This window comes from Nocardia macrotermitis (assembly GCF_009604405.1).
Lineage (GTDB): Bacteria > Actinomycetota > Actinomycetes > Mycobacteriales > Mycobacteriaceae > Nocardia > Nocardia macrotermitis.
The window spans coordinates 1-113,341 of record NZ_WEGK01000010.1 but is presented as its reverse complement, the minus strand read 5'-3'; the positions used below and the strand labels follow the sequence as shown (position 1 = coordinate 113,341).

Here is a 113,341-nt window from a genome sequence, read left to right as displayed (position 1 = left end):
CTACGGCCTGACCGAAACCTCCTCGACCATCGCGGTACTCGGCCCCGATGAGCACCGGACCGCGCTCACCAGCGAGGATCCGGCGGTGCGCGCCCGCCTCGGCTCGGCCGGACGGCCGGTGCCCGGCATCGAACTCGAGATCCGGGACGAGCTGGACGCGGCCACCGAGCCGGGTGTTTCCGGCCGCATATGGGTTCGGGGAGAACAGGTTTCGGGCGAATACGCCGGACAGGGCAGCGCCACCGACGACGACGGCTGGTTCGACACCCGCGACCACGGCCACCTGGACGCCGACGGCTACCTGTTCGTGGAGGGCCGCGCCGACGACACGATCATCCGCGGCGCGGAGAACATCGCCCCGGCCGAGATCGAGGATGTGCTGCTGCGTCATCCGGACGTGCTGGACGCGGTGGTGATCGGGGTCCCCGACGAGGAATGGGGTCAGCGCATCGAAGCGGTCGTGGTGCCCCGCGACGGTTCCGCGCCGGACCCGGACGGACTGCGCGCCGAGGTGCGAAAAGCCTTGCGCGGCTCCAGAACCCCCGATCGCATCAACTTCTGGCCGGAACTCCCGCGCACGGTCACAGGCAAACTGGTCCGCCGCGACATCGTCGCCACCCTCACCGCCGAGCGCCCGTAACCCAGGAGACGACCATGAGCACCACCAGCGACAACAATCCGGCTGAACCACACTCGGTCGGCTCTCGTGCATCGCATCCGGACGGGTCCAGGGGGCTGCGTCCGGACGCTGCTGCGGCCTCGCGCCCCGACGATGCTGCTTCACGTTCGGGGACGTCGGGTTCGGATGGCGGTGTCGGGCTGCCTGTGGTCGGCTCTCCGGTGGTGCGCCCGATTCCGCAACCCACGCTGGCGACGGCGGAGTTCTGGGCGTCCGGGGCGGACGGTGTGCTGCGCATCGGGCGTTGCGGCGAATGCGAGGCGTATACGCATCCGCCGCTGCCGCGGTGCCGGGTGTGTAGTAGCGCCGATATTTCCGCGGCGGCTGTGTCCGGACATGGTGTGGTGCTTGGGTTTACGGTGAACCACCAGCAGTGGCTGCCCGAGTTTCCGCCGACGTACGTGGTCGCGATCGTGGCACTGGCCGAGGACGACGGGGCGCGGCTCACGACGAATATCGTGCACTGCGCGGTCGAGGACGTGTATGTCGGTATGCCGGTGCGCGTGCTGTTCGAGCGGTGTGGGCCCGAGACCGAGGAGATCTATCTGCCGCTGTTCGAGCCCGATCCGGATCGGTTGGGGGAGAAGGCTTCTCTGCCCGAGCCGCGCGAAATCGACTCTGCGTTGCGGCCGATGGCCTCGATGTCGAAATTCGAGGATCGGGTCGCGTTGACCGGCGTCGGTCAGTCGCGGGTGGGACGTCGGCTGCTGGTCGATCCGCTGTCGTTGACCGTCGAGGCGTGCCAGCGGGCTGTCGAGGACGCCGGGCTCACCTTCGACGAGATCGACGGTCTCTCAACGTATCCGGGACGCAGCGGTCCGCCGGGAATGTCCGAGGGCGGGATCGTGCCGCTGGCCGAGGCCTTGCAGTTGCGGCCCACCTGGATCAACGCCGTGGGTGACACTCCGGGGCAGACCGGCGCGGTCATCGCGGCCATGCTGGCGGTGGCGTCCGGACTGTGCAAGCACGTGCTGTGCTTCCATACCTCTTGGGAGTCTTCGCATTCCGCGTTGGTGCGGTCGGGCAGGTATGCCGCCGAATCGGGGCGGGCGATCGGGATGATGGCCGAGCGCGCACCGTTCGGCGCGACGTCCGCGGCGAACTGGATCGCCATGCAGGCCTCGCACTACTTCCACCGGTACGGTGCGGATCGTTCGATGCTGGCGGCGATCGCGGTCAACAGCCGGGCCAATGCCGCGCTCAATCCCGAAGCGGTGTACCGGGATTCGCTGACCGTGGACGATTACTTCGCCGCCAGAATGGTGTCGACACCGTTCGGGCTGTACGACTGCGATGTTCCGATGGACGGTGCGATCGCCGTGATCGTGTCGGCCGTGGAGACCGCCGCCGATCGGCCACGGCCGCCGGTCCTGGTCGACGCGGTCGGGATCCAGGTACTCGAGCGAATGAGTTGGGACCAGGACACTTTCACTCACGAACCGCAGACCCAGGGCCCCGCTCGGCACCTGTGGACCCGGACCTCGCTGACTCGCGACGATGTCGATCTCGCCCTGCTCTACGACGGATTCACCTTCAACGCAGTGTCCTGGCTCGAGGGCCTGGGCTTCTGCGAACCGGGCGGCGCGACCGAATTCATCGCCGGCGGAAAGGGAATCGCGCTCGACGGCCGTCTGCCGGTGAACCCGCACGGCGGGCAGCTCTCGGCCGGACGGCTGCACGGGTTCGGCCATCTGCGGGAGGCGATCCTGCAATTGCGCGGCGAGGGCGGGGAGCGTCAGGTGCGCGACGCGCGGGTGGCGGTGGTGACGACCGGTGGCGGCGCGCCCGGTGGCGCGATGCTGTTGCGCCGCAATTGATCTACCGACTCGAGAGTGCAGAGATGGACCGTCCGGCAATGCGGCCGGACGTGGAACGGAGGAATTCACATGCGCAGATTTCGTGCGATCGCCGCGGGGCTGTGTTCCGTGGCGCTGCTCGTGTCCGCCTGTGGCGGCGGGGCCGGGGCGAACGATCCCAAGGGGCCGTTGAAGATCGGCGTGCTCACCTCGCTCAGCGGCAGTTCGGTCGCGCACTGGGCGCAGACCGAGAGCGGGGTGAAGGCGCGGTTCGCGGCGTACAAGGCTGCGGGCGGGAAATGCGCCACTCGGCAGTTCGACGTCGTCATGGGTGACGATCAGTCCACGCCACAGGGCGCGCTGACCGCGACGCAGCGACTTGTGCAGCAGGAGAAGGTATTCGCGGTCCTGCCCGCGAGCACCTACTTCTTCGGTGCGGGTCAGTACGCGGGAACGCAGGCCCGCACCACACCGTTCCTGGGCGGTGCGTTCGACGGCGGCTCGCAGTGGGCGAACCCCAAGTTCGAGAATCTGTTCCCGGCCATGTCGAACGACGATTGGGACGGTGCCGCAACAACTCTGGGTGACTACTGGAAGAAGCTCGGCGGCACCAAGGTCGCGGTCGTCGGCTACAACGTGCCCAGCGCCTCCAAGGCCGCCGAGGGCGCGGCGGTCTCGGCCGAACATGCCGGTCTGGCTCGCGGCTACGTCAACGAACGCCTGCAACCGGGCACCACCGACGTGGGCGCGACGGTCCTGGGCATCAAGGATTCCGGCGCGGACGTGCTGTACGCGCCGATCAACCCCGACACCGCCTTCGCCCTGGTGACCGGCCTGCGACAGGCCGGTGTACAGCTCGAGTCCATCCTCCTGGCGACGGGTTACGGTTCCGAACTGCTCGACTCCCCGCCCTCCATCGGGCCCGCCCAGGGCGTCGGCTTCATGACTTCTTACGCCCCCGTCGAACTCGGCACCGACGCCACCAAGGCATGGTCCGCAGCCCTGCAGAAGTACGCCGGCGCCCCCAACGGAATCCCGTCCTTCTCCCAGGCGGTCGGCTGGCTCAGCGCCGACCTCCTCCTGCACGGCCTGGAAAAAGCAGGCTGCACCGCCACCCAACAGCAGTTCATCAGCGCCCTGCGCCCCGACAAGACCTGGACCGCAGGCGGATTGTTCACCCAGCCAACAGATTTCGAACACCCCAACGCCTACTCGGTAGGCGGCCCCGGCGACTGCACCTACATCACCATCCTCCGCGGCACCACCTTCGTCCCCGACCCGAACGCCTCCCCGGCCTGCGGCACACAGATCCCAGGAGTGAAGATCACCGCCAAGTAGGTGACCTCTGCCGCACCCGTGGCCCGGCCCGGTCGATATCGATTCGGGACGGGCCCGGTGTTGCCCGAAGTTGTTCCGGTGGAGGCGATCCGGGCCTGCACCGCCCGGTCTGACGGCACGACCGCTGGTCCGTCCCGAGCCTCTTCGGATACCGCTCGGTTTTCGTGCAATGCTCGAGGAATGCGTTGATTCACTTCATCGTTCCCGTGCGCCCGCGGATGCGCGCGATACGAGCCGTGGTGGTCGCCGAGTCCGCCATACCCTTCGAGACTCGACGGATCAATGTGTCGGTGACGATGTCGCCCAACGGGGCATCCCGCTGTTTGCGCCAACGCTTCGTCATCCACATCGACTTCTTCGCCCGAAGCCTGAGCTCGGCGCGTTCGGCGGCTTCCGGTGACACCGCGCCGGTAGCGGCGGTCAAGGTCTGGCGTTCGCGGTGGCGGTCGGATCGGTTGGGTATCCGCTTGTTCCGCCGGTTACCGCTCGCTCACCGGCGCGACCGACCACCGACACCACTACTGCGGCAGTCGAGAAAATTGTCGAGTTGAGGTGGAGTTCGGCTCTGGTGCGGGTCGGTAGGGTGGCCGGGTGAGGTACTTCAACACGGCGGGACCGTGTGATCCGGACCTGCACTACATGCTTCCCGCGCAGGAGCGGCTGCCGGGCTCCCGGATGTACATCGAGCACGGGTCCTATTTCGTTGTGCACGCCCCGCGACAGAGCGGCAAGACTACCGTGCTGCTCGGGCTCGCCAGGGAACTCACTGCCGAGGGGCGGTTTCTCGCGCTGCCGATCTCGTGCGAGACGGCCGAGCCGTTCGGTGACGATTTCGTCGGCGTCGAGGAAGTGCTGTTGAGTGAGCTTCGATTCACCGCCGAACTACTGGAGTTACCGTCGGAACTGCTGCCGCCGCAGCCGTGGCCGGATGCCGCGCCGGGTACCCGGCTCAAGGCCGGGCTCGCGGCGTGGGCCAAACAATGCCCTCGACCGCTGGTGGTCCTGTTCGATGAAATAGATGCGTTGCAGGGCGAGGGTCTGCGCAGCGTACTTCGGCAATTGCGAGCGGGATTCACTCAGAATCGGCAGATGTTCGCCCATTCGGTGGTGCTCTGTGGGTTGCGGGATGTGCGGGATTACAAGGCCGCTTCGGGTGGTGATCCGACTCGGTTGGGCACATCGAGCCCGTTCAATGTGAAGGTCAAGTCGATCCGGATCGGGGATTTCGCCAAGGCCGATGTCGCCGAATTGTATCGGCAGCATACCGCCGAAACCGGGCAGGAATTCGATGACAAGGCGATCGATCTCGCGTTCTACTACACGCAAGGCCAGCCGTGGCTGGTCAACGCGCTGGCGTGGGAGATCGTCGGATTCGACGGGATGGGCGTCCGCGAGAAGATCACGATCGATCATGTCGAGGAGGCCAAGGGGCGGCTGATCCGTGCGCGCGCAACACATCTGGATTCGTTGATCGACAAGCTGAATCAACCGCGGGTGCAGCGGGTGATCGAACCCATCATTGCCGGAGCCGAACCGAGCGGGGATATCACTCTCGACGACGACCTCGGATATGTCCGCGATCTGGGCCTGATCGCGCAGGGGAACGAGTTGCGGTTCGCGAATCCGATCTACCAAGAGGTGATCGTGCGGGTGCTCGGTGGGCGGACCGAGACCGTGATCACCGCGACGCCCGCGAGCTTCCGATTTTCCGACGGGCGTATCGATTTTCCTCGGTTGCTGCGAGAATTCGCCGCATTCTGGGTTCAGCACGGGGATGTTCTGGCGGCTCGCGACAATTATCACGAGGCCGCCGCGCAGTTGGTTCTGATGGCATACCTGCATCGGATCGTGAACGGCGCCGGGTATATCGATCGCGAGGTGGGCGTGGGACGTGGGCGTATCGATCTGTTGGTGCGTCAGCCGTTTCGGGATGCCGACGGAGAAAGGCACGAGCAGCGTGAGGCGCTCGAGTTGAAAGTGCGGACCGGGAACCGCGCGGATCCGCTGCCGGACGGGTTGGTGCAGCTGGACGGGTATCTGGATCGGCTGGGGATGGATACCGGGACGTTGGTGGTGTTCGATCGTCGTCCGGTTGCGAAGCCGATTGCCGAGCGGACCGAATTCTCTTCGGCGCGAACGCCATCCGGTCGTCAGGTCACAGTGTTGCGGGCATGAGGTTCCGGCGGCGGGGTGGTCGGTGTCGTGCGAGTGGGAGCCGATGCGCCGGCCTCATGACGACGGTGCCGGTCCATGTCGTATGTCGTCGACCGGAGCCCACGTCGGGGTGAAGTCGCCGTGCCCGAAGCGTTCGAGATCACGGCTGACAATGTCGCGGATATATTGCAGCGCAGCGTTTTCCGTGGCTTCGAGCCGGCGTCGACCCGGCCGCCTACTGCCTCCACGCCCTGTCCGCCGCCGAACTCCCCGCTAGCATAAATATGACATGCATCACTTCATGTCAGATTCGGGTGGTGCGGCGTGTCCCGAGGGCATGACTGATTTCAATGCCATTACCAAGGTCGTCGTGATCGGGGGCGGTTACGCCGGTGCGGTGGCGGCCAATCGGCTGCGGCGGCGGCGCGATGTCGAGGTCACACTGGTCAATCCGCGGGCGGAGTTCGTCGAGCGGATGCGGTTGCACCAGTTCGTGGCCGGTACTCACGATGTCGGCGTCGGTTACGACACGTTGCTCGGGGCGGGGGTGCGGCTGGTCGTGGATCGTGCCGTTCGCATTGATACCGCTGCTCGCAGGGTGGAGTTGGGGTCGGGGCGCGCGCTCGGGTACGACTATGTGGTCTATGCGGTGGGCAGTACCGCCGCGGTGCCCGCGTCGGTGCCCGGAGCGGTCGAGTTCGCTTATCCGATAGCCGAATACGAGCACGCCCAGCGGTTGCGGGCCGCGCTCGCGGAGGTGCCCGCGGACGCGCCGATCGTGGTGGTAGGCGGCGGGCTGACCGGAATCGAGACCGCCTCCGAACTCGTCGAGCAGGGACGCGCGGTCACGCTGGTCGCAGGCGGTAGGTTGGCGGCGAATTTCTCGGATCCGGCCCGGCGGTCGGTGGCGAAGTGGCTGGCCGGGAACGGGGTCGATGTGCGCGAGGACGCGCGAGTGCGTGAGGTGCGGCGCGACGGGGTGGTGTTGGCCGACGGCGAGGTGCTGCCGGGTGCGATCACGATCTGGACGGCCGGATTCGGGGTGCCCGAACTGGCGGCGCGCAGCGGTCTCCGCACCGATGAAATGGGCCGATTGCTGACCGATGAGACGCTGACCAGCATCGATGATGATCGCGTCGTCGCCGCCGGGGACGCGGTCGCCCCCTCGGGCCGCCCGCTGCGGATGAGCTGCTACGCCGCCCAGCCCCTGGGCGCTCGCGCCGCCGACAACGTGCTCGCCCGTATCGCGGGAACGGAACCCGAAGTGCTGGACGTGGCCTTCACCGCGTGCACCGTGGGTTTGGGCGGCCGCGCGGGTGCGATGCAGTTCAGCCGTCGTGACGACACCCCCGTACGGATGTACATCGGCGGGCGCGTGGCCGGGTTGATCAAGGAGCGGGTGGGTCTCGCGGGCCCGATCGGGACCATCCGCAAGGAGGCCCGCAAACCCGGCTCGCTCCCCTCGTTCCTGGGGTTGGGCAGGCGCAGGGAATTGCGCGGGGCCGAGCCGGAGGGGATCGTGCAGTCGTGACCCCCATCGACGAGCACACCGAGCGTTTCGTGCACCTGCGACCGCTGCTGTTCACCATCGCCTACGAGATTCTGGGCTCGGCGAGCGAAGCCGACGATGTGTTGCAGGACAGCTATCTGCGGTGGCGGCGAGTGGATCCGGCCGTCGTCCGGAACACCAAATCCTATCTGGCCCAACTGGTTACCCGACAGGCGTTGAACGCGTTGCGGGCCGGTGCCAGCCGCCGCGAGGACTATGTCGGGCCGTGGTTGCCCGAGCCGCTGTTGCTCGCCGACGGCGACGCCTCCAGCGATGTGGTGCTCACCGAATCGGTCTCGATGGGGATGCTGGTGGTGCTGGAGACGCTCACCCCCATCGAGCGCGCGGTCTTCGTGCTGCGTGAGGTCTTCGGTTTCGATTACGACGAGATCGCCTCCGCGACAGGCAGATCCGTCGCCACCGTGCATCAGACGGCCCGCCGGGCCCGCAGCCACGTGCAAGCCCGGCGTAAACGCTACGGCCCCGTCGACACGGCCCGAACCGCCGCGGTCACCGAACGCTTCATCGCCGCCGCGACCACCGGGGACATGGAAGGTTTGCTGTCGATGCTCGCGCCGGACATCACCTGGACCACCGACAGTGGCGGCAAGGTGACCGCGCTGCCGGACCTGGTCATGGTCGGCGCCGAACGGGTGGGCACGATATTCATGGCGCTCTTCCGATACGCGCAGCGGCGACCTCAGGTGCGCATCGAGACAGTGAACTGCAACAGCCAACCAGCGCTCGCGTGCTATATCGAGGACACGCTGGAGGCCCTCCTCGTGTTCGAGATCGCCGACGACAAGATCGTCAACGGCTACGGCATCCGCAACCCCGACAAACTGGCCGCCCTCGGAATCCCCCGCGCAATCAGTCGCACCGAAATACCGACGGCGTAGTTCCGCCGGTACTCGGTGTCGCACTTCGGTTCTGGGTGATTCTCCGGCTTCGATAACCACGGCGGGCCGGGCCGCCACGGATTGCATTATTGCGCAGGCAATTCCGGGCGAGGCTTGCCGGGATCGACTGTGCGGGCGAGGATTCCGAGTGTCGCGCGCAGGGCGCTCTCGGGGATGATGGGGAAGCCCGCTTGATCCTTGATCTCCTGGGGGACTGCGGACCAGTCGTAGTAGGAGGTCACGAGCGTGCCCGCCGCGATCGGTTCCAGTTCGTAGCCGTAGATGTGTTCCCACTGCCTGCGGTCGTTGACGGTCCACGCGATCTCACGGTCGCGTTCGAACCTGACGATCTCGACGGTGACGTCGTAGAGGCCCAGCGGGTAGTCGTTGAGGGCTTCGCGGTCGACGTCGGCGGGCGGCCTACCAGCTGTTCCAGTGGGTGAGTTGTTCGGCCGGGAGGCGTTTCGCCGGCCGGAAGTCGGTGCCCTGGGTGTAGGCGATCGGGAACAGGCCGCCCTGGCTGTACTGGTCGAACGGGATGCCGAGCACGTCGGCGGCCTGCTTTTCGCCGTCGCCGACGAGATGCAGTGTCGTCCAGGCCGAGCCCAGGCCGCGTGAGCGCAACGCCAGCATGAAACTCCACACCGCGGGCAGCAGTGAACCCCAGAAACCCGCGCTCGACACGCCCGGGGTGGTGTCCGCGCGGCCCGCGAGGCAGGGGATGAGCATGACGGGGACCTCGTGCAGGTGGTCGTTGAGGTACTTGGCCGAGTCGTACACACGGGGCTGGCTCACATCGCGCTCGTCGCCGAACGCCGGTTTCGGCGTGTTCAGGTACGGGGTCGCGTAGGTCCGGTAGATGTCGGCCAACGCCTGCTTCCGCTCCGCGTCGTCGACGAAAACCCATTGCCACCCTTGGGAATTCGAACCGGTCGGAGCCTGCAATGCCAGTTCGAGGCACTCCGTCAGCACCTCGCGCGGCACCGGACGTTCGAGGTCCAGCCGCTTGCGCACCGAGCGCGTGGTGGACAGGACGTCGTCGACGGAAAGGTTCAACGCATTCCCTACGGTCATTCTGTTCCTCTCTCGGGCCGCGCCACCACCGGGCGGGCTTCCAGGATCCGGGTACACCTGCGCAACACCGAACCGCTGCACAATATTTCAGCTGGTCTCGGACGCGAACAGCGCATCTTGATTCTAAATATTATTAGAACTTCTATTTCTTATGTTACGGTGAGTTGTGGGTGGTCGATCGCGACCGGTCATCCACCGCCGAATCACCACGGCGCGCTGCGGTGTCGCGTAATCCGCTGTCCAGTAAGGAGATTCGCAGATGAAGGCGCTCATCGTCGGTGCGAGTGGATACAACGGCGGCAACGTTGCCCGCCGACTGGTCGCCGAGGGCCACCGTGTGCGCGGCCTGGTTCGCGACCCGAAGCGGGCGGCTCCGGAACTGCACGAGGTGGTCGCCGGTGACGTCGTCGCAGGTACCGGCCTCGACGAAGCCCTGAGCGAGATCGATGTCGCGTTCTATTTCGTGCACGCCCTGGACGCGACCGACAACCGCACCGACCGGCACGACGCCACCGCCGCGCACCGGTTCGTCGAGGCGGCCCGCCGGACCGGTCTCCCACGCGGGGTCTTCTTCACCACCCTGGCCCCGCCCGAAGGGGTGAAACCGCCACGCTACCAACGCAATCGGCTCCAGGTGGAGCAGATCCTGCGCGACGGTATCCCGGGGATGACGATGGTGCGGGCGGGCATCGTCGCCGGTGACGGCTCCCGTGGAATTCTGCCGTATCTGTCTCTGGTGCAACGATTCCCGATCATCCCGCTCGGACCGTGGCGCAAGAATCGAGTCTCCATCACCGACCCCGACACCGTGACCGAGGCGATCATCGCCGCGGGCATCCGCGAGGACCTCGCCGGCCGCATCCTCGACGTCCCCGCCAGCGGCGAACTCACCCACGAACAGCTCGTCCACGCGATCGCCACCCGCCTCGGCCGCCGCGGCACGGTCCTCCCGACCCCACTGTCCACCGCCCGCCTCGACGCCGCCTTCATCGCCGCCGCCACCGGCCAGAACTACGCTTTCAGCCGATACCTGACCAGCATCAACGAATACGACTACACCGTCGATCCCGCCCGCGCCACCGCCTTCGCCGACCTCACTCCGCACCCTCTGAACCAGGTCCTGGACACCGCTGTAGCCGACCACACTATCCACCGAAACCGTTCCACCACAACAATTCCCACACCTCCAACCTTCACCCCACTACCGGCAACCGAACACCCGTAACCACTCACGCCCGCAGCGATGTGACCAGACGACCGGATGAGACCGCGCACATGGCACATTCGGTGGTCTCGGCACGGCCGCCGATTCCGCAGGCTCGGATGCGGCGTGAATGATCTTGTCGTAATGGGTATTTCGTGCAGTGATCGTGATGTGCCGTTCGCGCGGACCACCGGATCGGCGTCACCACTGAATGTGGACCAGAGCCCAAATTACGGTGTGACTCCGAATCATGCAGTGGCACTTGGACTCTGATGTGATATCGGTCGAGTTGGCCGATGCTGACGCGGTGGCCCGACCCAGGAAACCGAAGATGACGGCGGTGGATGCCGAGTCGGTGAGCCAGTTGGCGCCCAGGCCCGATCGGACGCTGTTTCTCGGCCGGACCGATGAATTTCGGGCGGAGGGGGAGTCGGTACGGCTGAATACACCGGTGGTCGGTGGGCCTGTGCTGGGGACGGCGCGGGAGGACATGTCGGGAGGTTGTGATGGGTGCTGGTGAGCTCGGAGGGGAGCGGGGGATCAGGGTTCTGGTGGTGGGGGCGAGTGTGGCGGGGCCTGCGGTGGCGCACTGGTTGGGGCGGTGGGGGGCCGCGGTGACCGTGGTGGAGCGGGCGCCGGAGTTGCGGCCGGGTGGGCAGGCGGTGGATGCGCGCGGGGTGGCGAAGGATGTGATCGGGCGGATGGGGCTGGATGCGGTGGTGCGGGCGGCGTGTACCGATACCGCGGGGGCGTACACCGTGGATGCGGAGGGGAAGGTGTTGGAGACCTTTGCCGCCGAGGACGACGGTGGGGACGGGTTCATCGCGGAGATCGAGATTCTGCGGGGGGATCTGTCGCAGGTGCTCTACGACGCGACTCGGGATGGGATCGAGTACATCTTCGGTGATTGGATCGCCGAGCTCACCCAGGACGCGGACGGTGTGGACGTGACCTTCGCGAGTGGTGACAGGCGGCGCTTCGAGTTGGTGATCGGGGCGGACGGGCTGCATTCGTCGTTGCGCGCCATGGTTTTCGGGCCGCACGAGCAGTTCCTCCACCACCTCGGACACGTGCTGGCCTTCTACAGTGTGCCCAACGAATTCGGGCTGGATCGCTGGCTGCTCGAGTACCAGGAGCCGGGGCGGTCGGCGCTGCTGCGGCCGATTCAGGACGCCACCCGGGCGATGGCCATGTTCTATTTCGCGGCAGCCGATTTCGATGTCGACCACCGGGACATCGGGGCTCAGAAGCGTCTGCTGCGCGAGCGCGTCGCGGGGCTGGGCTGGTTGGCCCCGGACATCCTCGCGCATCTGGACCACACCCCGGACTTCTACCTGGACCAGGTCGCCCAGGTGGTGATGGACCGCTGGTCCGACGGCCGGGTGGTGCTGCTCGGTGACGCGGCGTTCAGCTCGTCGCCGATGTCCGGGCAGGGCACCGGGCTGGCCCTGGTCGGGGCCTACGTGCTGGCCGGGGAACTGGCCGCGGCCGGATGGGATCCGGACGCCGGGTTCGCCCGCTACGAGGCGCGCATGCGCTCGATGGTCGAGGCCAACCAGGAGATCGGCCGGTTGAACGCCCGCACCCGCGAGATCCCCGGACCGGACGCCGAGCCCGCGCCCGATTTCACCGGCGACTGGTTCGGCGAGCTGCTCGTGCGCGCGATCAACGGCGTCGAACTGCCCGACTACACGGGGGTGCCGGAGTCCGGAGCGCCGGTCACTCGGTAGCGAAACCGTAAGTACTACAACGTGATTCCTTCTCCGAGCGACGCGGAACCGGTCTTCGACTTCGTCGCGCCGTCCCACGCCTTGGTCACGGTGAGCGCCACGCCGCTGCTGGTGTTCATCACCTGCTCGAACTGGAATACGTTGCAGTCCCGGCCGTCCGCGCCGTAGACCCGCAGATACAGCACGCTGTTGTCGTTGGCGCCGTTCGGCTGCCGAACGTGTGGGAATGCCGCTGTCGCACTGAAATACGCCATCGAGCTGCCCGACTACACCGAGGCCGGACTCCGGAGCAGGATCGCCGGTCACTCCGTCGAACCGCAGGACGACTACTCTGCGCTGTGGCTTTGGAGATGTTGGTGAGGATCGGGCCGACGGGGATGGCTACGATGATCCGAGATGCCGCAGTGGGTAGAGGTGGAGTCGAGATGTCGATGCCGGCTTGGGTGACCGATCCTGAAATGCTCATCATCACCGAGGAGCAGTACGGGGCACTGCCCGAGGAAGTGCAGCGGCAGATCGAGGTGGTCAGTGGCCAGGTGATGTTCTGCCGCAGTGGAAGTCGACAGCACAATCATGTCGCCCGCCGCCTCGCGAATCGTCTCGAGGACGTCCGGCAGGGGCGTTCGGGGACCGAAGTGCTGACCGACTTCGAGATGCATTACGTCGACAGCCGTCCCAACAGCCCGGGGTTCTCGTTTCGCCGTCCCGATGTCATCCTGCATCGCTGCTTCGACCAGGACCGCAAGCTGACGACTTCGGATGTCCTGCTCGTGGTGGAGGTGGTGTCGCCGGGGTCGGAGTACACCGACACGGTCGACAAGCACGCGGAGTATGCGCGCGAAGGTATCCAGACCTACCTGATAGTGCACCTGGATGCCCAACGGCGTATCAAGATCATCCAGGAGTACCGGCTGGACTGGGCCAGCCGCACCTATCGCCAGGCGGACACCCATCAGGAACAGCTGATCCTCACCGATCCCTTTCCGGTCGACATCGCCTTCGCCGATCTCGACATGTGACCCGAAAGCGGCTGTGCCCCGTTTGAATTCGGGTGGAGATCGGATCTGCGGAACCGGCAGCCGCACGACCGGGACAGTGCCGGTGCCCCGGACTCGGAACAGGCCGTGTCCGGGGCAACCGGATTAGTACAACCCGCCGTCCACGCGGATCAGCGATCCGGTCGTATAACTGGACGCCGGACTCGCCAGATACAGTGCGGTGCTGACGATTTCGGAGGGATCACCCGGACGTCCCAGTGCGCTGCGGGTGGTTTTCAGCTTCGACGGGTCCCATGCCTTGGAGATGTCGGTGAGGAAGGGGCCGGCGGAGATGGTGTTGACGCGGACCTTCGGCCCGTATTCCATGGCGAATACCGTGGTCAGGGCGTTGAGTGCGGCCTTGGCTCCGGCGTACGGGCCGAAACGGGGTTGGGGGAACAGGGCTCCGGAGGAGGAGATGTTGATGATCGAGCCGCCGTCGCCGTCGGCCATGCGGCGGCCGATCAGGGAGCCCAGCCGGAACGGGCCCTTGAAGTTGACGCCGAGGACCTTGTCGAACAGTTCCTCGGTGGTTTCCTCGGAAGACGGTGCGAGAGGGGACATTCCGGCGTTGTTGACCAGGATGTCGACCTTGCCGAACTCGCCGTAGGCGGCCTCGACGAGGCCGTCCATCTCCTCCCAGTGCGCCACGTGCGCGGCGATGGGCAGGGCGCGGCGGCCCAGCTGACGGATCTCCTCGGCCGCGACCTCGCAGGCGTCGAGTTTGCGGCTCGCGATCACCACATCCGCGCCCGCCTCGGCGAACGCCCGGACCATCTGCCAGCCCAGGCCCCGGCTGCCGCCGGTCACCAGTGCGACCTTGCCGGACAGGTCGAACATCTGCGCCGGAGTCCGGGGCGCCGATGGTTGCTCGTCGCTCACGACCGCACCTCGCTCGGTTCGGTCGTGCGCCGTGTCGATGGTTCGCTCACGCGTTCACCCCGCCTGCCAGGCTGTCGTCATTGATGATGTGAGCGTACCGCTTACGCGCCGCCTCGAGTTTGGGCGGAATGTGCTCACTGGGGAACAACCCGTCGGCGGGTTTGTACTTCTTCAACAGCTGTTTGGCGACGGTCGTGCGATGCACCTCGGTCGGGCCGTCGGCCAGGGCCAGATTCGGCGCGGCCATCCACCATTTCGCCAGTGGCAGTTCGTTGGTCGTGCCCAGCGAACCGTGCAGATGCACCGCGCGCTGGATGATGTCGTGCAGCACCTTGGCCGTGGCGACCTTGCACATCGCGATCTGGGTGCGCGCCGCGCCGTGCGGCTGGGTGTCGATGATCCAGGCCGCGTTCAGCACCAGCAACCGGAACTGCTGCAACTCGATCCACGAATCCGCGATGAACTGCTGCACCGCCTGCTTCTCGGCCAGCACGGTGCCCTGGGTGTGCCGGGACAGCGCGCGCTCGCACATCATGTCGAAGGCGCGGGTGCATTTGCCGACCGTGCGCATGGCGTGATGGATGCGCCCGCCGCCCAGGCGTGCCTGCGCGACCTTGAATCCGTCGCCCGGTCCGCCGAGCATCGCGTCCAGCGGCACCCGGACCTCGTGGTAGCGGATGTAGGCGTGGATGCCCTCCTCGAGTTCGTCGCGCTCGTCCATGGCGCCGACGTTGCGCTTGATCTCGATACCGGGCGTCTCGGCCGGGACGATGAAGATCGACATCCGGCGATGCGGTGCGGCCTCGGCATCGGTGACGGCCATGACCAGCAGGAACGCGGCGTAGCGGGCGTTGGAGGAGAACCACTTCTCCCCGTCGATGACCCATTCGTCGCCGTCCTGCCGAGCGCGGCAGACGAATTCCTTCGGGTCCGCGCCGCCCTGGGGTTCGGTCATCGAGAACGTCGAGACGATCTCGCCGTCCAGCAGCGGTTGCAGGAACAGTGCTTGCTGCTCCGTGGTGCCGAACATGGCGAGGATCTCGGCATTGCCGGTATCGGGTGCGGCGGTGCCGAAAACCGTTGGGGCCCAGTAGGAACGGCCCAGGATCTCGTTGAGGTAGGCCAGTTTCACCTGACCGTATCCCGGTCCGCCCAGCTCCGGGCCGAGGTGGCAGGCCCACAGGCCCTGCTCTCTCACCTTGTCCTGCAACGGTTTCAGGATGGCGCGGGCCTTCTCGTTGCGGGTGTCGTACGGGTCGCCGCCGTGTGGGAACAGCAGGTCGAGGGGTTCGACCTCGGTCCGGACGAACTCGGTGGCCCAGTCCAGCTTGGCCTGGAACTCCGGTTCGATCGAATAATCCAGCATCGGTCCTCCGAGGGGTTATACAGTCCGGCCAATCGTTACCAAAAAGGATACTCTTTAACAAGTCCGGCTCTCGCCATCGGAACTTTGCCGCAGCAGTTTTCCTGGGACATCCCACTGGATGGGCGGAAAAATCACGCGCAAGCCGGGACGGATGAATAATTGCGTGTCCTGTTCAGGATTCAGCGGATCGACCGGCGAAGGAGCTTCCCCGATGCAGAGACCGATGGAAGGCGTGCGCGTGCTCGAGGTCGCGCAGTTCACCTTCGTCCCGGCGGCGGGCGCGGTGCTCGCGGACTGGGGTGCGGACGTCATCAAGGTCGAACACGCCGAACGCGGTGACGGTCAGCGCGGTCTGAGCCGGGTACTCGGTTACGCGGCGACCAGCGAGGGATCGTCCTTCTTCCCGATCATGGAGGGCCCCAACCGGGGTAAGCGCAGCATCGGCATCGCCCTGGAGAAGCCTTCCGCGCGAAAGGTTTTCGAAGATCTGGTACGCAGCAGCGATGTGTTCCTGACCAACTTCCTGCCGGAGGCGCGCGCGAAGCTGCACATCGAACTCGAGGATATCCGCGCGATCAACCCCGACATCATCTACGTGCGGGGCAGCGGATTCGGCCAGCGCGGCGCGGAGGCCGACAAGGGCGGATACGACAGCACCGCGTTCTGGGCGCGCGGTGGCAGCGCCGCCGGGGTGACCCCGCCGGACGCCGATCGGATGATCCGGATGCCCGCGGGCGCGTACGGTGATTCGCTCGGCGGCCTGACGATCGCGGGTGGCATCTCCGCCGCGCTGTACAAGCGCGCGACGACCGGCGAAACCTCGGTGGTCGACGTCTCGCTGCTCGGTGTCGGCGCCTGGGCGACCCAGTTCACCGTCAACCTCGCCCTGATGAACGGCGGCCCGCTGCCACCCAACCCGCCGCGCCGCTACGGCTCGGCGACCAATCCGCTCATCGGCGCCTACGGCACCGCCGACGGACGCTGGATCGAGCTGTCCATGCTGCAACCGGGCCGCTACTGGCCGGAGTTCTGCGAGCTCGTCGGCCGTGCGGATCTGGTCACCGACGAGCGGTTCGACACCACCGAGAAGATCATGGCCAACGCGCCGGAGGCCGCGCAGATCGTCGCGCAGATCATCGGCGCGCGCCCCTATGCCGAGTGGATCGAGCTGCTGGGGCAGGGTGAGGGTCAGTGGGGGACCGTGCAGAACTCGTGGGAGGTCGGCCAGGACCCGTCGCTGCGGGCCAACGGGCTGATCGCCGAGGTCGTCGACGCCGACGGGGTCGCGCGCGAATTGGTCTGCAACCCGGTGCAATTCGATCAGACCCCGGTAACCCTGACCCGCGCGCCACAGTTCGCCGAACACACCGACGAGGTATTGCGCGAGACCGGTCTGAGCGACGAGGAACTCATCGCGCTCAAGATCGACGGCGCGATCACGTAGCGACCATCCACCACCGCAGAGGGGTAACCATGAGTACACCGGTCGACAGCGACAGCACCTACGAGGGTGTGCCCGCCTACGACTTCGACAATCGCACGCCCGGCCCGGTGCTGAGTCATCAGCAGCACTGGGATCGAATGGCCGCGAGCCACAACGGATTTCGCAGCACCGTCGCGAGCGGATTCTGGGTCGTCACCGACGGACCGGCGATCCAGCGGGCGCTGCAGGACTGGCGCACCTTCTCCAACACCTCGGTGACCGCGCTCAATCCGGATCCGCAATTCCTGTGGATTCCCGAGATGCTGGATCCGCCCGTGCACACCAAGTGGCGGCGGCTGCTGGGGGCGGACTTCTCGCCGAAGACGGCCGCGAACAGCGAGGCCGAGGTCCGGGAGCTGGCGATCGAGCTGATCGACGAGCTGTCCGGCCGCGGCTCGGCCGACGTGCTCGGGGAATTCACCCGCCGGTTCCCGACCAAGGTCGTCATGCGGCTGCTGGGCCTGCCCGAACAGGATCTGGACACCTTCCTGGGCTGGGTGCACGAGATCCTGCACCTGACCCACGAGCAGGATCCCGACGGCAGCCGGCAGCTCGCCGCCATCGCGGAGGTGTCGGCCTACTTCGAGGAGCAGATCACCGCGCGGCGCGAACAGCCCCGCGACGATCTGATCTCCCGCGCCATGACCTGGTCGATCGACGGCGAACAGATCAGCCACGGGGATCTGCACGCGCTGTGCCTGCTGCTGTTCCAGGCGGGATTCGACACGGTGCCGATCACGCTGGGCTGGACCTTCTATCACTTCGCCACACACCCGGAGCAGCGTCGGGAGATCGTCGCGGACCCGTCGCTGATCGGCACCGCAGTGGAGGAGATCCTGCGGGTGTACTCGCCGGTGATTCCGGCCCGAAAAGCCGTGCGCGACACCGAGGTCGGTGGCTGCCCGGTCAAATCGGGGGAGATGGTGATGCTGCCGCTGTCGGTGACCAACCGCGATCCGGAGCGTTACGAGAATCCGCTCGAGGTGGATCTGCATCGCACGAACACCGACCACGTCGCGTTCGGGTCCGGGCCGCATCGCTGCCTGGGCTCGCATCTGGCCCGGCTGGAACTCAACGTCGCGGTTCAGGAGTGGCACAAGCGAATTCCCGATTACCGGCTCGCACCCGGACAGGACCTTCAGGAGACCGGCAACATGTACGGGCTCACCTCGTTGCGATTGGAATGGTGACAGTGTCGGCGAATCCCTTGCAGGCCGAGGATTTCTATCACACCGGGATCGTGGTGCCGGATCTGGAGGCCGCGAAGGTCCGGATGGGCGAGCTGGCCGGGTACCGTTGGACGAAAACGCTCGTCAACGAGGTTCCGGTACGCATCGGTGACGAGGATCGCACGCTCGAGATGCGGTACGTCTACTCGCTGGACGCTCCGCGCATCGAACTCGTCCAGGAGGTTCCCGGGACGTTGTGGGAGGCGACGCCGCGGTTGGCGACGCATCACCTCGGTTACTTCTGTGACGATCTGGCCGCGACCTCGAAATTGTTGGAGGAGGCGGGATTCGAGCGGGAGGTGTGTGCGGTGATCGACGGCGTCGCCCCGTCCATCTTCGCCTTCCACGTCTCGCCGGACGGGGTGCGGATCGAAATCGTGGATCGCACGAGGATTCCGGATCTCGCTGTCTATCTGCGCGAGCGCACCCCGGAGTGAGTCAGTGCTCGTCGGAATCGGAATGCCCTGTCCCGCAGTGTGATCCACTGCGGGACAGGGCATTCGACGTTGCGGGGAGTCTCAGAAGACCGGCTGCTGCGGGCGCTTCTTCAGGTAGCCGCCCGAGTCGACGCGCATCTGCATGCCCGTCACCCACTTGGATTCGTCGGAGACCAGGAACAGGACCATATCGGCGATGTCCTCGGGTTCGACGTACGGGTTGCCCATGCCGGTCGTCGCGGGGAAGCTCGGCATGGCGTCCTCGCGGACCGGATGTTCGAGGTCGGGGCGGAAGGCCCGGTACATCGCCTCGTTGTGCAGCATGGCGGTGTTGACGTTGGCGGGGTGGATGGCGTTGACGCGGATCTGGTGCGGCATCAGCACCGTGCCCAGGTCGTGGATGAACGAGGCGACGGTGCGTTTGGCGAAGGAGTAGCCCAGGCCGCCCGGTCCCAGGGCCGGATTGTCCGTGGTGGCGGTGGCCAGCGCCGCGATCGAGCCGGTAGCGATGATCGAGCCGCCCGCGGTGAGGTACGGGAGCGCGGCCTGCACGGCGTGCACGACGCCGTTGCATCCGACGGCCACCACATCGATGAAAGCCTGTGTGCCCCGGTCGATTCCGAGCGGGGCGATGGATGCCTGCGCCACCACCGCGTCCAGGCGGCCGAAGGCGGCGACGCCGTCGTCCACCGCGGATTTCAGCGCGGCGGCATCGCGGACGTCGGCGACCCGGGCCACCGCGCGCCGCCCCGCCTTCTCCACCAGGCGCACGGTCTCGTCCAGATCCTCGCGCCGGGCCAGGGGGTAGGGGTTGGTGTCGATATCCGCGCAGATGTCGACGGCGATGATGTCCGCGCCCTCCTCCGCGAGCCGAATCGCGTGGGCGCGGCCCTGTCCGCGCGCCGCGCCGGTGATGAACACGACCTTGTCCTGAACTCTGCCCATGGCAGGCTCCTTCCGATCCGAATGCTGCCTCGTGAGCCTAGTGAGATCGCCGATATTCAGTACTCTCAATACTCTTCAGTGGAAAGAGTTGTCGGCGCCGGTGCGGGAGATTTCCGCTGAGTGGGATGCTCGGTGTCAATGCCACCAGTGGCTCAGCGCGTCGAGATGCCGCCGCATCCGATGACGCGCCAGTCCCGCGTCCCCCGCCTGGATCGCGTCCAGGATGTGCTGATGCACCTGCCGCACCTCTTCGGCGGCGCGATCGCCCGGTAGCGGCCGGTCGTGTGCGGCCGCGTGCCGCCGGAACAGTTCGGTGATGATCGATCCGAACAGCGAGAGCACGGGATTGCCTGCGGCAGCGGCCAATTCGGTGTGGAACAGGTCGGCCTTGCGCGGATTGCCGGTCGGCCCCTCGACCGGCCAGCGCACCGCCGCGGTGAGCCGGTCCGCGGTGCCGGATTCCTGTGCGGCGCAACGTTCGGTCACCCGCGCGACCACACCCAGCTCGATCGCGTTGCGCACCAGGCGCAGATCGTCCGCGCTCACCCCCTGGTACTCCAGGAACAGCGCCATCGTATCGATGCTCGCCTGCGGTTCGGGTGAGCAGACGATCAGCCCGCCGCCCGGTCCGCGACGCATCCGGGCCACGGAGTGATACTCCAGGATGCGGATCGCCTCGCGCAGCACCGCGCGGCTGATCTCGTACCGGGACAACAGATCCGACTCGGAGCCGAGCACCATGCCGAGTTGCCAACCGCGCGCTGCGATGTCGTCGTGGATGCGGGCGGCGACGACCTCGGCCAGTTTGGCGCGCGGGCCCTCGACGATCTCCGGTTCGATCACCGCACCCGCGATCCGCGTCGCCCGGCGCACGCGATGCTTGTCGATCCAATCCGACACTCCCGCAAGGTGTTTGCCCAGCAGAGTTTCCGCGCGCGCCCCCTCGCCCGCGATCACCGCCTCCACCACCGCGCGGTGGTCCCGGTGCGAATCGTGTTTCGCGGTCAGCATCTCGGTGCGCGAGATGCGCCGGGAGGTGTGCGCGTAACGTCCGGTGAGCCGGGTGAGCACGTCGATGAACAGGTGCAGTGCCGGATTCCCGGACATCTGCCCCAACAGGGTGTGCAGCGGGTCGTCGAGGATGGCGGTCTCGGCCAGCAGCCGCTGTTCGGTGTCGATATGCCCACGCAGCGTGGCGATTCCGTCCTCGCTGACGCGATCCGCGGCGAGGCGGGCCGCGAGCGGTTCGAGCAGCAGCCGCGCCTCGAGCAGATCGTCCACGCCGGTGCCGACGTACTCCAGGTAGATCACGATGGCCCGGGTGGCGGGCCCGGCGTCGGGCGCACACACGAACAGACCGCCGTTCGGGCCGCGCCGCATCCGCGCGACCTGGTGATGTTCGACCAGTCGCACCGCCTCGCGCAGCACCGCCCGGCTCACCCCGAACCGCTCGCGCAGGCCCACCTCCGACCCGAGCAGCTCACCCACCGGCCAGCCGCGGCGGATGACCGTCTCCTCGATCTGCCGGGCGACCTGCGCGGCGAGTTTCCCTACGGGCAGGCCGGATTCGACCCCGGACTCGGGATCGGGGTCGGCGGGGTCGAGCTCGACGGCGGTCGACATGTGGGCCCATTCCTGGTGCGAAATCGGTTGTTCAGGAAAGCAATTCGAGGATGGTCGCGTTGGCGGTGCCGCCGCCCTCGCACATCGTCTGCAACCCGTAGCGCAACTCTTCCCGGCGCATCCGGGCCAGCAGCCGGGTCATCAGGATCGCACCCGACGCGCCGAGCGGATGGCCGACGCCGATCGCGCCGCCCAGCGGGTTGACCCGATCCGGATCGGCCCCGGTCTCGGCCAGCCAGGCCAGCGGCACCGGGGCGAACGCCTCGTTGACCTCGAAGACGCCGATATCGTCCACGCTCAGCCCGGCCCGCCGCAACACCTTCTCGGTCGCGGGGATCGGCCCGGTGAGCATGGTGATCGGGTCCGCGCCGCTGACCGCGCCGCTGTGATACCGTGCGATCGGCGTCAGCCCCAGCTCGCGGGCGCGTTCGGGGGTGGTGATCAGCAGCGCGGCCGCGCCGTCGGCGATCTGGGAGGAGTTACCCGCGTGGATGACGCCGTCCGGTTTGAACGACGGCTTCAACTTGGCGAGCGTGGTCACCGAGGTGCCGCGCCGCAGACCCTCGTCGACGGTGAATTTCGTACCCTCTACCTCCACCGGGACCAGGTGATCGTCGAAGACGCCCGCGTCGATCGCGGCGGCGGCGTTGGCGTGCGAGCGGGCGGCGAACTCGTCCAGCTGGGCGCGGGTGAAGCCCCAGCGCTCGACCATGAGTTCCGCGCCGATGCCCTGGTTGAACTCGAAATTGTCATAGCGCGCAAGCGCTTTCGGGCCGTAGGGCTGCCCGGTGGTGCGGTGCGAGCCGAGCGGGACGCGGGTCATCGTCTCCACGCCGCCCGCGACGACCAGGTCGTACTGTCCGGCCATCACCGCGTGCGCGGCGTGGTCCACCGCCTGCTGGCTGGAGCCGCAGGCGCGGTTGATGGTCACGCCGGGCACGTGTTCGGGCCAGCCCGCCGCGAGCACCGCGAAACGTCCGATATTGCTGGATTGGTCGCCGATCTGGGTGACGCATCCCCAGATCACGTCGTCCACGGTGCCCGGATCGATGCCGGTGCGCCGGGCGAGGGCGGTGAGCACCTCGGCCGACAGATCGGCCGCGTGCACCGGACCCAGGGTGCCGTTGCGTTTGCCGATCGGGGTGCGGACGGCGTCGACGATGACGGCTTCTCTCATGAAATCTGTCCTCTCGCTGGCGAATTCGGTTCGCGGTTCGCGGTGTTGTCGGCGCAGTGGGCCGCGCCGCCGGTGATCAGTGCGTCCACGTTCTCGATGCCCCAGTCTCGCAAGACCTGTGCGGTATCGGTGCCGACTCGGGGCGCGGCGGCTCCCGGGGTGGCCGGGGTCGCGGAGAATCGGGGCGCGGCATTGGGCTGGACGACGCCGTCGCGGGTCAGCAGGCTCGCGCGGGCGGCCAGGTGGGGATGGCGGGCGGCCTCGGTGAGTCCCAGGACCGGTGCGACGCAGGCGTCGGTGCCCTCGAACAGTGCGGCCCACTCGTCCCGGGTTCGCTCGGCGAATCGTTGTGTCAGTTGGGATTTCAACTCCGGCCAGGTGGAGCGGTCGTGCTGGTGTTCGGGATCGACGTCGAGTTCGAGCAGCTCGATCAGCTGCCGGTAGAACTTGGCCTCGAGCGCGCCGACGGCCATGTGGCGGCCGTCGCGGGTGGCGTAGACGGCGTAGAACGGCCAGCCGCCGTCGAGCTGATTGACGCCGCGCTCATCGGTCCACGCCCCGCGCGCGAGTTTGGCGAGTGGGCTTGCCAGCAGATGAGTGGTGCCATCGACGATGGCCGCGTCCACCACCTGACCGTGGCCGGTTCGTTGCGCGGCGTGCAGGGCCGCGAGGATGCCGATCACGAGATAGCAAGCGCCGCCGCCGAAGTCGCCGAGCAGATTGAGCGGGATCTGCGGCGGGCCGCCCGCGTCGCCGATCGCGCCGAGCGCTCCGGTCAACGCGATGTAGCCGATATCGTGTCCGGCCGCCGCGGACAGCGGTCCGTCCTGACCCCAGCCGGTCATCCGGCCGTAGACCAGCCGGGGATTGCGGGCGAGGCATTCGTGCGGGCCGATGCCGAGGCGTTCGGTGACGCCCGGACGGAAACCCTCGATCAGCGCGTCGGCGCGATCGATCAGACCCAGCACGGTCGCCGCGCCGTCCGGATGTTTGAGATCGATGACGGCCGAACGTTTTCCGCGATTGATCACATCGGCGGGCCCGCCCGCATCCGGGTCGTTCAGCTGCTCGGGGCGGTCGATGCGCACCACTTCGGCACCGAGGTCCGCGAGCAGCATGCCGGCGAACGGGCCCGGGCCGATGCCGCCGAGTTCGACGATCCGGCAGCCCGCGAGCGGGCCGGTGGTCATGATCGCGCTCCCGCTCGGCCCGCCATCAGCGGCCCTGCCAGACCGGTGCGCGCTTCTCGGCGAACGCGGTCGCGCCCTCGGTGGCATCGCGCGAGGCGAACACGGGAGCGGCGATCTCGGCGGACTGCGCCCAGCCTTCCGCGAGCGTCCAGTCGGCGGTGGAGCGGGCGATCTGCTTGGTCGCGGCGATGGCGAGCGGGCCGTTGGCGGCGATGGTTTCGGCCAGTTCCAGTGCGCCGGTGAGGGCCCCGCCCTCGTCGGTGAGCCGGTTGACCAGGCCGACCTCGGCGGCGCGCGGCGCGGTGATCGGGTCGCCGGTCAGCAGCAGTTCCATCGCGATGGCGAACGGCACGCGGCGGGGGAGTTGCAGCGCCGCGCCGCCCCGCGCGACCAGCGAACGTTTCACCTCCGGAACGCCGAAGCGCGCGGTGCGGGCGGCCACCACGAGATCGCAGGCCAGCAGCAGTTCGAATCCACCCGCCAGCGCCCAGCCCTCGACCGCGGCGATCAGCGGTTTGCGCGGCGGGGTCTCGGTGATCCCGCACAGTCCGCGGCCGGGGATGGCCGGGCTCTCGCCGCGCAGCCACGCCTTGAGATCCATTCCCGCACTGAAGGTTCCGCCCGCGCCGGTCAGCACCGCGACCCGCAGTTCGGTGGATTCGTCGAGTTCGTCCACCGCGGCGGCCACCCGCGCGGCCGCGCCGGCGTTCAGTGCGTTCTTGACCTCGGGGCGGTTGATCGTGATGACCATGACCGGGCCGCGCCGCTGCACCATTACCTCGTCCGACACCGTGCCTCCTTCATGCCGAGCCGGTCGGCTACCCATCTCGAGCTTTCCGACCAGTATTGAGATTCCTGATCAGTACGATCGGACCCCTCTTTTCAGGGGTGTATCCATAAGTTAGCATCCGATATCGGTAAATGCGTATACTCAATTAAGGCAGGGTGACGGCGGGCCCGTATCTCGGTGCGACGCCGGATCCGGGGTGGTACGCGCACTGCGATCCGGTGACATGCACTGCCGGAAGGAGAATGATGCGTCGCACGCTGTTCACCCAGGATCACGAGGACTTCCGTGGCCTGGTCCGCGACTACCTGACGCGCAAGGTCGTGCCCGAGTACGAGGATTGGCGTCGGGCGGGCCTGGTGCCGCGTGAATTGTTCACGGACATGGGCGAATTGGGGATCCTGGGTACCTCGGTGCCGGAGGAGTACGGCGGTGGGGGACAGCGCGATTATCGCTATCACGTCGTCATCCAGGAGGAGAGCGCGCGAGCCGGGGTGACCCTCGGCGGCCTGCGCACCCATCTGGACGTGGTGGTGCCGTACTTCCTGGGTCTGGCCGACGCCGAGCAACGTGCGCGCTGGTTCCCGGGACTGGCCTCGGGCGCGCTCTACACCGCGATCGCGATGAGTGAACCCGGCACCGGCTCGGATCTGGCCGGGATCGCGACCAAGGCGGTGCGCGAGGGCGACCACTACGTTCTCGACGGCGCGAAGACGTTCATCACCGGCGGATACCACGCCGACCTGATCATCGTCGCCGCCCGCACGTCGCACGACCCGGACAACCGCCGCGCGGGTATGACGCTGCTGGTGGTGGAGAAGGGGATGCCCGGTTTCACCGTGGGACGCAGGCTCGACAAACTCGGGTTGCCCACCCAGGACACCGTGGAGTTGTCCTTCGCGAATGTCCTTGTGCCGGTGGCGAATCGGCTGGGCGAGGAGGGGGCGGCCTTCTCCTACCTCGGGCGCAATCTCGCGCAGGAGCGGTTGGCGATCGCGGTCGGCGCGGTGGCGCAGACGCGGGCGGCGATCGAGCTCACGACCGGTTATGTGCGGAACCGTGTGGTCTTCGGCAAGCCGGTCGCGCACTTCCAGAACACCAAGTTCGAATTGGCCGCCGTCGTCACGGAACTCGAAGCGGCACAGTCACTTCTGGACGCCGCCATCGCGGCGCTGGTGGCCGGTGAGCTGGATCCCGCCGACGCCGCCAAGACCAAACTGTTCTGCACCGAGGTGCAGGGCCGGGTGATCGACCGATGCCTGCAACTGCACGGCGGTTACGGCTACATCCTCGAATCGCCCATCGCGCGGCTGTACGCCGATGCCCGGGTGACCCGCATCTACGGCGGGACCAGCGAGGTACTCAAGACCATCATCAGCAAATCCCTCGGACTGTAAGGAGTCTCATGCAAATCGACGGTTCGTCGGCACTGATCACCGGCGGCGCGTCCGGCCTGGGCCTGGCCACCGCGCGCCGGATCATCGACCGCGGCGGCAAGGTGGTGCTGGCCGACATCTCGGAGGAGCAGGGCGAGAAGGCGGTCGCGGAACTGGGTTCGGCGGCGCGGTTCGCGCGCGCGGACGTCACGGACGAGCAGAGCGTGGGGGCCGCACTGGACCTCGCCGCGCAGCAGGGGCCGCTGCGGTTCGTGGTGCACTGCGCGGGCCGCGGTGGCGACCGCACCCGCATCATCGACCGCGAGCGCAAACCCGGTGAGCTGGATACATTTTCGGAGGTCATCCGCGTCAACCTGATCGGCACCTACAACGTGCTGCGGCTGGCCGCGGCGAAACTGGCCGAGAACGAGGTGGCCGACGGCGACCGCGGCGCGATCGTGCTCACCGCCTCGGTCGCCGCCTTCGACGGCCAGATCGGCCAGACCTCCTACACCGCGGCCAAGGCCGGCGTGCACGGCATGACCCTGGTCGCCGCCCGCGACCTGGCCAGCTGGCAGATCCGCGTCAACACCATCGCCCCCGGCATCATGGACACCCCCATGCTCGGCCGCCTGCGCTCGGACATCCGAGACAGCCTCGCCGCCACCGTCCCCCACCCCAAACGCCTCGGCGACCCCGACGATTTCGGCCGCCTCGCCGTCGAACTCCTGGAAAACCCGTACCTCAACGGCCAGACGATCCGCCTCGACGGAGCAATCCGCATGGCCCCGCGCTGAGGGCAGCGAGGTGAATTCGACAGCCCCGCACGAGGGGTACCACGACGCCACCGAGACCGACGAGCAGTTCCGGGCCCGGTTGCGAGCCTTCCTCGATGAGCATCGGCCCGGTCGGCGGCCGCGTCGGGCCGAGGATCGGTTGCGCTGGCAGAAGGATTGGCTGGCAACGCTTTTCGATGCCGGATTCGCCGGTCCCAGTTGGCCGCGCAGGTATGGCGGGATGGAGTTGGGTTTTGCTCGGCAGGTGATCTATCAGGAGGAGTACAACCGGGCTCGGGTGCCGGGGCCGTTGGGGACCGGGTTGGGGATTGCCGCGCCGACGATCATCAAGTACGGCACCGAGGAGCAGAAGGATCGGTATCTGCGGCCGATGTTGCGTGGCGATTCCGTTTGGGCGCAAGGGTATTCCGAGCCGGGGGCCGGGTCGGATCTGCCGGCGTTGCGGACCACCGCGCGGCGCGCGGGGGGTGGGCCCGATGATGTGGACGCCTACTACGTCGTCGACGGGCAGAAGGTGTGGAACAGCGCCGCCGATATCGCCGATGTGCTGTTCACTCTGGTCCGCACCGGTCCGCCCGGATCGCGGCAGGACGGGATCAGTTATCTGCTGATCGACGCGCACTCCCCGGGCGTCACCGTGCGGCCGCTGCGGGATCTGACCGGTGACGCGCACTTCTGCGAGATCTTCTTCAACGAGGTGCGGGTTCCGGTGGCGAACCGGATCGGGGCCGAGAACGGCGGCTGGCCGCTGGTGCGCACGAGTCTCGGGCACGAGCGCGCGGCCGGCGCGATGAATCAGGCCGCGCTGTATCGGCGGGTGCTGGACGAGCTGATCGAACTCGCGCACGAGCGCGGCGCGACCGCGGATCCGCTGATCCGGGATCGGCTCGCCGAATTCGAGATGCGGGTGCGGATCATGCGGCTGACCGGGATGCGCACCATCTCCGACATTCTCGCGAAGGGCGAACCCGGCCCGGCGTCCTCGACCTCGCGGCTGTTCATCGTGACCTTCGAGCAGGAGCTGCACGAGTTCGCGGTGGATCTGCTGGGCTGCTACGGAATTCTCGATCGGCACGATCCGCACGCGGTGCAGCGCGGCCGCTGGGTGTGGGGATTCCTGCGCACCCGGGCCTCGACCATCGGCGCGGGCACGGCCGAGATTCAACGCAATACGATCGCCGAGCAGGTGCTGGGCCTGCCGCGCGATCCGGCGATGCCCAGCACGGGAAGGTCCTGATGAGAGCCGCCTACTGCACGGAATACGGTGCGCCCGACAAACTTTCGGTCGTCGAGCTGGACGATCCGGAGCCCGGTCCGGGTCAGGTCGCGGTGCGGATACACGCCGCGTCGGTGAATTTCCCGGACGTGCTGATGGTGGCGGACCAGTACCAGGTGCCGCTGTCGCTGCCGTTCATTCCGGGCAGCGAATTCGCCGGTGAGGTGTGTGCGATCGGTCCCGGCGTCAGCGATCTGAAGGTCGGCGCCCCGGTGGCGGGCTCGGCGATGGGCGGCGCGTTCGCGGAACAGGTTGTCGTACCGGCGGATTCGCTGCGCGAGGTGCCCGAGGGCCTGGACATGGTGCAGGCCGCCGCCTTCCACGTCGCCTACGGCACCGCGTACCACTCGCTGGTCACCATCGGCGGTGGAGTCGCGGGCGAATGGGTGACGGTGCTGGGCGCGGCGGGCGGCGTCGGCTCGGCCACCGTCGACGTCGCGACCCGGCTGGGCATGCGCGTGATCGCCGCGGCCTCGTCGCCGGACCGTCTCGCGGTCGCCCGCGACCTGGGTGCGGTGGCCGGAATCGATTACAGCCGTGAGGATCTCAAGACCAGACTGCGCGAGCTGTCCGACGGCGGTGTCCACCTGGTGATCGATCCGGTCGGCGGCGACTACTCCGAGGCCGCCCTACGCGCCCTGCGCCACGGCGGCCGCTTCGTCACCGTCGGCTACGCGGACGGCGAGATCCCCCGCGTCCCGTTGAACCTGGTGCTGCTGAAGGACGCGACCGTCCGCGGCTTCGAAATCCGCCTCCTGCGCCGCGACAACCCCGAAGCGGTCGCCGCGGCCACCCGCGCCCTGTCCGCGATGGTCCGCGACGGCATGCACCCGCACGTCTCGGCGGTGCACCCGCTCGCCGATGTGGCCGAGGCACTCACCGCCGTGGCGCAGCGGCGGACCACCGGAAAGGTGGTGCTGGACATGATCGGCCACTGAAAGAGACAACTTTAATTGGAAGAAGCAATACCCAGATAGCCGTTATCAAGGCGAAATTCCGTTGAGCGGGACGATAACAGTGCACGCAATAACGCTCCGGTTCTAGACTGAATCCGCACCGGCGTACCGCTGGCCCGAAATGTGCGTCGAGAGCAGAGCAACCCGTTCCAGTGCGGTTGCCCCAGGCGTGCCGCGATCATCACGAGGGAGCAGACCAATGCCCTTGCAGCCGTATATGAAGCTGCTGTCGACAGACGACCATCTGATCGAACCGCCGACGCTGTGGACGGACCGCTTGCCCGCCAAGTACCGCGAACTCGGTCCGCGCATCGTGGAACAGCAGCGCGGCGGGGGACAGGCGCCCGCCGAGGTGTGGCGCTACGAGGATCGGATCTACCCGTACATCGGCCTGAATGCGGTGGCGGGCAAGAGTTTCGACGAATTCGGCATGGAACCCACGCGCTACGACGAGATGATCCCGGGCTGCTACGACCCGAAGGCCCGGTTGCGGGATATGGATCTGGACGGGGTGTGGGGCGCGCTGTGCTTCCCGTCCTTCCCGCGCTTCGCGGGCACGGTGTTCCTCGAGGGGCAGGACAAGGAACTCGCGCTGCTGTGCGTGCAGGCGTGGAACGACTACGTCCTGGACGAATGGTGCCCGGCGGGCCCGGAGGGGCGGTTGATCCCGCTGAGCATGCTGCCGCTGTGGGACGTCGAGGCCAGCGTGCGGGAGATCCACCGCGTGGCCGCGAAGGGTTCCAAGGCCGTCACCTTCCCCGAGTACACCACGCCGCTGGGGCTGCCCTCGGCCTACACCGACCACTGGGACCCGGTGTTCTCGGCGCTCGAGGAGACCGATATGCCGCTGTGCCTGCACTTCGGCACCTCCAGCAATCCGCCCAAGACCTCCCCGGAGGCCCCGTTCGCGGTGACCATCTCGCTGTTCGCGTGCAACTCCATGTTCGCCACCGCGGATCTGATCTTCTCCCCGGTGTTCCATCGGCACCCCAAGCTGAAGGTCGGGCTGTCCGAGGGCGGTATCGGCTGGATGCCGTATCTGATCGAGCGGATGGACAACACCTGGGAGCGGCACCGCTTCTACCAGAACCTGAATCAGGATGTGCGCCCGTCGGAGCTGTTCATGAAGCATTTCCACGGCTGCTTCATCGACGACCGGTTCGGCGTGGAGGTGCGGCATCACGTCGGCGTCGACCGCATCACCTGGGAGTGCGACTACCCGCATTCGGATTCGTACTGGCCCAAGAGCCGGGCGTACGCGGCCGAGACGCTCGCCGACGTGCCCGATGACGAGGTGCACAAGATCGTCGAGCTGAATACCCGTCGGCTGTACAACATTCCGGCATGAGCGAGCGCGTGGGACGGCTGCCGGAATCCGAGCGATCGGACTGGACCGAGCTGGATCTGCTGACTCGCGAGGAGGCGCACGGCCGCCTGGTCGAGGAGATCGAGGTGGTGCGGAACCGCCTGGGCGAGCTGGGCGAGGGCGACGCGGCCGAACGGGATCTGCTGGACTCCCGATTGCGCGCATTGCGCAGTGCCGCTTCGGATCTGCTCGGTTCCTAGCGGCGGGCCGGGCCCCGTGGTGAGGCGCCGCGGGGCATCAGGCCGACGCGGCGGCCCGATGTTCGGTGACCGCGGCCTCGAGCGCCTCGATATCGCACTTGCCGTCGGAGAATCCGGTGAACAGTGTGCGGCAATAGGTTTGGGACAGGTAGCTCGCGGTCCACTGCTGCCCGGGCTTGACCCACTGGTACGTGTGGTTGTGCATGTTGAGGAACTGCAACGTCGCCAGGCTCGGATCGGCCTCCCGGAACACGCCCTCGTCCATCGCGGCCACCAGCAGTGCGCGCACGACTTCCTCGAACTGCCTGCGGCGCTTGAGCATTCGCTCCAGATTCGGTTCGGACAGCTGCCGGTAGTCGTGCTCGTACACCCAGATGTGGTCCAGGCGTTCGAAGATCACGGTGAGCAGTTCCTCGGACAGCAGCCGCAGTTTCACCGTCGGCGCGGCCTCGAGGGCCTGGATCCGGGCGGAGATCTCCAGCAGCGGATCGAGCACCCGCTCCTGGATCTCGATCAGCAGATTCTCCTTGGAGCCGATGTAGTAGTAGAGGGCTCCCTTGGCCAGGCCGACCGTCTCGCCGATCTCCACGATGCCGGTCGCGGCATAGCCGTTCCGGGCGAACAGCGCCGCGGCGGTGTCGATGATCTCGTCCCGCTTGATCTGGTACTGCGGGCCGTGTCCTGGTGGCCGGGCCACATCGTCCCCTCTGGTCGGCGTGTTGGTACTCGGGTGCGAGTATACGCAGACTAGAACAAGTGGTCGAAACAACGGGCCGCCCGGGTGGGCGGCCCGTTTCGTGTCGCGATCAGGTGTGTCGGGCCAGGTCCTGTCGCCCCGCGGGACGGCGGCGCGCTTCGGGGTCGAGCGACGGCGGCCGCAGGTAGTGGTCGATACCGGGCATATCGGTGCCGGGCGGGACGACTCGATCGATGGCGTCCAGCACGTCCGGGGTGAGTTCGACGTCCGCGGCTTTCAGCGCGTCGTCCAGGTGACGCATGGTGCGCGGGCCGATGATCGTGGAGGTGATCGCCGGGTGGCTGGAGACGAATCCCAGCGCCAGCTCGGTCGGTGTCAGGCCCGCCTGACCGGCGATCCGCCGCAACGCGTCCACGGCGTCGAAACGCACCGGATCGCTGCGTTCGGCCACGGTGGTGACGGTGCGGCCGGACATGAACAGGCCGTCGGGATCGAAACGCGAACCCGCCGGAGGTTGTTCGCCGCGTTGGTATTTGCCGGTCAACCAGCCGCCCGCGAGCGGACTCCAGGCGATGACCGACATCCGATGTCGTTGGCAGGCAGGGAGTATCGCGGTCTCGATCGAGCGGGCGAAGATCGAATACTGCGGCTGTTCGCACACGAAGCGCTCGGTGTTGCGCCGCTGCGCCGCCCACTGTGCCTCCACGATCCGGTCCGCGGGGAAGGAGGACGAGCCCAGGTAGAGCACCTTGCCCTGCCGGACCAGGTCGTCCAGCGCGCCGAGCGTCTCCTCCGGATCGGTGTGCCAGTCCGGCTTGTGGACCTGGTACAGGTCGATGTAATCGGTGCCCAGCCGGCGCAGGCTCGCCTCGACCGCCCGGACGATCCAGCGCCGGGACGAGCCCTGCCCGTTGCGGTCGCCGCCCATCGGGTAGTAGCACTTGGTGGCCAGGACGACCTGATCCCGCCGGGTTCGCACGGCGCGCCCGACGATCTCCTCGCTCTGCCCGCCGGAGTAGACGTCGGCGGTATCGATGAAGTTGATGCCCGCGTCCAACGCGCGCTCGACGATCCGGACGCAGTCGTCGGGATCGGTGTCGCCCATCTTCCCGAACGTCATCGCGCCCAGACACTGGCTGCTGACTTCCACACCTGTGCTGCCGAAGCGGCGGTACAACATGCCTTCTCCTCGAATTGGCTTTCTACGCTTGATCTTCCGAGCCGCTATCCGGTGCGCATCTTCGAGAAGTCCCAGCTGACACGGGTTTCCTGCCGCAGCCGCAACCAGGCGTGACGCTCGTCGTAGCGGAGTTCGCCTCCCCCGCTGTACTTCTCGGCGAACAGCCGTTCGGGCTCGGTGAGTTCGGCGACGGGCTCGCCGGTGCGCGGGGCCTCGCCGATCAGCTCGACCGTGCCGCGCAATTCGACTCCGCACAGCGCGCGGAAATCCGCGCCGCCGTCGTCGACGATGACGCTGACGCGGGGATCTCTGCTGATATCGGTCCAGCGCTGGCTGCGGGTGATGGAGTACAGCCACAGCGCCTCGCCGTCCCAGACGAACCACAGGGCGCTGGTGTGTGGCGCGCCGCCGGGGCCGATGGTGGCGACCCGGCAGACGGGGCGGTCGCGCAGGAAGGTGTCGAGTTCGGCGTCGGTCATCGCGATCGAGCGGCCGCGTCGTTGTTCGGGCATGAGACTCTCTCGGGTGTATCAGGTTGGGGGAGTGTCTGTTTCGGCTCCGCTAGTCGGACGCGGGCAGGGGTTTGGCCGTCTTGAGCGGCAGTGGGGTGCCGTTCACCGCGAGGGTGCCCTGTCCGGCCTTGGTGCACAGCAACTCGACCCCGAGGCCGTCGTCGGCGTAGCGCTTGCCCAGTTGTGAACCGGCCTGCTGGGCCGGGTCGGCGGTGCCGGATGCGTCGGGCGTGCCGGCCTTCGGGTCGACCATGGCCACGCCGCCGCAGGTGATCTCGACATCGCTGTCGGGGCAGCGCACGACCACGACCGCTGTCGCGTCGACCGTGCTGGTGAGTGTTTGTCCCGCGCGTGGCTTCATCGGACTTCCTTCGCGTATCTCGTCGAGCTTCGGCAGAGTATAAAAGAGTGTACTGCTATGGGTAGCCTGTTTCGGCTCGCGATTTCACGGAGCGGTTTCCTACATGCCAAGCCGGGGGAGGTTGGCCGGTCGGGATTCCATCCATCGGAACCGTTGCTTGTATTGAGTATTCTTTATTATCTACTGTTGCGCGGGTGGTCGAGCCGAGAGCGTTCGATTGCCGGTCGAGGGAGTGTGCTGCGGGCCGTCGGAGAGCGGCGGCCGCGCCCGGAATCTGTTGCTGAAAGGGACCGCATATGACGGACGAGACGGCGGCCGTGGACGACTCGGCGCGGGACACCGCATCGGGATCGGCTCCGGCTTCAGACGCGGATTCGGCTCTGCTGCAAGAACTTCGGGACCGGGTGACCTACCAGGCCGAACGGTGGCGGCCCGGTGTGCGCGTCACGGACATCCGTCCGCTGACCGGCGGCACCTCCAGCCTGACCTTCCTGGTCGACCTGCGTGAGGCGGGCGCGGAGACGACCGTCGTACTCAAGGTGGCCCCGCCGGGTCTGCCGCCGGTGCGCAATCGCGACGTGCTGCGGCAGGCCCGGGTGCAGCGCGTACTGCGGGGCCGGGATCGGCCGCTGGCCCCGACGGTGCTGTTCTCCGATGAGGGGCAACCGCCGCACTCGCCCCCGTTCATGGCGATGAACTTCGTCCCGGGCGAATGTCTCGAGCCGATCCTCACCCCGGCCGCCCGCCGACCCGCGCCCGACGTGGTGCATGCCCGGTATCTGGACGCGGCCCGCCTGCTGGTCGAACTGCATCGCGTGCGTCCCGAATCGGTCGGGTTCGCCGACGAGCCGGTGATCACCCTCGGCGACGAGATCGACCGTTGGACAAGGGCATTCACGACATTACCGGAGGAGATGCGGGGCGACTACGAGCGCGCCGGGGCCGCCCTGCACGCGAGTATGCCCGAACCGCTGCCGCCCGCGATCAACCACGGAGACTTCCGGCTCGGCAATACGCTGTGCGATCAGCGGCGGCTGTCCGCGATCATCGACTGGGAGATCTGGGCGGTCGGCGATCCGCGCATCGATCTGGCCTGGCTGACCTATTTCACCGACGACGCCGGACATCCGGCCGCCGAGGCGGGCCCGCCCGCGGGCACCCCCACCCGCGACGAGGTGGTGCTGACCTACGAACAAGCCTCGGGCGCAACGCTTCCCGACCTGGACTGGTTCCACGCCCTGGTGCGTTACAAGGAATCCGCCGCCACCGGACTGCTGCTCAAGCGCGCGCTCAAACGCGGTGCGTCGCCGACCGGTCCGCTCGGTCGGATGCTGCCGGTCCTGCCCGCTCTGGTTCAGGAGTCCCTGGACATTCTCGAGGCGCGCTCGTCGTGAGCGCCCAGCGAAGCACATCCCAAGCAGGACAACCGGATTCGCTACCGCCGTCCGGACAATCAGGAGGTTCACGATGACCATCGACGTTCCCGCGGCGCCACTGCCCGACAAGCCCAACGGCCACCGATTCGAGAACAACGTCGTCCTGATCACCGGCGCGGCCCGTGGTCAGGGACGCGCCGAGGCCGTCAGATTCGCCGCCGAGGGCGCGGACATCATCGCCCTCGACATCTGTGCGGACCTGCCGACCGCGCCCTATCCGGGGGCCACGCCCGAGGATCTCGAGGAGACCGCGCGCCTGGTCGAGAAGCTGGGCCGCCGGATCTACACCAGCCGCACCGACATCACCGATTACGACGCGCTGTCCGCCGCGGTCGATGCGGGCGTCGCCGAACTGGGCCGCCTGGACGTGGTGATCGCCAACGCGGGCATGACCACCGCCGCCCCGGCCTGGGAGATCGATCTCGAACACTGGCACGCGACCATCGCCCACAACCTGCACGGCGCCTTCTACACCGCCAAGACCACCATCCCGCACCTGATCGAACAGGGCACCGGCGGCGCGATCGTCTTCATCAGCTCGGTCGCGGGCCTCAAGCCGATGCCCCTGATCGCCGACTACGTCGCCGCCAAACACGGCGTCACCGGTCTGGCGAAGGCCCTGGCGATCGAACTGGCCCGCTACCGGATCCGCGTCAATTCCGTCCACCCCCACGGCGTCAAGACCGACCTGAAACCGGGCCTGCCCGCCATGATCGAAAACGACTTCGACTACAACGCCCTGCTCCTGGGCAGCCTCCCAGACCAGATGAGCGAACCCGAAGACATCGCCGCCGCCGTAGCCTGGATCGCCTCCCACGAGGCCCGCCACGTCACCGGCATCCAACTCCCCGTGGACCTCGGCCGCACCAACCGCTGACGTCGTCCGAAACGGCTCTGCCGCAACATATTTCGCTGGGATGAAAGGCGTCCCGGCCGACGCGTTCGAGGGTCGGCCGGGACGCCGTTCGCGTATCCGGCCCCGGATCGTCGGCCGCGGTGGCGCCGCAAGGGGGTGCGGCTGGGTGGGAGTGTCGAAAAAAGTGTATTGATTGATGTCGGGACTGGGTGGTGGGGTGTATGGTGATCGTAATTAGTCTGACCGATCGGTACAACTTACCGAGCCTTCTCGTCGTCTGGTTTCGGGTGGCGGGTGCGCGATAGGAGTCCTGCCTCATGACCGAGAACCGTTCGCCGGCCGCCGCCGGTTCGGCTGCCGCGACCGATCTGTATGCCCTGGGCCTGGAGACGATGGGGGCGATCGTGGGGGCGGCGTATCCCGGTAGTTCGGTGAGTGCGGATGGGCTGCGGGACGGCCTGTTCGCGGACGAGATCACCGAGATCGGCCTGGTCGGAGTGTGGGGGGCGCTGTGGGGTCGGGAGGGATTGAGCAGGCGCGACCGCAGTCTGGTGACGCTGGGCATCCTGATCGCGCTGGGCGCGGAGGACGAGTTCGGCAGTCACGTGCGGATCGGATTGGGCAACGGGCTGACCGAGGACGAGATCGCCGAGGTCGTCTATCACTCCGGCGGTTATGCGGGCTTCCCGCGCGCGATGGCCGCGCGGAAGGCGGCCCGCGCCGCACTCGGGCAGAGCGCCAGCATCGCTGATTGAGTGGACTATTTATCAGGAAAGGAGTCCCGGTGACACATGAAGGCAGGAATGCGGTCGTAACCGGCGGCGGGCGCGGGATCGGCCGCGCCATCGCGACCGTACTCGCGGCCAAGGGCGCGGCGGTCGCAGTCTGGGATCTGAACGAGACCGATGCCGAGGAGACCGTCGCACTGATTCGCGAGGCGGGCGGCAAAGCGATCGCCGTGATCGGCGACGCGGCCGACACCGCCACGGTGCGGCAATCCGCGGCGCAGACCCGCGCGGAACTCGGCCCGGTGACGATTCTGGTGAACAATGCCGGAATCACCAAGTATTCGGTATTCCTGGATCTCACCGAGGAGAACTGGGACCGGATAATCCGGGTGAATCTCAAAGGTCCGTTCCTGGTCACCCAGGCGCTCATGCCCGATATGCTCGAGGCGGGCTGGGGGCGGATCATCAATATCTCCTCGTCCTCGGCGCAGACCGGCGGCCCGGCGGTGACCCATTACGCGGCCTCCAAGGGCGGCGTCATCGGTTTCACCAAGGCCCTCGCGCTCGAATTCATCGACAAGGGCATCACCGTCAACAATGTCCCGCCCGGGACCGTGGACACCCCGCTGATGCGCGAGGGATTCGATCCCGAACAGATCGCTCCCCACATGCCGATGAAACGCGTCGGCCAGCCCGAGGACATCGCCTACGCGGTCGCCTATCTCGCCTCCGAGGAAGCGGGTTATGTGACGGGCCAGACGCTCAGCGTCAATGGCGGCCGGTATTTCTTCTGAGAGGTGACGACAATGACCGAAACCGCGACCGATTCCGGCCGGTTCCCCGATTTTCCGGCGCCGAGATCCGGGAACAACCCGTTCGAGCCGCCGCCCGGACTGCTGGAAATGCACGATCCGGACAAACCCATTCGCCGGGTCACGATCTGGGACGGCACCACGCCGTGGCTGGTCACCAGCCACGCCGCGCAACGCACCCTGCTGATGGATCCGCGCCTGAGCGCCGGCATCGGCAAGCCCGGATATCCGCACACCACCGAGGCGATGAAGGCGCACGCCGCCGAGATGCGGCCGTCGATCAACAACACCGACGGTCCCGAACACGCCCGCTGGCGGCGCATGCTGACCAGCTCCTTCACCCGGCACCGGATGGAGAAACTGCGGCCCGAGATCCAGCAGATCACCGATGATCTGATCGACAAGATGCTGGCGGGCCCGAATCCGACCGAGCTGAACGAGGCCCTGTCGCTGCCGCTGCCCTCGCTGATGATCTGCGCGCTGCTCGGCGTTCCGTACGAGGATCACGATTTCTTCCAGGAACACGCCGGAGTCGTCAACGCGGTCAACAAGACTCCCGAGGAATCCGCGGCCACGAACGCAGCGCTGCTGAAATACATCGGCGGCCTCATCGAGAAGAAGATGGACGATCCGCAGGAGGACGTCCTGTCCGATCTGGGCGCGCGGGTGAAAGAGGGCGTGCTGAAAATGGACGAGGCCGCGCCACTCGGGCATATCCTGCTCGTCGCCGGTCACGACACCAGCGCCAATATGATCACCCTCGGTACCGCGCTGCTGTTGCAACACCCCGAACAGCTCGCGGCATTGCGGGAACATTCGGACGATCCGAAATACGTGGTGAACGCGGTCGAGGAATTGCTGCGCTATCTCACCATTCCGCATCTGCTGGCCCGGCGCGCGGTGGCCGAGGATATCGAATTCGGCGGCGAGACCATTCGCGCGGGCGAGGGCATCATCGCCTCGCTGCCGGCGGCGAACTGGGATGCCGACGCGTTCCCGGAGCCGGGCGTGCTCGAGTTGGCCCGTACCGCGTCGCATCATCACGCATTCGGCTGGGGTCCGCACCAGTGCGTCGGTCAGCAGTTGGCGCGTATCGAATTGCACGTCGTGTTCAGCACACTGTTCCGGCGTATTCCGACGCTGCGGCTGGCGACGAGTGTGGCGGAACTCCGGTTCAAGGAGGACTCGCAGGCGTACGGCATCTACGAGCTTCCGGTCGCCTGGTAGCGATCAGCCGAAACAGCAGAAAAATTGGAGATCTCCATGTCCGATCACGAATCCCAGGTGACTCGGCTGTATCACCCGAGCCATCATGTGCCCAGCCTCGACGAGGCCGAGGAATGGTTCGAGCGGGTGTTCGGCCGCAAGAGCCGCCCGATGGCCGAGATGACCCGCAACGCTCCGGCGAGCCCCGGCTATCCGACCAACTACTCCACGTTCACCCCGATCAACGACGTCCTGTTCGACACGATCGATCCGAAGAACTATGTGCTGGACGGCATTCAGCGCTATCCCACGGTCGACGAACCGCATCTGAAAGGCTTCGGCTGGTACGTGAAGGACGCCGTGGCGGCCTATCGCGCCCTGCGGAACCTGGACATCGCGATGGTCGGGCAGATGGATCAGGTCGCCGACGGCGAGGATCCGCCGACCGCGCCCGGCTCGCCCATGCCGATCTACTTCACCACGCCCGAAAGTGCCGGGCTGCGTTACGAATTCCTGCCGCAGATCCCGTTCCCGCTCGACCATCGGCTGGCCGAGGGCTGGGAGTTGCCGCCGGTCGCCGCCGACGATCCGCTGGGCCTGGTGCGGTGTTCGCACCACACGGTGCTCACCGACCGCCCCGAACGCGGTTTGAAGGTGGTCGTGGATGCCCTGGGCGGCACGGTGATTCACGAGGGTCGCAATGAAATCCTCAGCGCCCGAAGCACATACGTGCATCTGGCCGACGCGGTCTTCGAATACGCCGTGCCCGACGCGGGCACGGCCGCGCACGCGGACTGGATCACCAACGCGCCCAACGACACCTATCACTCGATCACCTGGCAGGTGGCCGATCTGGATCGGGTCGCGGATCACCTCCGGGCCCAGGGCATCGGCCTGCGCACCCGGACCGACGCGGTGCTCGTCGCCGAGCCGAAGCACGCCCTCGGCATTCCGTGGGGCTTCACCACGCAGTTGACCCCCGGCGACCCTCGGAGTGCGCGATGACGAAATCCTCCACGGACATCGACGTGGATGTCCTGGTCGTCGGTGCCGGTGTCACCGGCATCGAGCAACTCCATCGCGCGCTGGAGGCCGGATTCTCGGCCCGGCTGCTGGAGGCCGGTGACGGTGTCGGCGGCGTCTGGTACTGGAACCGGTATCCCGGCGCGCGCCTGGATTCGGAGAGCTACACCTACGGCTACCTGTTCTCCGAGGAGCTGTTCAAGGGCTGGGAGTGGCAGGAGCGTTTCGCGGGGCAGCCCGAGAACGAGCGCTACTTCAACTACGCCGTCGACACGCTGAATCTGCGGCAGCACATCACCTTCGGCGCGCGGGTCACCGCCGCGGAGTTCGACGAGTCCTCGGGTACCTGGTTGGTGCGCGCGAGCGACGGGACCGAGGTGCGCACGCGATTCCTGATCGCGGCCACCGGCGTGCTGTCGATTCCGGTGTTCCCGAATGTGCCCGGCCGCAACGACTTCCGTGGCATCCAGCATCACACGGGCCTGTGGCCGGACGATCCGGTCGACTTCCGCGGCAAGCGCGTCGCGGTGATCGGCACCGGATCCAGTGGCGTGCAGGTGATTCCGGCCGTCGCCGGTGAGGTGGCGTCGCTGACGGTGTACCAGCGCACGCCCAACTGGTGCACGCCGCTGGGCAACGAGCCCATCGACGCGCGTCAGCAGGCGGAGTTGAAGTCCGGATTCGAGCAACTGCGCGAGACGCTCGACGAGTCCGTCAGCGGCTTCCTGCACCAGCTTCAGGAGACCAACGCCTTCGACGTCCCCGAGGCCGAACGCCGCGCTTTCTACGAGAAGATGTGGACCAGTCCGGGTTTCTCCAAGGTGATCAGCCACTACGCGGACGTGCTGAACGACCCGACCGCGAATGCCGACTGGTGTGAGTTCATGTCCGGGAAGATCCGCGAGATCGTCGAGGATCCGGCAACGGCCGAGAAGCTGATCCCCAAGGACCACGGCTGGGCGGGTAAGCGTCCGCCGTTCACCACCGACTACTTCGAGGTCTACAACGATCCGAAGGTCTCGCTGGTGGATCTGCGCGAGACGCCCATCACCCGGGTGACCGAGTCGGGTATCGAGACGACCGACGGTCTGCGCGAGTTCGACATCATCGTGTGGGCGTCCGGATTCGATTTCGGCACAGGCGCTTTGAACCGGATGGGCATCCGGGGCCGCGACGGTCTGGCGCTCGAGGAGTACTGGTCCGACGGTCCGCACACCTTCGCCGGTGTGATGGCGCACGGTTTCCCGAACTTCTTCTTCCCGGCGGGTCCGCACGGCGCGGCGGGCAACAATCCGCGCTACGGCGGCGATCAGGTGCAATTCGTCGACGAGCTGATCCGGTACGCCCGCGACCACGAGTACACCGCGGTCGAGGTGCCCGAGCAGGTCGAGGACGCGTGGAACCGGATGGTCGCGGAGATGTCGGTCTACTCCTCGTTCGGTGACAGCAGCTATTTCTACGGCACCAATATCGAGGGGAAGCCGAAGGCATTCCTGCTGAATCCGGCCGGTCGGCCCAAATTGCGTGAAGCGCTCGGCGAGGTCCTGGAATCCAAATATCAGGGCTTCCTGGGATAGGCGGAAGAATTATGACGAAGCACAGATTCGACGACCGGGTCGCGGTCGTCACCGGCGCGGGCCGGGGCATCGGGCGGGCGTACGCGCGGCTGCTCGGTGAGCTCGGGGCCAAGGTCGTGGTGAACGACTTCGGCGGTTCGATGGACGGCTCGGGCTCGGATGCCGGTCCGGCACAACGGGTTGCGACCGAGATCAACGACGCGGGCGGCACCGCGGTCGCCGACACCAGCGACATCTCGACCGTCGCGGGCGGCGCGTCCCCGGTGCAGACCGCGCTCGATAATTTCGGGCGGATCGATATCGTGGTCAACAACGCGGGCAATGTCCGGTTCGCCGGTCTGCCCGAGGTGGATGTGGACAATATCGAGAGTCATCTCGCGGTTCACGTGAAGGGCGCGTTCAATTCGATCCACGCGGCCTGGCCGCACATGGTCGAGCAGAATTACGGCCGCATCGTCATCACCAGTTCGATCGGAATGTTCGGGCTGCCGGACAATCTCGGCTACGCCATCGCCAAATCGGCGATCCTGGGCATGGCCAAGAGCATGACCGTCTCGGCCGGGGACCGGGACATCAGGATCAACGTCATCGCGCCCAACGCGATGACGCGGATGGCCGGGGGCGACTCCGAGGGTATGGACTCGCTGCGCGAAGAGGGCCGCGACACCACCGACATCATGGATCCGGCCCTGGTCGCGCCGATGGTCGCCTACCTCGCCCACGAGGCGTGCGAGGTCAGCGGTGAGGCGTATCTCGCGGGCGGCGGGCGGTTCGCGCACCTGTTCGTCGGCGTCACCGACGGCTATCTGCCGGCCGAGCCGCACGCGACCACCGTCGACGACGTCGCGGCCAATCTCGTTCGCATCAAGGATCGTTCGGATTACTACATTCCCACCAGTCTCCTGGATTGCGTGGGGCACTACATGGCACATCGAGCAGGAGACGCGGTATGAGCGACGAAAAGGTCTGGCCCCAACAGGAACTCGGCAAGGAGCTGAACAACTGGGGCCGCTGGGGTGCGGACGACGAGGTCGGCACGCTGAACTTCGTCACACCCGAAAAGCGGGTCCAGGCAGCGCAACTCGTGCGCACCGGCAAGGCGTTCGATCTCGGCATGCCCTTCGACAGCGAAGGGCCGTTCAAGGGCGCGGGTTTCCGCAACAATCCGATCCACGTCATGACGCTGCTGCCCTCGGACACCGCGGCCTCGCCGGACGGCATGATCTCCGCCGACGACATGGTCATCACCGGTTTGCAGTCCGCCACCCAGTGGGACGGCCTCGCGCACGTGGGTTACGGCGGGAAGTTCTACAACGACGTCCCCGCCGCCGCGGTGAACAACTTCACCGGCGCGGCGCGCAACTCGTTCCCCAAGGTGGTCGATCGGCTCATCTCCCGCGGTGTGCTGTTGGACATCCCTGCGGTGAAAGGCGTTGACCGCCTGGATGATTCGTACCAGATCACCGAGGCGGACGTGCTCGCCGCCGAGGAGCGCCAAGGGGTGCGCGTCGAATCCGGCGATATCGTCTGCCTGCGCACCGGTTCCTACAAGTGGTTCCTCGAGGGCGATCGCGAGCGGTTCCTCGGCAACGCGCCCGGCCCGTGCATCGACATGTGCCGGTGGTTGCACGACCGTGAGGTCGCCGCGCTGGCCATCGACAACTCCACCGGTGAGTCCTGGCCCAGCCCGATCGAGAACGCGATCATCCCGTTCCACCAGGTCGTCATCCGCGATATGGGCCTGACGCTCGGCGAGATGTTCAACTTCGAGGACCTGGTCGTGGACTGCGAGCAGGACGGCGTGTGGGAGTTCATGCTCTGCGCGACCGGCCTGAAGGTGACCGGCGCGGTCGGCTCCCCACTCACCCCCATCGCCTTGAAGTGATCCGCGGGGCAGGCCGATTCGCGCCGATCGGGTCGGCCTGCCCTTGCCGCCCTCCGTTTGACGGTCCCTGTGGCTGATGTAAATATAAGTATCATCAATCAAGATCATGTATCCGCCTCGGCTGCGGTGGTCGCAGCGTGCGGCGGCACGACATCGCGAGCAGTGCGGAAGGGGTCTCGCCACGGCGTGTGCACGGTGGCCAGCTACGAGGTGATCCGATTCGAGTGCCGGTCAGGCCGTGGCCTGCCGCCGACCATGCGGATGTCGAACACCGACCTGAACGCATTGCCGAGTCGGTGAGTGGTTGTCGTGGTGAGTAAGGATGACGTGGCGTGGCACCGACGGGGACGTACCATCCGTACCAGGAGGTCACGCGATGGCAATTGTCTATGAGCCGGGAATCGATGTCGCCGAGTTCGAAGCGGTCGCTCGCGCCGCCGATCGGGAAACCGATAGCGTGCGTCTCGAGCTGATCAACGGGCGATTGAGGGCGAAGACCGCGCCGGACGGCAACCACGACTGGATCGTCAACTGGCTGCTACTGCTGGTGTTGTCGTTGGGGCGTGGCCTGATGCTCCACCAGGGCCGCGGGCTTCAGGTTGGCTCCTATCGCAAGGGGCGAGCGCGGCCGGACGGGGTGCTGGCGCCGACCGACACATTCCTCGGCGCCGGGGAGTGGGCTCCGGCGGAACAGGTCCTGATGGCCGTCGAAGTGACGTCCCGCGATTCGGACACCAATCAGCGTGACCGCATCGAGAAACCCGCCGCCTACGCACAGGCGGGCATCCCGGTCTATCTCCTTGTGGACCGGGACTCCAAGGAAGTCGTGGTGTTCGCCGAGCCTGACGAGGCTCGATACCAAGTCGTCCACCGCTATGCGTTCGGCCATGAGGTCGTATTGCCTGCTCCCGTCTCGATGACGCTCGATACCACCCCGCTCGTCGAGCGCCTGGGGTGAATTCGAGAATCCGTCGACCTTCGATCCGGAACGCTCGAATGCCCGCTCGCACATCGCATTCGGGCGCGGTATCCACACCTGTCCGGGTTCGCCGCTGGCCCGTGCCGAGGCGCGCGTCGCGATCGAGCGACTGTTCCAGCGCACCAACGACATTCGCATCGATGAGAGTGCGCACGGTCCGGCCGACGCGCGTGAATACGAGTACGCGCCGACCTTCGTGCTGAGTTGAGCTGCCGCGCAACTACATTGCCGGGGTGAATGTCGAATCATTCACCCCGGCAATGTCTTTCATACACCACTCACGGCCTTGGCCATGGCCGTGAGTGCCTGGCCGCGCGGTATGGCCAGCAGTTGTTCGAACTGCCGCCGGTAGTGCTCGCTGGGGATGTGGGTCGGCCCCTGGCGCAGGTGTTCCAGGGCCGAGGCGGCGACATCGTCGGGCGACATCAGGTCGTGCAGGCTCGCGGGGTCGATACCCAGTAGTCGCGGGGCCTCGGTATCGGTCGCGCCGGGGCACAGTGTGAGCACGTCCACGCCCAGCGGCGTCAGCTCACCCCACAGTGCCTCGCCGAGCGCGTTCACGTACGCCTTGCTCGCCGAATAGCCTGCGGAGAAAGGACATCCGAGCAATCCCTCGACCGAACTGGTGAACAGGATTCCCCCGCGTCCACGCTGCTTCAGATGCGGAACGAGCCCGTGCGCGAGTTGGGTGGGGGTGTGGCAGTTCACCGTCGTCATATCGGTGAGAGTCTGCGCGTCACCGAGCTCGAACGGCCCCTTCATCCCGAATCCCGCATTGCTGACCAGCAGCCCGACGTCCAGTCCGGCCACCGCGTCCACGATCCCGGCCGCGGCCGCCGGATCCGCCAGGTCGGCCTGGTGCACGGTGACCTCGACGCCGTGCTCGCTGCTCAACTCCTCGGCGAGCTGCTGTAGCCGATCCAGTCGCCGCGCGACCAATACGAGATCGAGCTTGCGCGTTGCCAATTGGGTCGCGAGCGAGCGTCCGATGCCCGAGGAAGCGCCGGTGACCACGGCGACCGGTCCGTAGCGGTGGGTGAAATCGTCCATATCGGTCCTCATCTGTGCGGTTCGAGCGGTGGTGGCTGCTGATCGGAAAGTGCCGGGCCGGAGAGATGGCCGGACCGTCCCGAATTGGTGTGCCATATGCACGTTACATGTACTATGCATAGGCCGGGGAGGGGAATTAAGGATCATGAATTTCCGCTCGTGCTGCGGAAATCGAAGAAAGGACCGAGCCGTGGCCAAGGCATATGTGATCGTGACCGAGGACGTACACGATCAGGTGGGTATGACCGCCTACGAGCGGGCGGCCGGCGCCTCGATGATGGACGGCGGCGTCACCGTGCTGTCGGTCGACGCGAATCCGGAGGTGCTGGAGGGCTCGTGGCGCGGCACCCGCACCGTGGTGATGGAGTTCGCCTCGGTGCAGGCCGCGCACGCCTGGTACGACTCGGAGAGCTACCGCGAGGCCAGGCCGCTGCGGCAGGCCGCGGCCGACTGCAATGTGGTCATCCTGTCGGGTTTCGAAGTACCACAGCATGACTGAATTGCAGCTCGCCTGCGCGCTGCCGCCCGGCCCGGCCTTCGCCGACCTGGCCGTACTGGCGGAGTCGCTGGGCTATGCCCGGGTGTGGATCAACGATTCCGCGCCGCTGTGGGAGGACCCGTTCGTCCATCTCGCGCTGGCGGCCGAGCGGACGACCCGGATCGGATTCGGCACCGCGGTATCGATCCCCACGCAACGTTCCGAGATGGCGATGGCCGCCTCGATCGCGACCGTCGCCCGGCTCTCGGGCGGCCGCCTGCGCATCTGTTTCGGGACGGGTTTCACCGCCCGGTTCGCGATGGGGCAGCGGCCGATGACGTTGGACGCGCTGGCCGCCTACACTCGCGCGGTCCGCGGGTTGCTGGCCGGGGATACGGTCGTCATCGACGGAAAGCCCGCGCGAATGCTGCACTATGCGGGTCTGACCGCGCCCCGGCCGATCGATGTTCCGTTGTGGCTGAGCGTATTCGGCCCGCGTGGGGCGGCCATGGCGACGGAGGTGGCCGATGGCGTCATCGGTCACGTGCATCCGAGTCTGCCCACGGCCACCATGGTCGCGGGCACCGTGCTCGATCCCGGTGAGTCCCCGACCGATCCGCGCGTGCTCGAGGCGATAGGGCCGTGCCGCATGCCTCGCTGGCACTCCGCCTACGCCGCCGGGGGACCCGCCGCGGTGGACGCGCTCCCGGGTGGCCCGGCGTGGCGCGCGAAGCTGGAAACCATTGCGCCGCAAGCAGAACGCCACCTGCTTACCTTCGAGGGGCATCACACCCATCTGACCGATCGGGACCGCGGCCTGCTCGCCCACATCGACACCACCGCGATGGTCGGCGACCGGGACACCCTGCGGGGCGAACTCGACGCGCTGTCCGCCGCGGGCTACCGGGAGGTGCTGTACCTGCCGACCGGACCCGACGTCGCCCGCGAGTTGCGCGCGTTCGCCTCGGTGCGCGGCTGAGGCCGCGGGCAGGGTGCGGCTACGAGTTCGCGCCCGCGGAATTCGGGTAGATCTGCCAACCCAGCGACAACGCGTCCAGCAGATTCCGTTTGAATGTCCGCACGGTGCGGCTGTCGCCGGTCCGCGGCCGCAGATTCTCGCGGATCGCCTGCACGAACCGCCACCGGGTGACGCCGAAGGTCACCAGCAATTCCTCGGCGCTGGCTCCGCCGAACGGTGCCCACTGGATCGCGAACCGGATCAGTGCCCGTGCCTCGGCGTCGAGGGATCTCGATGTCGCCAGGAAATCGCACTGATGCAGGCAGGAGCGGACCCAGATCGGGTCGCGGGGTTTCTCCCGGGCCGGGTCGGTCATCGGTTTCCTTCCTCTCCGATCGGTTGTCCGGCGGCTCGGTGTCGCACCGGCCGCCTCGGGACAGGCAGAGCCGCTCGGCCGAGTGGACAGTCGGGTGGTGAACACCGGGAACCGATCGCGCGCCGCCTCCGGTGCGAACCGCACCCGCACGGGCCGGTCCGAGGGCGGCGGAACTTCGCCCTCGATCCGGGTGTAGATCCACGGGCCGTCGTCGAGTTCGACGATCGCCATGGTCGATGTCTCCCACGTGTCCGCGGGCGCGTCGGGCAGCGGGCGATGCACGATCTTCCACGACACGATCGAGCCGTCGCCGGAGGAGATCATCCATTCCAGCGCCGTGGATCCGCACGCCGTGCAGGTGCGGATCGCCGGGGCCAGCCGCACTCCGCAGGCGAGGCAGCGCCTGATCCGCAGCGCCGTTGCGGGGTGCCGATCGGCGGCGTGGCCCGTGGGGCGGGCCGGGGTCGGTTCGGGAAGGTCCATCGGAGGTCCTGCGGTGCTCGCGGTTGTTTGCGGTGAGAATGTGTGCAGGTCAAGGATCGGACTCGGCGCTCGCCCGCACATCGGCAGATCTGCCCGGGCAGGTACCTGTTTCCGGGCGCGAGTCGCCCGGGGACGCTCAGTCCTGGTCGTGCCGACCGGCGATCCACGCCGCGATCTGGGCGCGCGAGGTGTATCCGAGTTTGGTCAGAATGTGTTCCACATGGCCCTGCGCGGTGCGTTGCGAGATCACCAGTTTCGTGGCGATCTGCTTGTTCGTCATGCCCTCGGCGACGAGGTGCGCGACCTGTTCCTCGCGTCTGGTCAGCGTCGGTGCGGTGGTCGCGGGCGGGTCGGCGGGGGTGGGCTGCTCGCCGAGCGCGAAGGCGATCGCCGCGTCCCTGGTCATGGCGTGTCCGGCGCGGACGGCTCGGTCGAACTCCCGATCTCCGAGTTCGCGCCGCGCCGCGCGGACGCATCGGTCGTGGAAGGACACCAGCTCCGGAGTGTTGATCCAGCTGATCCCCGCCGATCGCCCTACTTCCGCGGCGGCTCCCAGCAGCACGGCCGCGCGTTCGATGTGGTCCTGAGCGGCCTCGATCCAGGCCAGGAATTCCATCCCCGTGGACGCGGTCACCGGGCTGTGCGTGCGGGACTCCAGGCGCAGCGCCTGCTCGAGCGCTTGCCGGGAACGGTCCGGATCGCCTTGCTGCCAAGCGACTTCGCCCAGCACCAGCAGCGCGTACGACCGCTGCACCGTCTCGCCGCGGGCCTCGGTGAGGGCGATCGCGCGGCGCAGGTTCGCCGTCGCCCGTTCCGGATCGCCGCCGGTCTGACAGGCCAGGCCCAACACGATCGCGGCGGAGACCTGCAGCCGGGTTCTGCCGAGCGACTCGAATGCCTCGACGGCCGCCTCCAATGTCGAGAACGCCTGCGTGAATTCGCCTCGGAGCAGGGCACACAGTGCTTCGGCGGTGTCGGCGAGCGCGCGGGTCATGGAGTCGTCGGTGCGGTCGGCGATCGTGCGCGCCTGCGCGGTCAGTGCCGCCGCCGAGTCGAGGTCGCCCTGTAGGGCCGCCATCGAACCGGCCGAGAACAGCGCCTCGACGCGCTCGGGCGGGGATTGGCGTCCCGGATGGTGCAGCATCCGGTCGATCCACCGGCCGCACTCGTCGTAGCGACCGCGCGCCTGCCAATACAGGATCAGCGCGTTGACCGTGCGCAATCCGATATCGGCCGCGTCCTCGTCACGATCGGTCAGGCAGTATTCGAGGGCCTCACGCAGATTCGACTGCTCGCGTTCGATGCGCTCTATCCATTCGAGTTGCCGGTCGCCGAGCCAGCCGGCCTCCGCGTCGGATGCCATGCGCGCGAACCAATCCCGGTGGGCGCGACGCAGCCGCGGATACTCTCCGCTGTCCCGCAACTTGTCCGCGCCGTACTCGCGAAGTGTCTCGAGCAATCGGAATCGGACCAGGCCGTCGGTTTCCTCCCGGATGACGATCGACTTGTCCACCAGCGCACCCAGCGTGTCCACCGTGTCCTGCGCGAGCGGATCCCGGCCGCAGATCCACTCGGCGGCATCGAGTTCGAAGCCGCCCGCGAACACCGAAAGTCGTTGCCAGAGAACCTGTTCGGCCTCCGTGCACAGCTCGTAACTCCAGTCGATGCTCCACCGCAGCGTCTGCTGCCGCACGGGCGCGTCGCGGCTGCTGCGGGTCAACAGCGCGTATCGGTCGGTCAACCGCTCGAGAATCTGGTCGGGCGACATCGCCCGCAGACGGGCGGCGGCGAGTTCGATGGCCAACGGCAGCCCGTCCAGGCGAGCGCAGATCCCGGCGATGTCGGCCTTGTTGGCCTCGGTGATCTCGAAGCCCGCCACCGTCTGGGCGGCGCGCTCGGCGAACAGCGACACCGCGTCGTAGCGGGGCAGCCCGCGCAACGACGCCTCCCAGTCCGGCGCGGGGGTCGTCAGCGGCGGCACGCGCAGGACGGCCTCGCCCCGGATGTCCAGCGGTTCGCGGCTGGTCGCGATGATCCGCAACTCGGGGCAGACCCGCAGCAGCGTCGTCGCCAACTCGGCCACCGCCGCGATGACGTGCTCGCAATTGTCCAGGACCAGCAGGCATCTGCGGTCGCCGAAGAAGCCGAGCAGCACCTCGCGCAGTGGCTGGGAATTCCAGTCGCCCAGGCCGATCGCGGCCGCGACCACGTTCAGCAGCAGGGTGGCGTCGCGCAGTTCACCCAGTTCGACGAGCCAGGTGCCGTCGACGAATTCGCGCCGCAGGCTCGATGTCGCGCGCAGCGCCAGCCGGGTCTTGCCGACACCGCCGATCCCGGTCAGCGTCACCAGCCGCGCGGTGGACAGCAGATTCTTCATCTCGGACAGTTCGCTGCGGCGGTTGATGAAGCTGGTCAGCTCGACCGGCGCCTGCCCGCGACGACCGGCCGTGCCCGGCGGCCGCGATCCGAACGGGTGCGGTCGTCGCGCGGGTTCGGCCAGCGGATCGGTGTGCAGGGCCATGTCGTCGGCGGCGAGGCCGTGCAGAGCCTGGCTGCCGCGTAGTCGTTCGCCGAACGCCGCGGCCGTCGGGCGGTCGCGCGGATCGGGGGACATGGCCGCCTCGATCGCCGCGGCCACGTCGTCGGGCATACCGTGTTCGCGCAGGTCCGGGACCGGTTGGCTGGTGATCCGGATGAACTGGGCGACCACCTGTTCGCCGCTGTGACGTTCGTATGCGGCATGACCGGACAGGGCGGTGAACAGCGTCGCGCCGAGGCCGTAGACATCCGAGACCGGAGTCGGCGGATCACCGGACAGCACCTCGGGTGCGGTGTAGGCGGGGGAGCCCGCGATGGTGCCGGAGGTGGTCCGGAAACCGCCCGTCATCTGGGCGATACCGAAATCGGCCAGTGCGGGCTCGCCGTAGTCGGTCAGCAGGATGTTCGCCGGTTTCACGTCGCGATGCAGGATGCCCGCGCGATGCGCGGTCTCCAGCGCGCCCGCGATCTTCACCCCGAGTCGCAGCCCCGCCTCGACCGGCAGCACGCCGCGCAGCCTGAGCTGCGATTCGAGCGAACCGTGTGCGTGATACGGCATCACCAGGTAGGGCAGGCCGCTGTCGGTGACGCCGACCTGGAGGACGCCGACGATATTCGGATGCGCCGTGAGCTGGGCCATCGCCCGCTGCTCGCGCAGGAATCGCGCCCGGTCGTCCGCGTCCAGGTCGGCGGTCAGGATCTTCACCGCGACGGTGCGGTCGAGGCTGATCTCGGTGCAGCGGTACACCACACCGAAGCCGCCGTGCCCGATCTCCTCGGCGTCGTCGAATCCGGCCGCCCGCAACTCCTCGGCGATCTTGGGCATCACCGCGCGTTGCGTCTTGAACGCGTCGTCTTCCTGCATCTCACTGCCCGAACTCATCGGCCTCACCACGGAATATCGGTTGCCAGAGGCTTACTCAGGATATCCCCGTGGGTGCGGTCGACCCCGGTAGTTCGGGAACGGCTCGATGGGGCTACTCGGTGATGGGGATCGTTTCGCGGGTTCCGAGCGAATCGAGCAGTCGCGCGAAGGAACTGTCGGTTTCGGTGTCGACCTCGTAGATCGTTCGGTAGATCTCGGTGATCGCGGTCAGGAAGTCGGCTCGGGGAACGAGCGGCGGTTCATATACCCGGCCGAACGGCTTGTACAGCAGATGCAGGGGGACCGGAGGCGTCGGTGTGCCGCTGCTCGTCGTCTCGGGTTGTTCGTAGCGGACGTCCAGTTCGTGGAAGCCCACCGTGGTGAACAGATCGCGGGTGGTTCGGTCGCGGCATTCGAACGAGGCCATGCCGTCGCACGGTCCGGCCGCGGTGCTGTGCAGGGCCCAGAGATGATAGGTGCATCCGATGGTGGCGAAGGCGGGAAGGCGTTCGAGCGCGGCGCGGAAAACGGTTGCGGGCCATGCACCGACAGGGCAATTGGACCCTATTTACCGAACCTGCCGGTCGCTTGTTCCATATGGTCCGATTCGTCATTACCCGATTCATCGGAAAGAAACGGTAATTCCATGGCAAAGAATCAGCGGGCCGGGCCGTTCCGCTCCTGCGCGAGCTGCGCGGTCGCCGCATCGAGCCGACGGTATTTCTCCTCGGTGCTGTACCCGTCGTAGTGGTTCTCGCCCGGTGGGACGTGATCGAAAAGGGGAAGATCGCCGGGCCGGATGTGCCACCCCGCCGGACCCGTCGGCAGCCAGACGGTGACGACGGTGGGCGCATCCGGCTCCTCGGGGTCGGTGACCCGCACACTGGGATAGATGGCGGCGAGGTGCGCCACCAGATGCGCCCGCTCCCGGTAAATCTGCTCACACATGATCTGCCCCTCCGCGACTGGAAACCTCTCCTTCCATGACACCACGTTCGGCGCGGATCAGGTTGTGGCTCAGTGTTCTTCGGCCGTGGGCAATTCGACGAGCTGCACCAGCGACTTGGCGTCGGTCGTGCTGTGCCGGGCGAGTTCGGTGAAGAAATGTGCCACATGTGCGGTGGTGAGGTGGGTGCGGAACGCCTCGGTGCCGGTGTAGATCTCGTAGAGATGGAAGACGCCCGGATTCGCCGCCTCGCGGAAGGTGCGGAATTCGACGCAGCCCGGTTCGCGCCGGACGGCGGCCGCCAGGATCACCACGGCCGCGGCGAGTTGCTCCTCGTGTCCGGGAATCGCCCGGACGACGGCGATCATCGGACGTTCGCCGGGCGGCAGGTCGTCGCCGATCTCGGGAGTGAAGCGCGGATCGGTGCCGGTCGGAGTGCTCACGGGACGTTCACCGCGATTCCGGGCAGCACCATCCGGACCTCGACGTCGGGTGCCATCCGGGCGACCGCGTCGGCGTAGTGGCGGGGATCCTGATCGCCCTTGGTGATCATCCGGTCGCCGAGCCGGCCGCTGTGGAACGCGTAGTGGTGCGGGATCGCCATGGTCGGCGCGAGGGCGGCGGTCAGTTCCGCGGCTTCCTGGGCGTTCATGACGACCTGACGCATGTTCAGCGGCCGGACGCACAACCCGTTCGTCGGCAGAATGGCCAGGTCCACGCGACCGAAACGCTCCGGGATGATGTCCAGTTCCGGGACGCGCAGCGAGTCACCGCCGAAGAAGACGGTGCGGCCACCGGCCTGGATGACGAAGGTGACCTCGTGTACGCCGTGCTGGCCGGGCGTCGCGGTGACGGTGAGCCCGCCGAGGGTGGTCGACTCCCACGCCTCGATGGTGTGCAGCTTGCGAAAGCCCTTCTCGCGGGCCAGTTTCGTGACGGTGCCCGGCCCGATCAGCGGGACGTTCAGGTCGAAGCCGCCGGCGACGAGGCCGTCCAGGTCGCAGTGGTCGTAGTGCTCGTGGCTGATCACCAGCGCGTCGATACGCCCCAGACCGGCGATGGTCGTGGCGAGCGGTTCGCCCTGGTAGTAGGTCGCGGTCTGGGTGAACCACGGATCGGTGAGGACGCGGATGCCGTCGATCTCGATCAGCTGGCAGGCGTGCCCGATCCGGGTCACGGTCAAGGGGGTGGTCATGGGGATCTCCTCGGGTGTCTTCGGGTTTCGTCGGTCTTGGGGTGTCACTGACCGAGGTCGAGCATGGCTCCGAGCAGTTCCTCGGGCGTCTCGATCTGCGGCAGGTGGCCGGTGCGGGGCAGCACGGTGAAGGTCGAACCGTGGATCGCCGCGGCGTACGCCTTGCCGTATTCCGCGTCGGCGATCCGGTCGCTCTCGCCCCACAGCACGTGGACGGGCAGATCCAGCTCGCCGAGGCGTTCGGCGAGGGCGGGGTCGGACATGGCCGGGCCGGTGTAGCCGATCAGCGCCCGCACATCCGGGCTCGGGCCGGTGTCGCCATTGCTCGGCGGCACCGGTGCCTTGCGCGGATCGTGGTACGAGTGCGCGAGCAGTTCGGCGCGCGACAGGCCGCTGACATCGGTGAGCGGGTGGCCGGGGACCTCGATGCCGATTCCGTCGATGATCACCGCGCCGCTGACGCGGGGGCTCTCGTGCAGGGCGATCTCGGCGGCCAGCCAGCCGCCGAAGGAGTTGCCGACCACGGTGACGTCCATGAGGTCGAGCTGCTCGAGCATCGCGACGTAGGCCGCCGCCAGTGCGGCGACGCCGGTCAGCTCGGTTGCCTTCGGGGTGCCGCCGAAGCCCGGATGGATGGGCAGCAGTACGCGGGAGTGGGTGCGTTCGGCCAGGAGATCGGCGAAGCCGGTCATCGTGGCGACACCGCCGCCGCCGTGCAGTAGCAGGTAGGGCCGACTGCGGTCGCGGTCCTCGAGGGTGATCTCGATGGGGCCGGGGGTGCCGACGTGAAGGGTTTCGGTGCGGGTGGGCCGGAGGATTCCGGCGGGGATCGGAGTGCTCATCATGCCTTCTGTCCGTGGGGGAACCGTGTCGGATGCCGTAACTGTGATACATCCTGTCTCACAGTTGTATGCTGCCACGGACACTATCTATGAGTCAACATGTCTCATAGAATCTCGGAGGTGGGTGATCATGAGCCGGACAGCGGGCCGCCGCCGCGGCCGCACGGGCGTGCGACGGTATGCGGGCGAGCGCCTCGTACCATGCGACAGTGAGTAATTCGACGGATCCGCGAGCGGCGCGCAGCCGGGACGCGATGCTCGCCGCGGCCCGGCAGCTGCTGGTGCGCGAGGGTCCGGGGGCGATCACTCATCAGCGTGTGGCGCAGGAGGCCGGGGTGGGCCGGGCGACCGCGTACCGGCACTGGCCGCAGCCGGACCAGTTGCTGCTCGATGCGATGGGCGGCGCCGACCTGCCGCTGTTCAAGGATCCCAGCGCGCCCATCCGGACCTGGCTGCACCGGCAGTTGCGGCAGATGGCCGACGAACTCGAGGTGCGGGCCGTCGCGGCGATGGCGCTCACGCTGGCGCATTCGGCGCTGTGGGATCCGGCCATCGCGCATCGCCAGGCCGAATCGGTGCGGACCATCATCGAACGGATCCTGGTCGCCACCCGGTCGGCGGTCGCGAGCGGCGAGCTGGAGACCGAGATCAGCGCGGTGGATGTGGCGGCGATGCTGGTCGGGCCGATCGTCTATCGCACGACGATGCAGCAGGGCACTGTGGCCGACGATCTGATCGACCGGCTGCTCGACAGCATCGGAACCTGGCGCGACTGAACGACTTTCGCGGGGCTACGCGGGCGTGGGTTGCGGGCCCGGTGTGGTGTGGATGGGTTGTTCGGTGTCGGACAGGGGGCGCGTCGAGCCGCCGTGACGCACGGCCACGAGTTCGGCGCCGATGGCGATGGCCACCTCGTCCGGGGTGCGGCCGCCCAGTTGCAGGCCGATGGGGGAGTGCAGGCGGGACAGCTCGGATTCGGTGAGACCCGCTGCGCGCAAACGTGATCGGCGTTCGGCGTCGGTGCGCCGCGAACCCATCGCGCCCACGTATTCGACCGGCAGCCGCAGCGCCAGGCGCAGGGCGGGGATGTCGAATTTCGGGTCGTGCGACAGGACGCACACCGCGGTGCGGGTATCGGTGTCGGTGCGGGCGAGGTAGCGGTGCGGCCAGTCCACGACCACCTCGTCGGCGTCGGGGAATCGGCCGCGGGTGGTGAAGACCGGGCGGGCGTCGCACAGGGTCACCCGGTAACCCAGTCCGCGTCCGGCCCGGCACAGTGCCGCGCTGAAATCGGTTGCGCCGCAGATGATCAGGCGCGGCGGTGTGGTGAGTGATTCGATGAACACCGTGTGCTGCGCGCCGTCGCAGCCGATGTGCCGGATGCCGGTGAGGGCGGAGTCGAGCATGGCCGCCGCGTGCTCGGCGACGGCGTGCTCGAATGGTGTGCCGGGGGCGTCGGGTGGTCCGACGACGCCGATCTCACCGGTTCGCAGGTCGCGGATCAGCGCCGCCGGAGTCGTGGTCGACAGTGCGGATTCGATGGCCGGGTATTGCCCGGGGGTGACCCGGTGCACGAAGACCTGTAGATCGCCGCCGCAGGTGAGTCCGACGGTGAATGCGTCGGAATCGTTGTAGCCGAACGTCTCTCGGGCCGGAATGCCCGAGCCGAGCACCTCCAGGCACAGGTCGTACACGGCACCCTCGACGCAACCACCCGAAATGCTCCCGATGACAGTCCCGTTCGCGGCGACGGCCATGCTCGCGCCAGGCGAGCGCGGCGCACTACCGGTGACTTCGACGATCGTCGCCAGGGCATACGTCATCCGCAGGGCGTGCCATTCCCTCAGCTCGACCCACAATTCCCGCATGATCCACCTCTCGGAGCCGCGGCGTCGAGAATATAATTCTCACTCTAGAGAGTATCAATCTCTATGATGGTGTAGGAGTGCGTTCCAGATGATTGCGGACGTCGGCGGTGCGTTGTTCCGCTGGACCCGAGACGTCGGCCGTACCACCGAACCGAGATCATCGAGACCGGCTGGTCCGGCGGCGGCCGAACGCGGCATGGCCGAAGCCGATGGTTGGGCACTTGGACCGGAGACGTCGGCCGTACCACCGAACCGAGACCATCGGGTCCCGGGGCGGCGGCCGAACGCGCCACGACCGAGGCCGATGGGTGGGCACTCGGCTGGGCACGGCTTCCTGGTCCGACGACGTGGACATGCGTAGCCGTCGGACCGATAGGCGTCGTGATCATGTGCCGTTGGCGGGCTGAGTGTAAGTGTGGCCGTCGATAGTGATGGTCAAGGTGCCGGTGACTTGGAAGTTGCTCTGTAGCAACGCCGGGGACATGGTGAAGCCGTTGGGTTCGCTGGTTTGTTTGGTGCCCCGATGTCGTCCGGTCATGCGGAGGTTCTCGTGCAATGTCATTGCCGAGATCGCGGAATCAGATTCGCGCACAACGCTTTCGGTGCCGTTCAGCACAACGCCCGGGGTATCGCTGAAGTCGGAATAGGTGACCGCGAGAGTCATCACGAGAGATTTCGAGGAGTTCTCGGTGACCACGACCTCGGCCGTACCGCTCGCCGAGCCCCGCACCGTGTAGCTCCCGGCGGCCAGGTGCGGGCGGGCCGGGATCGCCTGGCCGGGCTGATAGGGCAGACCCCAGGTCGTATCGGGTGCGGTCGGCACCGACGGCGGCGGGGTCGGCCCGAATCCGGGGAAACGCGCGATCATGACGCGGCTGTTGCGGCCGCCCGGTTCGGTGGAATCGGCGCAGGTGTGCGGGGTCGGATTCGCTCCGCAGGCGAGATTCTCCGCCCAGACCGCGGCGCTGCTGTCGGCGAGCCAGGCCGGATCCGCGGCGGTGTTCCAGTTGCCGTCGGGTTCGAGCTGTTCGCTGCGGCCGGTGGTCGGATCGACCAGGTGGGGCAGGAAGAAGCGGCGGTTCACATTGTCGTGCAGGCCCGAGACGTGTCCGGTGGTGCCCGCCTGATCGGTGAGCGGCGGTACGCCCTGCATGCCGCCGAGGAAATCCATCCGGCCCGAGCCCAGAAGTTGTTCGGAGAGTAGATGTCTGCCGTCCGGGGATGCGGCCATGGGGTCGGTGTACATCGCGTGCCGGGTGAGCAGGCGCGAGCGGCCGGTGACGTTGTCGGTGGCCCAGGCGTCGATATTGTCCGACTCGTAGCTCTGGATGCCGAGCGCGGATCGGCCGTCGGCGGTCCAGCCGCGGAATTCGCCGATCATTCCCGCCGGGTTGAAGCGCAGGCGGTTACCGGATTCGACCGTGTACGGCTGATACGCCGGAGCGGGGTTGTACAGGACGCGCACGCCGCCGATGTCGTAGCGGCTGTTCGCCGGATCGAAGCCGAGGGTGCCCGCGAACGAGTACTCGTCGAACTGTGTCGCGGAGGTGATCAGATAGCTGAAACCGATGTGCCGATCGTCCGGATTCAACCGCGCTTCCCGGAGCTGTCCGGGTTTGCCGGTGCCGTTGTCCCAGTACAGCGGGTAGGCGCGCAGCTGTGCGGGCGTGCAGCGCGGATCGGCGAATTGATAACTGCCGCAATCGATCACGGCCGATCCGGCGAGTGCGCGTTTGCCGTCGTGGAAGCCGTTGATCGGGTAGGTGAAGGTGTTGTTCCCGCTGGCGCTGCCGAAATTCGCCGGATAGGCGACACCGCAGGTCAGGCATTTCCACGGGTCGCCGTTGGGGAAGGTTTTGCCGTCGGTGTGCACGAGCAGTACCTGCGAGCCGGTGTAGCCGCTGGTCGGGCCAGAGGTCGGCGCGCCCGCGAACTGTGCGCCGATCAGCATGTAGTCGCTCGACGGGTAGTAGGCGCCGACCGCGCCGAGTGCGCCCCAGGCCGGGCGGAGGCATCCGGTGTCGTGCGGGTTGATCGTGTGCGTGCACGAGCCCGCGTCGGTGGACGGCGCGGTCGGGGGTGCGGGCAGTTCGGCGAGGGTGAATCTGTCGTGCAACTGCTCGGACGGGTCGGCCGTGATGACGCTCGGGGACGGTGGCGCCGCTGATACCGGTGCCAGGAACGAGCCGATCGTCGCTAGTGCGATCGGGACGACGGCGATACGCCACCGTCGCCGGGCGGGACGGGTTCGGGCCGCAGAGCCCATGGAGCACCTACCTCTGATAACGCATGCCCTCGATGGGGTAATGACGTTCTCGCAAGACGATAGCCAGCCGCCTTGTCCGTGTGAGCGTTTTCGGAAAATCCATTGGTACCGATGGATCTGGACAAGTCCAATGGTACCGATGGAATCCCGGGGCTATCCTGGCGGTATGGACGGCAGGCGACTTCACCGACTGGGCAGGCATCTGATCGAGCTGGCGCGTCAGGCCGGGCTCGACTCCGCCGACGAACCGGTTCCCGAGGGCGAGGTCGCCGTCATGGCCGATGTGATCGACCATCCGGGCAGTTCGGTGCGGGAGATCACCGATCGGACCGGGTTCTCGCAGGGGCACATCTCCGAGTGCGTCGCGCGGCTGACCGAGCGCGCGCTGTTGGCCACCGAGGTCGATGCGACCGATCGGCGGCGCACCCTGGTCTATCCGACCGACGTGCTGTTCAAGGCGATCGCCCGCCGCACCGAACCTCTGCTGGGTGAGGCGCTGATCGATGCGCTCGGCAACTCGGCCGATGCCCGGCGTGCGACCGAACTGCTGGACGAACTCGCCGACCTTCTACTGCCGGAACACTGAGCGCGCCAGCGGTATCGGCCGCTATCGTATCGAAAGATGTCGCAGGGCAGACTGATCGGTGACAGCTCAGCTCATCGCGATGCGAATGCTCTTGACCTGCAAGAATTCATACAGCCCATCCAGTCCGCCGGTGCGACCGTAACCGCTCTGCTTGTAACCGCCGTAGGGCGCTTGCGGTGACATATCGCTGATCTGGTTGATCCAGACCGATCCGGCCTCCAGTTGCCGCGCGACCCGATGCGCACGGGTGAGGTCGTTGGTCTGCACGAAGGCGTTCAACCCGTAGGGCGAGTCGTTGGCGATCCGGATCGCCTCGGCCTCGTCGCGGAATTTCAGCACCGAGACGACGGGTCCGAACGTCTCGATCCGCGCCAGATCCGATGTGTTGTCGACGTTTCCGAAGACGGTCGGCTGGATGTAGTACCCCTCGATCAGCTCGCCGCCGAGCCGCTTGCCGCCGGTCAGCAGCTCGCCGGACCGCTCCGCGACGGCTCGATCGATCACCCCGACAATGCGATCGGCATCCCGCGCGCTGATCACCGGCCCGAATACGACTGTCGGATCGAGCGGATCACCGATCGTGGCGGCCTCCACCACCGGGATGAACTTCGCCAGGAACGCGTCGTAGATGGATTCGTGCACGAGAATCCGGCTCGCGCAGGCACAGCTTTGCCCCGATTGCACGATCGGCCCCTGATAGGCGGCGAGCTGCGCGGCCGCGTCGAGGTCGGCGTCCGCGAAGATCAGGTTGGCGGATTTGCCACCCAGCTCGGCCACCACCGGCGTGAGATTCACTGCGGCACTGGTCAATATCCTGCGTGCGGTGTCGCCGCCGCCAGTGAAGTGGATCTTGCGGATTCCGGGGTGCCGGACCAGCGCGTCACCGCCGTCGGCGTGCGCGGGGACGACATTGACCAGCCCGGGCGGCAGCCCGGCCGCGACGCACAGTTCGCCGAATCGCAACGCCGCCATCGGCGCGAGCACCGACGGCTTGAATACGACGGCGTTCCCCGCGGCCAGCGCCGGGGCGACGCACGACGCGGCGACCACCAGCGCACCGTTCCACGGCGCGATCACGCCGACGACCCCGTACGGCTCGCGCTCGATGAGGTCGAGATCGGTGGATCCGGCGGCCGGGGTGATGTGGCCGTGCGGTTTGTCGACGTATCCGGCGAAGTGCCGTAGGAACCGCTCGAGCAGAATCGTGTTGACGGACAACGACGTCGGCACCGCGTAGTCGTGCACGTTCAGTCCGGACAGCGCAATCATGTTCTCGCGCACCGCATCCGCGAGATCGATCAGCAGATCGCGGCGGCGGTCGACGGTGAACGACATCCACTCGCGCTGCGCTTCGCGGCCGGATGCCACCGCCAGATCCATTTCGGCGGGACCGGCGAGCGTGATCGTCGCGTTCGGTCGTCCGGTGGCGGGGTAGATGTGTTCGTGGGTGCCCGCGGCGGTCCGGGTGACTCGGTCGCCGCCGATGAGCAGGCCGCTCGGCAGCTCTGTGTCGGGTCCGCGGGTGGGTTCGGTGGTCGGCATCGGTACTCCTACGAAATCTTCTCGTCCTCCGCGTGCCATTCCGCCTGCACGCGTGGTTTCTGTTCGGCGATCACCTGACTGAGGTACGAGGCCTTGGGCCAGCCGGAGTAGGCGGCGAAATGCAGTGCGAATTCATCCATTTCGGTGAAGGACAGGTCGCGGCTCTTCAATGCCGCGTAGACGTGCGACATGATCGGATACGGCGCGTCCTGGAACGCCACACACGCGACCGTGATCAGCCGCCGCTCCTTCATCCCCAGCCCCGGACGCTGCCACATCTCGCCGAAGACGAAGTTCAGGATGCCCGCGCCCTGGTACGGGTCGTCGCGATCGGGGTAGTAGGGCAGGCAGTTGACGTCCATGAAGCACTGCTCGCCGCTGGTCAGCCGGGCCTCCGGATCGCTCGGGGTGGGCAGCGGCAGCAGCGGTTCGGGTGGCGGAACCTGTTGTCCGCGTTGCTGATTGATCCGCTCCCACTGCTGATCCACGACCATGTTGAGCCGCGATGCCTTGGGCCAGCCCGCGTAGACCGCGAAATGCAGGACGGCTTCGCGCATTTCGGTGATGGAGACCTCGCCGCTGTTCAGTGCCGCGTACACGTGCTCGACGATCGGCTGCTCGGCGTCGGCGTCCGCGACGCAGGCCAGGGTGATGAACCGCCGCTCCCGCCGGGTCAGGCCGGGCCGCGTCCAGATCTGCGCGAACACGAAGTCCAGCAGTCCGTCCGCGATGACCGGGCCGGCGTCTTCCGGCGCGGGAAACGTCATCACCTCGGCGAATTCGCGTCTGCCGCGTTCGGGCCGGATGGTATCGACCGCATCTGTGGTCATGGTGTGCCTTCTGTGTCGGTGTTCGGATGCGTGAAAGCGAGGTGCTATCGGAGCGTGACGCCCGCGTCGACCTTGAACTCCAGGCCGGTCACGTAGCGGGATTCGTCGGAGACCAGGTAGAGCACCGCGTTGCTGATATCGGCCGTGTCCACCATCGGGACCGGCATGGCATTGCCGAACAGCGGAGCCAGATCGGGGCGCTGCTCGGTCAGCAGCGCGAACAGCGATTCCGGGGCCATACCGGTGGCCACCCCGGTCGGGTGCACGGTGTTGACTCGAATATTCTGTGCCGCAAGCTCATTGGCCAGCGCCTTGCTCATGCCCACGATGCCGAGCTTCGAGGCGGTGTAGGGGATGTGCAGCGGAGTGCCCTTGATCGCGGCGGCGGAGGAGATGTTGACCAGGCTGCCGCCGCGCTCGACGAGATGGGGGAGTGCGGCGGCGCAGGTGTTCCAGGTGCCGATCAGGTTGACATCCACCACGATTCGCCAATCCTCGGGCGTGGTGGTGTCCCAGGTGCCCGCGGTCAGCACACCGGCATTGGCGACCGCCGCGTCCAGTCCGCCCAACTCCCGCACACCCTCGGCGACGGCGGCGGACATGGCCTCGGCAGCGCGGACATCGACGATCCGCGTGATCACGTGATGGTTGTATTCGCCTGCCAGACGGGCGGTTTCGGCCAGATCCTCGGGTGTGGACAGTGCGTACTCGATGCCGGGCAGCGATTCGCAGATGTCGATCAGGATGAGATCGGCCCCCTCCGCGGCCAGCCGGACCGCGTGGCCGCGTCCCATACCGCGTGCCGCGCCCGTGATCAGTACTCGTTTGCCCGCGACACGTCCGCGCGGGTGTGCGCTCTCGGTCATATCCGCCTCGCTCACAGTTTGTTGCAGAAGCCGGCGTCGACCGGAAGTGCCACGCCGGTAATGTATTTCGCCTCGTCGGAGGCCAGGAAGGCGATGGCCGCGCTGATGTCCTCGGGTTCGAGCAGTGCCACCGGCATCGGGTTCATCAGATGCGGGCCACCGGATTCGGGGTGGTTCTGGACCCACTCCATCATCGACGGGTTCACGGCCATCATGGTGTTCACCGCGGTCGGGTGCACGGTGTTGACCCGAATGCTCTGCGGTGCAAGAACATTCGCCAGCACCCGCATCATGCCGACCAGGCCGGACTTGGCCGAGGCGTAACCGAGCCCGCCGCCCTCCAGGCCGCCGAGCCCGACCAGACCGGCGGTGGAACTGGTCAGGATGATCGACCCGCCCCGGCCACCGGCGAGCAGGTGCGGGATCGCCGCGCGGGTCACGTGGAAGGCGCCGCTGAGATTCACGTCGATGACCGCGTTCCACTGCTCGAGTTCGGTCTCGAGGGAGACCGCGTCGAACGACGTCGGCGCGATACCCGCATTGGCGCAGACGATATCGAGGCGGCCGAATTCCGCGACACCGGTATCGAGCGCGGTCTTGACCTGGCCGAAGTCCCGCACATCCGCGACCGAACCGAGAATCCGCCGCCCCGTCGCCTCGACCAGCGCGATCGTCTCGTCCAGGTCCGCGCGTGAGGCGAGCGGATACGGGTTGGCGGGTATGTCGCCGCAGATGTCCACCCCGATGATGTCGGCCCCCTCCCGCGCCAGCCGCACCGCGTGACTTCGCCCCTGCCCCCGCGCCACACCGGTGATGAAGGCGACCTTGCCATCCAACGAACCCATGGTTTTCGCTCCAATGCCGAATGAATCCGCGTCATCGGCCGATTCCGGACGAGACCAGGTCGTCACAACTCGCAACCCAGTGCGATGACGTGCGGTAATCTGATTACCGCTATCGGAGAATAGCACTCACTCGGCGGTTCGGGAAGGAGTTGGGAGGAGGTCTCCGCGCGGTCCTGAGGCATGAGCGGATCGGCGTATCCGGTCCTTCGGCTCGAGAGCCTCCGGAGCGCTTCCGGCGAGTGTGATCCGTTGTCACACCGCGGTGCGGTTCGTCTGTGCCGCAATGTCTTCGGTGTCCGTGACTCGATCGGGCGCGTCGCTTGTAGATCGCCCGCGGCCCTCTGGTCGAGTGGATGTGCGTCAACCAGAGGGCGGATGCCTCGATCGCGAGGCGGACGGGTGTGTTACTTCGTGCGCAGGATGCCGCGCGGGAGGGTGAGGGCGAGATCGTTGTAGGTGGCGATGCCCGGTGCCGCGGCGACGACGGCGGGGATGGCGTGGATGGGTGGCATGGCGGTCATGATGTGGCCGAGGACCATGAAGTCGGCGATGGTGGTGGCCTCGAAGTCCGGGGGTGGGGCGAAGCCGACGGTCATGTCGACGGTGGGGCGGCCGTCGATGGTGATCTTCCAGCCCTCGCGCTCGAGTTGCCAATCCGGTTGCAGGGTTTGGCCCTTGCGCCACCGGAAGGACAGTTCGATCACGGTCTCGTCGCCGACGCGGCCCTGCCATCGGATGAAGACTCCTGCCACGCAACCCTTTTCGATCACCCACGAGCCGAGGTCGAGATCCGCTGTGGTCTCGGCGTATTCGGAGACGCAGGTGATCTCGTCGAGTTCGGTGCCGAGCGCGTCGGCCACCAGCCGCACCGCCTCGGCGAAGATCGCGGTGCCGTGCGCCCCCGCGCCGGGCAGGTCCGGATCGTCGATCCGCATGCCGAAACCCACCGGCTTCTCGGTCTCCGGCGAATCGTAGAACGTGGTGTCGGAGGATTCGGCGATGGTGACCCGGTCCACCCGATCGCACGCGTTGGCCGCGACGATCGCCAGCAGTTCGGCGAATCCCGGACTCACACCCGAACCGAACATCGTCGATCCGCCCTGGTGACAGGCCTGCCGGAGGCGCTCGCGATCGGCCTCGGGCAGGTTGTGGCCGGTGATGAAGGAGGCCGAGGCGACCACGTTCGCGCCCGAGGACAGGATGCGCACGAGCTCGTCGACGTTCGGCCACATCGGGTTGTAGACGACGCAGTCGGGCTTCAGGGCCAGTAGCGCCTCGACGTCGTTGGTCGCTGTGACGCCGATCGGCTCGAAGCCGCACAGCTCGCCGACGTCCTTGCCTGCCTTGTCCGGCGACCAGGCGAAACAGCCGACGAGCTCGATATTCGGGTGTGCGGCAAGGGCTTTCGCGGAACTCTTGCCGACGTTGCCGGTGGTCCATTGGACGACGCGGTGGTTGGTGGATGTCATCGAAACCTCACTCACAGGACATCTGGATCCAGCTTCGGTTCGGACTGTATACCCGAAACGAGTATGCAACTCTCGTTCGAGAGAATTTGGTTCTCGCAGATGGTTCCGGTGGTGTCCGGCGAGTGCTATTCTCATGTATCGGTAACCATATTACCGCTGATCAGAACCATGAAACAGTAAGCACGAGACTCGTGAGCCTCCAGGTCCGATGCGATGGCGGGGGCTCGTCTCGCTCTGCCGCGAAAGGCTGGCGCGCGAATGACCGATCTGGCATCAGTCGACTACTTCTCCGATGCGGATATCACCCAGGATCCCTACGAATACCTCGATTACCTGCGCAACCAGAACCCCGTATACCGTGAACCGCACTACGGTGTCGTCGCCGTGACCGGTTACCAGGAAGCCGTGGAGGTATTTCGCGATTCCGGCACCTTCTCGGCGGCCATTTCGATCGGCGGACCGTTCCCGCCGCTGCCGTTCCGGCCGGAAGGCGACGACATCACCGAGCAGATCGAAGCGCACCGCCACCATTTCCCGATCTTCCAGCACATGGTGACGATGGATCCGCCGGATCACACCCGGACCCGCGCACTATTGGCCAAACTCCTGACGCCGAAACGGTTGAAGGAGAACGAGGAATACATGTGGCGTCAGGCGGATCGTCAACTCGACGAGTTCATCGCCAACGGCAAGTGTGAACTCCTGGGCGAATACGCGAAACCCTATGCCACGCTGGTGATCGCCGATCTGCTCGGCGTGCCCGACGCGGATCGTGACAAATTCCGGGCGCGGTTGGCCGGGCACGAACTGCCGGGCAGCCGGGTCGGCGCCCTCGATCAGGAGCCGGTCGGCCGCAATCCGCTGGAGTGGCTGGAGGATACGTTCAGCGCCTACATCGCCGACCGGCAGCGCACGCCGCGCGAGGACATCCTGAGCGTGCTGGCCGCGACCACTTATCCCGACGGTTCGCGACCCTCGATCATCGATCTCGTCCGCCCGGCCACCTTCCTGTTCGCGGCCGGGCAGGAAACGGTGACCAAATTGCTCAGCGTCGCGGTGAAAGCTCTGGCCGAACGTCCGGAATATCAGCAATTGCTGCGCGAGGACCGGAGTCTCGTCGGGCAATTCATCGAGGAATCGCTGCGGATCGAAAGCCCGACCAAGGTGGATTTCCGACTGGCCAAGAAGGCCACGCGGCTGGGCGGGGTGGATATTCCCGCCGGAACCGTACTCATGCTCTGCATCGGCGCCGCGAATCGCGACCCGCGAAAATTCGAGCGTCCGGACGAATTCCGGCTCGACCGTCGAAATGCCCGGGAACACATCGCATTCGGCCGGGGGATTCACACCTGTGCCGGTGCGCCGCTGGCGCGGGCCGAAGGGCAGGTCACCGTCAATCGCATGCTCGATCGATTCGGCGATATCGCCATCGACGACAGCGTGCACGGTCCGGCGGATCGCCGCAGTTATCGGTACGAGCCGACCTTCCTGTTGCGCGGATTGCGGGATCTGCACATCACATTCGATTCCCGGGTGCGTCCCGCCTGAGCGAAACCCGGCGGGCGCGTCTTGCGGCCCCGCGGCATGCTCGGGAAATATGCACGGTGGTGGCCCGCTCGCCGAGCGGGCCACCGTCCGAATATGCCGGAAGGGAATTCGATTTGGCTGCGAGCGAGAACGGCTCGGCCGCGAGCGGGCGCGACGCGGGGCAGGAGATAACGGGCGAGGCCGCCGATCGGATCTGCCGCGCAGTGATCGAACTGCTCGAGACCGAGGGCTACGAGACCATGCTGCTGCGCGACGTCGCGCGGCACGCGCGGGTATCGCTGACCAAGATCTACAAGCTCTACGGCTCGCGCGAGGAATTGATCCTCGCGGCCCTGGACTGGTGGCTCGAGCAGGAGCGGTACGCCGCGCTGGAGGTGCGGGTCCCCGAGCCGGACGAAATCCTCTACGCCCGGCTGATGCGGGTGCTGCGCGCGATCTTCGAACCGTGGGAACAGCATCCGGCGCTGCTCACGGCCTATTTCCGAGCCCGTTCGGCGCCCGGTGGCGAGCAGTTGATGCAGCGCGGGCTCGACGCCGTGGTGCCTCCGGCGATGGCGGCGCTCGACGGTGTCGATCCGGAATTCGTCCAGGATCTGAACACCATCGTCTCGAGCCTGGTCTACGGCCTGCTCGGCCGTTTCGCCGGTGGCGAGATCGAGGTGGGTGAGATCGTGCCGGCCATCGACCGCACGGTGTACTGGCTGACCACCGGTTACGACGCGGTGCGCGAACACCGCGTCGAGCCGGGCCGGTGATCACCGCTTGTTGAGCAGCCCCGCGTCCACCGGGACGACCGACCCGGTGACGTAACGCGATTCGTCCGAGGCCAGCCACAGGATCGCGTTGGACACGTCGAGCGGTTCGACCAGATCCACCGGCATGGCGTTGGTCAGCGCATTGGCCAGCGCCGGATTGTGTTCCAGGATCGCGCTGATGTCGCCGTCGGCGGCCATCGGGGTGCGCACGGCGGTCGGCGCTACGCTGTTCACCCGGATCATATGCGGCGCAAGGAAATTCGCCCACGATCGCATCAGCCCGATGACACCGTGCTTGGCCGCGGTGTAACCGAGGAAACCGGCCGTCGGGATGCCGACGCCGATGAGCCCGCCGGTGGAACTGGTGAGGATGATCGAACCGCCGTTGTCGTGCTTCAGCATCGAGGGGATCGCGACGCGGCCGGTGTTCCACACCCCGCCCATGTTGACCGCGACGACGTCCTCCCATTCCCGTTGCGGGTCAGCGCCTTTGCCGCCCGCGCCGATGCCCGCGTTGGCGACCACGATGGTCGCGGGGCCCAGTGCGGCGATGCCTTCGTCGAAGGATTGCTGGAGGGCGGCGTGGTCGCGGACATCGGTGCGGAATGCGGCGATGCGACGGCCGAGCTTCTCGACCTCGGCGACGGTCTGCTCGAGGTCGGCCGGGGTCGACATCGGATACTGCACCGAGTCGATCTGGGCGCAGATGTCCACCGCGATGATGTCGGCGCCCTCCTCGGCGAGGCGGATGGCGTGGCTGCGCCCCTGTCCGCGTGCCGCTCCGGTGATGAACGCAACTTTGCCGTCGAGCTTGCCCATATGGTTCTCCGTTCGTGGTCGGCCGAGCGCGGTGTGCCTGCTGCGTGCCGACTGACTTTGAACACCTATTCAAACTTTGTGGGTGTGAGTTGTCAATATGTCGCGCGGTTCGGGCAAGATGGAACGATCGAGAGGAGGTGCGGGCGGATGACCGAACCGCGTCGTCGGCGCGCGGCGACCGAAGAGAAGGTGACTCGTGTCCTCGACGCGGCCGAGGAGATCATGCTGCTCGAGGGCTACGCGGCGATCACCTCGCGCAATGTCGCCGAGCGGATCGGTATGCGCGCGCCGCTGCTGCACTACTACTTCCCGACCATCGATGATCTGTTCCTCGCGCTGCTGCGGCGGCGTTCGGAGCGCAACGTGCGGCGCATGAAGGCGGCCATGGCCGCCCCGCGACCACTGGAAGCCTGGTGGGACCTGGTATCCGATCCGCGTGGCACGGCACTGTTCATCGAATTTCTCGCCGCGGCCAACCATCGCCCGGCGTTGAAGGCCGAGATGGGTGAGGTCGCCCGCGAGGTCCGGCGCATCCAGATGACGGTGCTGGACGAGATCCTGCCGGAATACGATCTCGACCCGATCGAACTGCCGCCCGCGCTCATCGCCTCCGCGATGCAGGGACTCGCGCTGAGCGTCGTGTCGGACGAGGTCGCGGGTTACGAGACCGAGCACAAACAGGCCCGCGCGGCGATGAGCCGCCTGGTTGCCCGCCTCGAGCGACGGCGGGTTCGCCGGACCGCACCCGAGGCGGGAAGTTAGAACTTCCGTTCAAAATTCAGTAGTGTTCGGCGGTTACCGTGTCGTGCTCGGCGCGAGCGGTGGCGACGGCCCGCTGCACCTGGTCGACCAGGTCGGTGGCGTCGCTGCCGAGGAACGAGGCGAGCATGCCCAACGGAAACGACATCGACATCCGGGCCACATCCATGCCCAGTGGGGAATCATCGAGTCGATCGCGGCCGTCGGGGGTCAGCTGCTGCAACAGCGGGTCCATGGCGGCGGCCACCACCGGGTCGGCGCGCAGTTCGCCGAGCGTGGTGTCCGCGTGGATGTCCAGGGGCGTGAGGTCCCCGGTGACCGAGATCGTCTGCCGCAGACGGAGATCCGCGCGGGAGGCGGCCGCGGTGATCTCGTAGTCGCCCGGTTCCACGATCCAGTCCCGGGTTCGAATGTTCCAGTAGGCCAGGTCTTCTCGGCGAATGGCGACCGTGACGTCCGTGCTCTGTCCGGGGTCGAGGGTGGTCTCGGCGAAAGCCTTCAGTTCGCGGACCGCGCGGATGACCTTCGAACCGGGGAGTCCGGCGTAGAACTGGACGACCTCGCGTCCGGTTCGCGTGCCGGTGTTGGTGATGGTGACCGTCGCGGTGATGCCGTCCGCAGTGGTTTCCAGACGCAGGTCGGAGTAGCCGAAACTGGTGTAGGACAAGCCGTGTCCGTTTGTACAGCGGCGATTTCGCGCAACAGGGCGCGCCACCCGACAAGAGCCCCTACGCCGGTAAGGGCGGTTTCGGGAAGGACGGAGCCGGAGTCCCTGACCCGCAGTTCCGCATGCCGCACCTGCCCCCGCTGACCGGCGGGTCCGGCTCGTCGTCGTAAGCCCCGGATTTCCGTCGACGCGCCCATCACGCGTCGGCGGAACGGCCTTCCGCAGACGGGATTCACAGGACGATCCACGCAACACGTCTGCGGAAGGCCCTCGGCGACGCATCCCACCGCCGAAATTATTCTGCTGGTAGATTTTCGCCCTATGAGTGCGTCCGTCGAGCCCGGTGCGGCCCGCGAACAGTTCGTCCCGCCGCCACCGCCCCGCACCCCGAAAGCGGCCGGAACCCGCCGCCGCCTGCTCGACCTGGCCGCCCGCCTGTTCATCGAACGCGGCTACAGCGCGGTATCGATGACCGACATAGCCACCGCCGCGGATCTCACCAAAGGCGCTCTCTACGGCCACTTCCGCTCGAAGGGGCAACTGCTGATCGAGGTCATCCGCTGGAAGATGGACCAACAGCAACAGACCCCCGACTACGCCGCCACCCTCGCCGACCCCACCCGCGCGATCGACCTGATGTACAACCCCGAAGGCCGCGACATCCGCCTACTCGACGTCGACGCCGCCGCAGCCGCCCGCCACGACCCGGAAGTCGCCGCGGGCCTGGCGGAACTCCACCGCGAACGCCACGCGTGGATCCGCGACGCACTCACCGGTGTCACCGACCCCGACACGGTCATCTGGGTGATCTTCGCCTTGACCCGAGGCATAGGCATGCGCGAAGCCGGTGGCGACCCACTCCCGGACACCACCCGCCTGCACGCGGCGCTGAGCGCCGTCATGGGTGCGTTGAGCGAGCAATGACGCTCGGGCCGTGGGGGTTTCGATGGCGGGACCGGCACGGTTGATCCGGCTTACCAGAGGCAGTGGCATGGTCCGAGGTCGGTGCGGATCGGCCTTTCGGACGTCACGCGTCTGGATGCCGTCCTGAGTGCAGTCGCGGGTGTCTCGAGTGAGCGAGCGATATTGTTCGGGCAGTTGGGGTTTCGCTCGAGGGTGTGGCGAGGGTGATCCGGCTTCGCGGAGGCGCTGGCGCCGCACGAGGTCGGTGGCGATTCCGGACCCCGTCTGTCTGTGCGCTGCGCTGAGTGGGCAGTGATCTTCTGGCCGTTGGGGTTTCGATCAGGGGGCGATCCGGAATGGCCGAGGTGCTGGCCTGAGTGAGGCCAGTAGTGCTGAATTGCGTTCGGATTGTTCGGCTTTGGTCGGGACCGGGCGGAGGGCACGATTGCCTGGGGCGGGACGCGATGATTCGGCTCGGAGGTGCAGTCGGATCCGGTGGGTGTCGGGTGGAACGGAATGCGATGTGGGGCGATCGAATTCTGATCAGTGTTCGGTGGTGAAGGTGTGGGTTCCGCTGCCGACCGTTGTTTCGGGGCGTCCGGGGAGGCGGATGACGGCGGTGGCTCCGGTGGGAATTGTTGCGGTGACGGTCAATTGGTTGTCGATGAGGGTCCAGGTGGATTCGGCGGGGCCGTGTGGGGTGAGTAGTGAGGTGCGGGCCCAGGTGAGGTCGGCGCCGGGGGTCGGGGCGATGAGGATGCTTCGGTAGCCGGGGGTGAGGGGGGACAGGCCGCCTATGGTGTGGTGCATCCAGGTGGCGATGGCGCCGAAGGCGTAGTGGTTGAAGCTGGTCATCTCGCCGGGGTTGATGGTGCCGTCGGGGAGCATGGAGTCCCAGCGTTCCCAGGTGGTGGTGGCGCCCATGGTTACCGGGTAAAGCCATGAGGGGCAGTCGGTTTGGATTAGCAGGCGGTAGGCGGTAGGCGGTGTCGGTGTGGCCGGTGTCGGTGAGGGCGCGGGCGATGAAGGGGGTGCCGGCGAATCCGGTGGTGATGTGGTGGTCGCTGGCGGCGACGAGTTCGGCCAGGCGGGTTCCGGCGGCGGCGGTGGCCGGGCCGTCCAGGAGGCCGAAACAGATCGCCAGGGCGTAGACGGCCGGTGCGTCCGAACGGATTCGGCCGTTCTCGACCCAGTGGGTGTTGAAGGCGGTGCGGATGCGGGTGGCCAGGTCGGTGAGGTCGGCGGCGTCGGCGTCGTGGCCGAGCAGGCGGGCGGTGTCGGCGGCGATGAGCGCGGATCGGTGGACGCAGGCGGTCGCGATGACGTACTTGTCGGCCTTGGCCTCGAACGGGCGGTCCGGGGGAGCGGTGGGGTCCAGCCAGTCGCCGAGCTGGATGCCGTCCTCGAGCAGATCGCGGTCCGAGAGGGCCTGGTCGATGCGTCTGGCGTACATCGCGATCGACTCGTATTGTGTTGCGAGAACGTCGATGTCGCCGTACGCCTGATACAGCGCCCACGGCACCCAGGCGGCCGCGTCGTTCCACAGGGCGATCAACGGGGTACCGGAGTTCTTCCCGGGTGGTGGGGTGAAGGCGGTGCGGTTCTCGAGTTTGAGGCAGTCGGGGACGACGACGCCGAGTTGTCCGTCGGCGGCGCGCTGTTCGGCGGCGAGGTCGAGCAGCCAGTCGCGCAGGAACGCCTCGACGTCGTAGAGGTAGGCGGCGGTGTCGGCGAACGCGGCCAGATCACCGGTCCAGCCGAGGCGCTCGTCGCGCTGCGGGCAGTCGGTGGGCACATCCACGAAGTTGCCGCGCATGCTCCACACGATGTTCGAATGCAGTTGATTCAGTAGCGGATTCGAGCATTCGAAGGTGCCGATGCGTTTCAGGTCCGAGCCGATCACCTGCGCTACCAATGATGCGCGCAACTCGTCGTGGCTGCCGGTCCATCCGTCGACCTGGACGTAGCGGAAGCCGTGGAAGGTGAGCGTCGGCTCGAAGACGTCCTCGCCGCCCGACAGGACGAAGGTGTCGGTGGCTTTCGCGGTGCGCAGTGGTCGGGTGCCGAGCTCGTCGTGTTCGAGGACTTCCGCATGTCGCACAACGATTTTCCGGCCCGCCTCGCCGGTGACGGTGAGCCGGACCCAGCCGACCAGATTCTGTCCGAAGTCGACCAGCGTCGCACCGGCCGGTGAGGTCCGCACCTGCTGCGGCGCGAGGGTCTCCTGACGTCGCACCGGCGGGCCCACATACGGCGTGAGGCGCTGATGATCGAAGTCGACCGCCCGCACACCCGACCAATCATCCAGGCTCGCACCATATTTCGTCCAATGGCTGTCCCGCAGACGCGCATCGATGGTCTGACCTTGATAGAGGTCATCGGCGAGAACCTCGCTGGGCCCGGATCGCCAGGACGAGTCGGTGGCGATCGTCTGCCGGTGCCAATCGGCGAACGTGATCCGCAACTCCGCGAACGCGGCCCGCTCGGACCCGTACAGTCCCCGGCTGCCGAGAAACCCGAGATACCCTGTGTGCCAACCATTCCCGATGATCAGACCGATCGCGTTCCGCTGCTCGATCAGCGCCGTGACATCCCATCGCGCGTACCGCACCCGCCACTCGTAACTCGACCATCCCGGCGTCAGCAGATCCGCCGATGCGACCATCCCGTTCACAACGGCCTCGACCACCCCCAGCGCCGTCACGAACAACTCGGCGCGCACAACCTCACCGTGCCCCTCGTCCAGCACGAACTCGCGCCGCAGCCGAGGAGTGCACCCGCGATCGCGATCGGCGGTGATCATCTCCGCGACGAACGTCTCGGCCATCCGATGCACTCCTTCACTGGATGTGGCACACGGTCTCAGCGACCGCCAAGAATGCACCATCAGTTTATATTCTGGTGGTACAAAATATTGCTGGGCTCACCCGGCTGTGGACCGGTCCATGCAGCAGTCCGTGTCCGCACTGTCCCGCGCGGACCGTTCGAGATCGAATCCACTTTGCGCACGCTGTCTGCGCTGAGCTGCGCTCGACATGGCCTGCGCCCGTCGAAGCCCTGAGCGCGGTGACAGCTTGTTGTCCGAGGCATGACATGTTTCGGCGTGGTCGGGCATCGCCTGTGTAGTTGCTAGGCTGGTCGGCGGCGCGCTAGGCAGCGCGAGGGAAGCGACGTGGGAGGGATCGTGAAGTTCAATACCGCCGGGCCGTGTTATCCGACCCTGCACTACATGTTGCCGCCGCTGGAGCGGTTGCCCGAAGCGTGTGAATTCATCCGTGACGGTGAATATTTCGTGGTTCATGCGCCGCGGCAGACCGGTAAGACGACCACGCTGGCGAATCTGGCCCGGCAGTTGCGTGCCGAAGGTGATTATGTGGCACTTCACTTTTCGTGCGAGATCGCCGAGGTTGTGGGTGACGACTTCGCGCGAGCCGAGGAACTGATCCTGGATCGAATTCGTGAGGCGGCAGATAACGCCGACCTGGCACCGGAACTGCTACCGCCGACACCGTGGCCCGATTCAGCGCCCGGTTCCCGGCTGGGGGCCGGGCTCAAAGCGTGGGTGAGCGCATCGGCCAAGCCGCTGGTGTTGTTCTTCGATGAGATCGATGCACTGCGGGGGCAGAGCCTGCGCAGTGTGCTGCGGCAGTTGCGGGACGGCTTTACGACCAACCGCGCCGGATTCGCGCATTCGATCGTGTTGTGTGGTTTGCGGGATGTGCGTGATTACAAGGTCGCTTCCGGCGGCGACCCGAGTCGGTTGGGGACGTCGAGCCCGTTCAACATCAAGGTGGCCTCGGTGCGGATTGGGGATTTCACGCGCGATGAGGTTGGAACGCTCTACGCTCAGCACACGACCGCGACCGGGCAGGAATTCACCGAGCGCGCAGTGGATTTGGCGTTCTATTACACGCAGGGGCAGCCGTGGCTGGTGAATGCCCTGGCCTATGAGATCACGCGTGTGATGCGGATTTCGGAGACGATCACCGAGGATCACGTCGACACGGCCAAGGAACGACTGATCCTGGCGCGTGCCACGCATTTGGATTCTCTGGTCAGCAAACTTCAGGAGCCGCGAGTTCGGGCTGTGATTCAGCCGCTGCTGGCAGGTGGTGACCTCGCCGGTGACGCGGCATTGGATGAGGCGGTGTCGTATGTGACCGACCTCGGATTGATCACTCAGCGCAACCCGGTCCGGATCGCGAACCCGATCTACAACGAGGTGATCGTCCGCGTACTGGCCGCGAACATCGAACGCAGTGTGTTGGCTGAACCCGCGAGTTTCCGACTTCCCGACGGACGCTTGGACTTCCACCTACTCCTCACCGAATTCGCGGCGTTCTGGAAGCTGAACGGTGAGATCATCGAGGCCAAACAGGATTACCACGAGGTCGCGCCGCAATTGGTGTTCCTGGCGTTCCTGCAACGAGTCGTCAACGGCGGCGGCTACATCGACCGTGAATACGGTGTCGGCCGAGGGCGAATGGATCTGCTGGTCCGTCAGCCGTACACCGACTCCGACGGACACCGCGCGATACAGCGCGAAGCGGTGGAATTGAAGGTCTGGGCGGACAATTCGGCCGACCCGCTGGAAGCCGGGGCGGCCCAGCTCGACGGTTACCTCGACCGTCTGGAACTGCCCACCGGTGTCCTGATCATCTTCGACCGCCGCACCACCGTCGAACCCATGACCGACCGAATCAGCTTCAGCGACACCACGACTCCCGCCGGCCGAACCATCACCCTGCTGCGCGCATGAGCTGCTCGGACTGATCACCAGGTGTTCAGTCCACGGGAAGACCAGGTCGACCGCTGCCGGCAATTGCGAGGCTTGTCGGAGTAGAGCAGAGTGCGGATCAGTGCACGACAACCCGCATTCGGCCGAGGTTCTGCACTCTGGTGTACCGAGCGTTCGCATCACCGCCGCGCTGGGCGGTGGCCAGCAGCGCCGGAAAGTAGGTGCCCGGTTTGTCGAAGGTGAATGTCTTTGTGACGTCGATGGATTCGCGTGGGCTGCCGGTCAGTTGGATGGTTTTGAAAGCTCCGGTGCCGGTGTAATTCCAGGCGATGTCGACGATCTTGCCCTGTCCCGGTGGGACCTGGATCCTGGCTTTGAAGGTGACCGCGGTTCCGGTGTGTACCTCGACGCGGTTCTTGCCGTCGGCGGTGAGGTCGACTACGGGTTGGATGCCGCGGCGTTCGGCGGCGGTGGCGGGCACGGTGATCTGGCTGTCCTGTTGCCGGTAGCGGGTGGATTCCGCTGGCGGGATGCCCTTTTCGGCCCATGCGGCGACATCGCGCAGCGCCTGGTGCAGGATGCCGGTGTAATCGATGAGACGGTCGGTGCGGCCGGGGGCGATGTGGTCGGCGTTGTCGTTGTACCAGAGCCGGAAATTGTCGTGGTAGGCATTGCCGAGTGCTTGTTTCACCTGCTGGGAGTACCAGTCGCCGTCCCAGGCGAAGGCATCGGAGTCCAGCAGGTTGCCCACGACGATGGTCTTGGCGTGGATGCTGCCGGAATAGGTGCCGCCACCGGTGACGCCCGCGGCGATACCGATGTCGACCTGTGCGGGACGTCGGGGGTAGCGGGGTATGCCGGCGAGACCGCGATACTGGTCGAAGCTGTAGAAGCCTGGTCGAGTCGGCACCTGGTATCGCTGGTACGCGGGAAGCGCCAGATACCAGCGGTTGTCGATGCGCAGCTCGGCTCCGGCGGCGATCGCGGCCAGCGCACCGCCGGAATTGCCGCCCGCCAGGGTGAAGATTTTGGTCGCGGTGTCCAGGCTGCCCGACAGCGAACCCCGGTTGGCGCCGTCGGCGGCGAACAGCGTGAAATCCAGGCCGGTGCCGTACGGGTTCGCCGGAATGCCGTCCAGGACAAGGCTTGTCGGATTGCCCTGCGGGTCCCGGTTCACGGCGGTGATCCTGACGGTCCGGTCGACCTTACCGGCGCGCAGGAAGTCGCCGAGTGCGGACTTCTCGGCGCCGAGATAGCCCGGCTTGCTCCAGAAATCATCGGCATAGGTCGCGTCCGCGGCTCGCACCGCACTCGCGAAGCCGAGCAGCTCGTCCGGTCCGGCCGGAGTGGTGTTGCCGTTCAGGCCGAACACGTACTGGTAATCCTCGAGCGCGCGGAGTGGCACACCGGAGCGGGTCAGCTCGCTCAGTACGGCCCGCTGCATAGCGTTCAAACCTGCGGCCGGGTCGCCACTGCCGCCGGGAGCGACCGCGTCGGCGATCTGGGATGCCTTGTTCCGCAAGACGATCGAGCCCAGCGCGCGGATGAAGAAGTTGTTCGGGATCGAGGTCGGCACACCCGGGATGTACGGCACCGCGCCGTCCCAGACACCGATGGTGTTCTCGTCCGCGCCGATGGTTTCGTAGGACCCGCCGCTGCCGCCGAAGAGGTAGCCGTAGATCCGCTGGTTCGTGCCGTAGTACCGGGCCGCAACGGTTTTGGCGAATTTCGCGGCCGCCGCGTCGACGCGGTAGCCGCTGCCCCCGTTGGTCTGCACGCCGTAACCGCCCGAGGCGACGTAGAACTCCAGGTTCCGATCGTCGATGGTCTCGTCGAGCAGTGGATAGACCAACTGGAAGAACCGGCCCTGCCACATGTCCTTGGGCGGCAGCTCGATGGTGAACCGCTTGTCGGTCCCGTTGAAATGCCCGGTCACCTTGTGTGCGACAACGGGATAGGTGATATCGGCCTGACTGTCGATCACGGGCTTGCCGTAGGTTGGGTCGACGCAGTTCGCGGTCACCCACAGCGGGCCGTTGGGCGTCGTCGGGGTGCACTGCGGGGTGCCCGCCGACGCGGTGACACACGGGGCGAACAGGGTGCTCGAGACCGCGACGATCGCGGCCGCCACCGCGCGTATCGATCGGCGGGAAACGTTGCGAGCGCGTTGTTCACGCCGACGAGCAGGCTCGATGCGCGGCCCGGCCGGACGCCCGACGCTCGCGCCGGGCGGATCTGTGAACATCGTCCCCGGGGCGGGAGGTCTCGCAATGGCCATGCCTGAATCTTGCACGGGGGTTGGATATATTCGACACCGAGGTCCTACTCTCGGGGCGAGGAGGTCGCGGTGGTCGAGATCGGCGGGTTGCTACCGGTGTGCCGGATCGGGGTCGAGCGGTGAGTGGGCAGCGCGGTGTCGGGGCGCGGAGTTCGCGGACCCGCGCCGAGATCCTGCGCGCCGCCGGTGATCTGATGCTCGATCAGGGGTATGCGGCCGTCACCTATCGTGGCGTCGCCACGCGCGCGGAGGTGACGCCGGGGCTGGTGCAGTACTACTTCCCGGTCCTGGACGAGCTGTTCGTCGCGATCCTGGAATCGGGCACCGATGGTTTGGTGGCGCAGTTGGAGCGGGCGGCGGCCAGTGACCGGCCGCTGCGCGCGGTGTGGGCCTACGCGAACGACAAGGTCGGCGCCGCACTGCTGTTGGAGTTCATGGCGCTGGCCAACCATCGCAAGTCGATCGGCCCGGCGATCGGCAGCGGCGGGGAACGCCTGCGCCGGGCGCTGGTGGCCGCGCTGGAACCGGCATTGGAGCGATATGGTTTGGCGGGCAACGAGATTCACCCGTCGGCGGTGGTCTTCCTGATGTCCGCTGTGCCGCGGATGATTCACCTCGAGGAGTCGTTCGGCACCGTCACGGGTCATGCCGAGACGATCGCGCTGATCGAGAAATATCTCGACCGGGTCGAACCCTTGGAGGCGTAACGCACGCTCACCACGGGGTGAGTACGAGTTTGCCTCGTACGCGGCCTGATTCGCTGAGCCGGTGGGCCTCGGCGGCTGCGGCGAGTGACAGGACGCGGTCGATGTGGACGCGAACCTGCCCGGACTCCGCGAGCTTGCCGATCGTGGACAGGTCGGCCGGAGACGGTCTGCCGGTGATCAGCGCGGCGCGGGAGTCATCGCCCGTGTTGGACTGTTGTGCGGTGATATAGCGGCCATCAGGGGTGAGGACCCGCAGCGATCGGGAGCCGTAATCGCCGCCCACGAGATCGAGAACGACATCCACCTCGTCGATGGCGGTGGTGAAATCCGTTGTCGTGTAATCGATCAGCTCGTCCGCGCCGAGATCGCGCAGGAACTCGTGGTTGGCCGTGCGGGCTGTGCCGATCACGCGTGCGCCGCGCAACTTGGCGAACTGTACGGCCAGATGGCCGACCCCGCCTGCGGCCGCGTGGATGAGAATCCTTTCACCCGAACGTAATTCGGCCAGTTCGAGTGCCTGCCATGCGGTGAGCGCGGCGGTCGGCAGCGCGGCGGCGGTTTGGAGATCCAGGCCCGCCGGACATCGGGCGAGGCTGTCGGCACGGGCGGTGACGTATTCGCTGTAGGTTCCGGTCCGGGTGTGCACCATGCCGAAAACTTGGTCACCCGAACGGAATTCGGACACACCCTCGCCGACCTCGGTCACGGTGCCGGACAGGTCGAAGCCGAGCGTGAACGGCGGCTCGCCCAGAAACCCGACCTGCCCGGCCCGGAGCTTGCAGTCGACGGGATTCACCGACGTTGCCGCCAACCGGATCAGCACCTGGCCCGGCCGCAGGGTGGGCAGCGGGACTTCGACGGTTTCCAGGACTTCGGGTCCGCCGAGGATCTGTTGGCTGACAGCTTTCACGCGGTGTCCTTCTGCTCGGTTGCGGCGGTCGGAATCAGGCGGGTGGTGTCTCGCCCCACAGGGCCGGAGCTGGCGAGTCGGCCCGCAACGGCCGCTGATACGACAGGTCGCGGTGATCCCGGGTGCCCTTCGGGTACCCCTGGTCGGTGAAGAAGTGTGACTGCACGACCCGGGCGTCGGCGGTGAACATCACCTCGACCGTGGAACGTCGTAATGCGATGCGCCAGTGACCGTCTCGACGCTCGAGGCGATCGATGTAGCGACCGCTGATGAACTGCGCGGTGCGGCCGTCGGTGCCGAGAAGTACCACGATCGAATAGCTTTCGGCGTGTGCGGTGTCGCCGTCGATATCGCAGGTGTGGGTGGTGATGTTGTGGGTGTGCACCTGTGAGGTGGCGGCATGGGCGGTATTGGCCCAGTCCGCGTAGTTCGCGCCGGTGTTGGTGGCGTGACCGTGCTGGTCGATGGCATCGGGATGGTATGCGCTGCTGAGCAATTCGCTGTCGTGACGGTCGCAGCCGCGGGCGTGCCGGGTGATGCAGTCGAGGATCTCGGCTCGGTCCTCCAGGTAGCGCACGCGGCGGTCGAGATCGGTTGTCTCGGCGCTCATCTCAGGCCACGGCCTCGACGCCGCTGAGCGTGGTTCGGTGCATGAGCCGGCGCGAGGTCGGTTCGAACGGGATGGCGCGGTGCAGCATGCCGGTGTTGTCCCAGATCACCAGATCGCCTCGGTGCCAACGGTGTTGGTAGGTGAACTGCGGCCGGGTGGCCCATTCCAGCAACCGGTTCAGCAGTGCCCGGCTCTCGTCGGCGGGCATGCCCACGACCTGCTCGGCGGTCGCCCCGATCAGCAGCGATTTGCGGCCGTTGCGACGTGTCCAGACCAGCGGATGGATGCGAGCGGGCACCCGCGCCCAGCCGGCGCGGTCGGCCTCGGTCGGCTCCGGATTGGCCAGCAACTGCGCGGCGGCGAAGGTGTGCCGCACCGTGAGTCCCTCCAGCTGGCGCTTCTCATCCTCCGGCAGTGCCGCGTAGGCCAGGAAGGTGTTGGCGAACTGGGTGTCCCCGCCTGCGGTGTCGACCTCACGCGCGGTCAGAAGTGTTGCCCACTGGGGGGTTTCGAGCGTCGCGCCGTCGATGTGCCAGTGGAAGTTGCCTTTTCGGTAGGAGGCGAGCACGGCGTTGGTCTTGGTCGGATCGAGCGTGATCGTCTCGATCTCCCCGAGCCGATGCTCACGGGTCTTGGCCAGCACCGGCTCACCCAGCGAACGGGTGAAGGTCACCAGATCCTCATCGCTGATGTGCAGATCGCGATAGATCAGCACCCCGTGCTCGTCCAGCACCGCTCGATACTCCTGGGCGGCAGCGGGATCGGTCAGCTCACCACCCGTCACGCCGGTGATCTCCGCGCCGAACGGTTCCATGGGATGCAGGGAGATGGTCATCACGAGTCCTCATCATTGATCAGCTGTATAAGAATAGTATCCACAGTATAAGAGAATCGCATTACCGCACAAGAAGCGCGACCCGCGCCAGCGCTGCCACCGGCTACCCGCCGAGGCATGCCGCCGCGTGGTGCGTCGACGGGGATCCATGGTGTGAGTCAACCGGCCCGCCCGGCGGTCCGCGGCATCCGGAACCGGGTGATCGCTGCACTCGAACGACGTCGAACTGATTCGAGTAGCCGCCGTAGGTGGGTTCGCCGTCCTTGCCGACGCCGTTGTAGGTCGGGATCGCGGGTCATGCGCGAGATCGGCGCAAATATACTGGTGTGCAACATGATTCGTCCCCAGAACGTCGCATCGGAGAGGTGGACGCGCTTCGGCTCCGAGTGTGAGCCTCGGGCAAGGTTCGCGAAGGTGGCGGAGCAGGTATCCGTGCCGTCGAGAGCCGAACGCCCTGGGCGCGAAATCGCGAGTCCGTGGCCATCGACCCGAGGCACGACGAATTTCGAGGCGCTCGGCAGTCGAATTCTCCGGTTCCGGGCCTGCGGTCAATAAATAAAATCGCGCTGATTCGAATGAATACCGCCGCCGGAATTCCCGCCCGATCGTACGGGAATTATTCGAATCATCACGATCGCATCAGTAGCTGTCACACAATTCTCATGCTCCACTTGCCAACCGCAAGGGCGGTGCGAGTAGCGGGCGTAATGCGTCCGCGGCGATTTTCGCCGTCGCGGCGGGCAGGTCCGGCCGGGCACCGATGGACAGGCGCAGCGGCTCGGCGGTGGGCAGGTCGGCGCGCGGGACGAGACCGTCGGGAGTCTGACCGAGGGTGGCGAGCAAGGCGACCCCCACCCCAGTCGCGACCGACGCGTGGACGCCGCCCAACTGCGGCGCTTCGGCGCGGATCGAGGCCGGGAGGTCGGCGTCGGAGAGAGTTTCGAGGGCGCGGGTGCGCAGGGCGCAGGGGCTGTCGAAGGCGACGATCGGGATGGGGTCGGGCCGGGGCGGTAGTTGCCAGCCCGGGGCCGAATACCACGTCAACTGGAGTTCGCCGACGTGGATCGCGGTCGGATCGTCGCTGTTCAGCAGTAGTGCGAGGTCGATTCGGCGGCTGGCGAGGCCCTCGCGCAGACCCGCGCCGCGATCGATGCGGAACCGGCAGGAGAACTGCGGGGCGGCCTGTTCGAGGGCGGTGGCCAGGGCCGGGAGCAACTGCGCGGCGGCGTGTTCGGTCGAGCCGATGGTGATGGTGTCGGTCGCGCGGGTGCCGAAGCTGCGCAGGGCGTCGTCGTGGAGTTCGAGGATGCGCCGGGCGGTGACGAGCAGTTCGTCGCCGTCGGGGGTGAAGCGCGAGCCGCGGCCGTGACGCTGGATCAGCTGGCGGCCGACCGCGTCCTCCAGCCGGCGCACGTGCTGGCTGACCGCCCCCTGGGTCAGGTGCAGGTGGGTCGCCGCGCGTTGGAAACCGCCGCAATCGGCGATCGCGACGAAACTCCGCAGGGGTGCGATATCGAGGTTCTTCTGCATGATTCCCCCGATTATGCCCGCACATTACGAATCATGATGATTCTCATCATGAATTCTCGTTGGATGCGGGGTGTGCGTTCCCGTAATTTCGAGGACGCGGGAAATCAATGGACGGAGCGGTGTGCGAAACAGACGGCAGATTCATCTGGGTGCCGTTCCCTATGGAACGGGCGGTCCGGGCACCCACACCCTCTGGCTGGATCCGGACATCCCCGGCGACGCGAGCGTGAACATCGACTGGTTCACCGACGTGGCGCGGCTGGCCGAGCGCGGCCTGTTCGATCTGCTGTTCATCGTCGACAGCCAGTTCATCACGCCGTATTCGCCGCCGCACTACCTCAACCGCCTCGAGCCGTTGACGCTGCTGAGCGCGCTCGCGGTGCAGACCAGCCGGATCGGCCTGGTCGGCACGGCGACGACGAGCTTCAACAGCCCGTTCAACCTGACCCGGCGACTCGGCTCGCTCGACCTCATCTCGCGCGGTCGCGCGGGCTGGAACGTGGTCACCACCGGCGACGCGGGCACCGCGCGCAACTACGGACTCGACGAGCACTACGACTACGACACCCGCTATGGCAGGGCCCACGAGTACGTGGAACTCGCTCGGGCACTGTGGGATTCGTACGAGGACGACGCCTTCGTCCGGAACCGGGAGACCGGGCAGTTCCTGGACCGGAGCAAACAGCATCGGCTGGACCACGACGGCGCCTTCTTCCGGGTGCAGGGCCCGCTCAACCTGGTCCGCTCCCAGCAGGGGCATCCGGTGATCTTCCAGGCGGGCGACTCCGATCAGGGGCGGGATCTGGGGGCGAGCGTCGGGGAGGGCATCTTCACCCACGCGGCCGACATCCCCGCCGGGCAGGCGTTCTACAAAGACATGAAGACAAGGGCGACAGAGCGTTTCGGCCGCGACCCGGATCATCTGCTGATCCTGCCGGGCGTGCAGCTCGTGGTCGGTGACACCGACGCCGACGCCCGCGAGCTCGAGGCCGCGAACCACGCGTCGGACCACACCTTCACAGCGGCGCTGGAGGAGTTCGGCCGCCCCTTCGGCTGGCACGACTTCACGGCCTACGACCTCGACGCCCCCTTCCCCGGCGAGGCCCTGGTGCACGGCGAGCGCTCCTTCTACACCCAGGCCAAGGCGATCACCGAACGCGCCCAGCGCAACGGCTGGACCCTGCGCCAGGCCGTGGAGGCCACCCGCGAGCGGCGCAAGAGCGAGTTCGTCGGATCGCCGGAAACGGTGGCGGACAAGCTCATCGAATGGTGGGAGGCGCGCGCGTGCGACGGCTTCAACATCGCCGTCGATCATCCCGCGAACTTCCGCCGCGTCGTCGAGGAGGTCGTGCCGATCCTCCAGGACCGCGGCGTCTTCCGCACCGAGTACACCGCGGAAACCCTGCGCGGCAACCTCGGCCTGCCGATCCCGCCCAACCGCCACAGCGCAACCGTTTGACCAGGCTGGATATCCCCGCCACGCTCGAGAAGGAACCAGCTGCGTCCATGTCGTTCACTGTTCAGCGGACCGATCGATCCGCTCCCGTCACCGTCAGCAGACGGTCCATGCTGCGCCTGGGCCTCGGCGCCGGCGCCCTCTTCGCGCTCGGCGCCTGCAGTGATGCGGGCGCGGGGTCGGTCGGTGGCGGCGGTCCGGGCACCGTCGCGTGGGCCTGGCAGCTGCCGACCACCTGGGATCCGGTGACCTCGTCGGCGGGTTCGGACGTCACCATGCTCGCCCTGGCCTACGATGCCCTGACCGCGTTGGACGGCGACGGGAACGCGGTCGGATGGCTCGCCGAGAAGTGGGCCTACAACGCCGACGGCACCCAGGTCACCTTCACGCTGCGGCCGGGACTGAAATTCTCCGACGGCTCGCCGCTGGACGCCACGGCGGTCGCCAAATCCATCGCGCGTGGGCGGTCCGCACCGGGCTCGCTCATCGCGCCGCAGATAGCCGACCTGAAAAATGTTGCGGCACAGGGTGATCTGGACGTCGTCATCGACTTGAAGGGAACCAACTACCAGTACCCGCTGTTGCTCGCGGGCAAGACGGGCATGGTGGTCAACCCCGCGGTCTTCGAGCGGGACGCGCACGCCCTCGCGACCCGGCCCGCCGGATCGGGACCGTTCACGCTCACCTCCTACGTCGACAACGATCACGCGGAACTGCGCAAGAACCCGAACTTCCACCTCGCCGATCAGATCGGGATCAAACGGTTCCTGCTGTATCCGGCCGCGGACCCGGCGACCGTGGTCGCCTCGGTGGCCTCGGGCCAGTACGACGTGGCCAAGATTCCGCCCTCGGGTATCAAGGCGGCGCAGGCCAGCGGGCTCGAGGTGCAGGTGCTCGACTCGATGTACGTCGCGGTGCTCGACGTCAACATCTCGAAGCCGCCGTTCGACAATCCGGCGGTGGTGGAGGCGCTGAAGTACGGCATCGATCGGGAGGCGATCAGGAAGATCGCCAACTTCGGCATCGGCGCTGTCGAGTATCAGCCGTTCCCGAAAGGGTATGTCGGCCACAATGATTCGCTGGCGGGCGCGTTCGCCTACGATCCGGTCAAGGCCCGCAGGATCCTCGCCGATGCCGGATTGTCCGGTGGGGTGCGGTCCACGTTGTCGGCGGCAGCGCCGATTCCCGCTGCGGTGGAACAGATTCAGGCCCAGCTCGCGGAGATCGGGATCGAGCTGACCATCGATCCGGTGCCGGTGTCGCAGTGGACCCAGATCGTCTATCTGAATCGCGCCAAGGCGCTCGGTTTCGACGGTTTCGCGGGGCGGGAGTCGCCGTTGCAGGCGTTCCAGGTGCTGTTCAGCGCCACCGGGCTGATGAATCCGGCGCGTTCGAGCGATCCGGAGTTGGTGGCGCAGTTGGCGAAAGTGGCGGCGATTCCGACCGATGCCCCGGAGTACGCGGCCGCCTTGCAGGAGGCGACGCGCATCGCGGTGAACGGCTTCCCGAACACGTTCCTGTACGAGGTGCCGAGCATCCTGGCGCGGCGCAAATCGCTTGCGCCACTGAAACAACACCCGAGTCTGCTGCGCTGGGAAGGAGTGCCCGCATGAGGGGTCTCCCACGCGAAGGTCGGCGGTGTTGTCGAAGCAGGTCCACCGCATCTCGTCCGCCCGAACTTTCTTCGAAAGATATTGGCATGCAACAGGATCGACTTCACCGCCGCTCACACGGCCTGTCCCGGGCGAGGATCCGATGACAGCGGTGGCGGTGGTACCGAGCGATTCGCCGACCGCATCGAAGCGCGCGTCCCGCGTCGCGGCCCCGGTGCGCAGATTCGCCCGCCTGGCACTCACCTCGGTGACCGTGCTGCTGCTCGCGTCGATGATCACGTTCGGGCTGGGCGCGCTGAGCAAGAACAACCCGGCCGCGGTGGTGCTCGGCGAGACCGCGACACCGGGCGATATCGCGCGGCTGAACCACGAATTCGGGCTCGACCGGCCGCTGGTGATCCGCTATCTGGACTGGGTGTGGGCCGCGCTGCACGGCGACCTCGGGCGGTCCTGGTTCACCACGGTTCCCGTCGAACGGTCGGTGCAGCTGGCGTTCCCGGTGGATCTGTCGATCGCGCTGTACGCGCTGCTGCTCGCGCTCGTCCTCGGATTCGGCGCGGGTGTGGCCGCGGCCGCGCGACCCGGCGGCCTGGTCGATCGGATCGTCACCGTCGTGTGTTCGGTGTTGGCGACGTTGCCGCCCTTCGTGATCGGCATCGCGCTGATCGTGCTGCTCGCGGTGCAGGCGCGCGTGTTTCCGGCCGGTGGCTACTCGCCGTACGCGATCAATCCACTGCACTGGCTGCGTTATGCCACCTTGCCCGCGCTCGCGCTGGCACTCGAGGTGGCGGCGAATATCGCGCGGCAACTGCGCACCACGCTGGTGTCCGCGCAGGCGGAGAACTACGCCATCGGTGCGCGCATGCGCGGATACGGCAGGGGCCGAGTGCTTTTCGGGCATGTACTGCGTAACGCCGTCGCGCCCACACTGGCCGTGGTCACCAATGCGCTGCCGCTGATCATCGGCGGCGCGGTGATGACCGAGAAGCTGTTCAACCTGCCCGGCGTCGCCCAGTTGGCGTTGCAGTCCGCCCAGCGCGGTGATGTGCCCGTGGTGCTCGGCACGTTGCTGGTGACCTCCGGCGTCGTGCTGCTGGGCACGCTGGCGCTCGGCGCGTTGCAGATCCTGCTCGACCCGGCCGCACGTCGCGGCACCACCTCCGGAGGCCGACGATGACGACGTTGCGCAGACTCTTCTCGATCCCCAGCGCCCGCGTCTGCCTGGTGATCCTCGCCGCGGTGGTGTTGCTCGCGATCTTCGGGGAGGCGCTGGCCCCCTACGACGCGCTGCGGCAATCCCCGCAGATCCTGCAGGGACCCAGCGGCGCACACCTGCTGGGCACCGACTACGTCGGGCGTGACGTGCTCAGCCGCCTGATGGCCGGAACCCGGCTGTCGGTCCTAGGCGCGCTGGAGGTGATCGTGGTCGGCATGGCGCTGGGTGTGCCCACCGGTCTGGCGTCGGTGTGGGCGGGCCGGGCGGGGGAGTGGTTCGCGCTGCGCCTGTCCGAGACGCTGACCGTACTGCCCTTCACCGTCTTCACGATCGCGGTGGCCGCCACGCTCGGCAACGGGATGAACCAGGCCATGATCGCCGTCGGAATCCTGTCCGCCCCAACCTTTTTCCGGATCAGCCGGGCGGTGGCGCTCGGCTTGCGGACCACCCAGTACGTCGAATCCGCCGAACTGATGGGCGCCTCGACCTGGTGGATCCTGCGTACGCACATGTGGAGCAAGGTGCTGCCGAACGTCGCGGTGGCGGCGGCGCAGGCGTGCGGCGCGGCGCTGCTGATCATCGCCTCGCTCGCGTTCCTGGGCGTCGGCGTGACGCCGCCCACCCCGACCTGGGGCGGCATGCTCGCCTCGGACCTGGGCTATCTGGAATTGCAGCCGTGGGCCCCGCTGTTCCCGGGTGTGCTGATGATGCTCACCGTCGGTGCCCTGAACATCCTGGCCGACTGTCTGCGCGAGGCCGGATCGGACGCGCCCCGCGCGCGTCGCGGACTGCTCCCGCGGCTGCTCGGCCGCAGCCCGTCGATCCGGGCCGCCGCGAACCCCGCACTTCCCAGCAAGGAGCTCGATCGTGTCACTGCCTGATGAACCTGTCGACGAGCCGGTGTTGCGCGTCGACGGTCTGAACGTCGATGTCACCGGCGGGCGTCGTGCGCTGCGAGAGGTTTCCTTCGAGATCGGGCGCGGCGAAACCGTCGGCCTGGTCGGGGAATCGGGGTCCGGGAAGACGCTGACCTGTCGTGCCGTTCTCGGACTGCTGCCGCCCAGCGCCGTAATCCAGGGTGGCACAGTCACTTTGGGTGCGGGGGAGTCCGCGATCGAACTGACCGGCGCCCGGCCCGCCACCTGGCGGCGGCTGCGCGGTACCCGGGTAGCCGCGGTCTTCCAGGATCCGGGCTCGTATCTGAATCCCTCGCTGACCATCGGCTACCAGGTCGCCGAGCAACTGCGGGTGCGCGGCGGGCTGAGCCGTCGCGACGCCCGGGAACGCAGCCGAGAGCTGTTGCGCGAGGTGGGAATTCACGACGCGGATCGGGTCGAGCGGCTGTACCCGTTCCAGCTCTCGGGCGGCATGCTGCAACGAGTGCTCATCGCCATCGCGATCTGTCTGGGCCCGGAGCTGCTGATCGCCGACGAGGCCACCACCGCGCTCGACACCGTCGTCCAAGCCGAGATCCTGGATCTGCTCGAACGGCTGCGGAGCAGCCATCGGCTCAGCCTGCTGCTGGTGACGCACGATCTGGCCGTCGTCGCCCGGACGTGCCAGCGCGTCATGGTGATGTACGCGGGCGAACTCGTCGAGAGCGGGCCGACCGAGGAGGTGCTGCGCGCGCCGCGCCACCCCTACACGCAGGCGCTGCTGCGCGTCGCGTCGCTGGGTGACTGGTCGCGGCGCACACTCGAGACGATCGACGGGCAACCACCGGCCGCGGGCGCGCGGATCGCCGGATGTCGTTTCGCCGCACGGTGTGTGCACTCCGGGCCCGGTTGTGTCGACGGGGTGATTCCGTTCCGCGAGGTCGGTCCGGGACGTTTCGCGCGGTGCGTGCGGGACGAGGTGGCGGCATGAGTACCGCCGTCGAACCACTGCTGCGGGTCACCGATCTGTCGGTCACCTACGGTGTGCCGCGCAAGGGTGTCGGGCTGGGGACCGGGGCGGCGTTGCGGGGTGCGAACCTGGAGGTGTATCCGGGGGAGATCGTCGGCATCATCGGTGAAACCGGTTCGGGGAAAACGACTTTGGCACGTGCCACGGTCGGGCTGACCGCTCCGGCGAGTGGCAGCATCGAATTCGAGGGCCGGGATCTGACCGGGTTGCGCGGTCGCGAACTGCGAAACTTCCGGCGGCAGGGGCGGATTCAGCTGGTGTTCCAGGATCCGCTGCGTTCGCTGGATCCCGATCTGACCGTCGCGCGGCTGGTCGCCGAACCGCTCGAGGTGGCGGGCGGTATCGACGCCGCGACCCGGGCCGAGCGCGCCGATCGCGCGTTGCGGGAGGTCGGGCTCGAACCCGAGGTGGTGCGGGAACGCCGTCCGCGCGAGTTGTCGGGCGGGCAGCGGCAGCGGGTGTCGCTCGCTCGCGCCATCGTGACCGAACCGCGGTTGCTCATCTGCGATGAGCCGGTCAGCGCGCTCGACGTCTCCAATCGCAATCTGGTGCTGAATCTGCTGGACCGGTTGCGGCGCGATCTGGGCGTCGCGGTGGTGATCATCGCGCACGATCTGTCCTCGCTGGCCGGGATCGGCGACCGGGTGGCGGTGTTCTATCGCAGTCGGCTGGTCGAGCAGGGGAATCTGCGCGAGGTCCTGACGCGTCCGGCGCATCCGTACACCGCGTTGCTGGTCGCCTCCGCACCGAGCCTCGGTGACGAGTCCGTGCTCCGGCCCGCCGACATCCGCGTCGACCGGGACGACGCCGGTCCGGTGCACTCCGGCGGCTGTGTGTTCGCCGACCGCTGCCGGTTCGCGGTCGACGCCTGCGCGACCCGGCCGGCACTGCGCGAGGTCGGTGAAAGATGGTCTGCCGCTTGTCATCTCGCCGATCGTTGGCGCGACGACGTAATCGACAACATCCGGCCGGTCTCCACCGGCACACTCACGAAGGGCGACCGATGAGCTACGACGACGTCGAGATCCTGGGCATGATCGGCACCGCCGACGCCTCCGAAACGCGGGCGGGCGACGGTGCGGTGATCGACCCCGAGTACACGATCCGGTTCGCCCGCGCCCACGAGGACGGCGGATTCGATCGGGTGCTGATCGGGTACGGTTCCGGCTGGCCCGAGGGCACCCAGGTCGCGGCCGCGGTGGCCGCGCACACCGAGCGGCTCGGGCTGCTCATCGCGCATCGGCCCGGGGTCGTGCATCCCACGCTGGCCTCGCGGCTGTTCACCACGCTCGACCAATTCTCCCGTGGCCGTGTGGCTTTGAACATCGTCACCGGGAGTACCGATGTCGAGCAGCGTCGCGAGGGGGACTACCTCCCGCACGACGAGCGGTATGCGCGCACCGACGAATATCTCCAGATCCTGCGTGGCGCATGGGATTCCGGTGATCCGCGCGACTTCGAGGGCGACTACTACCGTTTCGAGGGTTTCCACCCGCAGGTCCATCCGTACGAGGGCAGGCATCTCGAGCTCTTCTTCGGCGGTAGCTCTCCGGCGGCGTATTCGGTCGGTGCCCGGCACGCCGACACCTACATGCTGTGGGGCGAACCGCTGCGCGAGACCGGCGAGCAGATCGCCACCGTCACCGAGTTGGCGGCGGCAGCGGGACGTGCACGGCGGCCGCGGATTTCGGTCTCGTTCCGGCCGATTCTCGGTGCCACCGACGAGGCCGCCTGGGAACGCGCGCATCGCATTCTGGACACCATCACCGACGGCGTCGGCGGGGCACACAACCTGCGTGCCAACCAACTTCACCCGCGCGGCGTCGAACCGCAGAACGCGGGTTCGCAGCGGCTGCTGGCCGTGGCCGAGAAGGGGGAGCTGCACGATCGGTGCCTGTGGACACCGACCGCGAAAGCCGTTGGTGGCGGCGGCAATTCGACCGCGCTGGTGGGATCGCCCGAGACGGTGGCGGCCGCGCTGCTGGACTACATCGAGATCGGGGTGGACACGGTACTCATCCGTGGCTACGACCCGTTGCAGGACGCGATCGACTACGGCCGGGATCTGCTGCCGCTGGTGCGCCAGGAGTTGGCCCACCGCAAGGCAACTCGGGTCGAGCGGGCGGTGGTCTAGCGGATGCGGCCGTTGCACGGGGTGCGCGTCGTGGAGTTCGCCCACGTCGCGGCCGGACCGTTCGTCGGGATGCTGCTGGCTGATCTCGGTGCGGATGTGGTGAAGGTCGAACCGCCCTCGGGTGATCAGATGCGGGCGTGGCCGCCGTTCGCCGATGACGGTGCGGAGCGGTTCAGCCACAATTTCGCGTCGGTCAATCGCAACAAGCGGTCGGTCGTCGCGGATCTGCGGGATCCGGAAGACCTTGCGCGAGTGCGTGATCTGGTCGCCGCCGCGGATGTGCTGGTGGAGAACTATCGGCCGGGAGTGTTGGATCGTCTCGGCGTCGGGTACGAGCAGGTGCGGCATCCCGGGCTCGTGTATTGCTCGATTTCCGGTTACGGGTTGACCAGCCCGTACGTTGATCACGGTGCGTATGACGTTGTGATTCAAGGGATGTCGGGTCTGATGAGCGTCACGGGCGAACCCGATGGCGGACCGGTGAAGGCGGGAGTTCCGGTGGGGGACTTCACCGCTGGGCTCTATGCCGCCTACAGCATCGCCGCCGTGCTGCCGCAGGTTCGTGCCGAGGGGCGGTCCGTGCGGTTGGATTGTCCGATGCTGGACTGTCTGCTCGGGGTGTCGGCGTTGCAGACCAGTGAGTTCTGGGGGTCGGGGAAGGAACCGGCCCGGTTGGGGACCGCGCATCCGCGCAATGCGCCGTATCAGGGATTCGCCGCTGCGGATGGGGATTTCACCGTTGCGGCCGGTAACGATCGGTTGTGGGCCGCGGTCGCGGAGGTGGTCGGGGTCCCTGAGTTGGTCGGTGATCCGCGTTTCGTGACGCAGTTGGATCGGGTCGCGCATCATGCCGAGTTGGCGGGGATTCTGCAGGAACGGTTCGTGACCGAGAAGCGTGCGCATTGGATCGATGAGTTGCGGGCGCGGGGAGTGCCGTGCGGGCCGGTCAATTCGTTCGGGGAGATTCTGTCGGGGGAGCATGTGCGCGGCACCGGGTTGGTCGGTTCGCTCGATGTTCCGGTCGCCGGGCCCACTCCGACCGTTGTGTTCCCGGTGCGGATCGAGGGGCAGGACGCTCGGCTCGACCGCGGCGCGCCTCGGCTCGGTGGCGATGACGAGGTTTTCGACGAGTGGTGTGGCAAGTGACTCTCGTCGTGGAACGTGGTGATGTCTGGGACGTTCGGCTCGATCGTCCGGCGGCGGCCAATGCGTTGTCGTCCGGACTGGTCGAAGCGCTGCACGAGGTGCTCGATCAGGCGACGGTGGAGCGTCCGAAAGCGTTGGTGCTCAAAGGGAATCAGCGGCACTTCGCGGCAGGCTTCGATTTGACGGGGCTCGCCGGTGAGTCGGATGCCTCCCTCGCGCATCGTTTCCTGAGGATCGGGCTGTTGCTCGAAAAGCTTGTCGCAGCACCATATTTGACAGTCGCTGTGGTCGAGGGCAGTGCGTTCGGGGCGGGGGCGGATCTGGTCGCCGCGTGCGATCATCGGCTCGCCGGACCCGATGCCCGATTCGCCTTTCCTGGTCCGCGTTTCGGGGTGGTGCTCGGAACGGCCCGTTTGCGTGCGATTGCCGATCCTTTGGTATTTCTCGGCGGCGCAACGGTTTCCGCCGCTGACGCCGGGGGACTGGTGACCGGTAATCCTGACGATCTCCCCGGAATCCTCGACGCCTGGTCGCACATCGATCCGGCAACCCGTGCCGCGCTACTGGCCGCGGCCCGGCCGGTCCACGATGCCGACGCGGCCCTGGCCGTACTGACCCGCTCGGTCACCACACCCGGCCTGCACGCCCGCCTGACCGCGTACCGCCGACGTGCGCTACCGCCCCGATCCCACAGTGAGGAGCTGTCATGACCCGACCACCGATCGTCGCGGTGCAGACCGACGTACCCGAGTTGGCGGCATTCGCCGACACCGTCGCGCACCTCATCGCCGACATCCCCGACGAGCGCGCGCTGACCGAGGCCATCCGCGAGGCGCTCGACACCGTTCTGACCAGCGGATTCGAGCTGCCCGCGGCGAAGACGCGACCCGATCCCGACCACTACGTGATGTACCCGCTGCACGTCGATCCCGACGGCGCCTTCTCCATCGCCAGCGCGGTGTGGAACGTCGGCCAGGGCACACCCGTGCACGGCCACGAGACCTGGGGCGTGGTCGGCATCCACAGCGGCACCGAGGTCGAGACCCGCTTCCGCAAGCCGTCGGCCGAGAACGAACCGCTGGTCGAGGCGGGCACCTCGGAGTGGACCAGCGGCCAGGTGACGGTCTGCTGCACCACCGACGACGACGTGCACCAGGTGCGTTGCGGCGGTGACGAACCCGTCATCGGAATCCACGTGTACGGCGCGGACATCGGCACCCTCCCGCGCCGTTCCTACAACCCGGAAACCGGTGCGGTGCACTGGTTCACCTCCGCTTGGGCGACAGGAGCCACCGAATGACCACCGTGCAGACCCAGCCGACCACCGGAGTCTGGGACGAGCCCCAGGGCGCGACCCCGCGCGGCACCGTCATCCTGCTACCCGGCCGTGGTGAGACCGCCGCGTCCTACGCCCGCCTGGGCCGCCGGCTGGCCGCCGACGCCTACCGAGTGCGTTACGTCCCAGTGGAACTCGACGACATCGCCGCCACCCGAGCAGCCATCGAAGCGCTGTTGGCCGACGAATCCCTGCCCGCGCCCCGTGTCCTCCTCGGTTCGGACAGCGGTGCCGCCCTCGCCGCGCATCTCGGATCGGAGTTGTCCGTGGAAGGCGTTGTGCTGGCGGCGATTGCACTTCCATCACCGGGAAACTCCGTGCCCGACAAGGCAATTACAGATTGGGCCGACGAAATCGATGCCCGCACCGCCTGCCCCGTACACCGCGCCGTACTCACCACCGACAACGAATTCACCCGCGGCGCAATAACGTCCCCACTTCCCTGGAACACCATCACCCTCACCTCCGCTCATCCCACCCTCGCCCTGCACGGCACCGCCGACCGCATCACCCCACTCGCCGCGGCCCGCACCGCATACACGCAATCCCCCCGCACCGACGTCCGCCTGATCCAAGACGGCCGCCACGACATCCTCAACGACGTAGCCCACCGCTCCGTAGCGGCCACCATCATCCTGTTCCTCGAATCACTCCGCCTGAGCCCCACCCTCGCCCCGGTCGTCACCACCCTCGACTGAGAGCGCACGTCGGTTGCCCCGACATGTCGTGAGCCGCCGGTACGGCGCGATGTGGTCACCGGCGGCGGTCGCGACTACTCGTGCGTCTGGTCGGCGTCGTAAACCTGTGTGGTTCCGGGGGTTCCGTCCGAACGGGTCCAGTTGACGACGAGTTCGTCGCGGTGGCCGAAGCGGACCAGGTGGCGGCCGATGACGTCCTCATAGGTGGCGGCGGAATCCGCTGACGTGGTCAGGGTGATGACCAAAGCTGTTGCGGTGCTGCGCAGGTCGGCGGTCGCGGCCCCCTCGGACATGTCGAGTGTGCCGTGGGCTCCGGCCTCGTCCCAGGTGGCGACGGATCGACGGCCGAGGTGGGAGGTGAGCTGTTTGCCGTAGCGGGCGGCGCGGTCGGTGGCGACGGTGGCTGTGCTGGTGATGGTCATCGTGTCTCTCCCGTTCGGTCAGTGAGTGTGACCCAGACTACATACTGACCAATTGACCGATCCGGTCAGTACTCTCGGCTGCATGAGCGAGAAAAGGCGCGCACGGGTTCTGGTCGTAGGGATGGGGATCGGCGGGATCGCCACGGCGGCACGGCTTTACCGGGCCGGATGGGATCCGGTGCTCATCGAACGTTCGCCGGGGCGGCGCTCGGGCGGTTACTTCGTGGCGCTGTTCGGTGCCGGGAAGGCGGCGGCGGGTCGGCTGGGAATTCTCGAGCACCTGCACGATCGCGCGTCCTCGCAACCCGGTCTGGATATCGATCGAACGGGCAGGTCACGATCGGGGATGACGTACGCCGACATGCCCGGTCAACCGTGGCTGATGCTGCGCGGTGATGTGGAGTCCGCGGCGTTCGCCACCCTGCCCGAGGACGTGCAGCTGCGTTACTCGACTGTGCCGACCGCCATCGCACAGGATGCGGACGGCGTGGATGTGACGCTGCTGGACACGGCGTCGGGCGCATCCACCACCGAACGATTCGACCTGGTCGTGGGCGCGGACGGCCTGCGCTCCACGGTCCGCTCGCTGGTCTTCGGTCCGCACGAGGGGTATCTGCGCCGGATGGGCTACATGATCGCCGCGTTCGAATACCACGGCACCCCACCGGGTTTGGCCGCCAGACAGGCCGCCACCCTGCTCGAGCCGGACCGTTCGATGTGGGTGTTCGCCTTCGAGGACCACGATCCGACCATCCTGCTGAGTTATCGCACCGACGACGTGGACGCCGAGTTCACCCGCTCACCCGCCGAAAGCGCCCGAGCCGCGTTCGGCGCGCAACCGCCCGGCGGCACCCTGGGCGCGGTACTGGACGCGCTGGACGACAGCGACACCGTGCTGTTCGACTCGGTCGAACAGGTCCGGATGCCCGCCTGGCATCGGGGCCGAGTGGTCCTGGTCGGCGATTCCGCGTGGTGCGTGACCCTGTATGCCGGGATGGGCGTCTCCTCCGCGCTGGCCGGGGCCGACCTGCTCGGAGCCATGCTCGAACGGCATCCCGACGATCCGGCGAAAGCCTTGGCCGCATGGGAACAGGGCATGCGGCCCTACGTCACCCACTATCAGGACGCGGCCCCCGCCGATCGGCGAATCTTCGTGGTGGACAACCGGTTACAGATCCTGCTGCGCCGGTTCATTCCCGTGCTCGGCAAGACCAGCCTGGGCAGGCGGCTCGCCGAACGGATCATGCGGGTCGAGGAGATCCGCACCTACAAGAATGCGGATATCGTTGGCGAAGCCCTGGGTGAACCGCCCTACCGTCACGAGGAGCTACCCGTTGCCTGAACTGCCCGGCCCCACCCCGCCCAAGGCGGCACGCATCCTCGCCGCCGCGGGTGAGTTGCTGCTGGGCCGCGGCAGCAAGGGCGTCACCATCGCCGAGGTCGCCCGCCGCGCGCACATCGGCAAGGGCACCGTCTACCTGTACTGGAAAACCAAGGAAGACCTGCTGCTCGATCTGGTCTGCCGAGACTTCCTCGCCCTCGCCGACGGCCAGATCACCGCCCTCACCGACGATCCGGACCTGGCCCGCCCCTCCCGGCTCTGCGTCCACATGCTGCACCGCTCCGCCGCCCACCCCTACGTCACCGCGCTACACGGTAACGACGACGAACTCCTCGGCGTCCTCACCCAGGACCCCCGCTCGACCACCCTCCTGGACACCCTCGGCCCCGACGCCCTGATGCGACAGATCCTCCCCATCTGGCGCACCCACAACCTGGCCACCACCACCTGGCCCCTCCCCGACCAGGCCTTCGCCCTCGACTCCCTGATCTCCGGCTTCCTCGTCACCACCCACCGCTTCTCCCACCCCCCAACCGAAGACTCCGACCGCGTAATCGCCGCCGCCGTAACCGCCCTACTGGGCCCCGAACAAGCCACCCCCGCCCAAATCCACGCCGCGGCCACCACCGGCATCCGCTCCCTCACCGAAAACCGCACCATCGCCCTGGACCTGCTCGCCCAACCGGCGAAGCTCGGCCGGTAAGCCGGCTGCCGGGGCGCTCTCGATCAATCGGCCACCGCCACTGAGCCACTGCCGAATCGAGCCACACGGTCCTTCTCGAGTTGCCGGAGCCGACGTTCGATCTCGGGGTCATGGGCCACGACGCCGAGATCTGCGCGCAAGACGCGGCGCTGCAGCCACACGCCGTCCGATACCGGCCCGTCGAACCACTGGAACAGCTCCTCGACGGTCACCGGACTGTCTGCACCGTGGAGGGCGCGTAAGGCGCTGTAGCCCAGGCCGAAGCAGTCATTCAGCTCGGCGGCCACATCCAACGCGGATTCAGGCAGCACCATCTGAGCCCTCGAGAACAGGTCCCGGTACGTCGACCGCGTCGGTTCGAGCTGCTCAGGTATGGGAATCGTCCCGGCACGTTGCAACTCGGCGAGATGGTCGCGAACTACGGTCCGGTAGCTACGCGTGGCTGTGTTGAGTTCGGCGTACAGCACCTGCTTCTGTTCCTGCGCCGCCAGGCTGGTCGCGTCTCGACGCTCGTCTTTGCGTTGTCGGCGTTGAATCTCGGCATCCAGACGCTTGCCGCGAAGCGCCGCGAGTTGGGATAGGGACGCTGCACTCACGGTGCCCAGCACGCCCACAACAGCGACTCCCAAGCCCATCAGATCCGCACTCATACAATGGATTATCGGTCACTTGACCGGATGCGAGGGCCGCCCGGAGGCGAGATCCGGTCACTCGTGAGGAGGACATCAGTTATCCGGAAGCTCGTCACTGCTCACGAACGTGTGAACTCTCCCCAGCGACTGCTTGGAATCCGCGCACATCTGATCGACGACGAAAGCGCATCCGACCAGCTCCGCACCCGCACCTTCTACCAGCGCTCGCACCGCCAGAGCTTGGCTTCCCGTCTCGATCCAACCGTCCACCAGCAACACCCGGTCGGCCGGGCTCAACGATGCCCGCTGGATCCGTAACACGTAACGGAACGCACTCGCCGACCAATCGGAGCTCGGCCGGTAGGCCGGCTGTCGAGGCGATCCGATGGTTGGTTCGCGGTCGATATGCCCGGTTACGATGTGGGCATTCGGGGGAGCGTGAGTCTGTGCCCCGGACGAGCGGGACGGGAGAGTTCATGCGGTATCCGGGTGGCAGAGACAGCTACGTGCGGCGGTTCGCCGGAGTGTTCGCGTGAGCAACGGGGGAGCCGGGCGGGTTTTCGGCGTACTCGGGGGGCTGGTCGTCGGTGTGCTGGTGACATCCGTTGCGGCGGTCGCCTTGTTCATGGATCGCGTCCATACGTTGCGTACCTATCCCGCGCCGACGCCGAGCGTCTATGCCGCTTCGGTGAAAGAGGTTCGTAGTCCGATGGATTCGGGGCGTGACGAAGTGTGGTTGGGCCGGCTGGATGGGGGCGAGGTGGTGCGTGGGCATGTGGTGCCGATCCCATTGGGGTGGGGAATCGAGCCGCGCATCGAGTGGCGGACGGATGTGGTTGTGTTGCGGTTCGAGCCGGGTGGGGAGATTCGGGTTCCGATGACGATGGTGATCGATCGGCGGTAGGTCGCGGATTGGTGCGCTCGCATCTTCTAGGCCGGAAATGTAACAAGTTGTAGTCTTGTCCGGAGTTCGAACAAGGGCTATAACCTTGGTATTTGCTTTCCGGGGCGACAAGCTTCGGGAACGTGTTTCAGGTCCTGGAAGGGGTCTAGATGGTGTGGGATGCGACCACGGATGTGTTGGTGGTGGGGTTCGGGGCCGCGGGGGCCTGTGCGGGGTTGGAGGCGCGGGCGGCGGGGGCGGAGGTGTTGGCGGTGGATCGGTTCAACGGGGGTGGGGCGACCGAACTGTCGGGTGGGATCGTGTATGCGGGCGGGGGGACCGTGATTCAGCGGGAGGCGGGGATCGGGGATACGTCCGAGGCGATGCTCGCGTATCTGACCCGGGAGGTCGGTGACGCGGTGCGCCCGGAAACGTTGCGGCGCTTCGTGGATTCGAGTCCGGAGATGATCGAGTGGCTGATGGGGCACGGGGTGCCGTTCGAGGCGTCGGTATGCCCGTACAAGACTTCGTATCCCGACAATCGGTACTACCTGTACTACTCCGGTAGCGAATGTTCGGGGGAGTTCCGCGCGGTGACGCCGCCGGTGCAGCGCGGGCATCGGGCGAAGGGGAAGGGCGCGTCGGGCAAGAAGATCTATCAGCCGCTCGCGCGCGCCGCGATGCGCGCCGGTGTCGAATTCCGGCCGCACACCAGGGTGGTGGCGCTGGAGAGCGACGAGGACGGCCGGGTCATCGGCGTCCGGGCACGCACCATGGCCGGCGCGCCGCCCTCGATCCGCAGGCGGTTCGCCGCGATGGCCGCGATCGCCGCCAAACCGGGCATCTACTATCCGCCGCTGCGCCGGATCCTGGAAGGTCGGCTCGACGCACTCGAAAGCCGGTACGCCCGGGTGGTGCGGATTCGTGCCCGTCGAGGCGTAATCCTGTGCGCGGGTGGATATATCGCGAATCGAGAACTGCTCGCGCGCCATGCGCCGGGCTACACCGGCGGCCTCGCGCTGGGCACCACCGGAGACGACGGTTCCGGTATCGAACTCGGCGTCGCGGCCGGTGGTGTGGCCGAACGCATGGACAACGTCTCGGCATGGCGGTTCATCGCCCCGCCGAGTGCCTTCTACGGCGGACTGCTGGTGAACGAGCAGGGACAACGGTTCATCGACGAGACGCGCTACGGCGCGGCGGTCGGCAACGCCCTGGTCCGCGAGCAGGGCGGCAAGGGCTGGCTGTTCGTCGACGCCGAGACCATGCGTCGCGCGCGCGGACAGCTGTCGGACGAGGCCATCTGGTTCCAGCGGTTGCAGGCCGAATCACTGTTGCGCACCTCGGCGATCAGCGCCGACACCGTGGCGGAGGTGGCGCGACGGGCCGGTATCCTCCCGGACGGTCTGACGGCGACGATCCGCGCGCACAACGATGCCATCTCCACCGGCGCACCCGACCCGATGGGCAAACCGGCCGATTTCACCCACCCGATCGGCCCCGGCCCCTACACCCTGCTGGACGTCTCGGTCCGCCCGAAACTGACCAACCCGTGCCCCATGTTCACTCTGGGCGGCCTGGCCGTGGACGAGGACACCGGCGCGGTGAAATCAGCTGCGGGAGAACCGATTCCGGGCCTGTATGCGGCCGGACGCAGCGCGATCGGAATCTGCTCGGAGTCCTACGTGAGCGGCCTGTCGATCGCGGACTGCGTCTTCTCCGGCCGCCGCGCCGCCAGATCGGCATCGGCCCGACTGGTCGAAGCCGTCGACTGACCGCCCCCGCGGCACCCGTCCTCGGGGTCGCCGACCACTGCCCGGTGAATGGCCTCCCGGCACACAACTGACGCCCACGACCTACCGCGCGTCACCCTCGCAGTATGCCTTGATGAAGATCTGGCGCTGACCGCCGCCGCTGTCATGGATGACGATCCAGCGGGCGGGGGATGGGGGATGGTAGTCGGAGAAGCTGATATTCCCCGTGTCGGTTTTCAAGGGGTACGCCAGGCTCTGGGCCATCCACTGTTCCGAGCGCCATTCGGTCGGCACACCGGGAGTGGATCGGCCCAGAGCGGACAGTTTCTCGAAGGATTCCACCTGGTCGCTCCGGGTCTCGACGATGGCGGAAATCGTTCGGCCCGAACCGAAGTCGGCGGCGCGATGCTGGGCGACGACGTTCGGTGCGGCAGCGAAGTGAATATTCGCGCAGGTGGCCAAGTCGTCGAGAACGGGTTTCTCGGTCGTGCCGCATCCGGCGAGCAAGAATGCGGACGACAGCAGCAGAACGACGGCGTGTCTCACAGACTCCCTATCCAGAACATCGGGACATTGCTGGTATCGCCGCTCACGCGGAAGCTACGCGCCCAACCGGCCGCCTCGAGCTGGCGCATGTCTGCGTCGACATTGGTCTTGAAGCTGTAGATCGGATCATCGAGCTCGAAATGTCGGGATTGGTCGAAATTATAGTAGTCGTAGATGTATACGACATAGTCTATCTCGCACAGGAGCTCGTTACCGTCCTTGGTGACCGTCGTGTCGCTGCCGATGGCTATGGAGAAGTGAGCGAGCGCGTCGACGACGTCGGGATTATCGGTCGGAAAGGTCAGCATCCAATCGGTGGTGATTTCTCTGGTTGTCCCGGTCTGAGGATCCTTCCTGGCGACGTCCTGAATGTATTTCAGGCCGTCGTCGATCTTCTTGCCGACGTCATTGGTTGCCAATATCTCCCAAACCTGGTCGTCGGTGAGGACGTATCTGAAATCGGGTCCGTTGTTGCCGATATAGAGATCGAACAGGTCGGAGGCGAAGTCGTACCCGTGCACGTCGAAGAACAATGCGACATATCCGGCCTCGGAGGCGTTCATGGCTGCTTCGAACTTGTCCAGCCATCCGTCCGCAGAACCATATTTCACGACGTTGTCCGGAATGGCGGGTTCAGGCGGCGGATGCAAGGCTCTGCTCCCACCATACGTTGTTTCCGAAACCGTAACGGATCGTCCCGTAATCGACCGCCACCTTTTCCTGGGGGACGAAGAGCGCGCCGGTCGGTTCGGCGATCGGGGTGCCCGGCTCGTATGCCAGCGCGGTGTGGATCCGATCCATGATGTTCGTGATCGAGTTACTCCTGGCCTCGGCGTCGTTTCGTACGGTGTCGACAGCGGTGGTGATCTGCGATTTGTACGAACCTCGCATCGGCCGATCCGCGATCAGCGCCCAGACGCCGACCGGGAGGGTGATGCCGAGAATGTTCAGGGGCTGCATGAGTCCCGTGGTCACCGCCGCCGCCTGATTGTGGACGAGTCGCTCCAGGCATTCGCCACCCTTTTCGAGGGTTTTGCCGATGATCTCCATATCGGTACCACGCTGCGATATTCCGCTGTGCAGGGTGTGCATGGCGGTGGTGTATGAATCGGCGGCTGTTCCCGACCATTTCGAGGTCAGCCACTGCGACCCGCCACTCAGGTTATCGGAGGTGAAGGAGTCGTTGATGCCGAGTTGCCGGATTCGCTTACCGATGGTCTGGACGTGTTCCCAGTCGTCCGCCAACGGTGCGAGGTATCGGGCGGCTGGTTTGATCCCGATCGATTGATTCAAGCCATCGTCGAAAATGGACACGATGTCGTGAGCGCCCACAACGGCCTTCTTGGTCGTGCGGCTGCTCGTCTGGATATCGGGAAGTTCGGGCAGATGCATGTCGCCGAACCGGATGCTGTCGGCCGGCGTGCGGTATTCGGCTGTCGTGAATGGCGAGACCGCGGAAATTTCCGTCGCCGAAGAATCGTCCTCACGCTGGAATGTATGTCGTGCGTCGCCCAGTTTCGTGCCGAACGTGACGATCCTGCCGTGGTTGTCTCGTCCGAGGGACGATACTCGATCCTGGAAATTCAGGAACGACGGCGTCAAGGTCGCCAGTAATCCGGATGTATTGCCCGGAAGCGAAACAGCGGCGGAAATTCGTGACGCGTTGGACAGAAAATGCTCGCCGATATCATTCAAATCCATGGAGAATCCATGGAGAGCAGCAGGTGTGACAAAAATTTCACTCATACAGGTCACAAACCCCCTCGGTCGACCTGATTTTGGTGGATCGTCCGACCGTGCTGGTCGGACCAGTATCCGACCTCCACGATACCGCCTGTCATCCTGGTTCGGTCGAATACTCGCGAAATCGATTGATCGGCAACATGATTCGAGGGGCTGCCCGCTGCCGCGATCGAACTCCGGCACGCCGATTCCGACGGCCGGTACGCGCGTGTGGCAAACTCGTCGCCGCGGCGGGCTGGCATGCCTGGCGTGACGACATCGCCTCGGCGGTCGAACCCGAACTCATGCTCGACCCGCGCCCGGACGGCGGCGAATCCATCGCCTACGACTTCATCCTGGACCGCGCCTGAACCGGCACGGCCCGAACACATTTCGAGATCAGGAGAGCACATGCTGTTCCACGTGCGAATGGATGTCCAGCTGCCACACGACCTTTCGGTCGAGGCGCACGCGGATGTGCTGGCTCGGGAGAAGGCATACAGCCGGCAGTTGCAGCGGTCCGGTAAGCGGCCGCAGCTGGCCACCCACCCGTCCGAGATCTGAACGGATCCGATCGTGTCGATACTCGCCACCGAATTCGGTCCCGTCGGATACACCGATGACGGCAGTGGTCCCGCCCTGGTCTTCGTGCATGGTTTCCTGTTCGACAGACGTATGTGGCGTAGACAGATCGAGTCCTTCACCGCGATCGGTTACCGCGTGATCTGCGTCGACATGGTCGGTTTCGGGGACAGCGCGGTGGCGGGTGGGCCGATCGCGATGGGCATGCAGTCTCGTGCGGTGCTCGCGGTCCTGGACGACCGGGGTATCGATCAGGCGGTGCTGGTCGGTTACTCGATGGGCGGTCAGGTGGTCCTCGATCTCTTGACGAAGAATCCCGAAAGGGCAAGTGCGGCAGTATTTTCCGATACTTTCGCAGGTCTCGATTCGCCGGAGGTGGTGGCCGGTCGGCTGGCGCTGGCCGATCGGCTCGAAACCGAGGGCGTGCACAAGTACGCGGAGGAATTCCTACCATTGGTGCTCAGTGCACGCACCGTGCACGAGCGTCCGGAAGTCGCCGCCCACGCTCGCGCCATGATGGCTGCCGCCCATCCGATGATCGCCGCGGCCGCCCTGCGTGGCCGCGCGGCGCGCCCCGACTACACCGAAACCGCACGCACACTGGATATTCCGACTCTCGTGCTCGCCGGTGCGGAAGACGTCTTCGACCGCGGCGTCCTGGCTGCCGAACTGGCCGCGCTGATTCCCGCCGCCCAACTCGCGATCATCCCCGAAGCCGGTCACACCCCCAGCATGGAGACGCCCGACGTCTTCGACAGCGTCGTGCGGGAGTTTCTCGAACGGCACTCCGGGGAGATCGCCGCGCAGCCGCCTGTCCGGCACGTCGGCGATCAGGAGCCGACGGAGGTCCAGCAGGAAGTACCGGACGACCACGATCTCGTTCCCGACTGACGGGACAACCGAATTGGTCGGGTGGCGATCGCAGCCCGAATGACTGTGCACCGGAACGCTTTCGGTGTTCGATTCCGTGGGGCCACCGAGATTCGTGAGCGGGCCGTGCGACTGGTCACGGCCCGCTCGACCTCCTACACCCGATCGGCAGCCGCGATGGCAGCGCTCTTGGGATCACCCGATGGCAGGGCGATATCGGTGTCCAAGGACAGCGGCTGGCCGAAATTCGGTGTGCCGTCGGCGTTCCAGGTGAATTTCTGGGCGCGGGTGGTGCGGCCGTCGTAGGTGTACTCGCTGGTGGTTTTGCCGTGGTAGGCGATCCAGTCCTCGGTGCCGTCGGGGCTCTGGAAGAAGCTGTTCGAGCCGGGGCCGAAGACGTTGGCGGCGTCGTTGCGGCTGAATACGGCGCTGGGGGACTGGGTCCAATTGTCGGGGTTGAGCGGGTCGGCACCAGGCGGGAGGGTGCGCATCCACAGCTGATAGTCCGGTTTGCCCGTGTCGCAGGTGGAGTAGATCAGGTAGGTGGTGCCGTTGCGCTGGATCGTCGCCGGCGCCTCCCGCACCTCGCTGCATCCGCCCGCCGACGGCAGGTACACCGCCGGACCGGACAGTGTGACCGGATCGCTCATCGGCGCGATCTGCAACAGATTCGTCGGCCCGCTCCACAGCAGATAGTACTTGCCGTCGAGGATCAGCAACTCCGGATCGATCGCCCAGGCGTCCCCGAGCTGACCCACGAATGTGTACGGGCCCAACGGATCCGAGCCCGACGACTTCAACACGTAGATGCGATGGGCGTCGTTGCTGCCGTCGCTGGCGGTGTAGTAGAAGTACCAATTCCCTTGCACCAGCCGGAAACACGCCGCCCACATATCCTGATTGCGAGACGGAGTCGTATCGGTCCACACCGTATTGGGCTGCGCCGCAGCAAGATCCGCCAGCGAGGCCGCCTTCCAGATCTGTAAGGAGCCGCCCTGGGTGGTGGACAGATAGTAGTTCCCGTCGTAGTAGGTCAGGAACGGGTCCGCCCCCGGATTGAGCGGATTACGAAACGTCCCAGTGGTTCCCGCCCCCGCGGCGGCTGCATTCTCGGTCATACGAACGCTCTTACCCCTCATCGTCGATGTCGTAACATGCTTCCCGGCAGACGATGCCCGCCCGCCGCCGATCACCCCGCCACATCGTATAGTCGACGTGCCGTGTGGGATTGGGCGGCGTGATCAGCTGGGGAGGAGTATCCGATGAGCGATGTCGAGGTCGCGAAACCGAACCTGGTGACATGTTGCCGGGCGTTCGGCGGTCTGCCGCTCGGTGTCATCCGTCCGCGGCGTCCCGATCACGGGTTCCTGGCATCCCTGACCGATCACGGATTGCCCACGGCCACAACGACAGTCGAGATCATCACGCTGCCGCAGCGGGAACGGATGGTCCCGACTCCCGGTATCGCCGAAGGAGTCTGGCGGCCCGCGCTGACCCCCAACCTGATCAATGCCTTCATCATCCGCCACCCCGAGGCGACCATCCTGGTCGATCCGGGCGTCTGCGTGGGCGTCATCGATCGCGCGGTCGCCGACCTGCCGTGGATCCTGCGAATAGCCGTCAAACCCCGCCGCGACGTCATCGACATCCGCCAGGCCCTCACCCTCGCCGAAATCGACCCCGCCACCATTGATTTCGCCCTCCCCACCCACCTGCACTGGGACCACGTCGCCGGACTGCTCGACCTCCCCGGCCTCCCCGTGCACCTCCACCGCCCCGAACACGCCTGGATGACGAGCGACCGCATCGCCCCCCAGGGCGGCGTCCGCCCCGCCCTGCACAACAGACCCACAACCCTCTACGATCTCGACGGCCCACCGATCCTGACCTTCTCCCGCACCCTGGACCTCTTCGGCGACCACTCCGTAACCCTCGTGGACCTCCCCGGCCATACCCCCGCCAGCATCGGTATCCTGGCCCAAACCCCCACCGGCCCAACCCTCCTCGCAGGCGACGCCATCTGGAGCCACACCCAAATCGACCACTTCCGCCAAAAGGCGTCCTACCCCGGCCTCCTGGCCGACGCCGACCGCGACGCAGCCTGGCAAACCCTCCACCGCCTCCACGCCATCCGGCATCGAGTCACCATCCAACCCAGCCACGACCACAGCGTTCATCCGTGACCGGTCGGTTGCCGAAGGCCGCCCGTTCCATTCCGACGCCGAAAACCCAACGGCCCGAGATGAACTCGGGCCGTTGATCCTTCGGACTGTCGCCTCCAGCAGCCGGGCCGACAGCATCGATGACGAACTCCAGCTGGGCCTTCGAATACCCCGCTATCTGATCGAGTCGGCCAACCGATCGGCATAAGGCGCAGTGAACCTCCCGACGATGGGCAGCCCCGCCCGCACACCACCGCTGTTGTTCGCCTGAACCATCGCCATGACCCAAACGACAACCGCGAAGACCCCGACGGCGACCCCGACAAGGCTGAAAATGATCCCGAAAACGCCGAGCAACGAGCCGACCACACTCAACACAATATTGACCACCGACACGGCCCCGAAGAAGACGATCGATTGCGAGGCATGGAATTTCACATCAGGATCATCCTTCCCCACAAACAGAAAAATGATCCCGGTGAGCCACCCCAGCGCATACGCCAGCATCGCACTGGTCTTCTTGTCCAAGCCACCAGGCTGTGATTGATTCGCAGGAAACTGAGAAGATGTCATGCCCCGAGTACACCCCCCACCCACCCCCTACCGATCCCAACTTTCACCACGAACCCGCAGCTGTCCTCTGGAACGTGTGTCTGCGGTGTACTCAGCGAACCCTGCGCTGCGGCGGGGTTTGCGGGGGTCGGGTTGGCCAGTACCGGTTCAGAGTGTCGCTGATGCCCGCCCTCGCGACTTGTCACAGCGCTTTCGGACCTCGACGTGGTTGGGCGTCGACGCTCGGGTGAGGACCGCGGTCGACGTTGGCGTCATGGAACGACTCATGCACATCTCAATGCGGATCTGCTGGGAGCGTGGACATTTCGTCTCGCTTCCGAGCCTCTGCAACAGCATCGGTATAGAGTTCGGTCGTCAATTCGTCTTCGGATATATCGAGTTCGGCCAGCACTGTCCGCAGATCGGCCAACGCCTCCTGGAGGTCCTGCTCGGCAGCTTGCGTTTCCAGCTCGACGAACGTACCGGCAATCTCGGGCACGGTGACGATTGTCGCCAACATATCGCGCCCCGCGCTCACGAATCTGAAATTCTGGCAATGCTTGGTCAACTCGATGACAGGTATGTAACCGAGACGTTCGATGATCTCCTCCAGCGGCTTTCGCTCGCCAACCAGGGTCTCGAATTCAGGTTTGGAACCGGTCGCGGCATCGACGGTCGCGTCCGAAGTCCGGTGTAAATCAGTGGGTTGCGGCTTCGGTGGGTGATGTTACGCGGTGGCGCTGACAGGTTCGGCGGGTTCGGTGGTGGAGGGCTGGGTCCGCAGTGGCCGGGGTGGTTGGAGCAGGCTGCGGCGCAGGTCCTGGAGGTGGCGCAGGCCGGTGGGGGTCATGGCGACACCGCGCCAGCCGCGGGAGGCGCGGTCGAGCACGGCCCAGACGATCCCGAGGCAGCTGGTTTCGCCGGGGAATCGGCCGATGACCTTGGCGCGGCGGCGGGTTTCGCCGAAGGTGCGCTCGATGAAGTTCGAGTGCCGGATGCGGTGGTGGTGCTCGGTGGGGAACCGCAGGTAGGCGGTCAGGCCATCGCGGTCGGTGGCGAGGATCTTCATCGCTGCGGGATATGCTCTGGCATAACGCTTTTCGAACTTGGCCAGCCGGGTGTCGATGAGTTCGACGAGCTTCGGGCCGGGTGCGGTGGGCAGTTTCTCGGTGTCGAAGCAGGCCCAGTAGCCGTCGCGGATCTCGGCCTGCATGCCGACGGGGATCTTGGCGAGCACGTTGCGCAGGCGGTGGATCAGGCATCGTTGGCGCAGCGCGGCGGGGAATACCTGCTCGACGGCGGCGATCAGGCCGGCGGCGCCGTCGGAGACGACCAGCAGCGGGGATGCCAGGCCGCGGTCGCGCAGGTCGGTCAGGAACCCGGTCCAGGCGTCGGTGGATTCACCGGAACCTGTTGCCAGGCCGACGAATACGGGTTTCCCTTCGATGCTGATGCCCCAGGCTGCCAGAATCGGCTCGGCCGGCGATCCGGGGTGCATCCGGAAGAACGAGGCATCCAGGAACAGGTAGTCCAGCACGAGGTCGTCGAGGCGGCGGGCGGACCACTGCTCGTACTCGGCCTTGATTGCCTGACAGACTTGCGACACAGTCGATTTCGAGATCGCGGCCTGATCGCCGAGAGCGTCGGCGAGGGTGGCTTCCACGTCGCGGACCGACAATCCGCGCACGAATCCCGCGATCACCAGCGATTCCAGGGCGTTGGTGCGGGTGACGTGTTTGCCGAACAGCCGGGACGCGAACGCGGCGGTGGTGCCGCGCAGCTTTGGCCGCTGCAGAACCACCGGGCCGGCAGTGGTTTTCACCGTCACCGGCGCGAACCCGTTGCGGGAGCCCGGCTGCGCGTCAGGGGTGGTTACGGCGCGCTGGTAGCGGTCACGGCCGAGGAACTCGGTCACCTCGGCCTCGAGTGCGGCCTGCATCAGCAGTTGCGCGCCGAGGCGGGCGACCTCCTCGAGGATCTCGGGTAACTCGCGGTCGGAGGCGAATAATGCGTCGATCTTGGCGTGGACGCGGTCGATAGGCGATACTCGTGCAGGCACGGGCGTAGGTCCATTCTCTTCGATGACTTGGCGGTTTTCGAAGCAGAACCTACGCCCGGCCTCGTCTTCACGAGGCCGGATTTACACCGGAATCAGGACGCCACCGCATCGACGGCGGAGTCCTTGAATGTCAGTAGGTGACGCGTCCCGCTGGTTCCGCTGATGGTTCGCAACCGAAACTCTCGGTCGGTTCGTACGAGGCTGTGATCCGCAGTATCGAAATATACATCTCGGTACGATACGTTGTCGGGATCCGCGCGTTCCGCGAGCTTCGCCCGAACCGCATCAGGTTTCGCCAGCCTTGCTTTGTACTCGGCTTCGATCATCAATCCCACTCCAATCGACTCAGACGATTCGGGTTGCGTTCGATACCGCCTGTTCGAATGTGCTGACGAACGCATGATGCAGAACGCCTTGGTCATTCGGCTCGAAGCGGTGTGTCGGCGATGTGTGCCCCTCACGATTCGTGGTGAATGCCGATACGAAAAGAACTGCATCGATCCTGATGATCCGCCATACAGGCACATGCCGATAGGTGTAGATCTCCACCGGCCGTCCCGCATCCGCCAGTTCTTTGATGCGCGCGATCGATAGCTTTATACCCGCTGCGAAGGACTCGGCGGACTCTCCGATCGCCTGGGCTCGTGTGGCTACTGCGTCGGATCCCGGATCCATCAAGAGCACCCGAAGCTTTGCCTGTGCCGGAAGCGAATCGCGCAGTAATGAATCGTTGAGCCCCAGAATGCCGAGCCCTCGGATTGCCATGACGTCGATCGTGTCGGCGTCGAGTGTCAGGTCACGGATCTCTCTGGCCGCCTCGTGCTGGGAGGGGTAGGTCGTACTGATTTCGGCTCGTTGGCGAGATCCTGCCCTGGCACGCAACGCGATCAGCTCCCCACCCGCGCAGAGAGCTGTGTCGATGGCGCGGATCAGTTCGGCTGAGGGAAGGTCGCTGTTCTCCCACTCGGCCATGGGGACGTACTGCCTCGAGTACCCGATCTTGGCTGCCAGCGCGCGTTGGCTGAGACCGATCTCGAGCCGCAATCGCTTGATCTCGCGCGCCAGCTCGTCGGCAACAGTTGTGCGCGTTGCGGGTTCGGTGATCGGGTTGTTCGTCGGCCCCCTGTTCATGGGTCCATTCTCTCCCATCGGGTGAGGGTGGCAAGTCGGCCGATCGGCGAGTTGCCACCTTACTTGCCTTGTGGGCGTGGCGTTTTCCTCGATGTGGGCGCCGCATTCCGGTGGCCTGGAATCGAGTGGGAGGCGCAAGCGATGAGAACGACTACGTGTCATGGTGTCCTGCTGCTGGACGGGGTACAGCGGGCGAGGCTGCGGCCGGAATTGTCGGAGGTGATCGAGTACCGCAAGTCCGGGTTGAGTGTGAACTGGATTGTGGGGTGCCCGTTGGATTGTGGGTATTGCGTGCGGCATCTGTTCGACAACTTCGAGATGAAGGTGCCGCGTGCGTTGATGGATGATCGGGAGGCCGCCGAGTTGTTGGTGGGCCATCGGTACTTCCGGCCGCATGTGACGCCGGTGCAGTTGTTGAATCGGGCTACCGATCCGATGTTGCCGCGGGTCAAGCAACACACCTTGAACATGCTGAAACTCTTGGACGTGCGGGGGTTGACCAATCATGTTCTGGTGATCACCCGGTGGCGGATCACCCCGGAGGACTGCGTGGTCCTGAACTCGCTCGAGAATTTGAAAGTTACTGTGTTGGTAACATATTCGGGGATCGATGATCCTCGGGTGGAGCCGGTGGACTCCGCGATCGCGGTGCGGTCGCTGACGACGGCGTTCGAGCGTGCGGATCGGTATCGGGTGGTGTTGTATTGGCGGCCGATCGTGCCGGGGCTCAACGATTCGCAAGAGCATCTACGCCGCGCGCTCGCGCTGAGCCACCATGCGCACGCGACGGTGTTCACCGGGCTGTTCTTCAAGGACCAGATCCGCGACTACTATCGGGCTAACGGCTTGCCGGAGCCGTATCCGGACGGTGCCCGGCTGGAGTGTCCCCGTTTGGGTGGACATGGGATCAAGCCGCGATTTGACTGATTTCCCTGTACCCTAACGAATATTCCCGCGGTGTCAAATAATTCAGTGCCGAGTGCCTCCGGTGAGTGTTGTAGTAGTTCTCTATCCAGTCGAACGTTGCCCGCCGCACCGAGTCGAGTGTCGGCCATGGGCGAGTGTGGATCAGTTCCTTCTTATAGGTCGCGAACAGCGATTCCGACACGGCATTATCGAAGCACGAGCCGGTGCGGCCGAGGGAGCGCCGGATATTGTTCCGGCGGCAGTAGACGTCGAATTCTTTGGACGTGTACTGGGTTCCGCGGTCGCTGTGGAAAATCACTCCCGGCTCCGGTTTCCGGCGGGCCAAAGCCATATCGAGCGCATCGGTGACCAGGCTGGTGCGCATATGGTCGGCGACCGCCCAGCCGACCACCGAGCGGTCGTGCAGATCGATGACCGTCGCCATATAGGCCCAACCGGCCCACGTCTTCACGTAGGTGATGTCGCCGCACCAGCGGCGCCCGGCACCCCCACCGACAGCGAAGTCACGGCCGATCAGGTCCGGCGCCGCAACCGGGCTGTTCCCATGGACCGTGGTGCGCCGGAACGGTTTCGGATGCCTTCCTTGCAGGCCGGCAGCCCGCATCAGCCGCCACACCCGCTTGCGTCCCACACGATGGCCGGCCACGGCCAGGGCGGCGTGCACGCGCCGCACGCCCGGGTTGCCCCGCAGTTTGTCGTGGATCGCGCGGATCAGCGTCGTCAGTGCCGAATCATCACGTTCCCGGCTCGACCTCACCCGTCCGCGCCACTTGTAGTACCCCGACCGTGACACGTCCAACTCGCAGCACATGAAGTCGATATCGAATTCCCCGGATTCCGCCCAGTCCGCGATCGCGGCGAATTTCACCGCTGGTCTTTCGCGAACCAGGTCGCAACTTTTTTTGCGAACGCGACCTGCATCTTCAACTCGGCGTTCTCCGCCGTCAACTCTTTGTCCCGCGCACGCAAACGCTCCAGCTCGGCCCGCTCCGAACCGGTCAATTCACCGCCACCGGGATCATCCCCGGCACCGGACTCCTTCGCCGTCCTCACCCATTTCCTCAACGTCATCTCGTGCACGCCGATATTGCGTGCCACCTCGGCCACCGGCCGACGCTCTTCCAGAACGAATGCTACCGCCTGGGCCCTGTACTCCTGGGTGAAACTACGCCGCGTCGAACCCACCTGCGAACTCCCGTACTACCGGGCGACTTCCAACCCCGTGTCCACCGAACCGGGAACGGTCCAGGCGCAAGATGTTCCCGGAAGAGTTGGAGCGGCGGATTCTCGAGGCTGCCGACTGCGGTCGTTCGGGATCGCCGTTGTTCCGCAAGACCAGTTGCGCGGTGGCCTACGTGCACGGAATCGCCGATTACAACGGTCATTTCGGTATCCGGGAACTGTGCGATATCTGCCCGGTGACGCAGCAGCGGCGGTGTGCGCGGGTGTGGCGGCGGCCCGAGGAACGGCATGTCGCCGATCAGGTCGCCGACCTGGGCGGCACTCTCGTAGAGGTCGATGATCGTGCGGTAGTGGTGGCCGGGTTGGACGAGCAGCGTCGCTATTTCCTGCAACACGGCCACGGGTATCAGGTCCACGACGTCGACAAGCCGCATCACCACCACCGCCACGGCCGTGCCGATCTCGGCTGGCCCACTACAAGGGAGAACACGCTGTCATGACCTCGATTTCGTTCCCGAACGCTTTGCGTGAGCGGCAATTGGCCGTGGTCGATGTGGAAGGTAATGGGCAGAACCCGCCCGAGATCATCGAAATCGCGGTGTTGCTGGTGGACGGGCCGATGACTCCGGATGCGTTGCGGTCGTGGCTGATCCGGCCGCAGCAGCCGGTGTCCTCGATCGTGACGCGCAAGGTCCATGGCATCACCAACGCCGATCTGGCGGATTGCCCACCATGGGCCGAGGTTGCCCAGGAGATCGAGGAAGCCTTGTGTGGGCGGGTGTTGGTCGCCCACAACGCGACTGTCGAACGCAGAGTCCTGGCGGCGCATCTGCCGGACTGGAACCCGCCACTGGTCCTGGACACGTTGCGGCTGGCCAAGACAGTGTGGGCGGGGCTGGGCTCGTACGCCCTGGACAAGCTCATCGAACGCGGCGAACTCGACACCAATTCTATTGCTGGACAGGGCTATCACCGCGCCGGATACGACAACCTGGGCGGCGTGGCAGTTGCTGTGCGCGCTGATCACCGATGGTGACCTGGACTGGTCCGAATTGATCACCGCGGCTGGTCTTCCCGAGTTCCGTCCCGTTCCCGAACCCGAAGGAGGTTTGTGGTGAACATGAGCGATCAGCCCGTCACCATCGCGGTGGTGGGTACGCATCCCACCGGTAAGAGCACGTTCCTGGCCCGGTTGGCCCACGAGCTGCGTCGGGCGGGTTTGCAGGTTTCCACGGTCGCGGATCTGGGGGAACAAGCGCAGCGTATGGGGTTGCCGATCCTGTGGAACCACACGTGGACCTCGACGTTGTGGATCATGACGCGCGGGATCAGCAACGAACTCGAAGCATGGCTACACGGGGACGTGGTCCTGGTCGACCGCGCCGTCCCCGATGCACTCGGCTACTACCGCGCCGCACTCGAATATCGCGGCGAAGCCTGCGATCCGGAGGGCGCGGCATATCTGGAGATGCTGGCCCGCACCCACAGCGACCGCTACCATCTCGTCTTCCGAACTCGGCTTGACCCTGGTATTCCATTGGGTACCAACAAGTTTCGCGATGACAACCAGAAATTCCGGGAATTGGCCGATCGCCATGTCGGCGCAGTGATGACCGAATTGGCACTGCCATGGCTTCCGCTCGCTGCCGACGGGCACGAAGCTGCGCTGACCTTGGCGACCGGATTTGTCGCCACACAACTCGGCGACGAAGTGCTCCCAAGCCCTACCAGCATTACCGCGTGAGCATCCGTCCGCTCCTCAATCGCAATACGATCGACTGTTACTGGTGGCGAGAGGATGCAACCGGCAGAACCCGATATCCCGGACGGCAACCGCAGGCCGACAGCTGTCGGACTCATACGCGGGGGCATTTCGGGCTCTGATGCGTCCCGGCATGCTCTCGCAGTCGAACGGCACGCACTCAGGCTGGGGTACCGACACTCTACATAGTGCTCCTCCCATCGGACGCCGCAGACCCGATTGCATATGCGCTGGGCACCGCGGTCGGACTCGATGCGACTGCGATCGTGGTGTACGACCTGGCGCAGGTCGACAACGAGTCGGCACTGGTCTGTGACGACTTCGACCTGGAAACCGTGCGCCCGCCCGAGACCGGGCTCCAGGGCACGCATTCAGTATCCGGCCCGAACATCTGCAGCGAACCATCGGTTCAGGTGATTCGCGCTGTCCTACACAAGTTTTCGAAGTTGGGCCGACCGACCGTGACCGCGAGAGCAACTGGCGCCGAAGACGACTGACCATTTTCGAGGAGCACGGCATGAGCGATCGGTGTACCGAAGCGGTGGGCTGGGTCGCGCATTGGAGCCTGGATCGCCACTGTGTACGAATACTTTCGGTGCGCAACGAATCTGAGATCACACCTTTGTTCTCGGTGTCCGTACTCGCTGCGGCCCCCGACCTGGCAGATATGCGTGACCGGTATCCGAAACTATCGGACCTGTGGGACGCGATTCGAAGCGAGTATTGGGCGGAATTCTTTCCGACCGAAAGGAAACCCCACCATGGCAGTGGATTTCGTGCTTCTGCATCCTGATGGACGAATCACAGAACATGCTCACAACGGTCTGAGCATCAACGACGCGGTGCGAGCGCAGATCGTGGTCGGAGACGTGCGGCGCATGGGCACGATGGGGCATCGACATCGTGAGGGTCTGGTGCGACGACGATTTCACTCTGTACGACGCGCCGCCGCACCAGTTGGCCGATCGGTTCATGCGTGGCATCGGATACCGGTGCGAGCCGGGACACTGGCGCGGAGTACGCGCGATCAGCATGGAGGAAGGCCCAGATGAGGTGGTCGAACCGATCCCCGACGGCATCCTGGTCAACATCGAGCAGGTCGCCCGACACCACGGCGCGCCGTACCTATAGATGAACCCACAGGAGGCGCTGACATGAGTCGCAAGTACTCGATGGCAACCGACCCGCAATGGGGAACCTCGTCATCGATTTCGACACCGAGTCGATGCCCGACTCGATGCACTCCAGAATGACGGCAACCTGCTCACGACTCACCTGCGATCGCCACAGCATTCCCCAACTGCAGGTCGCGAGAAAGGAGAACCTCTCTCCGGCGTCGGTCGGAGAGAGGTTTGCTGGTCGGGCTGACAGGATTTGAACCTGCGACCACCTGACCCCCAGTCAGGTGCGCTACCAAGCTGCGCCACAGCCCGTGTTTGCGGTGCTCGAAGAGATTACCGCACGACCCCCCGGTTGGACCAAATCGAGGCCCTACCTGGGGGTAGTGGGCGTGGTTCGGGGGATGGGATGGGGGTGATCGATAGGGTGGAGGTATGGCGATGTCTGGTGGGGTGGGGGCGGTTGTGTTCGATTGGCGGGGGACGTTGGTGTCGGAGTTGGTAGTGGCGTGTGCTTCGCAGGGCGGGGGTGAGTCGCCGTAATTCCGTTGGCGGTGAGTTGGATTCGTTGTCGCCGGTGATAGGGCACGTGAGTGTGGTTCGCGGTGGCCGGTCGTTTTCGGC

The 113,341-nt window shown here is 66.6% G+C and carries 111 protein-coding genes, 1 tRNA gene and 4 pseudogenes (1 of these 116 cut by a window edge); 63 read left to right on the top strand and 53 right to left on the bottom strand.

Translation table 11 applies throughout. From position 1 onward, the window contains the following. The 3 genes from NRB20_RS22790 to NRB20_RS22780 all read left to right on the top strand — a co-directional run. Positions 1-640, top strand: partial view of a class I adenylate-forming enzyme family protein gene (locus NRB20_RS22790; RefSeq protein ID WP_319945280.1) — the final stretch only. 851 nt of this gene lie to the left of the window's left edge; the window shows 640 of its 1,491 coding nt (coding positions 852-1,491); the start codon falls outside the window, past its left edge; its stop codon occupies positions 638-640. 14 nt (positions 641-654) lie between these two features. Beyond that, positions 655-2,496, top strand: a complete 1,842-nt coding sequence (locus tag NRB20_RS22785) for a thiolase C-terminal domain-containing protein (protein WP_153412332.1) — start codon at positions 655-657, stop codon at positions 2,494-2,496. Between the two features lie 69 nt (positions 2,497-2,565). Next, positions 2,566-3,813 carry an ABC transporter substrate-binding protein gene (locus NRB20_RS22780; RefSeq protein WP_153412330.1) on the top strand — a complete coding sequence of 416 codons (1,248 nt, stop codon included), beginning with the start codon at positions 2,566-2,568 and terminating at the stop codon, positions 3,811-3,813. A gap of 190 nt (positions 3,814-4,003) precedes the next feature. On the opposite strand, the gene NRB20_RS22775 is transcribed toward NRB20_RS22780, so the two are convergent. Continuing rightward, positions 4,004-4,156: a hypothetical protein gene (locus NRB20_RS22775; protein WP_153412328.1), complete on the bottom strand. Its 153-nt coding sequence runs from the start codon at positions 4,154-4,156 to the stop codon at positions 4,004-4,006. 248 nt (positions 4,157-4,404) lie between these two features. Between NRB20_RS22775 and NRB20_RS22770 the strand changes: the two genes are divergently transcribed. The 3 genes from NRB20_RS22770 (at position 4,405) to sigJ (ending at position 8,415) form a co-directional block, all read left to right on the top strand. Beyond that, the gene (locus NRB20_RS22770) at positions 4,405-5,988 is read left to right on the top strand and encodes a P-loop NTPase family protein (protein WP_319945279.1); all 1,584 of its coding nucleotides are present in this window, start codon (positions 4,405-4,407) and stop codon (positions 5,986-5,988) included. A gap of 316 nt (positions 5,989-6,304) precedes the next feature. Next, positions 6,305-7,498 carry an NAD(P)/FAD-dependent oxidoreductase gene (locus NRB20_RS22765; protein WP_153412326.1) on the top strand — a complete coding sequence of 398 codons (1,194 nt, stop codon included), beginning with the start codon at positions 6,305-6,307 and terminating at the stop codon, positions 7,496-7,498. Continuing rightward, entirely contained in the window at positions 7,495-8,415 is a 921-nt protein-coding gene (gene sigJ, locus NRB20_RS22760) for an RNA polymerase sigma factor SigJ (protein ID WP_319945278.1), read from the top strand. Before NRB20_RS22765 ends, sigJ begins: the two co-directional genes overlap by 4 nt. 86 nt (positions 8,416-8,501) lie before the next feature. Here the strand turns inward: sigJ and NRB20_RS22755 are convergent, their stop codons facing one another. After that, on the bottom strand, positions 8,502-8,657 hold the full coding sequence (locus tag NRB20_RS22755) for an SRPBCC family protein (RefSeq protein ID WP_153412324.1): 156 nt from the start codon (positions 8,655-8,657) through the stop codon (positions 8,502-8,504). Between the two features lie 178 nt (positions 8,658-8,835). After that, positions 8,836-9,489 (bottom strand): nitroreductase family protein, encoded by a 654-nt coding sequence (locus tag NRB20_RS22750; protein ID WP_153412322.1) that lies wholly within the window; start codon positions 9,487-9,489, stop codon positions 8,836-8,838. Positions 9,490-9,748: 259 nt separating this feature from the next. Between NRB20_RS22750 and NRB20_RS22745 the strand changes: the two genes are divergently transcribed. Together NRB20_RS22745 and NRB20_RS22740 are read left to right on the top strand one after the other, a co-directional pair. Beyond that, positions 9,749-10,714, top strand: coding sequence for an NAD(P)H-binding protein (locus NRB20_RS22745; protein WP_153412320.1), 966 nt, complete (start codon positions 9,749-9,751; stop codon positions 10,712-10,714). Between the two features lie 485 nt (positions 10,715-11,199). Then, positions 11,200-12,423, top strand: a complete 1,224-nt coding sequence (locus NRB20_RS22740) for an FAD-dependent monooxygenase (protein ID WP_153412318.1) — start codon at positions 11,200-11,202, stop codon at positions 12,421-12,423. Positions 12,424-12,437: 14 nt separating this feature from the next. Here NRB20_RS22740 and NRB20_RS22735 read toward each other — a convergent pair whose 3' ends face one another. After that, positions 12,438-12,677 carry a hypothetical protein gene (locus tag NRB20_RS22735; RefSeq protein ID WP_153412316.1) on the bottom strand — a complete coding sequence of 80 codons (240 nt, stop codon included), beginning with the start codon at positions 12,675-12,677 and terminating at the stop codon, positions 12,438-12,440. Between the two features lie 171 nt (positions 12,678-12,848). On the opposite strand from NRB20_RS22735, the gene NRB20_RS22730 reads away from it, so the two are divergent. Continuing rightward, a complete protein-coding gene (locus NRB20_RS22730) occupies positions 12,849-13,442 on the top strand; it encodes a Uma2 family endonuclease (protein ID WP_153412314.1) in 594 nt (197 codons plus the stop codon). A gap of 123 nt (positions 13,443-13,565) precedes the next feature. Here the strand turns inward: NRB20_RS22730 and NRB20_RS22725 are convergent, their stop codons facing one another. After that, on the bottom strand, positions 13,566-14,300 hold the full coding sequence (locus NRB20_RS22725) for an SDR family NAD(P)-dependent oxidoreductase (protein WP_153412686.1): 735 nt from the start codon (positions 14,298-14,300) through the stop codon (positions 13,566-13,568). A gap of 88 nt (positions 14,301-14,388) precedes the next feature. Next, positions 14,389-15,708, bottom strand: coding sequence for an acyl-CoA dehydrogenase family protein (locus NRB20_RS22720; RefSeq protein WP_153412310.1), 1,320 nt, complete (start codon positions 15,706-15,708; stop codon positions 14,389-14,391). 211 nt (positions 15,709-15,919) lie between these two features. Here NRB20_RS22720 and NRB20_RS22715 point away from each other — a divergent pair, with 211 nt between their 5' ends. The 3 genes from NRB20_RS22715 to NRB20_RS22705 are packed head-to-tail and all read left to right on the top strand — an operon-like array spanning position 15,920 to position 18,857. After that, complete coding sequence (locus tag NRB20_RS22715; RefSeq protein ID WP_194289969.1) at positions 15,920-17,152, top strand: CaiB/BaiF CoA transferase family protein; 1,233 nt, start codon at positions 15,920-15,922, stop codon at positions 17,150-17,152. A gap of 29 nt (positions 17,153-17,181) precedes the next feature. After that, a complete protein-coding gene (locus tag NRB20_RS22710) occupies positions 17,182-18,381 on the top strand; it encodes a cytochrome P450 (protein WP_153412308.1) in 1,200 nt (399 codons plus the stop codon). A gap of 2 nt (positions 18,382-18,383) precedes the next feature. After that, entirely contained in the window at positions 18,384-18,857 is a 474-nt protein-coding gene (locus NRB20_RS22705; protein ID WP_406603869.1) for a VOC family protein, read from the top strand. A gap of 81 nt (positions 18,858-18,938) precedes the next feature. Here the strand turns inward: NRB20_RS22705 and NRB20_RS22700 are convergent, their stop codons facing one another. The 5 genes from NRB20_RS22700 to NRB20_RS22680 all read right to left on the bottom strand — a co-directional run bounded on the left by NRB20_RS22700 (position 18,939) and on the right by NRB20_RS22680 (position 24,582). After that, the gene (locus NRB20_RS22700; RefSeq protein ID WP_153412304.1) at positions 18,939-19,802 is read right to left on the bottom strand and encodes a mycofactocin-coupled SDR family oxidoreductase; all 864 of its coding nucleotides are present in this window, start codon (positions 19,800-19,802) and stop codon (positions 18,939-18,941) included. 135 nt (positions 19,803-19,937) lie between these two features. Beyond that, positions 19,938-21,425: a FadR/GntR family transcriptional regulator gene (locus tag NRB20_RS22695; protein WP_153412302.1), complete on the bottom strand. Its 1,488-nt coding sequence runs from the start codon at positions 21,423-21,425 to the stop codon at positions 19,938-19,940. 31 nt (positions 21,426-21,456) lie between these two features. Further along, the gene (locus tag NRB20_RS22690) at positions 21,457-22,602 is read right to left on the bottom strand and encodes a thiolase family protein (RefSeq protein ID WP_153412300.1); all 1,146 of its coding nucleotides are present in this window, start codon (positions 22,600-22,602) and stop codon (positions 21,457-21,459) included. Further along, a complete protein-coding gene (locus NRB20_RS22685; RefSeq protein WP_153412298.1) occupies positions 22,599-23,792 on the bottom strand; it encodes a CaiB/BaiF CoA transferase family protein in 1,194 nt (397 codons plus the stop codon). Before NRB20_RS22685 ends, NRB20_RS22690 begins: the two co-directional genes overlap by 4 nt. A 25-nt stretch (positions 23,793-23,817) precedes the next feature. Further along, the gene (locus tag NRB20_RS22680) at positions 23,818-24,582 is read right to left on the bottom strand and encodes a crotonase/enoyl-CoA hydratase family protein (protein ID WP_319945277.1); all 765 of its coding nucleotides are present in this window, start codon (positions 24,580-24,582) and stop codon (positions 23,818-23,820) included. A gap of 245 nt (positions 24,583-24,827) precedes the next feature. On the opposite strand from NRB20_RS22680, the gene NRB20_RS22675 reads away from it, so the two are divergent. The 6 genes from NRB20_RS22675 to NRB20_RS22650 all read left to right on the top strand — a co-directional run bounded on the left by NRB20_RS22675 (position 24,828) and on the right by NRB20_RS22650 (position 30,550). Continuing rightward, on the top strand, positions 24,828-25,976 hold the full coding sequence (locus NRB20_RS22675) for an acyl-CoA dehydrogenase family protein (RefSeq protein WP_153412294.1): 1,149 nt from the start codon (positions 24,828-24,830) through the stop codon (positions 25,974-25,976). Positions 25,977-25,984: 8 nt separating this feature from the next. Next, positions 25,985-26,752, top strand: coding sequence for an SDR family NAD(P)-dependent oxidoreductase (locus NRB20_RS22670; protein ID WP_153412292.1), 768 nt, complete (start codon positions 25,985-25,987; stop codon positions 26,750-26,752). 10 nt (positions 26,753-26,762) lie between these two features. Continuing rightward, entirely contained in the window at positions 26,763-27,989 is a 1,227-nt protein-coding gene (locus NRB20_RS22665; protein ID WP_319945276.1) for an acyl-CoA dehydrogenase family protein, read from the top strand. After that, complete coding sequence (locus tag NRB20_RS22660) at positions 27,989-28,966, top strand: NADPH:quinone oxidoreductase family protein (protein WP_153412290.1); 978 nt, start codon at positions 27,989-27,991, stop codon at positions 28,964-28,966. The genes NRB20_RS22665 and NRB20_RS22660 overlap by 1 nt, the downstream gene beginning before the upstream one ends. A 217-nt stretch (positions 28,967-29,183) precedes the next feature. Then, positions 29,184-30,332 (top strand): amidohydrolase family protein, encoded by a 1,149-nt coding sequence (locus NRB20_RS22655; RefSeq protein ID WP_153412288.1) that lies wholly within the window; start codon positions 29,184-29,186, stop codon positions 30,330-30,332. Next, positions 30,329-30,550 (top strand): hypothetical protein, encoded by a 222-nt coding sequence (locus NRB20_RS22650; protein WP_153412286.1) that lies wholly within the window; start codon positions 30,329-30,331, stop codon positions 30,548-30,550. Before NRB20_RS22655 ends, NRB20_RS22650 begins: the two co-directional genes overlap by 4 nt. Before the next feature lie 37 nt (positions 30,551-30,587). Here the strand turns inward: NRB20_RS22650 and NRB20_RS22645 are convergent, their stop codons facing one another. The 4 genes from NRB20_RS22645 to NRB20_RS22630 all read right to left on the bottom strand — a co-directional run bounded on the left by NRB20_RS22645 (position 30,588) and on the right by NRB20_RS22630 (position 33,300). Next, on the bottom strand, positions 30,588-31,247 hold the full coding sequence (locus NRB20_RS22645; protein ID WP_319945275.1) for a TetR/AcrR family transcriptional regulator: 660 nt from the start codon (positions 31,245-31,247) through the stop codon (positions 30,588-30,590). A 109-nt stretch (positions 31,248-31,356) separates the two neighbouring features. After that, positions 31,357-32,427 (bottom strand): aldo/keto reductase, encoded by a 1,071-nt coding sequence (locus tag NRB20_RS22640; protein WP_153412282.1) that lies wholly within the window; start codon positions 32,425-32,427, stop codon positions 31,357-31,359. Positions 32,428-32,471: 44 nt separating this feature from the next. Beyond that, a complete protein-coding gene (locus NRB20_RS22635; RefSeq protein ID WP_153412280.1) occupies positions 32,472-32,939 on the bottom strand; it encodes a pyridoxamine 5'-phosphate oxidase family protein in 468 nt (155 codons plus the stop codon). Positions 32,940-32,988: 49 nt separating this feature from the next. Next, positions 32,989-33,300: a hypothetical protein gene (locus NRB20_RS22630; protein ID WP_153412278.1), complete on the bottom strand. Its 312-nt coding sequence runs from the start codon at positions 33,298-33,300 to the stop codon at positions 32,989-32,991. Positions 33,301-33,596: 296 nt separating this feature from the next. On the opposite strand from NRB20_RS22630, the gene NRB20_RS22625 reads away from it, so the two are divergent. From NRB20_RS22625 to NRB20_RS22575, 11 genes and pseudogenes are all read left to right on the top strand, one after another. Then, positions 33,597-34,694 (top strand): phosphotransferase family protein, encoded by a 1,098-nt coding sequence (locus NRB20_RS22625; RefSeq protein ID WP_153412276.1) that lies wholly within the window; start codon positions 33,597-33,599, stop codon positions 34,692-34,694. Between the two features lie 73 nt (positions 34,695-34,767). Beyond that, positions 34,768-35,613, top strand: coding sequence for a mycofactocin-coupled SDR family oxidoreductase (locus NRB20_RS22620; RefSeq protein WP_153412274.1), 846 nt, complete (start codon positions 34,768-34,770; stop codon positions 35,611-35,613). A 371-nt stretch (positions 35,614-35,984) separates the two neighbouring features. Beyond that, the gene (locus NRB20_RS22615) at positions 35,985-36,347 is read left to right on the top strand and encodes a carboxymuconolactone decarboxylase family protein (protein ID WP_153412681.1); all 363 of its coding nucleotides are present in this window, start codon (positions 35,985-35,987) and stop codon (positions 36,345-36,347) included. 29 nt (positions 36,348-36,376) lie between these two features. Next, positions 36,377-37,114: an SDR family NAD(P)-dependent oxidoreductase gene (locus NRB20_RS22610; RefSeq protein ID WP_319945274.1), complete on the top strand. Its 738-nt coding sequence runs from the start codon at positions 36,377-36,379 to the stop codon at positions 37,112-37,114. Positions 37,115-37,126: 12 nt separating this feature from the next. Next, positions 37,127-38,359 carry a cytochrome P450 gene (locus NRB20_RS22605; RefSeq protein WP_153412270.1) on the top strand — a complete coding sequence of 411 codons (1,233 nt, stop codon included), beginning with the start codon at positions 37,127-37,129 and terminating at the stop codon, positions 38,357-38,359. Positions 38,360-38,395: 36 nt separating this feature from the next. Then, positions 38,396-39,343 (top strand): hypothetical protein, encoded by a 948-nt coding sequence (locus NRB20_RS22600; protein WP_227833772.1) that lies wholly within the window; start codon positions 38,396-38,398, stop codon positions 39,341-39,343. After that, a complete protein-coding gene (locus NRB20_RS22595; RefSeq protein ID WP_153412267.1) occupies positions 39,340-40,938 on the top strand; it encodes a flavin-containing monooxygenase in 1,599 nt (532 codons plus the stop codon). Before NRB20_RS22600 ends, NRB20_RS22595 begins: the two co-directional genes overlap by 4 nt. Positions 40,939-40,949: 11 nt before the next feature. After that, entirely contained in the window at positions 40,950-41,891 is a 942-nt protein-coding gene (locus tag NRB20_RS22590; protein ID WP_153412265.1) for an SDR family NAD(P)-dependent oxidoreductase, read from the top strand. Then, positions 41,888-42,823 carry a cyclase family protein gene (locus NRB20_RS22585; RefSeq protein WP_153412263.1) on the top strand — a complete coding sequence of 312 codons (936 nt, stop codon included), beginning with the start codon at positions 41,888-41,890 and terminating at the stop codon, positions 42,821-42,823. Before NRB20_RS22590 ends, NRB20_RS22585 begins: the two co-directional genes overlap by 4 nt. A gap of 376 nt (positions 42,824-43,199) precedes the next feature. Further along, positions 43,200-43,781, top strand: coding sequence for a Uma2 family endonuclease (locus NRB20_RS22580; RefSeq protein ID WP_153412261.1), 582 nt, complete (start codon positions 43,200-43,202; stop codon positions 43,779-43,781). A 1-nt stretch (position 43,782) separates the two neighbouring features. Further along, positions 43,783-44,010 (top strand): annotated as a pseudogene (locus NRB20_RS22575) (cytochrome P450); the annotation flags it as partial. A gap of 59 nt (positions 44,011-44,069) precedes the next feature. Here the strand turns inward: NRB20_RS22575 and NRB20_RS22570 are convergent. After that, entirely contained in the window at positions 44,070-44,852 is a 783-nt protein-coding gene (locus tag NRB20_RS22570; protein ID WP_153412248.1) for an SDR family NAD(P)-dependent oxidoreductase, read from the bottom strand. A gap of 145 nt (positions 44,853-44,997) precedes the next feature. On the opposite strand from NRB20_RS22570, the gene NRB20_RS22565 reads away from it, so the two are divergent. Together NRB20_RS22565 and NRB20_RS22560 are read left to right on the top strand one after the other, a co-directional pair. Continuing rightward, positions 44,998-45,351, top strand: a complete 354-nt coding sequence (locus tag NRB20_RS22565) for a DUF1330 domain-containing protein (RefSeq protein ID WP_153412246.1) — start codon at positions 44,998-45,000, stop codon at positions 45,349-45,351. Further along, positions 45,344-46,309, top strand: coding sequence for an LLM class flavin-dependent oxidoreductase (locus NRB20_RS22560; RefSeq protein ID WP_153412244.1), 966 nt, complete (start codon positions 45,344-45,346; stop codon positions 46,307-46,309). Before NRB20_RS22565 ends, NRB20_RS22560 begins: the two co-directional genes overlap by 8 nt. A 19-nt stretch (positions 46,310-46,328) precedes the next feature. Here NRB20_RS22560 and NRB20_RS38335 read toward each other — a convergent pair whose 3' ends face one another. From NRB20_RS38335 to NRB20_RS22520, 7 genes are all read right to left on the bottom strand, one after another. Then, positions 46,329-47,147 carry a Zn-ribbon domain-containing OB-fold protein gene (locus NRB20_RS38335; protein WP_227833771.1) on the bottom strand — a complete coding sequence of 273 codons (819 nt, stop codon included), beginning with the start codon at positions 47,145-47,147 and terminating at the stop codon, positions 46,329-46,331. A gap of 136 nt (positions 47,148-47,283) precedes the next feature. Continuing rightward, positions 47,284-50,568 (bottom strand): protein kinase domain-containing protein, encoded by a 3,285-nt coding sequence (locus NRB20_RS22545; RefSeq protein WP_319945273.1) that lies wholly within the window; start codon positions 50,566-50,568, stop codon positions 47,284-47,286. Positions 50,569-50,662: 94 nt separating this feature from the next. Continuing rightward, on the bottom strand, positions 50,663-50,977 hold the full coding sequence (locus NRB20_RS22540) for a hypothetical protein (RefSeq protein ID WP_153412242.1): 315 nt from the start codon (positions 50,975-50,977) through the stop codon (positions 50,663-50,665). A 230-nt stretch (positions 50,978-51,207) separates the two neighbouring features. Continuing rightward, positions 51,208-51,498 carry a hypothetical protein gene (locus NRB20_RS22535; protein ID WP_153412240.1) on the bottom strand — a complete coding sequence of 97 codons (291 nt, stop codon included), beginning with the start codon at positions 51,496-51,498 and terminating at the stop codon, positions 51,208-51,210. A gap of 69 nt (positions 51,499-51,567) precedes the next feature. Next, positions 51,568-51,939 (bottom strand): putative quinol monooxygenase, encoded by a 372-nt coding sequence (locus tag NRB20_RS22530; RefSeq protein ID WP_319945272.1) that lies wholly within the window; start codon positions 51,937-51,939, stop codon positions 51,568-51,570. Further along, positions 51,936-52,691: an MBL fold metallo-hydrolase gene (locus NRB20_RS22525; RefSeq protein ID WP_153412239.1), complete on the bottom strand. Its 756-nt coding sequence runs from the start codon at positions 52,689-52,691 to the stop codon at positions 51,936-51,938. The genes NRB20_RS22530 and NRB20_RS22525 overlap by 4 nt, the downstream gene beginning before the upstream one ends. A gap of 44 nt (positions 52,692-52,735) precedes the next feature. After that, positions 52,736-53,533 (bottom strand): alpha/beta fold hydrolase, encoded by a 798-nt coding sequence (locus NRB20_RS22520; RefSeq protein ID WP_153412237.1) that lies wholly within the window; start codon positions 53,531-53,533, stop codon positions 52,736-52,738. A 209-nt stretch (positions 53,534-53,742) separates the two neighbouring features. On the opposite strand from NRB20_RS22520, the gene NRB20_RS22515 reads away from it, so the two are divergent. After that, a complete protein-coding gene (locus tag NRB20_RS22515; RefSeq protein ID WP_319945271.1) occupies positions 53,743-54,309 on the top strand; it encodes a TetR/AcrR family transcriptional regulator in 567 nt (188 codons plus the stop codon). A 15-nt stretch (positions 54,310-54,324) separates the two neighbouring features. Here NRB20_RS22515 and NRB20_RS22510 read toward each other — a convergent pair whose 3' ends face one another. Both NRB20_RS22510 and NRB20_RS22505 read right to left on the bottom strand, forming a co-directional pair. Next, positions 54,325-55,401 carry an XdhC family protein gene (locus NRB20_RS22510; protein WP_153412235.1) on the bottom strand — a complete coding sequence of 359 codons (1,077 nt, stop codon included), beginning with the start codon at positions 55,399-55,401 and terminating at the stop codon, positions 54,325-54,327. Between the two features lie 385 nt (positions 55,402-55,786). Beyond that, the gene (locus tag NRB20_RS22505; RefSeq protein ID WP_153412233.1) at positions 55,787-57,667 is read right to left on the bottom strand and encodes a hypothetical protein; all 1,881 of its coding nucleotides are present in this window, start codon (positions 57,665-57,667) and stop codon (positions 55,787-55,789) included. Between the two features lie 166 nt (positions 57,668-57,833). Here NRB20_RS22505 and NRB20_RS22500 point away from each other — a divergent pair, with 166 nt between their 5' ends. Next, positions 57,834-58,253: a helix-turn-helix domain-containing protein gene (locus NRB20_RS22500; RefSeq protein WP_153412231.1), complete on the top strand. Its 420-nt coding sequence runs from the start codon at positions 57,834-57,836 to the stop codon at positions 58,251-58,253. A gap of 66 nt (positions 58,254-58,319) precedes the next feature. Here the strand turns inward: NRB20_RS22500 and NRB20_RS22495 are convergent, their stop codons facing one another. From NRB20_RS22495 to NRB20_RS22475, 5 genes are all read right to left on the bottom strand, one after another. Continuing rightward, entirely contained in the window at positions 58,320-59,795 is a 1,476-nt protein-coding gene (locus NRB20_RS22495) for an aldehyde dehydrogenase family protein (protein WP_153412229.1), read from the bottom strand. Between the two features lie 8 nt (positions 59,796-59,803). Then, positions 59,804-60,625 (bottom strand): carboxymuconolactone decarboxylase family protein, encoded by an 822-nt coding sequence (locus tag NRB20_RS22490; RefSeq protein WP_153412227.1) that lies wholly within the window; start codon positions 60,623-60,625, stop codon positions 59,804-59,806. Positions 60,626-60,669: 44 nt separating this feature from the next. Further along, positions 60,670-61,491, bottom strand: coding sequence for a mycofactocin-coupled SDR family oxidoreductase (locus tag NRB20_RS22485; RefSeq protein WP_153412225.1), 822 nt, complete (start codon positions 61,489-61,491; stop codon positions 60,670-60,672). Positions 61,492-61,502: 11 nt separating this feature from the next. Then, on the bottom strand, positions 61,503-62,336 hold the full coding sequence (locus tag NRB20_RS22480; RefSeq protein ID WP_153412222.1) for a mycofactocin-coupled SDR family oxidoreductase: 834 nt from the start codon (positions 62,334-62,336) through the stop codon (positions 61,503-61,505). Positions 62,337-62,740: 404 nt separating this feature from the next. Continuing rightward, positions 62,741-63,805, bottom strand: a complete 1,065-nt coding sequence (locus tag NRB20_RS22475) for an NAD(P)H-dependent amine dehydrogenase family protein (protein WP_153412220.1) — start codon at positions 63,803-63,805, stop codon at positions 62,741-62,743. 258 nt (positions 63,806-64,063) lie between these two features. Here NRB20_RS22475 and NRB20_RS22470 point away from each other — a divergent pair, with 258 nt between their 5' ends. Together NRB20_RS22470 and NRB20_RS22465 are read left to right on the top strand one after the other, a co-directional pair. Further along, on the top strand, positions 64,064-65,353 hold the full coding sequence (locus NRB20_RS22470) for a cytochrome P450 (protein WP_153412219.1): 1,290 nt from the start codon (positions 64,064-64,066) through the stop codon (positions 65,351-65,353). Between the two features lie 113 nt (positions 65,354-65,466). Next, positions 65,467-66,108: a TetR family transcriptional regulator gene (locus tag NRB20_RS22465; protein WP_319945270.1), complete on the top strand. Its 642-nt coding sequence runs from the start codon at positions 65,467-65,469 to the stop codon at positions 66,106-66,108. On the opposite strand, the gene NRB20_RS22460 is transcribed toward NRB20_RS22465, so the two are convergent. After that, positions 66,109-66,927 (bottom strand): mycofactocin-coupled SDR family oxidoreductase, encoded by an 819-nt coding sequence (locus NRB20_RS22460; protein ID WP_153412217.1) that lies wholly within the window; start codon positions 66,925-66,927, stop codon positions 66,109-66,111. It abuts the gene before it with no gap. A 147-nt stretch (positions 66,928-67,074) separates the two neighbouring features. Between NRB20_RS22460 and NRB20_RS22455 the strand changes: the two genes are divergently transcribed. Beyond that, on the top strand, positions 67,075-67,689 hold the full coding sequence (locus tag NRB20_RS22455) for a TetR/AcrR family transcriptional regulator (protein ID WP_153412215.1): 615 nt from the start codon (positions 67,075-67,077) through the stop codon (positions 67,687-67,689). Positions 67,690-67,705: 16 nt separating this feature from the next. On the opposite strand, the gene NRB20_RS22450 is transcribed toward NRB20_RS22455, so the two are convergent. Continuing rightward, positions 67,706-68,353 carry a fibronectin type III-like domain-contianing protein gene (locus NRB20_RS22450; RefSeq protein WP_227833770.1) on the bottom strand — a complete coding sequence of 216 codons (648 nt, stop codon included), beginning with the start codon at positions 68,351-68,353 and terminating at the stop codon, positions 67,706-67,708. A gap of 321 nt (positions 68,354-68,674) precedes the next feature. Between NRB20_RS22450 and NRB20_RS22445 the strand changes: the two genes are divergently transcribed. Further along, positions 68,675-69,277: a TetR/AcrR family transcriptional regulator gene (locus NRB20_RS22445; protein WP_153412211.1), complete on the top strand. Its 603-nt coding sequence runs from the start codon at positions 68,675-68,677 to the stop codon at positions 69,275-69,277. Positions 69,278-69,799: 522 nt separating this feature from the next. Here the strand turns inward: NRB20_RS22445 and NRB20_RS38330 are convergent. Beyond that, the gene (locus NRB20_RS38330) at positions 69,800-70,180 is read right to left on the bottom strand and encodes an alpha-L-rhamnosidase C-terminal domain-containing protein (RefSeq protein WP_264766372.1); all 381 of its coding nucleotides are present in this window, start codon (positions 70,178-70,180) and stop codon (positions 69,800-69,802) included. 127 nt (positions 70,181-70,307) lie between these two features. Continuing rightward, positions 70,308-72,059: pseudogene (locus NRB20_RS22440) on the bottom strand (family 78 glycoside hydrolase catalytic domain); the annotation flags it as partial. A gap of 381 nt (positions 72,060-72,440) precedes the next feature. Between NRB20_RS22440 and NRB20_RS22435 the strand changes: the two are divergent. After that, positions 72,441-74,015: an ATP-binding protein gene (locus tag NRB20_RS22435; protein ID WP_319945269.1), complete on the top strand. Its 1,575-nt coding sequence runs from the start codon at positions 72,441-72,443 to the stop codon at positions 74,013-74,015. A gap of 97 nt (positions 74,016-74,112) precedes the next feature. Here the strand turns inward: NRB20_RS22435 and NRB20_RS22430 are convergent, their stop codons facing one another. Further along, positions 74,113-76,272, bottom strand: coding sequence for a hypothetical protein (locus tag NRB20_RS22430; protein ID WP_227833769.1), 2,160 nt, complete (start codon positions 76,270-76,272; stop codon positions 74,113-74,115). A gap of 119 nt (positions 76,273-76,391) precedes the next feature. Between NRB20_RS22430 and NRB20_RS22425 the strand changes: the two genes are divergently transcribed. After that, the gene (locus NRB20_RS22425) at positions 76,392-76,979 is read left to right on the top strand and encodes a TetR/AcrR family transcriptional regulator (protein ID WP_319945268.1); all 588 of its coding nucleotides are present in this window, start codon (positions 76,392-76,394) and stop codon (positions 76,977-76,979) included. Positions 76,980-76,986: 7 nt separating this feature from the next. On the opposite strand, the gene NRB20_RS22420 is transcribed toward NRB20_RS22425, so the two are convergent. From NRB20_RS22420 to NRB20_RS22405, 4 genes are all read right to left on the bottom strand, one after another. Next, positions 76,987-77,889 (bottom strand): NADP-dependent oxidoreductase, encoded by a 903-nt coding sequence (locus NRB20_RS22420; protein WP_319945267.1) that lies wholly within the window; start codon positions 77,887-77,889, stop codon positions 76,987-76,989. 34 nt (positions 77,890-77,923) lie between these two features. Then, on the bottom strand, positions 77,924-78,499 hold the full coding sequence (locus NRB20_RS22415; protein WP_153412209.1) for a nuclear transport factor 2 family protein: 576 nt from the start codon (positions 78,497-78,499) through the stop codon (positions 77,924-77,926). A 1-nt stretch (position 78,500) separates the two neighbouring features. After that, a complete protein-coding gene (locus NRB20_RS22410) occupies positions 78,501-79,334 on the bottom strand; it encodes a TauD/TfdA dioxygenase family protein (protein WP_153412207.1) in 834 nt (277 codons plus the stop codon). A 660-nt stretch (positions 79,335-79,994) separates the two neighbouring features. Further along, positions 79,995-80,864 carry a LysR family transcriptional regulator gene (locus tag NRB20_RS22405; RefSeq protein ID WP_153412205.1) on the bottom strand — a complete coding sequence of 290 codons (870 nt, stop codon included), beginning with the start codon at positions 80,862-80,864 and terminating at the stop codon, positions 79,995-79,997. Positions 80,865-80,985: 121 nt separating this feature from the next. On the opposite strand from NRB20_RS22405, the gene NRB20_RS22400 reads away from it, so the two are divergent. The 11 genes from NRB20_RS22400 (at position 80,986) to NRB20_RS22350 (ending at position 92,368) form a co-directional block, all read left to right on the top strand. Then, entirely contained in the window at positions 80,986-82,323 is a 1,338-nt protein-coding gene (locus tag NRB20_RS22400) for an LLM class flavin-dependent oxidoreductase (RefSeq protein ID WP_319945266.1), read from the top strand. A 47-nt stretch (positions 82,324-82,370) separates the two neighbouring features. Further along, the gene (locus NRB20_RS22395) at positions 82,371-83,933 is read left to right on the top strand and encodes an ABC transporter substrate-binding protein (RefSeq protein WP_153412203.1); all 1,563 of its coding nucleotides are present in this window, start codon (positions 82,371-82,373) and stop codon (positions 83,931-83,933) included. A gap of 142 nt (positions 83,934-84,075) precedes the next feature. Continuing rightward, entirely contained in the window at positions 84,076-85,110 is a 1,035-nt protein-coding gene (locus NRB20_RS22390; protein WP_153412201.1) for an ABC transporter permease, read from the top strand. Next, the gene (locus NRB20_RS22385) at positions 85,107-86,030 is read left to right on the top strand and encodes an ABC transporter permease (RefSeq protein WP_153412199.1); all 924 of its coding nucleotides are present in this window, start codon (positions 85,107-85,109) and stop codon (positions 86,028-86,030) included. The genes NRB20_RS22390 and NRB20_RS22385 overlap by 4 nt, the downstream gene beginning before the upstream one ends. Continuing rightward, on the top strand, positions 86,017-87,015 hold the full coding sequence (locus tag NRB20_RS22380; RefSeq protein ID WP_319945265.1) for an ABC transporter ATP-binding protein: 999 nt from the start codon (positions 86,017-86,019) through the stop codon (positions 87,013-87,015). Before NRB20_RS22385 ends, NRB20_RS22380 begins: the two co-directional genes overlap by 14 nt. Continuing rightward, on the top strand, positions 87,012-88,061 hold the full coding sequence (locus NRB20_RS22375) for an ABC transporter ATP-binding protein (protein WP_153412197.1): 1,050 nt from the start codon (positions 87,012-87,014) through the stop codon (positions 88,059-88,061). The genes NRB20_RS22380 and NRB20_RS22375 overlap by 4 nt, the downstream gene beginning before the upstream one ends. After that, positions 88,058-89,188 carry an LLM class flavin-dependent oxidoreductase gene (locus NRB20_RS22370; protein WP_153412195.1) on the top strand — a complete coding sequence of 377 codons (1,131 nt, stop codon included), beginning with the start codon at positions 88,058-88,060 and terminating at the stop codon, positions 89,186-89,188. Before NRB20_RS22375 ends, NRB20_RS22370 begins: the two co-directional genes overlap by 4 nt. Positions 89,189-89,191: 3 nt before the next feature. Next, the gene (locus tag NRB20_RS22365) at positions 89,192-90,334 is read left to right on the top strand and encodes a CaiB/BaiF CoA transferase family protein (protein ID WP_153412193.1); all 1,143 of its coding nucleotides are present in this window, start codon (positions 89,192-89,194) and stop codon (positions 90,332-90,334) included. Further along, on the top strand, positions 90,331-91,044 hold the full coding sequence (locus NRB20_RS22360; protein ID WP_153412191.1) for an enoyl-CoA hydratase/isomerase family protein: 714 nt from the start codon (positions 90,331-90,333) through the stop codon (positions 91,042-91,044). Before NRB20_RS22365 ends, NRB20_RS22360 begins: the two co-directional genes overlap by 4 nt. After that, on the top strand, positions 91,041-91,634 hold the full coding sequence (locus NRB20_RS22355; protein ID WP_153412189.1) for a cysteine dioxygenase family protein: 594 nt from the start codon (positions 91,041-91,043) through the stop codon (positions 91,632-91,634). The genes NRB20_RS22360 and NRB20_RS22355 overlap by 4 nt, the downstream gene beginning before the upstream one ends. Then, on the top strand, positions 91,631-92,368 hold the full coding sequence (locus NRB20_RS22350; RefSeq protein WP_153412187.1) for an alpha/beta fold hydrolase domain-containing protein: 738 nt from the start codon (positions 91,631-91,633) through the stop codon (positions 92,366-92,368). The genes NRB20_RS22355 and NRB20_RS22350 overlap by 4 nt, the downstream gene beginning before the upstream one ends. Positions 92,369-92,442: 74 nt before the next feature. Here the strand turns inward: NRB20_RS22350 and NRB20_RS22345 are convergent, their stop codons facing one another. Then, entirely contained in the window at positions 92,443-92,790 is a 348-nt protein-coding gene (locus NRB20_RS22345; protein ID WP_153412185.1) for a DUF2218 domain-containing protein, read from the bottom strand. An 82-nt stretch (positions 92,791-92,872) separates the two neighbouring features. Between NRB20_RS22345 and NRB20_RS22340 the strand changes: the two genes are divergently transcribed. Beyond that, on the top strand, positions 92,873-94,132 hold the full coding sequence (locus tag NRB20_RS22340) for an FAD-dependent monooxygenase (RefSeq protein WP_194289968.1): 1,260 nt from the start codon (positions 92,873-92,875) through the stop codon (positions 94,130-94,132). Next, on the top strand, positions 94,125-94,835 hold the full coding sequence (locus tag NRB20_RS22335) for a TetR/AcrR family transcriptional regulator (protein WP_227833768.1): 711 nt from the start codon (positions 94,125-94,127) through the stop codon (positions 94,833-94,835). The genes NRB20_RS22340 and NRB20_RS22335 overlap by 8 nt, the downstream gene beginning before the upstream one ends. Before the next feature lie 23 nt (positions 94,836-94,858). Here the strand turns inward: NRB20_RS22335 and NRB20_RS22330 are convergent, their stop codons facing one another. Further along, positions 94,859-95,485, bottom strand: coding sequence for a hypothetical protein (locus tag NRB20_RS22330; protein ID WP_153412181.1), 627 nt, complete (start codon positions 95,483-95,485; stop codon positions 94,859-94,861). 514 nt (positions 95,486-95,999) lie between these two features. Between NRB20_RS22330 and NRB20_RS22325 the strand changes: the two genes are divergently transcribed. Continuing rightward, entirely contained in the window at positions 96,000-96,371 is a 372-nt protein-coding gene (locus tag NRB20_RS22325; RefSeq protein WP_153412179.1) for a hypothetical protein, read from the top strand. Positions 96,372-96,520: 149 nt separating this feature from the next. Beyond that, positions 96,521-98,125, top strand: coding sequence for an FAD-binding protein (locus NRB20_RS22320; RefSeq protein WP_153412177.1), 1,605 nt, complete (start codon positions 96,521-96,523; stop codon positions 98,123-98,125). 81 nt (positions 98,126-98,206) lie between these two features. On the opposite strand, the gene NRB20_RS22315 is transcribed toward NRB20_RS22320, so the two are convergent. From NRB20_RS22315 to NRB20_RS22305, 3 genes are read right to left on the bottom strand one after another with little or no spacing between them, the layout of a single operon-like run. Then, positions 98,207-98,650, bottom strand: a complete 444-nt coding sequence (locus NRB20_RS22315) for a hypothetical protein (protein ID WP_153412175.1) — start codon at positions 98,648-98,650, stop codon at positions 98,207-98,209. After that, positions 98,647-99,300, bottom strand: coding sequence for a hypothetical protein (locus tag NRB20_RS22310; protein WP_153412173.1), 654 nt, complete (start codon positions 99,298-99,300; stop codon positions 98,647-98,649). The genes NRB20_RS22315 and NRB20_RS22310 overlap by 4 nt, the downstream gene beginning before the upstream one ends. Further along, positions 99,284-100,396 carry a hypothetical protein gene (locus NRB20_RS22305; RefSeq protein WP_153412171.1) on the bottom strand — a complete coding sequence of 371 codons (1,113 nt, stop codon included), beginning with the start codon at positions 100,394-100,396 and terminating at the stop codon, positions 99,284-99,286. The genes NRB20_RS22310 and NRB20_RS22305 overlap by 17 nt, the downstream gene beginning before the upstream one ends. 203 nt (positions 100,397-100,599) lie before the next feature. Here NRB20_RS22305 and NRB20_RS22300 point away from each other — a divergent pair. The 3 genes and pseudogenes from NRB20_RS22300 to NRB20_RS22290 form a co-directional block, all read left to right on the top strand. Beyond that, positions 100,600-100,743: pseudogene (locus NRB20_RS22300) on the top strand (catechol 1,2-dioxygenase); the annotation flags it as partial. 40 nt (positions 100,744-100,783) lie between these two features. Further along, positions 100,784-100,912 (top strand): annotated as a pseudogene (locus NRB20_RS22295) (muconolactone Delta-isomerase family protein); the annotation flags it as partial. 36 nt (positions 100,913-100,948) lie between these two features. Next, on the top strand, positions 100,949-101,845 hold the full coding sequence (locus NRB20_RS22290) for an alpha/beta fold hydrolase (protein ID WP_319945264.1): 897 nt from the start codon (positions 100,949-100,951) through the stop codon (positions 101,843-101,845). A gap of 134 nt (positions 101,846-101,979) precedes the next feature. Here NRB20_RS22290 and NRB20_RS22285 read toward each other — a convergent pair whose 3' ends face one another. Continuing rightward, complete coding sequence (locus NRB20_RS22285) at positions 101,980-102,942, bottom strand: glycoside hydrolase family 43 protein (RefSeq protein WP_227833767.1); 963 nt, start codon at positions 102,940-102,942, stop codon at positions 101,980-101,982. A 144-nt stretch (positions 102,943-103,086) separates the two neighbouring features. Here NRB20_RS22285 and NRB20_RS22280 point away from each other — a divergent pair, with 144 nt between their 5' ends. Beyond that, complete coding sequence (locus NRB20_RS22280; protein ID WP_153412165.1) at positions 103,087-104,007, top strand: MBL fold metallo-hydrolase; 921 nt, start codon at positions 103,087-103,089, stop codon at positions 104,005-104,007. A 153-nt stretch (positions 104,008-104,160) separates the two neighbouring features. On the opposite strand, the gene NRB20_RS22275 is transcribed toward NRB20_RS22280, so the two are convergent. From NRB20_RS22275 to NRB20_RS22255, 5 genes are all read right to left on the bottom strand, one after another. Beyond that, positions 104,161-104,514 (bottom strand): DUF4870 domain-containing protein, encoded by a 354-nt coding sequence (locus NRB20_RS22275; protein WP_227833766.1) that lies wholly within the window; start codon positions 104,512-104,514, stop codon positions 104,161-104,163. Positions 104,515-104,833: 319 nt separating this feature from the next. Continuing rightward, complete coding sequence (locus tag NRB20_RS22270) at positions 104,834-105,076, bottom strand: hypothetical protein (RefSeq protein ID WP_153412161.1); 243 nt, start codon at positions 105,074-105,076, stop codon at positions 104,834-104,836. Positions 105,077-105,265: 189 nt separating this feature from the next. Next, entirely contained in the window at positions 105,266-106,597 is a 1,332-nt protein-coding gene (locus tag NRB20_RS22265; protein ID WP_153412159.1) for an IS256 family transposase, read from the bottom strand. 92 nt (positions 106,598-106,689) lie between these two features. Then, the gene (locus NRB20_RS39650) at positions 106,690-106,923 is read right to left on the bottom strand and encodes a CYTH domain-containing protein (protein ID WP_194289967.1); all 234 of its coding nucleotides are present in this window, start codon (positions 106,921-106,923) and stop codon (positions 106,690-106,692) included. Positions 106,924-106,942: 19 nt separating this feature from the next. Further along, the gene (locus NRB20_RS22255; RefSeq protein WP_194289966.1) at positions 106,943-107,728 is read right to left on the bottom strand and encodes a helix-turn-helix transcriptional regulator; all 786 of its coding nucleotides are present in this window, start codon (positions 107,726-107,728) and stop codon (positions 106,943-106,945) included. 27 nt (positions 107,729-107,755) lie between these two features. Between NRB20_RS22255 and NRB20_RS37665 the strand changes: the two genes are divergently transcribed. Next, on the top strand, positions 107,756-108,655 hold the full coding sequence (locus NRB20_RS37665; protein WP_194289965.1) for a hypothetical protein: 900 nt from the start codon (positions 107,756-107,758) through the stop codon (positions 108,653-108,655). Here the strand turns inward: NRB20_RS37665 and NRB20_RS22245 are convergent. Further along, on the bottom strand, positions 108,636-109,523 hold the full coding sequence (locus NRB20_RS22245; protein WP_319945263.1) for an IS3 family transposase: 888 nt from the start codon (positions 109,521-109,523) through the stop codon (positions 108,636-108,638). The two genes, NRB20_RS37665 and NRB20_RS22245, sit on opposite strands and share 20 nt — an antisense overlap. Then, entirely contained in the window at positions 109,520-109,840 is a 321-nt protein-coding gene (locus tag NRB20_RS38325) for a transposase (protein ID WP_319945262.1), read from the bottom strand. Before NRB20_RS38325 ends, NRB20_RS22245 begins: the two co-directional genes overlap by 4 nt. 71 nt (positions 109,841-109,911) lie before the next feature. Here NRB20_RS38325 and NRB20_RS22240 point away from each other — a divergent pair, with 71 nt between their 5' ends. From NRB20_RS22240 to NRB20_RS22225, 4 genes are all read left to right on the top strand, one after another. After that, positions 109,912-110,337 (top strand): hypothetical protein, encoded by a 426-nt coding sequence (locus NRB20_RS22240; RefSeq protein ID WP_153412153.1) that lies wholly within the window; start codon positions 109,912-109,914, stop codon positions 110,335-110,337. Then, the gene (locus NRB20_RS22235; RefSeq protein ID WP_153412151.1) at positions 110,334-110,873 is read left to right on the top strand and encodes a 3'-5' exonuclease; all 540 of its coding nucleotides are present in this window, start codon (positions 110,334-110,336) and stop codon (positions 110,871-110,873) included. Before NRB20_RS22240 ends, NRB20_RS22235 begins: the two co-directional genes overlap by 4 nt. Positions 110,874-110,957: 84 nt before the next feature. Next, on the top strand, positions 110,958-111,581 hold the full coding sequence (locus NRB20_RS22230) for an AAA family ATPase (protein WP_227833781.1): 624 nt from the start codon (positions 110,958-110,960) through the stop codon (positions 111,579-111,581). A gap of 921 nt (positions 111,582-112,502) precedes the next feature. Then, complete coding sequence (locus NRB20_RS22225; protein ID WP_153412147.1) at positions 112,503-112,730, top strand: hypothetical protein; 228 nt, start codon at positions 112,503-112,505, stop codon at positions 112,728-112,730. Positions 112,731-112,955: 225 nt separating this feature from the next. Here the strand turns inward: NRB20_RS22225 and NRB20_RS22220 are convergent. Beyond that, positions 112,956-113,032 (bottom strand) — tRNA-Pro (locus NRB20_RS22220). Between the last annotated feature and the right edge of the window lie 309 nt (positions 113,033-113,341).

Coding starts and splice junctions, on each gene's coding strand:
- NRB20_RS22565 (WP_153412246.1), top strand. CDS start 44,998: ATGAATTTCCGCTCGTGCTGCGGAAATCGAAGAAAGGACCGAGCCGTG.
- NRB20_RS38335 (WP_227833771.1), bottom strand. CDS start 47,147: ATGGACCTTCCCGAACCGACCCCGGCCCGCCCCACGGGCCACGCCGCC.
- NRB20_RS22640 (WP_153412282.1), bottom strand. CDS start 32,427: ATGTTGTACCGCCGCTTCGGCAGCACAGGTGTGGAAGTCAGCAGCCAG.
- NRB20_RS22545 (WP_319945273.1), bottom strand. CDS start 50,568: ATGAGTTCGGGCAGTGAGATGCAGGAAGACGACGCGTTCAAGACGCAA.
- NRB20_RS22395 (WP_153412203.1), top strand. CDS start 82,371: ATGTCGTTCACTGTTCAGCGGACCGATCGATCCGCTCCCGTCACCGTC.
- NRB20_RS22240 (WP_153412153.1), top strand. CDS start 109,912: ATGTTCCCGGAAGAGTTGGAGCGGCGGATTCTCGAGGCTGCCGACTGC.
- NRB20_RS22345 (WP_153412185.1), bottom strand. CDS start 92,790: ATGACCATCACCAGCACAGCCACCGTCGCCACCGACCGCGCCGCCCGC.
- NRB20_RS22660 (WP_153412290.1), top strand. CDS start 27,989: ATGAGAGCCGCCTACTGCACGGAATACGGTGCGCCCGACAAACTTTCG.
- NRB20_RS22410 (WP_153412207.1), bottom strand. CDS start 79,334: ATGACCATCTCCCTGCATCCCATGGAACCGTTCGGCGCGGAGATCACC.
- NRB20_RS22585 (WP_153412263.1), top strand. CDS start 41,888: ATGAGCGACGAAAAGGTCTGGCCCCAACAGGAACTCGGCAAGGAGCTG.
- NRB20_RS22510 (WP_153412235.1), bottom strand. CDS start 55,401: ATGCGGGAATTGTGGGTCGAGCTGAGGGAATGGCACGCCCTGCGGATG.
- NRB20_RS22535 (WP_153412240.1), bottom strand. CDS start 51,498: ATGTGTGAGCAGATTTACCGGGAGCGGGCGCATCTGGTGGCGCACCTC.
- NRB20_RS22340 (WP_194289968.1), top strand. CDS start 92,873: ATGAGCGAGAAAAGGCGCGCACGGGTTCTGGTCGTAGGGATGGGGATC.
- NRB20_RS22590 (WP_153412265.1), top strand. CDS start 40,950: ATGACGAAGCACAGATTCGACGACCGGGTCGCGGTCGTCACCGGCGCG.
- NRB20_RS22365 (WP_153412193.1), top strand. CDS start 89,192: ATGCGGCCGTTGCACGGGGTGCGCGTCGTGGAGTTCGCCCACGTCGCG.
- NRB20_RS22710 (WP_153412308.1), top strand. CDS start 17,182: ATGAGTACACCGGTCGACAGCGACAGCACCTACGAGGGTGTGCCCGCC.
- NRB20_RS22500 (WP_153412231.1), top strand. CDS start 57,834: ATGGACGGCAGGCGACTTCACCGACTGGGCAGGCATCTGATCGAGCTG.
- NRB20_RS22285 (WP_227833767.1), bottom strand. CDS start 102,942: ATGACCGAGAATGCAGCCGCCGCGGGGGCGGGAACCACTGGGACGTTT.
- NRB20_RS22700 (WP_153412304.1), bottom strand. CDS start 19,802: ATGGGCAGAGTTCAGGACAAGGTCGTGTTCATCACCGGCGCGGCGCGC.
- NRB20_RS22720 (WP_153412310.1), bottom strand. CDS start 15,708: ATGCTGGATTATTCGATCGAACCGGAGTTCCAGGCCAAGCTGGACTGG.
- NRB20_RS22405 (WP_153412205.1), bottom strand. CDS start 80,864: ATGCAGAAGAACCTCGATATCGCACCCCTGCGGAGTTTCGTCGCGATC.
- NRB20_RS22630 (WP_153412278.1), bottom strand. CDS start 33,300: ATGAAGCCACGCGCGGGACAAACACTCACCAGCACGGTCGACGCGACA.
- NRB20_RS22635 (WP_153412280.1), bottom strand. CDS start 32,939: ATGCCCGAACAACGACGCGGCCGCTCGATCGCGATGACCGACGCCGAA.
- NRB20_RS22615 (WP_153412681.1), top strand. CDS start 35,985: ATGGGGGCGATCGTGGGGGCGGCGTATCCCGGTAGTTCGGTGAGTGCG.
- NRB20_RS22675 (WP_153412294.1), top strand. CDS start 24,828: ATGCGTCGCACGCTGTTCACCCAGGATCACGAGGACTTCCGTGGCCTG.
- NRB20_RS22480 (WP_153412222.1), bottom strand. CDS start 62,336: ATGGGTTCGTTGGATGGCAAGGTCGCCTTCATCACCGGTGTGGCGCGG.
- NRB20_RS22350 (WP_153412187.1), top strand. CDS start 91,631: ATGACCACCGTGCAGACCCAGCCGACCACCGGAGTCTGGGACGAGCCC.
- NRB20_RS22470 (WP_153412219.1), top strand. CDS start 64,064: ATGACCGATCTGGCATCAGTCGACTACTTCTCCGATGCGGATATCACC.
- NRB20_RS22695 (WP_153412302.1), bottom strand. CDS start 21,425: ATGTCGACCGCCGTCGAGCTCGACCCCGCCGACCCCGATCCCGAGTCC.
- NRB20_RS22740 (WP_153412318.1), top strand. CDS start 11,200: ATGGGTGCTGGTGAGCTCGGAGGGGAGCGGGGGATCAGGGTTCTGGTG.
- NRB20_RS22735 (WP_153412316.1), bottom strand. CDS start 12,677: ATGGCGTATTTCAGTGCGACAGCGGCATTCCCACACGTTCGGCAGCCG.
- NRB20_RS22580 (WP_153412261.1), top strand. CDS start 43,200: ATGGCAATTGTCTATGAGCCGGGAATCGATGTCGCCGAGTTCGAAGCG.
- NRB20_RS22415 (WP_153412209.1), bottom strand. CDS start 78,499: ATGAGCGCCGAGACAACCGATCTCGACCGCCGCGTGCGCTACCTGGAG.
- NRB20_RS22490 (WP_153412227.1), bottom strand. CDS start 60,625: ATGACCACAGATGCGGTCGATACCATCCGGCCCGAACGCGGCAGACGC.
- NRB20_RS22715 (WP_194289969.1), top strand. CDS start 15,920: ATGCAGAGACCGATGGAAGGCGTGCGCGTGCTCGAGGTCGCGCAGTTC.
- NRB20_RS38330 (WP_264766372.1), bottom strand. CDS start 70,180: ATGGGCGCCACCACCACCTGGGAACGCTGGGACTCCATGCTCCCCGAC.
- NRB20_RS22255 (WP_194289966.1), bottom strand. CDS start 107,728: ATGAACAGGGGGCCGACGAACAACCCGATCACCGAACCCGCAACGCGC.
- NRB20_RS22595 (WP_153412267.1), top strand. CDS start 39,340: ATGACGAAATCCTCCACGGACATCGACGTGGATGTCCTGGTCGTCGGT.
- NRB20_RS22505 (WP_153412233.1), bottom strand. CDS start 57,667: ATGGGCTCTGCGGCCCGAACCCGTCCCGCCCGGCGACGGTGGCGTATC.
- NRB20_RS22320 (WP_153412177.1), top strand. CDS start 96,521: ATGGTGTGGGATGCGACCACGGATGTGTTGGTGGTGGGGTTCGGGGCC.
- NRB20_RS22785 (WP_153412332.1), top strand. CDS start 655: ATGAGCACCACCAGCGACAACAATCCGGCTGAACCACACTCGGTCGGC.
- NRB20_RS22230 (WP_227833781.1), top strand. CDS start 110,958: ATGAGCGATCAGCCCGTCACCATCGCGGTGGTGGGTACGCATCCCACC.
- NRB20_RS22780 (WP_153412330.1), top strand. CDS start 2,566: ATGCGCAGATTTCGTGCGATCGCCGCGGGGCTGTGTTCCGTGGCGCTG.
- NRB20_RS22650 (WP_153412286.1), top strand. CDS start 30,329: ATGAGCGAGCGCGTGGGACGGCTGCCGGAATCCGAGCGATCGGACTGG.
- NRB20_RS22560 (WP_153412244.1), top strand. CDS start 45,344: ATGACTGAATTGCAGCTCGCCTGCGCGCTGCCGCCCGGCCCGGCCTTC.
- NRB20_RS22570 (WP_153412248.1), bottom strand. CDS start 44,852: ATGGACGATTTCACCCACCGCTACGGACCGGTCGCCGTGGTCACCGGC.
- NRB20_RS39650 (WP_194289967.1), bottom strand. CDS start 106,923: ATGATCGAAGCCGAGTACAAAGCAAGGCTGGCGAAACCTGATGCGGTT.
- NRB20_RS22685 (WP_153412298.1), bottom strand. CDS start 23,792: ATGACCACCGGCCCGCTCGCGGGCTGCCGGATCGTCGAACTCGGCGGC.
- NRB20_RS22280 (WP_153412165.1), top strand. CDS start 103,087: ATGAGCGATGTCGAGGTCGCGAAACCGAACCTGGTGACATGTTGCCGG.
- NRB20_RS22330 (WP_153412181.1), bottom strand. CDS start 95,485: ATGAGTGCGGATCTGATGGGCTTGGGAGTCGCTGTTGTGGGCGTGCTG.
- NRB20_RS22495 (WP_153412229.1), bottom strand. CDS start 59,795: ATGCCGACCACCGAACCCACCCGCGGACCCGACACAGAGCTGCCGAGC.
- NRB20_RS22765 (WP_153412326.1), top strand. CDS start 6,305: ATGACTGATTTCAATGCCATTACCAAGGTCGTCGTGATCGGGGGCGGT.
- NRB20_RS22725 (WP_153412686.1), bottom strand. CDS start 14,300: ATGTTCGACCTGTCCGGCAAGGTCGCACTGGTGACCGGCGGCAGCCGG.
- NRB20_RS22355 (WP_153412189.1), top strand. CDS start 91,041: ATGACCCGACCACCGATCGTCGCGGTGCAGACCGACGTACCCGAGTTG.
- NRB20_RS22520 (WP_153412237.1), bottom strand. CDS start 53,533: ATGAGCACTCCGATCCCCGCCGGAATCCTCCGGCCCACCCGCACCGAA.
- NRB20_RS22540 (WP_153412242.1), bottom strand. CDS start 50,977: ATGGCCTCGTTCGAATGCCGCGACCGAACCACCCGCGATCTGTTCACC.
- NRB20_RS22475 (WP_153412220.1), bottom strand. CDS start 63,805: ATGACATCCACCAACCACCGCGTCGTCCAATGGACCACCGGCAACGTC.
- NRB20_RS22670 (WP_153412292.1), top strand. CDS start 25,985: ATGCAAATCGACGGTTCGTCGGCACTGATCACCGGCGGCGCGTCCGGC.
- NRB20_RS22235 (WP_153412151.1), top strand. CDS start 110,334: ATGACCTCGATTTCGTTCCCGAACGCTTTGCGTGAGCGGCAATTGGCC.
- NRB20_RS22460 (WP_153412217.1), bottom strand. CDS start 66,927: ATGGGCAAGCTCGACGGCAAAGTTGCGTTCATCACCGGAGCGGCACGC.
- NRB20_RS22375 (WP_153412197.1), top strand. CDS start 87,012: ATGAGTACCGCCGTCGAACCACTGCTGCGGGTCACCGATCTGTCGGTC.
- NRB20_RS22730 (WP_153412314.1), top strand. CDS start 12,849: ATGTCGATGCCGGCTTGGGTGACCGATCCTGAAATGCTCATCATCACC.
- NRB20_RS22525 (WP_153412239.1), bottom strand. CDS start 52,691: ATGACCACCCCCTTGACCGTGACCCGGATCGGGCACGCCTGCCAGCTG.
- NRB20_RS22305 (WP_153412171.1), bottom strand. CDS start 100,396: ATGAGTGAAATTTTTGTCACACCTGCTGCTCTCCATGGATTCTCCATG.
- NRB20_RS22690 (WP_153412300.1), bottom strand. CDS start 22,602: ATGAGAGAAGCCGTCATCGTCGACGCCGTCCGCACCCCGATCGGCAAA.
- NRB20_RS22430 (WP_227833769.1), bottom strand. CDS start 76,272: ATGGCCATTGCGAGACCTCCCGCCCCGGGGACGATGTTCACAGATCCG.
- NRB20_RS22605 (WP_153412270.1), top strand. CDS start 37,127: ATGACCGAAACCGCGACCGATTCCGGCCGGTTCCCCGATTTTCCGGCG.
- NRB20_RS22485 (WP_153412225.1), bottom strand. CDS start 61,491: ATGACCGAGAGCGCACACCCGCGCGGACGTGTCGCGGGCAAACGAGTA.
- NRB20_RS22600 (WP_227833772.1), top strand. CDS start 38,396: ATGTCCGATCACGAATCCCAGGTGACTCGGCTGTATCACCCGAGCCAT.
- NRB20_RS22370 (WP_153412195.1), top strand. CDS start 88,058: ATGAGCTACGACGACGTCGAGATCCTGGGCATGATCGGCACCGCCGAC.
- NRB20_RS22390 (WP_153412201.1), top strand. CDS start 84,076: ATGACAGCGGTGGCGGTGGTACCGAGCGATTCGCCGACCGCATCGAAG.
- NRB20_RS22750 (WP_153412322.1), bottom strand. CDS start 9,489: ATGACCGTAGGGAATGCGTTGAACCTTTCCGTCGACGACGTCCTGTCC.
- NRB20_RS22445 (WP_153412211.1), top strand. CDS start 68,675: ATGAGTGCGTCCGTCGAGCCCGGTGCGGCCCGCGAACAGTTCGTCCCG.
- NRB20_RS22385 (WP_153412199.1), top strand. CDS start 85,107: ATGACGACGTTGCGCAGACTCTTCTCGATCCCCAGCGCCCGCGTCTGC.
- NRB20_RS22775 (WP_153412328.1), bottom strand. CDS start 4,156: ATGACGAAGCGTTGGCGCAAACAGCGGGATGCCCCGTTGGGCGACATC.
- NRB20_RS22455 (WP_153412215.1), top strand. CDS start 67,075: ATGACCGAACCGCGTCGTCGGCGCGCGGCGACCGAAGAGAAGGTGACT.
- NRB20_RS22745 (WP_153412320.1), top strand. CDS start 9,749: ATGAAGGCGCTCATCGTCGGTGCGAGTGGATACAACGGCGGCAACGTT.
- NRB20_RS22655 (WP_153412288.1), top strand. CDS start 29,184: ATGCCCTTGCAGCCGTATATGAAGCTGCTGTCGACAGACGACCATCTG.
- NRB20_RS22625 (WP_153412276.1), top strand. CDS start 33,597: ATGACGGACGAGACGGCGGCCGTGGACGACTCGGCGCGGGACACCGCA.
- NRB20_RS22620 (WP_153412274.1), top strand. CDS start 34,768: ATGACCATCGACGTTCCCGCGGCGCCACTGCCCGACAAGCCCAACGGC.